Source organism: Burkholderia sp. LS-044, assembly GCF_004803625.1.
GTDB classification, from domain to species: Bacteria; Pseudomonadota; Gammaproteobacteria; order Burkholderiales; family Burkholderiaceae; genus Burkholderia; species Burkholderia cepacia.
On record NZ_SSWO01000018.1, the window covers coordinates 57,067 to 156,868 of the forward strand.

At 67.2% G+C, this 99,802-nt stretch carries 84 protein-coding genes (1 of these 84 cut by a window edge); 27 read left to right on the forward strand and 57 right to left on the reverse strand.

From position 1 onward, the window contains the following. On the forward strand, positions 1 to 1,109 hold the 3' portion of the coding sequence (locus tag E9536_RS33475; RefSeq protein ID WP_027788676.1) for an L-serine ammonia-lyase. The gene continues 280 nt to the left of window position 1, outside the view; the window shows 1,109 of its 1,389 coding nt (coding positions 281–1,389); the start codon falls outside the window, past its left edge; it ends in the stop codon at positions 1,107 to 1,109. A gap of 86 nt (positions 1,110 to 1,195) precedes the next feature. Here E9536_RS33475 and E9536_RS33480 read toward each other — a convergent pair whose 3' ends face one another. Then, the gene (locus E9536_RS33480; protein ID WP_060313954.1) at positions 1,196 to 1,597 is read right to left on the reverse strand and encodes a type II toxin-antitoxin system VapC family toxin; all 402 of its coding nucleotides are present in this window, start codon (positions 1,595 to 1,597) and stop codon (positions 1,196 to 1,198) included. Beyond that, positions 1,597 to 1,833, reverse strand: a complete 237-nt coding sequence (gene vapB, locus E9536_RS33485) for a type II toxin-antitoxin system VapB family antitoxin (protein WP_059528333.1) — start codon at positions 1,831 to 1,833, stop codon at positions 1,597 to 1,599. The genes E9536_RS33480 and vapB overlap by 1 nt, the downstream gene beginning before the upstream one ends. Before the next feature lie 413 nt (positions 1,834 to 2,246). Here vapB and E9536_RS33490 point away from each other — a divergent pair, with 413 nt between their 5' ends. Next, the gene (locus E9536_RS33490; RefSeq protein WP_059678233.1) at positions 2,247 to 3,950 is read left to right on the forward strand and encodes a thiamine pyrophosphate-binding protein; all 1,704 of its coding nucleotides are present in this window, start codon (positions 2,247 to 2,249) and stop codon (positions 3,948 to 3,950) included. Then, positions 3,947 to 5,077: a glycosyltransferase family 9 protein gene (locus E9536_RS33495; RefSeq protein WP_136472219.1), complete on the forward strand. Its 1,131-nt coding sequence runs from the start codon at positions 3,947 to 3,949 to the stop codon at positions 5,075 to 5,077. The genes E9536_RS33490 and E9536_RS33495 overlap by 4 nt, the downstream gene beginning before the upstream one ends. Before the next feature lie 144 nt (positions 5,078 to 5,221). On the opposite strand, the gene E9536_RS33500 is transcribed toward E9536_RS33495, so the two are convergent. The 3 genes from E9536_RS33500 to E9536_RS33510 all read right to left on the reverse strand — a co-directional run bounded on the left by E9536_RS33500 (position 5,222) and on the right by E9536_RS33510 (position 8,894). After that, positions 5,222 to 6,253, reverse strand: a complete 1,032-nt coding sequence (locus tag E9536_RS33500) for a helix-turn-helix domain-containing protein (protein ID WP_027788682.1) — start codon at positions 6,251 to 6,253, stop codon at positions 5,222 to 5,224. A 205-nt stretch (positions 6,254 to 6,458) separates the two neighbouring features. Then, entirely contained in the window at positions 6,459 to 7,004 is a 546-nt protein-coding gene (locus tag E9536_RS33505) for a hypothetical protein (protein WP_136472221.1), read from the reverse strand. Between the two features lie 363 nt (positions 7,005 to 7,367). Then, the gene (locus E9536_RS33510; RefSeq protein ID WP_021163584.1) at positions 7,368 to 8,894 is read right to left on the reverse strand and encodes an aldehyde dehydrogenase family protein; all 1,527 of its coding nucleotides are present in this window, start codon (positions 8,892 to 8,894) and stop codon (positions 7,368 to 7,370) included. A 200-nt stretch (positions 8,895 to 9,094) separates the two neighbouring features. Between E9536_RS33510 and E9536_RS33515 the strand changes: the two genes are divergently transcribed. Beyond that, the gene (locus E9536_RS33515) at positions 9,095 to 9,643 is read left to right on the forward strand and encodes a pyridoxamine 5'-phosphate oxidase family protein (protein WP_348772198.1); all 549 of its coding nucleotides are present in this window, start codon (positions 9,095 to 9,097) and stop codon (positions 9,641 to 9,643) included. A gap of 108 nt (positions 9,644 to 9,751) precedes the next feature. Here the strand turns inward: E9536_RS33515 and E9536_RS33520 are convergent, their stop codons facing one another. Further along, positions 9,752 to 11,365, reverse strand: coding sequence for an MFS transporter (locus E9536_RS33520; protein WP_136472225.1), 1,614 nt, complete (start codon positions 11,363 to 11,365; stop codon positions 9,752 to 9,754). 155 nt (positions 11,366 to 11,520) lie between these two features. Between E9536_RS33520 and E9536_RS33525 the strand changes: the two genes are divergently transcribed. Continuing rightward, entirely contained in the window at positions 11,521 to 12,405 is an 885-nt protein-coding gene (locus tag E9536_RS33525) for a LysR family transcriptional regulator (RefSeq protein ID WP_136472227.1), read from the forward strand. A 98-nt stretch (positions 12,406 to 12,503) separates the two neighbouring features. On the opposite strand, the gene eutC is transcribed toward E9536_RS33525, so the two are convergent. From eutC to E9536_RS33545, 4 genes are all read right to left on the reverse strand, one after another. Next, on the reverse strand, positions 12,504 to 13,298 hold the full coding sequence (eutC, locus tag E9536_RS33530; protein WP_021164100.1) for an ethanolamine ammonia-lyase subunit EutC: 795 nt from the start codon (positions 13,296 to 13,298) through the stop codon (positions 12,504 to 12,506). Continuing rightward, positions 13,295 to 14,692, reverse strand: coding sequence for an ethanolamine ammonia-lyase subunit EutB (locus E9536_RS33535; protein WP_136472229.1), 1,398 nt, complete (start codon positions 14,690 to 14,692; stop codon positions 13,295 to 13,297). Before E9536_RS33535 ends, eutC begins: the two co-directional genes overlap by 4 nt. Before the next feature lie 95 nt (positions 14,693 to 14,787). Continuing rightward, positions 14,788 to 16,200, reverse strand: coding sequence for an ethanolamine permease (gene eat / locus E9536_RS33540; protein ID WP_124544895.1), 1,413 nt, complete (start codon positions 16,198 to 16,200; stop codon positions 14,788 to 14,790). A gap of 247 nt (positions 16,201 to 16,447) precedes the next feature. After that, positions 16,448 to 17,911, reverse strand: coding sequence for a mechanosensitive ion channel (locus tag E9536_RS33545; protein WP_059687899.1), 1,464 nt, complete (start codon positions 17,909 to 17,911; stop codon positions 16,448 to 16,450). 278 nt (positions 17,912 to 18,189) lie between these two features. Here E9536_RS33545 and E9536_RS33550 point away from each other — a divergent pair, with 278 nt between their 5' ends. After that, complete coding sequence (locus tag E9536_RS33550; protein WP_136472231.1) at positions 18,190 to 19,068, forward strand: AraC family transcriptional regulator; 879 nt, start codon at positions 18,190 to 18,192, stop codon at positions 19,066 to 19,068. Positions 19,069 to 19,227: 159 nt separating this feature from the next. Here E9536_RS33550 and E9536_RS33555 read toward each other — a convergent pair whose 3' ends face one another. Continuing rightward, positions 19,228 to 19,611, reverse strand: a complete 384-nt coding sequence (locus E9536_RS33555) for a zinc ribbon domain-containing protein (RefSeq protein ID WP_136472233.1) — start codon at positions 19,609 to 19,611, stop codon at positions 19,228 to 19,230. A gap of 10 nt (positions 19,612 to 19,621) precedes the next feature. Continuing rightward, entirely contained in the window at positions 19,622 to 22,201 is a 2,580-nt protein-coding gene (locus tag E9536_RS33560) for a heavy metal translocating P-type ATPase (protein ID WP_136472235.1), read from the reverse strand. 92 nt (positions 22,202 to 22,293) lie between these two features. Between E9536_RS33560 and cadR the strand changes: the two genes are divergently transcribed. After that, positions 22,294 to 22,725: a Cd(II)/Pb(II)-responsive transcriptional regulator gene (cadR, locus tag E9536_RS33565; protein ID WP_014895515.1), complete on the forward strand. Its 432-nt coding sequence runs from the start codon at positions 22,294 to 22,296 to the stop codon at positions 22,723 to 22,725. Positions 22,726 to 22,793: 68 nt separating this feature from the next. After that, positions 22,794 to 23,366: a PadR family transcriptional regulator gene (locus E9536_RS33570; protein ID WP_027788694.1), complete on the forward strand. Its 573-nt coding sequence runs from the start codon at positions 22,794 to 22,796 to the stop codon at positions 23,364 to 23,366. 45 nt (positions 23,367 to 23,411) lie between these two features. Here E9536_RS33570 and E9536_RS33575 read toward each other — a convergent pair whose 3' ends face one another. From E9536_RS33575 to E9536_RS33590, 4 genes are all read right to left on the reverse strand, one after another. Further along, positions 23,412 to 24,842 (reverse strand): FAD-binding oxidoreductase, encoded by a 1,431-nt coding sequence (locus tag E9536_RS33575; RefSeq protein ID WP_136472237.1) that lies wholly within the window; start codon positions 24,840 to 24,842, stop codon positions 23,412 to 23,414. Positions 24,843 to 24,857: 15 nt separating this feature from the next. Beyond that, complete coding sequence (locus E9536_RS33580; protein WP_027788696.1) at positions 24,858 to 25,646, reverse strand: ABC transporter substrate-binding protein; 789 nt, start codon at positions 25,644 to 25,646, stop codon at positions 24,858 to 24,860. A gap of 71 nt (positions 25,647 to 25,717) precedes the next feature. Next, positions 25,718 to 26,872, reverse strand: coding sequence for a pyridoxal phosphate-dependent aminotransferase (locus tag E9536_RS33585; protein WP_027788697.1), 1,155 nt, complete (start codon positions 26,870 to 26,872; stop codon positions 25,718 to 25,720). A 210-nt stretch (positions 26,873 to 27,082) separates the two neighbouring features. Further along, positions 27,083 to 27,751 carry a TetR/AcrR family transcriptional regulator gene (locus E9536_RS33590; protein ID WP_059694471.1) on the reverse strand — a complete coding sequence of 223 codons (669 nt, stop codon included), beginning with the start codon at positions 27,749 to 27,751 and terminating at the stop codon, positions 27,083 to 27,085. Positions 27,752 to 27,872: 121 nt separating this feature from the next. On the opposite strand from E9536_RS33590, the gene E9536_RS33595 reads away from it, so the two are divergent. Both E9536_RS33595 and E9536_RS33600 read left to right on the forward strand, forming a co-directional pair. Continuing rightward, positions 27,873 to 29,525: an acyl-CoA dehydrogenase family protein gene (locus tag E9536_RS33595; protein WP_136472239.1), complete on the forward strand. Its 1,653-nt coding sequence runs from the start codon at positions 27,873 to 27,875 to the stop codon at positions 29,523 to 29,525. An 86-nt stretch (positions 29,526 to 29,611) separates the two neighbouring features. Next, a complete protein-coding gene (locus tag E9536_RS33600; RefSeq protein WP_060205306.1) occupies positions 29,612 to 31,120 on the forward strand; it encodes an AMP-binding protein in 1,509 nt (502 codons plus the stop codon). 147 nt (positions 31,121 to 31,267) lie between these two features. On the opposite strand, the gene E9536_RS33605 is transcribed toward E9536_RS33600, so the two are convergent. The 4 genes from E9536_RS33605 to hemE all read right to left on the reverse strand — a co-directional run bounded on the left by E9536_RS33605 (position 31,268) and on the right by hemE (position 40,633). After that, positions 31,268 to 32,407: a branched-chain amino acid ABC transporter substrate-binding protein gene (locus E9536_RS33605; protein ID WP_027788703.1), complete on the reverse strand. Its 1,140-nt coding sequence runs from the start codon at positions 32,405 to 32,407 to the stop codon at positions 31,268 to 31,270. A gap of 84 nt (positions 32,408 to 32,491) precedes the next feature. Then, entirely contained in the window at positions 32,492 to 36,424 is a 3,933-nt protein-coding gene (putA, locus tag E9536_RS33610) for a trifunctional transcriptional regulator/proline dehydrogenase/L-glutamate gamma-semialdehyde dehydrogenase (protein WP_048026158.1), read from the reverse strand. A gap of 398 nt (positions 36,425 to 36,822) precedes the next feature. Further along, complete coding sequence (locus tag E9536_RS33615; RefSeq protein WP_060084408.1) at positions 36,823 to 39,084, reverse strand: primosomal protein N'; 2,262 nt, start codon at positions 39,082 to 39,084, stop codon at positions 36,823 to 36,825. Positions 39,085 to 39,538: 454 nt separating this feature from the next. Then, complete coding sequence (gene hemE / locus E9536_RS33620) at positions 39,539 to 40,633, reverse strand: uroporphyrinogen decarboxylase (protein WP_034195829.1); 1,095 nt, start codon at positions 40,631 to 40,633, stop codon at positions 39,539 to 39,541. Positions 40,634 to 40,782: 149 nt separating this feature from the next. On the opposite strand from hemE, the gene E9536_RS33625 reads away from it, so the two are divergent. Further along, on the forward strand, positions 40,783 to 41,583 hold the full coding sequence (locus E9536_RS33625) for a transporter substrate-binding domain-containing protein (protein ID WP_136472243.1): 801 nt from the start codon (positions 40,783 to 40,785) through the stop codon (positions 41,581 to 41,583). 743 nt (positions 41,584 to 42,326) lie between these two features. Here E9536_RS33625 and E9536_RS33640 read toward each other — a convergent pair. From E9536_RS33640 to E9536_RS33775, 25 genes are all read right to left on the reverse strand, one after another. Then, positions 42,327 to 44,054: an AMP-binding protein gene (locus E9536_RS33640; RefSeq protein WP_136472247.1), complete on the reverse strand. Its 1,728-nt coding sequence runs from the start codon at positions 44,052 to 44,054 to the stop codon at positions 42,327 to 42,329. A 253-nt stretch (positions 44,055 to 44,307) separates the two neighbouring features. Beyond that, entirely contained in the window at positions 44,308 to 44,733 is a 426-nt protein-coding gene (locus tag E9536_RS33645; RefSeq protein WP_006477288.1) for a F0F1 ATP synthase subunit epsilon, read from the reverse strand. 153 nt (positions 44,734 to 44,886) lie between these two features. Next, positions 44,887 to 46,281 carry a F0F1 ATP synthase subunit beta gene (gene atpD / locus E9536_RS33650; protein WP_011350527.1) on the reverse strand — a complete coding sequence of 465 codons (1,395 nt, stop codon included), beginning with the start codon at positions 46,279 to 46,281 and terminating at the stop codon, positions 44,887 to 44,889. A 66-nt stretch (positions 46,282 to 46,347) separates the two neighbouring features. Then, positions 46,348 to 47,223, reverse strand: a complete 876-nt coding sequence (atpG, locus tag E9536_RS33655) for a F0F1 ATP synthase subunit gamma (RefSeq protein ID WP_021160445.1) — start codon at positions 47,221 to 47,223, stop codon at positions 46,348 to 46,350. Between the two features lie 69 nt (positions 47,224 to 47,292). After that, positions 47,293 to 48,834 (reverse strand): F0F1 ATP synthase subunit alpha, encoded by a 1,542-nt coding sequence (gene atpA, locus E9536_RS33660; protein ID WP_031397081.1) that lies wholly within the window; start codon positions 48,832 to 48,834, stop codon positions 47,293 to 47,295. A 44-nt stretch (positions 48,835 to 48,878) separates the two neighbouring features. Then, complete coding sequence (locus E9536_RS33665) at positions 48,879 to 49,418, reverse strand: F0F1 ATP synthase subunit delta (protein WP_006482713.1); 540 nt, start codon at positions 49,416 to 49,418, stop codon at positions 48,879 to 48,881. 2 nt (positions 49,419 to 49,420) lie between these two features. Beyond that, on the reverse strand, positions 49,421 to 49,891 hold the full coding sequence (locus E9536_RS33670; RefSeq protein WP_021160443.1) for a F0F1 ATP synthase subunit B: 471 nt from the start codon (positions 49,889 to 49,891) through the stop codon (positions 49,421 to 49,423). Positions 49,892 to 50,020: 129 nt separating this feature from the next. Further along, positions 50,021 to 50,293: a F0F1 ATP synthase subunit C gene (atpE, locus tag E9536_RS33675; RefSeq protein ID WP_021160442.1), complete on the reverse strand. Its 273-nt coding sequence runs from the start codon at positions 50,291 to 50,293 to the stop codon at positions 50,021 to 50,023. 75 nt (positions 50,294 to 50,368) lie between these two features. Further along, positions 50,369 to 51,220 carry a F0F1 ATP synthase subunit A gene (gene atpB, locus E9536_RS33680; RefSeq protein ID WP_012492242.1) on the reverse strand — a complete coding sequence of 284 codons (852 nt, stop codon included), beginning with the start codon at positions 51,218 to 51,220 and terminating at the stop codon, positions 50,369 to 50,371. A gap of 109 nt (positions 51,221 to 51,329) precedes the next feature. Further along, complete coding sequence (locus E9536_RS33685) at positions 51,330 to 51,854, reverse strand: ATP synthase subunit I (RefSeq protein ID WP_021160441.1); 525 nt, start codon at positions 51,852 to 51,854, stop codon at positions 51,330 to 51,332. Between the two features lie 568 nt (positions 51,855 to 52,422). Further along, positions 52,423 to 53,553 (reverse strand): SLC13 family permease, encoded by a 1,131-nt coding sequence (locus E9536_RS33690; RefSeq protein WP_136472248.1) that lies wholly within the window; start codon positions 53,551 to 53,553, stop codon positions 52,423 to 52,425. 10 nt (positions 53,554 to 53,563) lie between these two features. Then, positions 53,564 to 54,457, reverse strand: coding sequence for a ParB/RepB/Spo0J family partition protein (locus E9536_RS33695; RefSeq protein WP_027788713.1), 894 nt, complete (start codon positions 54,455 to 54,457; stop codon positions 53,564 to 53,566). A gap of 31 nt (positions 54,458 to 54,488) precedes the next feature. Next, entirely contained in the window at positions 54,489 to 55,268 is a 780-nt protein-coding gene (locus tag E9536_RS33700; protein WP_027788714.1) for a ParA family protein, read from the reverse strand. Between the two features lie 56 nt (positions 55,269 to 55,324). After that, a complete protein-coding gene (gene rsmG / locus E9536_RS33705) occupies positions 55,325 to 56,011 on the reverse strand; it encodes a 16S rRNA (guanine(527)-N(7))-methyltransferase RsmG (RefSeq protein ID WP_136472250.1) in 687 nt (228 codons plus the stop codon). Continuing rightward, on the reverse strand, positions 56,008 to 57,978 hold the full coding sequence (gene mnmG, locus E9536_RS33710) for a tRNA uridine-5-carboxymethylaminomethyl(34) synthesis enzyme MnmG (protein WP_059553961.1): 1,971 nt from the start codon (positions 57,976 to 57,978) through the stop codon (positions 56,008 to 56,010). The genes rsmG and mnmG overlap by 4 nt, the downstream gene beginning before the upstream one ends. Positions 57,979 to 58,558: 580 nt before the next feature. Beyond that, the gene (locus E9536_RS33715) at positions 58,559 to 59,314 is read right to left on the reverse strand and encodes an ABC transporter ATP-binding protein (protein ID WP_136472252.1); all 756 of its coding nucleotides are present in this window, start codon (positions 59,312 to 59,314) and stop codon (positions 58,559 to 58,561) included. After that, positions 59,314 to 61,098, reverse strand: coding sequence for a branched-chain amino acid ABC transporter ATP-binding protein/permease (locus E9536_RS33720; protein ID WP_021160434.1), 1,785 nt, complete (start codon positions 61,096 to 61,098; stop codon positions 59,314 to 59,316). Before E9536_RS33720 ends, E9536_RS33715 begins: the two co-directional genes overlap by 1 nt. Positions 61,099 to 61,102: 4 nt before the next feature. Beyond that, positions 61,103 to 62,158 carry a branched-chain amino acid ABC transporter permease gene (locus tag E9536_RS33725; protein WP_027788718.1) on the reverse strand — a complete coding sequence of 352 codons (1,056 nt, stop codon included), beginning with the start codon at positions 62,156 to 62,158 and terminating at the stop codon, positions 61,103 to 61,105. 200 nt (positions 62,159 to 62,358) lie between these two features. Then, the gene (locus E9536_RS33730; protein ID WP_021160432.1) at positions 62,359 to 63,516 is read right to left on the reverse strand and encodes an ABC transporter substrate-binding protein; all 1,158 of its coding nucleotides are present in this window, start codon (positions 63,514 to 63,516) and stop codon (positions 62,359 to 62,361) included. Between the two features lie 1,129 nt (positions 63,517 to 64,645). Beyond that, positions 64,646 to 65,620, reverse strand: coding sequence for a branched-chain amino acid ABC transporter permease (locus E9536_RS33745; RefSeq protein ID WP_027788719.1), 975 nt, complete (start codon positions 65,618 to 65,620; stop codon positions 64,646 to 64,648). Then, positions 65,620 to 66,504 carry a branched-chain amino acid ABC transporter permease gene (locus E9536_RS33750; protein WP_021160429.1) on the reverse strand — a complete coding sequence of 295 codons (885 nt, stop codon included), beginning with the start codon at positions 66,502 to 66,504 and terminating at the stop codon, positions 65,620 to 65,622. The genes E9536_RS33745 and E9536_RS33750 overlap by 1 nt, the downstream gene beginning before the upstream one ends. A 130-nt stretch (positions 66,505 to 66,634) precedes the next feature. After that, positions 66,635 to 67,834: an ABC transporter substrate-binding protein gene (locus tag E9536_RS33755; RefSeq protein WP_027788720.1), complete on the reverse strand. Its 1,200-nt coding sequence runs from the start codon at positions 67,832 to 67,834 to the stop codon at positions 66,635 to 66,637. 76 nt (positions 67,835 to 67,910) lie between these two features. After that, positions 67,911 to 68,666, reverse strand: coding sequence for an ABC transporter ATP-binding protein (locus E9536_RS33760; protein WP_021160427.1), 756 nt, complete (start codon positions 68,664 to 68,666; stop codon positions 67,911 to 67,913). After that, the gene (locus E9536_RS33765; RefSeq protein ID WP_021160426.1) at positions 68,663 to 69,442 is read right to left on the reverse strand and encodes an ABC transporter ATP-binding protein; all 780 of its coding nucleotides are present in this window, start codon (positions 69,440 to 69,442) and stop codon (positions 68,663 to 68,665) included. The genes E9536_RS33760 and E9536_RS33765 overlap by 4 nt, the downstream gene beginning before the upstream one ends. A 446-nt stretch (positions 69,443 to 69,888) precedes the next feature. Next, positions 69,889 to 71,574, reverse strand: a complete 1,686-nt coding sequence (locus tag E9536_RS33775; RefSeq protein WP_136472257.1) for a GMC family oxidoreductase N-terminal domain-containing protein — start codon at positions 71,572 to 71,574, stop codon at positions 69,889 to 69,891. A 183-nt stretch (positions 71,575 to 71,757) separates the two neighbouring features. On the opposite strand from E9536_RS33775, the gene E9536_RS33780 reads away from it, so the two are divergent. Continuing rightward, positions 71,758 to 72,657: a LysR family transcriptional regulator gene (locus E9536_RS33780; RefSeq protein WP_059694483.1), complete on the forward strand. Its 900-nt coding sequence runs from the start codon at positions 71,758 to 71,760 to the stop codon at positions 72,655 to 72,657. Between the two features lie 163 nt (positions 72,658 to 72,820). Beyond that, the gene (locus tag E9536_RS33785; protein WP_027788723.1) at positions 72,821 to 73,354 is read left to right on the forward strand and encodes a class IV adenylate cyclase; all 534 of its coding nucleotides are present in this window, start codon (positions 72,821 to 72,823) and stop codon (positions 73,352 to 73,354) included. 74 nt (positions 73,355 to 73,428) lie between these two features. Here the strand turns inward: E9536_RS33785 and E9536_RS33790 are convergent, their stop codons facing one another. Then, complete coding sequence (locus E9536_RS33790; protein ID WP_006408082.1) at positions 73,429 to 73,914, reverse strand: Lrp/AsnC family transcriptional regulator; 486 nt, start codon at positions 73,912 to 73,914, stop codon at positions 73,429 to 73,431. 139 nt (positions 73,915 to 74,053) lie between these two features. Between E9536_RS33790 and phhA the strand changes: the two genes are divergently transcribed. After that, positions 74,054 to 74,947 (forward strand): phenylalanine 4-monooxygenase, encoded by an 894-nt coding sequence (gene phhA / locus E9536_RS33795; protein ID WP_059676020.1) that lies wholly within the window; start codon positions 74,054 to 74,056, stop codon positions 74,945 to 74,947. A 65-nt stretch (positions 74,948 to 75,012) separates the two neighbouring features. Next, positions 75,013 to 75,390: a 4a-hydroxytetrahydrobiopterin dehydratase gene (locus tag E9536_RS33800; RefSeq protein ID WP_255221837.1), complete on the forward strand. Its 378-nt coding sequence runs from the start codon at positions 75,013 to 75,015 to the stop codon at positions 75,388 to 75,390. A 92-nt stretch (positions 75,391 to 75,482) separates the two neighbouring features. On the opposite strand, the gene E9536_RS33805 is transcribed toward E9536_RS33800, so the two are convergent. Further along, complete coding sequence (locus E9536_RS33805) at positions 75,483 to 75,713, reverse strand: DUF3717 domain-containing protein (protein ID WP_021160419.1); 231 nt, start codon at positions 75,711 to 75,713, stop codon at positions 75,483 to 75,485. A gap of 122 nt (positions 75,714 to 75,835) precedes the next feature. Between E9536_RS33805 and E9536_RS33810 the strand changes: the two genes are divergently transcribed. Next, on the forward strand, positions 75,836 to 76,528 hold the full coding sequence (locus tag E9536_RS33810) for a response regulator transcription factor (protein WP_006401494.1): 693 nt from the start codon (positions 75,836 to 75,838) through the stop codon (positions 76,526 to 76,528). Between the two features lie 119 nt (positions 76,529 to 76,647). Further along, on the forward strand, positions 76,648 to 78,132 hold the full coding sequence (locus E9536_RS33815) for a sensor histidine kinase (protein ID WP_059694484.1): 1,485 nt from the start codon (positions 76,648 to 76,650) through the stop codon (positions 78,130 to 78,132). Positions 78,133 to 78,259: 127 nt separating this feature from the next. On the opposite strand, the gene E9536_RS33820 is transcribed toward E9536_RS33815, so the two are convergent. The 7 genes from E9536_RS33820 to mnmC form a co-directional block, all read right to left on the reverse strand. After that, positions 78,260 to 78,793 carry an SET domain-containing protein-lysine N-methyltransferase gene (locus tag E9536_RS33820; RefSeq protein ID WP_027788727.1) on the reverse strand — a complete coding sequence of 178 codons (534 nt, stop codon included), beginning with the start codon at positions 78,791 to 78,793 and terminating at the stop codon, positions 78,260 to 78,262. A 178-nt stretch (positions 78,794 to 78,971) separates the two neighbouring features. Continuing rightward, complete coding sequence (locus tag E9536_RS33825) at positions 78,972 to 80,084, reverse strand: NADH:flavin oxidoreductase/NADH oxidase (RefSeq protein ID WP_136472259.1); 1,113 nt, start codon at positions 80,082 to 80,084, stop codon at positions 78,972 to 78,974. A gap of 215 nt (positions 80,085 to 80,299) precedes the next feature. Then, the gene (locus E9536_RS33830; RefSeq protein ID WP_027788729.1) at positions 80,300 to 81,010 is read right to left on the reverse strand and encodes a glutamine amidotransferase; all 711 of its coding nucleotides are present in this window, start codon (positions 81,008 to 81,010) and stop codon (positions 80,300 to 80,302) included. Between the two features lie 28 nt (positions 81,011 to 81,038). Next, a complete protein-coding gene (locus tag E9536_RS33835; protein WP_027788730.1) occupies positions 81,039 to 81,677 on the reverse strand; it encodes a MarR family winged helix-turn-helix transcriptional regulator in 639 nt (212 codons plus the stop codon). A 508-nt stretch (positions 81,678 to 82,185) separates the two neighbouring features. After that, entirely contained in the window at positions 82,186 to 83,301 is a 1,116-nt protein-coding gene (locus E9536_RS33840; protein WP_021160413.1) for a YbdK family carboxylate-amine ligase, read from the reverse strand. Positions 83,302 to 83,315: 14 nt separating this feature from the next. Continuing rightward, on the reverse strand, positions 83,316 to 84,530 hold the full coding sequence (locus E9536_RS33845) for a cation:proton antiporter (protein ID WP_027788731.1): 1,215 nt from the start codon (positions 84,528 to 84,530) through the stop codon (positions 83,316 to 83,318). 670 nt (positions 84,531 to 85,200) lie between these two features. Continuing rightward, positions 85,201 to 87,171: a bifunctional tRNA (5-methylaminomethyl-2-thiouridine)(34)-methyltransferase MnmD/FAD-dependent 5-carboxymethylaminomethyl-2-thiouridine(34) oxidoreductase MnmC gene (mnmC, locus tag E9536_RS33855; RefSeq protein ID WP_060357230.1), complete on the reverse strand. Its 1,971-nt coding sequence runs from the start codon at positions 87,169 to 87,171 to the stop codon at positions 85,201 to 85,203. 388 nt (positions 87,172 to 87,559) lie between these two features. On the opposite strand from mnmC, the gene E9536_RS33860 reads away from it, so the two are divergent. Beyond that, positions 87,560 to 87,838 carry an HU family DNA-binding protein gene (locus tag E9536_RS33860; RefSeq protein ID WP_006401505.1) on the forward strand — a complete coding sequence of 93 codons (279 nt, stop codon included), beginning with the start codon at positions 87,560 to 87,562 and terminating at the stop codon, positions 87,836 to 87,838. Positions 87,839 to 87,956: 118 nt separating this feature from the next. Here E9536_RS33860 and E9536_RS33865 read toward each other — a convergent pair whose 3' ends face one another. Both E9536_RS33865 and E9536_RS33870 read right to left on the reverse strand, forming a co-directional pair. After that, the gene (locus E9536_RS33865; protein WP_027788733.1) at positions 87,957 to 89,270 is read right to left on the reverse strand and encodes a GTP-binding protein; all 1,314 of its coding nucleotides are present in this window, start codon (positions 89,268 to 89,270) and stop codon (positions 87,957 to 87,959) included. A 159-nt stretch (positions 89,271 to 89,429) separates the two neighbouring features. Beyond that, positions 89,430 to 89,879: a lytic transglycosylase domain-containing protein gene (locus E9536_RS33870; RefSeq protein WP_027788734.1), complete on the reverse strand. Its 450-nt coding sequence runs from the start codon at positions 89,877 to 89,879 to the stop codon at positions 89,430 to 89,432. A gap of 367 nt (positions 89,880 to 90,246) precedes the next feature. Between E9536_RS33870 and gspD the strand changes: the two genes are divergently transcribed. From gspD to gspF, 3 genes are read left to right on the forward strand one after another with little or no spacing between them, the layout of a single operon-like run. Then, positions 90,247 to 92,592 (forward strand): type II secretion system secretin GspD, encoded by a 2,346-nt coding sequence (gene gspD, locus E9536_RS33875; protein ID WP_136472261.1) that lies wholly within the window; start codon positions 90,247 to 90,249, stop codon positions 92,590 to 92,592. Continuing rightward, complete coding sequence (gene gspE / locus E9536_RS33880; RefSeq protein WP_136472263.1) at positions 92,589 to 94,088, forward strand: type II secretion system ATPase GspE; 1,500 nt, start codon at positions 92,589 to 92,591, stop codon at positions 94,086 to 94,088. Before gspD ends, gspE begins: the two co-directional genes overlap by 4 nt. Positions 94,089 to 94,092: 4 nt before the next feature. Further along, on the forward strand, positions 94,093 to 95,310 hold the full coding sequence (gene gspF / locus E9536_RS33885; RefSeq protein ID WP_021160406.1) for a type II secretion system inner membrane protein GspF: 1,218 nt from the start codon (positions 94,093 to 94,095) through the stop codon (positions 95,308 to 95,310). Positions 95,311 to 95,340: 30 nt separating this feature from the next. On the opposite strand, the gene E9536_RS33890 is transcribed toward gspF, so the two are convergent. After that, entirely contained in the window at positions 95,341 to 95,751 is a 411-nt protein-coding gene (locus tag E9536_RS33890; protein ID WP_027788737.1) for a type II secretion system protein N, read from the reverse strand. Between the two features lie 175 nt (positions 95,752 to 95,926). On the opposite strand from E9536_RS33890, the gene gspG reads away from it, so the two are divergent. The 6 genes from gspG to gspL all read left to right on the forward strand — a co-directional run. Then, positions 95,927 to 96,379: a type II secretion system major pseudopilin GspG gene (gene gspG / locus E9536_RS33895; protein ID WP_027788738.1), complete on the forward strand. Its 453-nt coding sequence runs from the start codon at positions 95,927 to 95,929 to the stop codon at positions 96,377 to 96,379. Between the two features lie 39 nt (positions 96,380 to 96,418). Beyond that, on the forward strand, positions 96,419 to 96,988 hold the full coding sequence (locus E9536_RS33900; RefSeq protein WP_060197224.1) for a GspH/FimT family pseudopilin: 570 nt from the start codon (positions 96,419 to 96,421) through the stop codon (positions 96,986 to 96,988). Between the two features lie 2 nt (positions 96,989 to 96,990). Continuing rightward, positions 96,991 to 97,425 carry a type II secretion system minor pseudopilin GspI gene (gene gspI, locus E9536_RS33905; protein ID WP_027788740.1) on the forward strand — a complete coding sequence of 145 codons (435 nt, stop codon included), beginning with the start codon at positions 96,991 to 96,993 and terminating at the stop codon, positions 97,423 to 97,425. Next, complete coding sequence (locus E9536_RS33910) at positions 97,403 to 98,092, forward strand: prepilin-type N-terminal cleavage/methylation domain-containing protein (protein WP_080982182.1); 690 nt, start codon at positions 97,403 to 97,405, stop codon at positions 98,090 to 98,092. The genes gspI and E9536_RS33910 overlap by 23 nt, the downstream gene beginning before the upstream one ends. Positions 98,093 to 98,094: 2 nt before the next feature. Further along, entirely contained in the window at positions 98,095 to 99,228 is a 1,134-nt protein-coding gene (gene gspK / locus E9536_RS33915) for a type II secretion system minor pseudopilin GspK (protein WP_059694514.1), read from the forward strand. A 26-nt stretch (positions 99,229 to 99,254) separates the two neighbouring features. Beyond that, positions 99,255 to 99,802 (forward strand): type II secretion system protein GspL (gene gspL / locus E9536_RS33920; RefSeq protein ID WP_247873545.1); only part of this gene is annotated, 548 nt, incomplete at its 3' end.

Sequence of the window (99,802 nt, forward strand, 5' to 3'; positions counted from 1 at the left end):
CGAAGAAGCTCGCGCTGCTCGGCACGCACCCGGTGCCGTTCGTGCTGAAGGAGAACATCGCGTTCTACCGCCAGGCGCTGCCCGAGCATCCGAACGGGATGAAGCTGCGCGCGAGCGACGCGAACGGCGCGGTGCTGGTCGAGCGCACCTACCTGTCGGTCGGCGGCGGCTTCGTCGTGACGGCCGGCGCGCCGAACACGAAGGTGCTGAGCGCGGCCGAGCAGATGACGCACCCGTTCCGCACCGGCGCCGAGCTGCTCGCGCTGACCGAGTCGACCGGCAAGTCGATCGCGCAGCTGATGTGGGAAAACGAGCGCGCGTGGCACACCGAGGAAGAGACGCGCGACGGCCTGCTGAAGATCTGGGCGGTGATGCAGTCGTGCGTGTCGCGCGGCTGCGGAATCGGCAACCCGGATGCCGACGGCAACCTGCCCGGCCCGTTCCAGGTCAAGCGCCGCGCGCCGCAGCTGTACCGCACGCTGACGGGCAGCCCGGAGCGTGCGCTGCAGGATCCGCTGTCGATGATCGACTGGATCAACCTGTACGCGATCGCGGTCAACGAGGAAAACGCGGCCGGCGGGCGCGTCGTGACCGCGCCGACCAACGGCGCGGCCGGCATCATCCCCGCCGTGCTGCACTACTACACGCGCTTCACGCCGGGCGCGAACGAGCAGGGCGTGATCGACTTCCTGCTCACCGCCGCCGCGATCGGCATTCTCTACAAGCTGAATGCGTCGATCTCCGGCGCGGAAGTCGGCTGCCAGGGCGAAGTGGGCGTCGCGTGCTCGATGGCCGCGGGCGCGCTCGCGGCCGTGCTCGGCGGCACGCCGCAACAGGTCGAGAACGCGGCCGAGATCGGGATGGAGCACAACCTCGGCCTCACCTGCGACCCGGTCGGCGGGATGGTGCAGATTCCCTGCATCGAGCGCAACGCGATGGCGTCGGTGAAGGCGGTCAACGCGGCGCGCATGGCGTTGCGCGGCGACGGCTCGCACTACGTGTCGCTCGATTCGGTGATCAAGACGATGCGCGAGACCGGCGCCGACATGAAGACGAAGTACAAGGAAACGTCGCGCGGCGGGCTCGCGGTGAATATCGTCGAGTGCTGATGCAGTAACGGCGGTCGTGCGGGGCGAATCGATACCCTGCATGACCGCCGGACATGGCGAGCGTTGCGTCACGCCCGCCGGGCACGCTAGTCGCTCAGCCAGTTCTCCAGCCGCACGCCCGGGTAGCTCGCGAAATCCCGCTCGTTGTTGGTCACGAGCACGACGTCGAGCGACACCGCATGCGCCGCGATCAGTTTGTCGAGATGATCCTTCTTCCGATCGCGGGTCGCTTCGCGGACAGGGCCGTACGCTTGCGCGGCCGGCGCGTCGAACGGCGCAACCGGGATATCCTCGATCAGCGCGGCCAGATTGCTGCGCTCCCGGGCCGGACGTGCACACACGGTCACGCCGTACTCGAGCTCGGCATAGGTAATCGCCGACATCACGACGTCCCCCGTGTAGCACTGCGCAAATCGTCTCGCGACCTGTTCCGGCTGATTCTTCATCAGGTAGATGCACATGTTGGTGTCGAGCATGTAGCGCGCCATCACAAGCCCTCGCGGTCGGCCTGTTCGTGGTCGCCACGCCCTTCGGCCATGAAATCCGGCCCGAATTTCGCGAACTTCTCGAGCACGCCGGTCAACGGCCGTCGCATGGGCCGAATACGGATTTCGTCGCCGATCCGTTCGATTTCGAGCTCGATATCGCTGCGCTCGTAAGCAAGATCCGCCGGAATCCGTACGGCCTGCGAGTTGCCGTTCCGAAACACCCTCGTGGTATGCATGTCGATCTCCCATGCGTGTGTACGATGGATGTACTTTAGGGTGTTTTCGAGGCAATGTAAATCCATGTGTGTACACGACTCCGAAGTAATCATGCGGGCGGCTTGCGATAGGCCGGAGATATCCACTGCCGGCGGCCGGTCAATTGCGGCGAAAAGACACGTGGTTCGACGCAATTCGCCGCCCGCCTGACCGTGGCAGCGGATCGTCCTGTCCGGCTCGATGCCGGCAGCCTCCACTGTCCACCGTCCGGCAATCACGCACCAGTCGTCCTTTCGGCCAGCCGAACCCGGCGAGCAGGCAAGACGCGCCGCCCGACCCGCCCCGCGTTCCGACACTTTTCTCCGGCCGCCGTACCGGCGCCCCGCCGACAGGCGTAAGCTGTACGTCCCGCTACCCAGGGAGACGGCAGCCCATGTCGCATTCCAAGGATCTCGAGCAGCCCGCCACCACCGGCGCGCGACTGCTCGTCGATGCGTTGCTCGCCAATCACGTCGAACGCGTGTTCTGCGTGCCCGGCGAGAGTTTCCTCGCCGTACTCGATGCGCTGGCGGACGACACCGCGCGCATCCAGACGGTCGTCTGCCGCCACGAGGCGGCCGCCGCGAACATGGCCGAGGCGGTCGGCAAGCTGACCGGCCGCCCCGGCATCGCGTTCGTCACGCGCGGGCCCGGCGCGACCCATGCGTCGATCGGCGTGCACACCGCGTTCCAGGATTCGACGCCGATGATCCTGTTCGTCGGCCAGTGCGCGCGCGAGCACCTCGACCGCGAAGCCTTCCAGGAAATCGACTACCGGCGGATGTTCGGCCAGATGGCGAAATGGGTCGCGCAGATCGACGATCCGCGCCGCATTCCCGAGTACCTGAGCCATGCGTTCCACGTCGCGACCGCCGGCCGGCCCGGCCCGGTCGTGCTCGCGCTGCCGGAGGACGTGCTGTCCGAAGCCTGCGCGCCGCAGCCCGTCGTGCCGGCCGCGAAACGCGTCGCGGCCGCGCCGTCGGCCGCGCAGCTCGACGAGCTGCGCGAGCGGCTCGCGCGCGCCGAACGTCCGTTCGCGATCGTCGGCGGCAGCGGCTGGACGCCCGACGCGTGCGCGAACCTGCGCACCTTCGTCGAGCGCTGGCAGTTGCCGGTGGCCTGCGCGTTCCGCTACCAGGACACGATCGACAACGCGCACCCGAACTATGCGGGCGACGTCGGGCTCGGGATCAACCCCGCGCTCGCGAAGCGCATCCGCGACGCCGACCTGCTGCTCGTGATCGGGCCGCGCCTCGGCGAAGCGACGACCGGCGGCTACACGCTGCTCGACATCCCGAAGACACGCCAGACGCTCGTTCACGTGCACCAGGGCGCGGACGAGCTCGGCCGCGTGTATGCGGCCGACCTGCCGATCGTGTCCGGGATGCCCGAGATCGCCGCGCCGCTCGCCGCGCTCGAGCCGCCCGAGCACCCCGCGTGGGCCGGCAGCGCCGCCGACGCGCATCGCGCGTATCGCGAATGGCATGCGCCGCTGCCGATGCCCGGCGACGTCCAGCTCGGCGACGTGATGGTGCAGTTGCGCGAGCGCCTGCCGCACGACGCGATCCTCACCAACGGCGCGGGCAACTATGCGATCTGGCTGCATCGCCACTTCGCGTACCGGCACTTCCGCTCGCAGCTCGCGCCGACGAGCGGCGCGATGGGCTACGGGCTGCCGGCCGCGCTCGCCGCGAAGTCGCTGTACCCGTCGCGCGCCGTCGTCGCGCTCGCGGGAGACGGCTGCTTCATGATGGCCGGCAACGAGCTCGCGACCGCGATGCAGTACGGGCTGAACATCGTGGCAATCGTCGTCAACAACGGGCATTTCGGTACGATCCGCATGCATCAGGAGCGCAACTACCCGGGCCGCGTGCACGGCACGGGGCTCACGAATCCCGATTTCGCCGCGTATGCGCGCGCATTCGGCGCACATGGCGAGACCGTCGAGCGCACCGCCGATTTCGCGCCCGCGCTCGAACGCGCGCTGACCTGCGGGCTGCCCGCGCTGATCGAGATCCGCATCCCGCAGGACGCCAGCACGCCGGCCGCGACCCTCGAGCAGATCCGCGAACAGGGCCGCCGCGCGCGCGGCGGATGACGGTGAGCACGCACGCCGCGCCGCCTGCCGGCGCGCTGTCGCACGACGACGCGCTCGCGCTCCCCGGCACGCTGCTCGCACCGGACGGCACGCTCGTCGCGCCCTACGACCTCGAGCACGGCGACGCGCGTGCCGCCGGCCACGTCGCGGCCGCGCCCGCGCGCGGCCTGCTGCACGCGGCGCACCGGCCGTTCCGGCTCGACTATGGCCGCGCGCGGCAGGTGCATGTGATCAACGGAATGGGGGTCACGCTCGGCGATTCGGTGATCGGGCTCACCGCCCTCGCCGCGCTGCGCGCAGCGCACCCGGGCCTGGGCTTCACGCTGTACCGGCCTGCCCGCGCGCCGCGCTACGTCGATGCGCTGTATGCGCTCGCGGCCGACATCGTCGCGCCGTCGCGCGCGCTGCCGTACCCCGCCGACGCGCTGCCGGCGGACGCGCCGTGCATCGACGTCGGCAATCACCTGTACTGGCCCGCGTTCGCGCGGTTGCCGATGATCGATTTCTTCCTCGACGCGCTCGGCGTGGAGCCTGCCTCGGTGCCGGCGTCGGCCAGGCGCAACCGCTGGCTCGCGCGGCTGCCGTTGCCCGCGTTGCCCGCGCAATGGCAGCGTCCGTACGTGCTGTTCTGTCCGAACGCGAGCACCGCGTTGCGCAGCGTGCCGCCTGCCCTTCGGGCAACGTTCGTCGAACAGCTGTCCCGGCGCTACGGCTTGCCGGTGGCCGGGTTCGGGCCGGTCGCGCATCCCGCGTATGTCGACGTGAGCGCCGATGCGGCAGGCGATACGGCCCGGTTCATCGCATGGGTCAAGGGCGCCAGCCTGCTGTTCGCGCCCGACACGGCCGCGCTGCACCTCGCCGACGGTTTCGACGTGCCGACGCTCGCGTGCTTCACGACGATCGGGCCGGCGCTGCGTGTGCGCGACTATCCGCATTGCGTGCCGGTCGCGCTCGACGTGCCGGCCGAATTGCGCGGGCTGCATCGCAGCGAGCGGCCGGCCGATCTCGCGGCTGTCGAGGCCGCTTACCGGGCGATCGACTGGGACGCGCTGGCCTGGCCCGCGCCGCGCAAAGCCGCGGCGACCGCCGCACGGGAAAACCGGACTGCGTGGCCGAAAGGGCAATAGCGTGCCCGCACCGCCTGAGCCTGAGCCTGAGCCTGAGCCTGAGCCTGAGCCTGAGCCTAAGCCTGAGCCTAAGCCTGAGCTGGAGTCCGAGTCCGAGTCCGAGTCCGAGCCTGAGCCAGGCTCACCCCGACTGCCGCCCCGCGCTCACCCCGCCACCATCACCGCGCGATCGCGCAGCGTCTCCGACGGCCGCTTGCCGAACAGCCGCCGGTAATCGGTCGCGAACTGGCTGAGATGCCAGAAGCCCCACGCCTCCGCAACGTCCTGCACCGAACCGGCCGCGCGGCCGCACAGGTCGCGCCGCGCGCCGTTCAGCCGCAGCGTGCGCAGGTAGGTGGCGGGCGCCATGCCGAGCACGTCCTGGAAGCAGTACTGCAGCGTGCGCCGGCTCACGTGCAACTGCTCGCACAGTTCGGGCACGCCGACCGGGCGCGTGCGGTGCGCGAGCACGTAGTCGCGCGCCTGTTCGACGATCCAGCGGCGCATCGACGGCGCGCGGCCGGCATCGTCGTCGGCCGGTTGCGCGCACACGTCGAACAGCGCGGCCAGCACCTCGGCCTGCAGGTCGTCGCGCTGCGCATCGGCCAGCGGACCGGCCATCGCCACCGCCCCGTCGAGCCGGCGGCCGAGCAGCGCGCACAGGCGCGCGAGCCGCGCATCGCCGACCTGCATCACGCGCTGCGTGAACAGCCGCTCGTCGAGTGCGCGGTGTTCGACCTCCTCCGCATAACGGCGCAGCACGTCGCCGCGCACGACGATCCCGTAGATCGAGAACTGCGCGGGTGTCACCAGTTCGAATTCGACGTTGCCGGGCCGGAACGCGAGCGCGCCGGGCCCGATGCGGCACGCATCGACGCGCGCGGTGCCGTCGCTCACGAGCGGGATGCCGAACCAGTACGCATCGCCGCGCACCTCGCATGCCTGGCGCAGCAGGTGGCTCGTCGATTCCCGAAACAGTTTCATCGTGTCGAGCGGCAGCTCGGTCAGCGTGCCGACGAAACGGCCGGCCGCGAGCTGGTCGTAGGTCTGCCGCCAGCCGATCAGGTTGCGCGCCTGCTCGTCGGCGTCGTGCGCGACGCTGACGACCGCCTGCCCGGCCAGCGCATCGTCGCCCTGCGCGTTGCGCCGCGTGTCTTCGGCCGTCGGTTCTTCGCTATACGCCACGTGTTGGTCCATCGTGTCCTCCCTCACCTGCCCGGAACCGCGTCTGTCACGCAAGTCCCGTGCCGAACCGCGCGGTTCGGCGCACGGCCCGTCATTCCACGTTGCCCGGCCGTTGCGCGCCATCCGGGCGCACCCGAAGGCGGCGTGGCGCGCACGCCGCCGGTGCGATCCGCGCGACGACCGCGCATATCGACCGCCGCCGGCCACCGAATCCCGGCTACCCGGCCGGCTTCAGCCGGACGACCCGCGTGCCGCAATTGCCATACGCCTGCGCGACCGCCAGCTCGACGATCGCGCTTCCGGTCGGCCAGGGCGCCGCGTCGGCTTCGGGCAAATCGGCGCGCAGCGTCGCGCGACCGTTGATCCGGTAGCGGATGCCGCGCACGAAGTCGACGAACAGCAACCCGACGCCGCTGCCGTCGCATGCCGCCGCATCGATCCGGCCCCCGGCGCCGGGGGCGACCGGCAACGCGAACCGCAGCGTCTTCGTGTCGATCACGCGGACGACCGGCAGCAGATCGCCGTTCGCATCGCGCATGCCCGGCACGATGTCGCAGCTCACGGATGTGCGCGAGCCGCCTGCGGTGGCGATGAACATGAACGGCTGAGATTCGACGAACTGCCGCACGCCGATGCTCACGCGTGTCGTCACCACGTCGCTCATCCGCTCGGCTTCGTCGGCCACGCCGAAGCGGTGCTGCGCGTCGAGTTCGCCCGCATGGAACACGGGGTGACGCGGAAAGGATCGGGGCAGTTCTGCCATGCTGGTTTTCGTTACACGCATCGGCGCGCCGTGCCGCAGCGACGACACGACGGCCGGTATCGTTTCCGGCGCCGGCCGCGACGATGCTCGGCCGACGCCGGGGGTCGGATGTCGAAGTCGAAAATGGCGAAGTGCCGGGTGACCGGGTGGCCGGATGGGCCGACGGCCACCAGCCGATAGCCGGTAGCCGCCGCATCGCACCCGCATGTGCAACGCCCGACGGACGGGCAAACGTCACCCGGCTATCGAACGTTGAACGCAGCCCGCGCGCCGCGCGCCCCACCAACGAACCCCGGCGATCGTCCCGGCCGGCGCTACCCTGCCGGCCGATCCCGGCGCCCCGCCACTGCGTCGACGCCCCGGTCAGAAGAACCCGAGCGCCTCGGCCTGGTAGCTGACCAGCAGGCACTTCGTCTGCTGATAGTTCGACAGCGCCATCTTGTGCGTCTCGCGGCCGATCCCCGACTGCTTGTAGCCGCCGAACGCCGCGTGCGCGGGGTACAGGTGGTAGCAGTTGGTCCACACGCGGCCGGCCTCGACCTCGCGGCCCATCCGGTACGCCCGCGTGCCGTTGCGCGTCCACACACCCGCGCCGAGCCCGTAGAACGTGTCGTTCGCGAGTTCGATCGCTTCCTGCTCGTCCTTGAACGTCATCACCGACGCGACCGGCCCGAAGATCTCTTCCTGGAACACGCGCATCTTGTTGTTGCCGAGCAGCATCGTCGGTTTCACGTAGTAGCCCGTGTCGAGGCCGGCAGCCGGCGCCGTGCGTTCGCCGCCCGTCAGGCATTGCGCGCCTTCGCCGCGGCCGATGTCGATGTACGACAGGATCTTGTCGAGCTGCTGCTGCGACGCCTGCGCGCCGATCATCGTCTGCAGGTCGAGCGGGTGGCCGGCCTTGATGCGCTCGACGCGCGCGACCGCCTTCTCGATGAACTTCTCGTAGATCGATTCCTGGATCAGGATCCGCGACGGGCACGTGCACACTTCACCCTGGTTCAGCGCGAACATCGCGAGCCCTTCGAGTGCCTTGTCGAGGAACGCGTCGTCCTGGTCGAGCACGTCGGCGAAGAAGATGTTCGGGCTCTTGCCGCCCAGTTCGACCGTCGACGGGATCAGGCTGTCGGCCGCCGCGCGCAGGATGTGCTTGCCGACCGGCGTCGAGCCCGTGAACGCGATCTTCGCGATCCGCTTGCTGGTCGCGAGCGCTTCGCCCGCTTCCTTGCCGAAGCCGTTCACGATGTTGATCGTGCCGGCCGGGAACAGGTCGCCGATCAGCTCCATCAGCACGAGCACCGACGCGGGCGTCTGCTCGGCCGGCTTCATCACGACGCAGCAGCCGGCCGCGAGCGCCGGCGCGAGCTTCCATGCGGCCATCAGCAGCGGGAAGTTCCACGGGATGATCTGGCCGACGACGCCGAGCGGCTCGTGGAAGTGGTACGCGACGGTGTTGTCGTCGATCTCGGAGATGCCGCCTTCCTGCGCGCGGATGCAGCCCGCGAAGTAGCGGAAGTGGTCGATCGCGAGCGGCAGGTCGGCCGCCATCGTCTCGCGCAGCGGCTTGCCGTTGTCGATCGTCTCGGCCACGGCCAGCAGCTTCAGGTTCTTTTCCATCCGGTCGGCGGCGGCGAGCAGCAGGTTCGCGCGCTCGGCCACGGACGTCTTGCCCCACTTGCGGCGCGCGGCATGCGCGGCGTCGAGCGCCAGCTCGATGTCGTCGGCGCCCGAGCGCGGAATGCGGCAGAACGGCTGGCCGTTGATCGGCGACACGTTCTCGAAATACTCGCCTTTCACCGGCGGAACCCACTTGCCGCCGATGTAGTTGTCGTATTGCTGACGGTACGGGTATTCGACGTCGAGGCCCAGTTGCTTCAGGTCAAACGGGTTCATACATGTCTCCTGTTCATCGTGCTTGTGTGCGTACAGCGCCGGTTGGATCGCGCTGCATCCGTTTACGCAACATGCGTGCCAAACCGGACGGAAGCACGGCGACCACGGCCGGCCCGCGTGCGCACCGTGCCGTGTTCACCCACGCAGCACGGCGGGTGTACCCATTCTGAACAGCGCGATTGCGCAGCAGCCGGGCCGGTGTGCGAAATTTCCACAGTGCGCGGGCGCGCGTGCAGGCGGACGCCGGCCGCCACGCGTGGCATGTCGCTTGCGTGCGCATCGTGCATTCCCACGCAACGGCGAGTGCGCCGACCGACACCATGAACGACCGCGGCCCCCTGACCGACGACGCCATCGCGTTCATCCGCGAGCAGGCGTTCCTGATCGTCGCGACCGCCGACGAAGGCGGCAACAGCGACTGCTCGTACCGCGGCCGCCAGCCGCGCGCCGACGGCTCGTTCGAGCCGCTCGTCGACATCCCCGACCGCCGCACGCTCGTGCTGCCCGACTTCGCGGGCAACAACCTGTTCAACACGATCGGCAACCTGCTCGTGAATCCGGCCGTCGCGCTGCTGTTCGTCGATTTCGTGCGCCAGACGACCTGGCTCGTGCAGGGCCGCGCGACGATCGACGAGGATGCGCAAGGCCGTGCCCACCTGTGGCCGGACGCGCGGCGCTATGTGGTGGTGGAAGTGGAACGGGCACAGGCGCGCGCGGATGCGGCGCTGCCGCCGCTGGTGCTGGCGTGATTCACGTGATGCACTGAACGAATCGTCGACTTGCGATGCAAACGACGATGAAACGACGCGGCGCTCCGGCTGCCGAGGCCGAAACGCCCGTGCATGGCGATACGCCGCTCAACGCCCGTGCGTTTCCGTGCAGGCCGCATCGATCCGGCTGCGCACCGGCACGTCGGCATGGGCGTGCCCGTCGGTGCCGTCGCCCGCTTCCGCAGCCACCCGCCGCCCGCCGAGAAACACGAACACCACCACCGCACACAACACGGTGACGACCGCCAGCCCGATCAGCAACCGGTCGAATGCATGCGCGTAACTCGCGAGCAGCGCCGCCTGGCCGACACCCGGCAATGCAGTCGCCGCACCTGCGAGATCGCCGGTCGCGAGCCGCGCGGCCGCACGCAGCGTCGCCTCGGGCGTGCCGGCGGCGCCCGCCGCCTGTCGCAGCCCCGTCTGCGCGAGTGCGGCCAGTACCGCGCCGACGATCGCGAGCGCGATCCCTTCGCCGGCCACGCGCGTCGTGCTGAAGATGCCCGTCGCCATCCCCGCGCGCTCCTTCGGCACGACGCTCACCGACAGCCCGTCCATCAGCCCCCACGGCATGCCGGCCCCGACGCCGATCGCGAGCATCGGCGCGATCGCCGCCGGCCCCGCGCCGCCGCGCAGCGCGACGTCCAGCCACACGAGCCCGGCCGCCGCGATCAGCAGCCCGAGCCCCGAGATCACGCCGGCCGACAGCCAGCGCGTGAGCGTCGCCGCGACCAGCGGCACGACCAGCATCGGCGCGGAAATCGCGAGCATCAGCCAGCCGGCGTCGATCTCGCTGAAGCCGTCGATGCCGATGAAGCGCAGCGGCAGCACGACGAGCAGCACGATGTAGCAGCAGCAGGTCGACACCGGCAGCACCTGCACGCCGACGAAGCGCGCGATCCGGAACAGCGACAGGTCGAGCATCGGCCGCGCGACCCGCGTCTCGATCGCCACGAACGCGCAGGCGCCGAGCGCCGCGCCGGCCAGCAGCGCGATCACGAGCGCGTTCGACCATCCGCGTGCGGGGGCTTCGATCACGCCGAACGTGAACAGCGTCAGCGCGGCGGTGAACGCGGCCGTGCCGGGCCAGTCGAGCCCCGTCGCGTGCGGGTCGCGCGACTCGTGCATGCGCGGCAGCCCGAAGCCGAGCGACAGCCCGCCGGCCACCGCGCTCGTCACGAAGATCGTGCGCCAGCCGCCGTGCCCGATCAGCGCGCCGGCCAGCACGGGCCCGAACGCGAGCCCGATGCCGAAGGTCGTGCCGAGCAGGCTGAATGCGCGCGTGCGCGCCGCGCCGTCGAACTCCTGCGCGAGCGCGGCCGTGCCGCCCGCGAGCGCCGCGGCCGCCGCGAGCCCCTGCGCGGCGCGCAGCAGGTCGACCGCGAGCATCGACGGCGCGAACGCAAGCGCGACCGACATCAGCGTGAAACCGCCGACGCCGATCGCGAACACGCGCTTGCGGCCGAACTGGTCGGCCAGCGCGCCCGCCGCCATCAGGCAGCTGCCGAACGCGAGCATGAACGCGTTGGTGATCCAGTTCATCGCGACCGTGCCGCCGTGCAGGTCGCGGCCGATCGCGGGCGTCGCGACCGCGCCGCCCGAAAACGACAACGGCAGCGCGACGGCGGCCATGCAGACGGCGGCCAGCACCCACGCGCGCCGGCGTGCCGACTGCGTCGATGCGGCTGAAAAAGGCTGATCCATCATCGCTCCTCAAAAGGCCGGCGCGGATGCGCCGTCAGAGCGACAGAAGATAAATCCGATTCAATCGAAGAAAAACCACGCAAAGTTCCGCATATACCGGACTAGAATTCCGCAATTCACTTCACCACGCGCGTCGTCGAGCGCGCTTCGATTCGATGGAAAACCTGTCCGGCATCGTCGCGTTCGTCCGCACCGCCGAAGCGCTGAGCTTCGTCGCGGCCGGCCGCACGCTCGGCATCTCGGCGTCAGCGGTCGGCAAGACGATCGCGAAACTCGAACAGTCGCTGGGCGTGCGCCTGTTCAACCGCACGACCCGCCGCGTCACGCTCACCGAAGAGGGGCGCCACTTCTACGAACGTTGCCAGCGGATCCTCGAGGATTTCCGCGACGCGGAAGCGACCGTGACGGCGTCGGCGCAGCGCCCGCGCGGCAGGCTGCGCGTGAGCCTGCCGGTGATCGGCTACCGGTTCCTGCTGCCGGTGCTGCCCGAATTCCGGCAGCGCTACCCGGACGTCGAGCTCGATCTCGATTTCAACGACCGGATGGTGGATGTCGTCGAAGGCGGCTTCGACGCGGCGATCCGCAGCGGCCCGCTGTCCGATTCGAGCCTGATGTCACGGCGGCTCGGCCCGTTTGCGTTCGTGCTGTGCGCGACGCCCGCGTATCTCGCGCGGGCCGGCACGCCGCGCACGCCGCGCGATCTCGAAGCGCACGAATGCGTGCGCTACTGCTTCCCGACCACCGGCAAGCTGCAGGACTGGGCGCTCTCGGCCGCCGACGGCACGCCGCCGAAGCTGCGCACCGCGCTGACCTGCAACAACATGGAAGCCCTGCGCGGCACCGTGCTCGCGGGGCTCGGCATCGGCTACATGCCAGACTTCCTCGCGCGCGACGCGCTCGAACACGGCGCGCTCGTCACCGTGCTCGACGACTACCGGATCGCGCCGGGGCAGTTCTCGATCGTGTGGCCGTCGAGCCGGCAGTTGTCGCCGAAGCTGCGCGTGTTCGTCGATTTTCTGTGCGAGCGGCTGTTCAGGTAGCCGGGTAGCGGGCGCCTCGACAGCCGCCCCTCGTGCCGCTCCTGCCGCTCGAAAAGCACGCAACCCGCGATGCGGGAGCGGCCCGCGTGCGCCCGTTTTCAGTCCGCCCCGATCCGCTCCGCTTCCGCCTGCGGCAACAGCGCATCGCTGTCGTCCTTCAGCCCGACGCCCGTCAGCTGGAGCCTGCGCGCATGCGTCATCAGGTAATGCAGCTTGTGCGCGGCCGCCGCGTACGGCAGCCCTTCGGGCCGCACGTTCGAGATGCAGTTGCGCAGCGCGTCGTGGCAGCCGACCTTCGGCGCCCACGTCAGGTACACGCCGAGGCTATCCGGCGAGCTGAGCCCCGGCCGTTCGCCGATCAGCATCGCCACGACCTTCGCGCGCAGCAGCTCGCCGATCTCGTCGCCGAGGGCGACGCGCGCCTGCGTCGCGACCACCACCGGGCCGATCCGCCAGCCGTCCGCGTCGAGCCGCGGCCGCACGGCCTGCAGCAGCGGCAGTGCCTGCTTCGCGGCCGCGAACGCCGAGAGCCCGTCGCCGACCACGAACACGACATCGGGCGCGTCGTCGAGCGCCGCGCCGTAACCGGCGAGCAGCCCGCGGCTGTCGTCCGACAGCTTGCGGCCGAGATCGGGCCGGCGCAGATAGTGGTCACGGTCGGGCGCGGCGCTCTGCACGCCGAGCGTCGGCAGCAGGCCGGCCGCCTCGATCTCGCGCCGCAGCGCGTCCGAGTCGAGCGGCTGGTGCACCGCGTCGCGCGCCTGCGCGTGCGACAGGTTGAAGGCCAGCAGCGGCGCGGTCGGCAGGCTGTTGCCCGCGCGGCCGAGCGCGATCCGCGCGTTCGTGAACGACTTCAGCTGGCCCCACGGATTCTTTTCGACGGCGTCGCTCATGCCGAAATCCCCATCCAGTCGTTCGCGCCCGCGAGCAGCGGCACGCGTGAGCTCGCGGCGCGCAATGCACCGTGCGCGTCGGCGATCTCCATCGTCTCCAGCCACTCCTCGAATTCCGGCGCGCGGCGCAGGCCGAGCACCTCGCGCACGTAGAGCTGGTCGTGAAACGACGTGCTCTGGTAGTTCAGCATCACGTCGTCCGCGCCCGGAATCCCCATGATGAAGTTGATGCCGGCCGCGCCCAGCAGCGTCAGCAGCGTGTCCATGTCGTCCTGGTCGGCTTCCGCGTGGTTCGTGTAGCAGATGTCGCAGCCCATCGGCACGCCGAGCAGCTTCCCGCAGAAGTGATCCTCGAGCCCCGCGCGGATGATCTGCTTGCCGTCGTACAGGTATTCGGGCCCGATGAAGCCGACCACCGTGTTCACGAGGAACGGCTCGAACTTGCGCGCCACCGCATACGCGCGCACTTCGCAGGTCTGCTGGTCGACGCCGAAGTGCGCGTTCGCCGACAACGCGCTGCCCTGGCCCGTCTCGAAGTACATGAGATTGTTGCCGACGGTGCCGCGCTTGAGCGACAGCGCGGCCTCGCGCGCCTCGCCGAGCAGCGCGAGCGAGATGCCGAAGCTCGCGTTCGCCTTCTCGGTGCCCGCGATCGACTGGAACACCAGATCGACCGGCGCGCCCTTCTCGACCGCCGCGATCGTGTTGGTCACGTGCGTGAGCACGCACGACTGCGTCGGCACGCCGTAGCGTTCGCGGAACCCGTCGATCATCGCGAGCAGCTTCACGATCGCCGCGAGGCTGTCGGTGGCCGGGTTGATGCCGATCATCGCGTCGCCGCAGCCGTACATCAGTCCGTCGAGCATCGACGCGGCGATCCCCTTCACGTCGTCGGTCGGGTGGTTCGGCTGCAGCCGCACCGACATCCGGCCCGGCAGCCCGACCGTGTTGCGAAAGCGCGTGACGACGCGGCGCTTTCGTGCCGCCGCGATCAGGTCCTGGTTGCGCATCAGCTTCGACACGGCGGCGACCATCTCGGGCGTGAGGCCCGGCGCGATCCGTTCGAGCGCCGCGCCGTCGGCGGCCGGCGACAGCAGCCAGTTGCGGAAGTCGCCGACGGTGAGGTGCGAGATTTCCGCGAACGCCGCCGCATCGTGATCGTCGAGAATCAGGCGCGTGACCTCGTCGTGTTCGTACGGAATCACCGCCTCGCTCAGGAACGCCTTCAGCGGCACGCCCGCGAGCGCGATCTTCGCGGCCACGCGCTCCTCCTCGCTGGCCGCCGCGACACCGGCGAGCTGGTCGCCGGAACGCAGCGGGCTCGCTTTCGCGAGCAGCGTCTTCAGGTCCGCGAAACGGTACGTGCGCGGGCCGATCGTCTCCGTATAGGACATCGTGCGAGTCTCCTTGCCTTGCCAAAAGCCGACGGCGCGCCCGTTCGACGGGGCGCGCCGGATGCCGTCAGGAACGGCCGTTCACCTTCACCTGCTCACTCCTCCAGCAGCGCGTCGCCCGGCGCGCTCGCCCGCTGCGAACGCGTCGCGAGGAAGTACGCGTAGCCGACCGCGAGGAAGCCGACGAACACCAGCGCGACCAGCCCGTTGAAATACACCATCGTACCGAGGCAGACGAGCGCCGCCAGGATCGCGAAGGCCGGGAAGATCGGGTACAGCGGCGCGCGGAACGGCCGCGCCATGTTCGGCTGCGTGCGGCGCAGCTTGAACAGCGACGCCATGCTCACGATATACATCACGATCGCGCCGAATACCGACATCGTCACGATATTCGCGGTCAGCGTCTGCCCGCCGAACTGGATCAGCTCGTCGCTGTAGATCGCCGCGATGCCGACCACGCCGCCCGCGAGAATCGCGCGGTGCGGGGTCTTGAAGCGCGGATGCACCTTGCCGAGCCACTCCGGCAGGTAGCCTTCGCGGGCCAGCGCGAAGATCTGGCGCGAATAACCGAGGATGATCCCGTGGAACGACGCGACGAGGCCGAACAGGCCGAGCCACACGAGCATGTGCATCCAGCCGCTGTTCTCGCCGACGATGTACTTCATCGCCTGCGGCAGCGGGTCGTTGATGTTCGCGAGCTTGGTCCAGTCGCCCGCGCCGCCGGCGAACACCATCACGCCGATCGCGAGAATGACGAGCGTCAGGATCCCGGCCACGTACGCGATCGGGATCGAGCGCTTCGGGTTCTTCGCCTCTTCGGCGGCCATCGCGACGCCTTCGATCGCGAGGAAGAACCAGATCGCGAACGGGATCGCCGCGAACATCCCGTGGAACGCGCCCAGGCTGAAATGATCGGCACCCGACCAGCCGCCCTTCATGAAGTTGCTCCACGCGAAGCCCGGCGACACGACGCCCATGAACACCAGCAGCTCGAAGATCGCGAGCAGCGTGACGACGAGCTCGAAGGTCGCGGCGATCTGCACGCCGACGATGTTCAGCGCCATGAACACGAGATACGCGCCCATCGCCGCGTGCTTCGGTTCGAGCCCCGGAAACTGCACGTGCAGGTACGCGCCGATCGCGAGCGCGATCGCGGGCGGCGCGAACACGAATTCGACGAGCGTCGCCGCGCCGGCGAGATAACCGCCGGTCGGGCCGAACGCGCGGCGCGCATACGCGAACGGGCCGCCCGCGTGCGGGATCGACGTCGTCAGCTCGGTGAAACTGAAGATGAAGGTCGTGTACATCGCCGCGACGAACAGCGCGGTGATGACGAAACCCAGCGTGCCGGCGCTCGCCCAGCCGTAACTCCAGCCGAAGTATTCGCCGGAAATCACGAGGCCGACCGCGATGCCCCACAGTTGCCAGGTCCCGAGCGTCTGCTGCAGCGCGGGCTGGCCGGACGACTTGGCGCCGGCGGCGGGCCGGCCATTCGACTCTGCTTTCATCGGACTCTCTCCTCAAATGCGCCGGGCCTGGCGGCCTGCGCGACTGAGAATCGATGCTAGAGAGTCATTAAACGACGTGTTATCGAAATTCGGCAAAGATCGCGGCTGACATTTCGCTGACGGAAACGCCTGTTCCGGGCGTGTACGGCCTCCCGATGCGCGAAAGGCGCCGATGCCGGGCCCGCCCCGCTGCGACCGCCGCCGCCGGCCGCACGAAGCGGCCGGACGGATGATCGACGCGCAAGACTTATTGCCCGCCGCCGCGCTGGTTGAACCAGCGGTCGAGCAGCTTGCCGGCCGCTTCGCGGCCGCCGAGGCCGAACGACAGCGCCACCGCCACCGCGATCGCACCGAGCACGAGGCCGAACGCGAGCTGCACGATCTCGTTCGCGATGCCCATCGCGCGCAGCCCCATTGCGAACACGAGGCCGAGGATCGCGAATTGCGCGATGCGCGCGAACAGCACGCTGTGCTCGCGGTCGGCCTGCTCGATCACGCGGCGCGCGAGGCCCGCGAGCCACACGCCGATCACGAGGATCACGCCGCCCGTCAGCACGTGGCCGCCGAATTCGATGAACAGCGTGACGACGTCGCGCACCTGCGAGAAGCCGAGCCGGTTCGCCGCTTCGACCGAGGCGAACAGCATCGCGAAGAACACGATCAGCCGCGCCACCAGCACCGACGGCTGCAGGATCCCCGAGAACACGCGCTCGACGCCGAGCACGGCCGGGAGCCCGTCGGCGCCCGCGGCTTCCAGCAGCTTCTGCGCGAGCGACGCGACGAAGCGCGCGAAGTAGAACGTCACCAGCACGATCACGATCGCCGCGACGATGTCCGGCACCGCGCCGAGGAACTGGTTCAGCATGTTGGTGGCCGGCACCGAGATCGCGTCGATCTTCAGCGCGTCGAGCGCGGAGATCAGCGTCGGCACGAACACGAACACGTAGACGACCGTGCCGATCAGGCTCGACACGCGCACGGGCGTCGGGCTGTCGAGACGCTGCGTGAGGCGGTCGGCGCCGGCGGCGACGAGCAGGTTCGTCACGAGGCCGCGCAGCACGCGCGCGACGATCCAGCCGACGATGCCGATCACCGCGGCCGCGAACAGGTTCGGCACGATCGCGAGCAGTTTGTCGACCATCCCCTGCACGGGCGTCAGCAGCCCCGACAACGCGAACGACGCGAGGATCGCCGGCAGGAACATCAGGATAACGAGCCAGAACAGCACGTCGCCGAGATAACCGCTCATCGGCTGCAAGCCGGCGCCTTCGGACAATTTGTCGTCGATCTTGCTCGCCTTCAGCGCGCGGTTCGCGAGGCTGCGCAGCAGCGACGCGATGAGCCACGCGATCAGCGTCAGCGCCGCGCCGCCGATCAGGTTCGGCAGGTAGTTGACGATGTGGGTGACGAGCAGCGAGAACGGGTTGGAGACCGCATACAGGTTGAGCACGTTGAAGATGCCCACCGCGGTGACCAGCAGCACGAGCCAGAACAGGCCGCCGGCGATGATGCGCTCGACGCATGCGCCCTGGCCGGTGCTTTCGTTGATCCGCTGATCGACCTTCAGCGCGCCGAGCAGACGCATCGCGCCGGCCCGCACCACGACGGCGATCAGCCAGCCGATCACCAGGATGCCGATCGCGCCGGCAATCTTTGGCAGATACCCCCCTAGCGTGGTCTGCAGCGACGTGATGAAGCTGGAAGCATCCATTTCTTCTTCTCCCGAAAACGTGGTGTTGCGATTGGACATCGACGAACTACCTGCGTACTTCGAAAAGCGTGCTGCCCCGACGGAGCAACTTACCCGAGAAAAATGACGCGATCACCCGATTTCACCGTCTTTAACTTTAGTCATAGATCGCAGAGGGGCAAGACCCCATTTCGTCAAAATGAAAAAGGGCCCGACGGGTCGGCGCGCCTGCGTATTTCCGCAAGATTTATCAATTCGCACCGTGCTACCGTGGCGTCGGTTCCTGCCCGGATACGCCGATGACCGTCGAAACGAAACCCGACCAGCCTGCCTGGGCCCGCTACGCGGCAAGCGTGGCGCGCGTCCACGAATACATCCGCGCGCACCTCGACGGCCCGCTCGACCTGAACCGGCTCGCCGAAGTCGCGTGCCTGTCGCCGTATCACTGGCAGCGGGTCTATCGCGCGCTGTACGGCGAATCGATCGTGCTGACGGTGCGGCGGATGCGGATCGTGCGCGCGTCCGAGGATCTCGTGTGCACGGCGCGGCCGATCGACGAGATCGCGCGGCGCGCGGGCTACGGTTCGACGCACGCGTTCGCGCGGGCGTTTCGCGACGCATACGGTGTGCCGCCCGCGCAGCACCGGCGCACGGGCAGCCACCGGCCCATCTATCCACTACAGAGAGGAGAGGAAGACATGTTCAAGCATGAAGTCGAAATCCGGCGGCTGCCGGAACTGCGTGGCTACGCGGTGGCGCACACGGGCGCGTACATGAAGGTCGGCGACGCGTTCGGGCGGATCGGCGCGTGGGTCGGGCAGCACGGGCTGATCGGCCCGGGCGCGAAGATGATCGGCATTTTCTACGACGATCCGGACACGACGCCCGAAGCGCAGCTGCGCGCGAAGGCGTGTTTCATGCCGGCCGACGGCGCGCCGGACGTCGAGCCCGTGCCGCCGGTCGAACGCGCGACGGTCGCGGGCGGCGAATACGCGGTGCTGCTGCATACGGGGCCGTACGCGGACCTGAAGACGGCCTACCAGTGGCTCTACGGCGACTGGCTGCGTCATTCGGGCCGCGAAGCCGCCGACTCGCCGCCGTTCGAGCTGTACCTCAACACGCCGATGGATGCGGCGCCGGCCGACCTGCGTACCGAAATTCATCTGCCGCTGCGCTGAGCAAAGGGGGCGTCGTGGAGCCGTGTATCTGGACGGACCGCGACGATATTGCCGACGCGAGCATGCCCGGGACGATATCGGGCAGGCTGGTGCGCCGGCCGTCGAACGAAGCGTGCCGGCCTGTGCTCATGCGCAGCCGGCACGAACGCGCGGACCTCTTCAAGCCGCCTGCGTCCCGCAGCCGGGACAGAACCGCGCGTCGGCCGCCAGCGCCGCATGGCAGCGGCTGCAGGCCTTGCCGCGTTGCGCCGCGCCGCACTGCGCGCAGAAGCGCGCATCGGCCCCATTGAGCGCGCCGCAGCCGGCGCACGCGAGCTGGCTCAGCGGCACGTTGCCGCCCTGGCCGCCTCGCCCGCCACTGGCGTCGGCCGGCGCCTGCCAGCCCCAGCCGTGGCGATCGCGGCCGCGCGCGTCGTGGCCGCCGTGTGCGTCCTGACGCTGCCCGCCGTGATGCCCTCCGCCGCCGCCGTGGCCTCCGCCACCGTGGCCGCCATTGCCGTGGCCACCGCCATGGCCGCCCAGGATTCGCTTCAGAAAGCTCATCGCCCGCTCCTCAACGCGTGGCCTGCGCGCCGCCGAACGCCCCGGAGGACGACAGCAGCCGCAAGCCGTTGGCCACGACGATCAGGCTGGCGCCCGCGTCGGCAAAGACCGCCATCCACATCGTGCCGAGCCCCGCGACCGTGAGGGCGAGGAACACGACCTTCACGCCGAGCGCGAAGCCGATGTTCTGCACCAGGACGCGATGCGTCGCGCGCGACAGCCGCACGAACGCGGGAATCTTGCGCAGGTCGTCGTCCATCAGCGCGACGTCGGCCGTCTCGATCGCCGTGTCGGTGCCCATCGCCCCCATCGCGAAGCCGATGTCGGCACGGGCGAGCGCCGGTGCGTCGTTGATCCCGTCGCCGACCATCCCGACCGCGCCCGCGCCGCCGGCCGACAGCTCCTCGACCGCCGCGAGCTTGTCTTCCGGCAACTGGTTGCCGCGCGCGTCGTCGATGCCGGCCTGCTTCGCGATTGCCTGCGCGGTATGCGGGTTGTCGCCCGTCAGCATCGCGGTGCGGATGCCGAGCGCGTGCAGATCGGCGATCGCTTCACGGCTCGTGTCCTTGATCGTGTCGGCCACCGCGAAGATGCCGAGCACGCGCGCTTCGTCGACCAGCACCACGACGCTCTTGCCCTGCCGCTCGAGCGCATCGAGCTTCGCTTCGAGCGCCGTCGAGCAGCGTTCGAGCTCCTCGACGAGCCGGTGGTTGCCGAGCCAGTAGCGCGTGCCGTCGATCGTGCCGCGCACCCCGCGCCCGACGATCGCTTCGAATTCCTGCACATCGGCGAATGCCGTCGTGCCGGCGTCACGGGCCGCGGCGGCGATCGCCTGCGACACCGGGTGATCGGAGCGCGCCGCGAGGCTCGCACCGAGGTGCCGCACCCGCACCGCATCGGCATCGGTCGCATGCAGGTCGAAGTCGGTCTGCACCGGCTTGCCGTGCGTGATCGTGCCGGTCTTGTCGAGCGCGAGCCAGGCGAGCTTGCGCCCTTCTTCCAGATAGACGCCGCCCTTCACGAGAATCCCGCGTCGCGCCGCGGCCGCGAGCCCCGACACGATCGTCACCGGCGTCGAGATCACCAGCGCGCACGGGCACGCGATCACGAGCAGCACCAGCGCACGATAGATCCAGTCGTGCCACGCACCGCCCATGACGAGCGGCGGCACCACCGCCACCAGCAGCGCGACCGCGAACACGATCGGCGTGTAGACACGCGCGAACTGGTCGACGAAGCGCTGCGTCGGCGCCTTCGCGCCCTGCGCCTCCTCGACCGCGTGGATGATCCGCGCGAGCGTCGAGTTGGCCGCCACCGCCGTCACGCGGTATTCGAACGAACCCGATTCGTTGATCGTGCCCGCGTACACGGCGTCGCCGGCCGCCTTTTCGACGGGCAGGCTCTCGCCGGTGATCGGCGCCTGGTTCACCGTCGAGCGGCCGGCGACGACCTCGCCGTCCAGCCCGATCCGCTCGCCCGGCTTCACGCGCACGACCGCGCCGAGCGCCACCTGCGCGGCCTCGATCGTGCGCCACGAGCCGTCGGCGTCCTGCACGGTCGCGGTGTCAGGCGCGAGCTGCATCAGGCCCTGGATCGCATTGCGCGCGCGGTCGAGCGACTTCGCCTCGATCAGCTCGGCAATCGTGAACAGCACCATCACCATCGCGGCTTCGGGCCACTGGCCGATCGCCATCGCCCCCGTCACCGCGATGCTCATCAGCGCGTTGATGTTCAGGTTGCCGTTGCGGATCGCGATCCAGCCCTTCTTGTACGTGGTGAGCCCGCACGCGAGTACCGCGGCAAGCGCGAGCGCCGCCGCGAGCCACACCGGCAGCCCGGCCCACGTCGCGCCCTCGGATGCGATCGCGGCGACGCCGGCCAGCGCCAGCGGCCACCACGGCTTCGCGGGCGCGTCGACGACGCGCGACGCCGGCGCGCCGGCCGCCGCGGCCTCGGGCGTCATCCCGAGCGTGCGGATCGCGCCTTCGATCGCCGGCTGGGCGCCCGGCACGTGTTCGACGGTCAGCATCCGCTGCATCAGGTTGAATTCGAGCGCCGACACTTCGCTCATCCCGCCGAGCTTCTTGCGGATCAGCGTTTCCTCGGTCGGGCAGTCCATCTGCATGATCCGGAACGCGGAGCGCACGTGGCCCGACGCGGTCGCCTGCGCGACCGGCAGCGGCGCGAGCGTCAGCGCGGCAGGCGCGCAGCAGTCGCCGGCCGCGTGGTCGTGGTCGTGGTCGTGGTCGTGGTCGTGGTCGTGGTCGTGGTCGTGGTCGTGGTCGGCATGGTCGTGCTTGCCGTGGTCGTGAGAGCACGCGTCGCCGTTTACATGGCCGTTGCCTTCCGCATGATCGTGGCCATGACCCGAATGATCGTGCGCGCCGTGGTCGTGCGTGCACGCCGCGCCGTGCCGATGCGCGTCGCCGTGGTCGCCGTGATCATGGTCGTGGCCGTGCGCGCGCTCGCCGGCCGCCGGCACCGCGTCGGCAACGGTCGCCGTCTGCGTGTCGCGCGAATCGGCGCAGCACGCATCGGCGCCGCCGGCATGACGGTGTCGTGGGTCGTGGGTACGCTGGGCATCGGTCATGACAACCTCCTCAATGGCTTTCAATGGCTTGACGGAGTAGAGTTAACACCCTGAAGCCACTACAAGGTCAACCCTTGCACGGGAGAAAGACAATGAAGATCGGCGAACTGGCCAAGGCGGCCCGCTGCACACCCGAGACGATCCGTTTCTACGAGAAAGAGGGGCTGATGCCGGACGCGGAACGCACCGACTCGAACTACCGCAACTACACCGACGTGCATGTCGAACGGCTGCGCTTCATCCGCAACTGCCGCGCACTCGACATGGCCCACGACGAAATCCGCGCGCTGCTGCAGCTCACCGACACGCCGGCCGATCCCTGCGATTCGATCAATGCGCTGCTCGACGAACACATCGGCCACGTCGATGCGCGCCTCGCGGAACTCACGCATCTGCGCGACCAGCTCACCGAATTGCGCCGGCAGTGCGTCGGCGAGCATTCGGTCGAGGATTGCGGCATCGTGCACGGTCTCGCGACGATGGAAACCGTCGCGCCGGCCGCGAAGCGCTCGCACCTCGGCTGAAACCCTTGTGGAATGTGATAGTTTCATCGAAAATAGTTATATCATTACTAGATATGCGATAACTATTCATGTCCACTAGTCGCCCGTCCCCGCTCGCGCTGGCCGTCCTCGCGACGCTCACCGAAACGCCGATGCATCCGTACGGGATGCTGCAGCAACTGAAGGCCCGCGGGTACGACGAAGTCGTCAACGTCCGGCAGCGCACGAGCCTCTACCAGACGATCGACCGGCTGCTGCGCGACGGGCTGATCGCCGTTCACGACACCGAGCGCGACGGCGCGTTTCCCGAGCGCACGCTGTATGCGCTGACCGAGGCCGGGCACACGGCCGGGCAGGCGTGGCTGCATGCGCTGCTCGCGGAGCCCGCGCGCGAATTCCCGGCGTTCGGCGCCGGCCTCGCCTTCCTGCCGCTGCTCGACGCCGAAGATGCCCGCCACCAGCTCGAGCTTCGGATCGCCCGGCTCGACGCCGAGCGCGAGCGCCTCGAAACGCTGCGCAACGCCGCGCAGGCCGACCAGGTGCCGCGCCTGTTCCTGCTGCAGAACGAACACGCGCTCGTGCTGCTCAATGCCGAGCTCGGATGGGCGCGCAGCGTCGTCGAACACCTGAAGATCGGCGCGCTGCGCTGGGTGGACGGCTGACGAATCACGCAGGCGGGCGCCCGGCGGCGGCAGGCAACGCCGCCGTCAAAGCACCTTGCCGGGATTCAGGATGCCGCCCGGATCGAGCGCGGCCTTCAGGCGTCGCATCAGCCCGATTTCCGCGTCGCTGCGCGTGTGCGCGAGATACGGCCGCTTGAGCACGCCGATCCCGTGCTCGGCCGACACCGAGCCGCCCATGTCCCGCACCACCGCGTACACGCAGTGATCGAGCGCATCGGCGTCCGCATCGCTCATCCCGGCCAGCGACACGCCGATATGCACGTTGCCGTCGCCGACATGCCCGAAGAACAGGCACACGGCATCCGGCCATTGCATGCGCAGCGCCGCTTCGCAGCGTTCGGCGAACACGCCGAGCTCGCCGGTCGGCAAACTCACGTCGAAGTTGACCAGATGCGGCAGCGCGTCGATCGCGAGGCCTTCGCGCAGCGTCCACAAGTCCCGCGCCTGCCGCTCCGACGTCGCAAGCACCGCATCCTCCACGAGCCCTGCCTCGATTCCCGCCGCGAGGCCGGTTTCCAGCGCCTGGTGCGCATCGCCGCCCGGTGCGCTCGTCGCGCATTCGATCAGCACCGCGAAGCCGTCGTCGCCGACAAACGGCGCCGAGACGCCCGGCGTGCGGCGCGCGACGTAGTCGTAGAACGCCGGCCACATCGCCTCGAAACTGACGACCTCCGGCAGCGTGCGCACGCGATTCCACAGCGCGATGACCGCGTCGTAGTCGCGCACGCGGCAGAGCGCCGTGGCCGGCGCGGCGAGCAACGGATGCAGCCGCAGCACGGCGCGTGTGACGACGCCGAGCGTCCCCTCGCTGCCGATGAACAGCTGCTTCAGGTCGTAGCCCGCGTTGTTCTTCAGCATCCGGTTCATCGACGACACGACCGTGCCGTCCGCGAGCACGGCCTCGAGCCCGAGCACCTGCTCGCGCATCATCCCGTAGCGGATCGCGCGCGTGCCGCCCGCGTTGGTCGCGAGCATCCCGCCGATCTGGCACGAACCGCGTGCGCCGAGATCGACACCGAACGTGAAACCCGCCGCTTCCGCGGCTTCCTGCACCGTCTGCAGCGGCGTCCCGGCACGCACGGTCATCGTGCCGGCCGCCGCGTCGAGCGCCTCGACGCCCGCGAAGCGTTCCATCGACAGCACGACCTCGCCGCCGAGCGCGACCGCGCCGCGCGCGAGCCCCGTCAGGCCCCCCTGCGGCACGACCGTCTGGCCGAGCCGCGCGCACAGCGCGAGCGTGCGCGACACGTCGTCGACACTGCGCGGGCGCACCAGCGCGCGCGGTCGCGCGCCGGCCGGCTCGTTGTAGGCGGTGAAATAACGCGGATCGATGTCGGCCGCGCGCGTGACGAGCGCATCGCCCAGTTCGGCGACGAGCACGGCTTCGAGCGCGTCGCCCGACAGCGGCGTGCCCGCCGGTTCAACGCCGGCGGCGGTCGTGTTCCGGTTCTGCATCGCGCGCTGCCCCGCTTACTTCGCCGAAATGTCGATATCGCCGAAATACTTCAGGCCGAGCGACTTCACCGTGCCGTCCGCCTTCAGCTTGTCGATCGCCGCATCGAGTTTCGCCTTCAGCGCGCTGTCGCCCTTGCGCAGCCCGAATGCGATGCCGCTGCCGAGGATCCGGTCGTCGTGCACGGGCTGGCCGACGAACGAAAAGCCCTTGCCGTCCGGACGCGACAGGAAGCCGCGCTGGCCGGACGGTGCGAGCACGAGCGTCGCGTCGAGACGGCCCGCGACCAGATCCGCATACGCCTGGTTCTGGTCCTGGTACGCGACGACCGCGACGCCGGCCGGCTCCCAGTGCGCCTTCGCGAAGGTTTCCTGGATCGACGCCTGCAGCACGCCGACCCGCTTGCCCTTCAGCGATTCCGGCGTCGGCAGCAGGCCGCTGCCGGTGCGCGCGATCAGCTGGGTCGGCACGCGATAGATGATCGTCGTGAAGTCGATCGCCTGGCGCCGCTGCTCGGTCGCATTCATCGCCGAGTTGATCGCGTCGAACTTGCGGCCCTTCAGCGCGGGAATCAGGCCGTCGAACGACGTCTCGACCCATTTGCACGACAGCTTCGCCGTCTGGCAGACGGCGTTGCCGACGTCGATGTCGAAGCCCTGCAGGTCGCCGTTCGGCGCTTTCGATTCGAACGGCGGGTATTGCGCCTCGAGGCCGAAGCGCAGCGTCTGCGCATCGGCGAGCGCCGCGCCGGAACCGATGGCGCACGCGAGTGCGAACGCGAGTTTCAGGGTGGCCGTGTGCTTCATCGTGATCTCCTGTGTCTGGTCGATGCGACGTACCCGTCGCCGGATGCCCGTGGCCGGATGCCGTACGGGGTTTACAGCGAACGCAGCCGCCGCGCGCCTTCGACCAGCGTCGCGTCGTCCTTCGAAAAGCTGAGCCGGATCACGCCGGCGTCGGTGCCGTCGGTGTAGAACGCCGACAGCGGAATCGTCGCGACACGCGCGTCGCGGATCAGGCGCAGCACGAAATCGCTGTCGCTTTCGTCCGAGAAGTGCCGGAAACGCGCGAGCATGAAGAACGAGCCCTCGCTCGGCAGCAGCTCGAAACGCGAATCGGCCAGCTCGCGCGCGAGCAGGTCGCGCTTGGCCTCGTAGAACGCCGACAGGCCGAGATAGCTGTCCGGCCGCGCGAGGATCTCCGCGAACGCGATCTGCATCGGCGTATCGGCCGAGAACACCATGAACTGGTGCACCTTGCGGATCTCGTCCATCAGTTCGGCCGGCGCGAGGCAATGGCCGACCCGCCAGCCGGTCACGTGGAACGACTTGCCGAACGACGACACGATCACGCTGCGCTCGGCCAGCTCGCGGTGGCGCGCGACGCTCTGGTGCTGCGCGCCGTCGAACACGACGTGCTCGTAGACTTCGTCGGACAGCACGACGATGCCCGTGTCGCGCGTGAGCTGCGCGAGCCGCTCGAGATCGTCGGCCGAGAACACGGTCGCGGTCGGGTTGTGCGGCGTGTTGACGATGATCATCCGCGTGCGCGGCGTGATCGCGGCCGCCACTTCATCCCAGTTCACGCGGAAATGCTCCGGCGACAGCTTGATCGCCACGGGCGTCGCGCCCTGCAGCCGCACGATCGGCGCATAGCTGTCGAACGACGGCTCGAAGTAGATCACCTCGTCACCCGGATGCACGAGCGCGCTGATCGCCGCGTACAGCCCCTCGCTCGCGCTCGCGATCACCGTGATCTCGGTGGCCGGGTCGTAGCGCGCGCCGTACAGCGCCTCGGTCTTTTCCGCGAGCCGCTCGCGCAGCGCCATCACGCCGGCCATCGGTGCGTACTGGTTGTGCCCGTCGCGCATCGCGCGCGCGACGCCTTCGACGAGCGCCGGATCGGGCGCGAAATTCGGCGCCCCCTGCGACAGGTTCAACGCATCGTGCCGGGCGGCCAGCTGGCCGATCACCGTGAAGATCGTCGTCCCGACGTCGGGCAGTTTCGAACGGGGCGCGGTGGCGCTTCGCATGACTCCTCCTTCTGATGTCCTTCGGGCGGCCCCGCGCGACGCGCGCGGCCTGCATCTGCCGCATGATTTAGCCCGAGCCAATATCGGCGGACAAACGAAACTTCGTCATGGCGGCCATGTATTTTTCTCATGGCCCATGGAGAGAAGCACGCGGCGGCAAGGCTCGCCTGCCCGGCCGACATGCGAATCAGGCATTTCCCTAAAGGGATGCTACCGGCCGGCTGCCGCCAGATAGGCGAGCAGCACGGCCCGCAATTCGCCACGCAGCGCGGCGATGTCGAACGCGGGCCCGAGCGTCAGCAGCGCCTGCGAGAGCCCGCCGTAGCAGAGCGTGTGCGCCATCCGCGCGATCCCGTCGAGCCGCGCGGCCGGCGGCGGATCGGCCGCGTGCGCGAGCGCGTCGCGCCACAGCGCGACGTACGCGTCGTAATGCCGGCGGTAGGCGGCGAGCGGCGACACCTGCCGCTCCAGTGCGAAGAGCGCGCCCCACAGCGCCGCGTCGGCGCCGATCGCGTCGACCTGCAGGTCGACGAGCGCGGCGGCGAGTTCGGCCCGCGGCGCGCCGCGCAGCCCCGCCACCGCGTCGCGCAGCCGGTCGGCCAGCGCCAGCACGTGCCGATGGATGCAGAGCGCCGCGAGGCTCTGCTTGTCGCCGAAATACTCGTAGAAGGTGCCGATGCTGACGCCCGCGACGGCCGCGATCTCGCGGATCGTCGCTTTCGCGTAGCCGCGTTCGAGCAAAAGCTGAACGAACGCCTGCTGCAGCGCGTCGGAACTCGCCTGCGCGCGCGACTGGCGCGGCCGGCGACGCAACGCGGGCGCGGGTTGCGCCGCCGGCTGGCCGGGCGGCGCTGGAACCTGAACATGTCGCGGCGGCATATTTGCTACTCTGGAAATCAGCAGGGCATGCGTTTTACCGGGGGCCGGAACCGGCGCCGAAGCGTCATCCGTGCGGCATGACGCCGGCCGCCCGCGAAGCATGAGACCGGAGACAACTTCGATGACCGAATCGACTCACGCCGTCACGAACCAGTTCGACGAACTGGTCGACTATAACCTCTTCACGACGGACATCGCGCTGCGCGACGCGCTCACCCGCGCTGGCGCCGACTGGGCCGTGCCGCAGCTCGACGCATACGGCGCGTGGCTCGGCAGCGCCGACACCGCGCGGCTTGCCGACGAAGCGAACCGTCACACGCCGGAACTGAACACGTTCGACCGGCGCGGCCGGCGCATCGACCGCGTCGACTTTCACCCGGCGTGGCACGCGCTGCTCGGCCGGTACCGCCAGGAAGGCTTCGTGTCGCTCGCGTTCCGCGAATCGCGCCGCGGCCGCTGGGCCGCGACCGCGGCCGGCTTCTACCTGCATGGCCAGATCGAGGCCGGCACGCTGTGCCCGGCGACGATGACGCAGGCCGCGATCCCCGTGCTGCAGAAGGAGCCCGCGCTGTGGGCGCTGCTGCGCGACAAGCTCTACAGCGACGACTACGATCCGCGCGACGTGCCGGTCGCCGACAAGCGCTCGATCTGGTTCGGCATGGGCATGACCGAGAAACAGGGCGGCTCCGACGTACGCGCGAACACGACGCTCGCGACCGCCGTCGGCGCGGGCGGACGCGGCGGCGAATACCGGCTGCGCGGCCACAAGTGGTTTTTCTCCGCGCCGATGTGCGATGCGCACCTCGTCGTCGCGCAGACCGAAGGCGGCGGCCCGTCGTGTTTCTACGTGCCGCGCTGGCGGCCGGACGGCACGAAGAACGCGGTCGAGATCCAGCGGCTGAAGGACAAGGTCGGCAACCGCAGCAACTCGAGCAGCGAGATCGAGCTGAACGACGCGTGGGGCATCATGCTCGGCGACGAAGGCCGCGGCATTCCGACCATCATCGAAATGGCCACCTACACGCGGCTGAACTGCGTGCTCGGCAGTGCGGCGATGCTACGCCAGGGCGTCGTGCAGGCGATCGCGTACACGCGCCAGCGCCATGCATTCGGCCGTGCGCTCGCCGAACAGCCGCTGATGCGCACCGTGCTGGCCGATCTCGCGCTCGAAAGCGAAGCCGCGCTCGTGCTGGCGATGCGTCTGGCCGACGCGTTCGAGCGCGACGACTCACCGCGCGAACGCGCATGGAAGCGCATCGTCACGCCCGCCGCGAAATTCTGGGTGTGCAAGCGCGCGGTCGAGCTGACCGGCGAGGTGATGGAAGTGTTCGGCGGCAACGGCTATGTCGACGACGGCCCGATCGCGCGGCTGTTCCGCGAGGCGCCCGTCAACTCGATCTGGGAAGGCTCGGGCAACGTGATGTGCCTCGACGTGCTGCGCGCGGTGTCGCGCGAGCCCGACGCGGCTGCCGCGCTGTTCACCGAACTCGCCGACCTCGGCGCGGGCGACCCGCGCATCCGCGCGGCGCTCGACGCGCTGCGCGCGATGCTCGACGCACCGGCCGACACGCTCGAGGCGTCGGGCCGCGTGTTCGCGCAGCGCCTCGCGCTCGTCGCGCAGGCGTGCCTGCTGCGCCGCGACGCGCCGGCGGCCGTCGCCGACGCGTTCGTCGCGACACGGCTTGCCGCGCCCGACTGGGGCCGCATCGCGGGCGGCTTCGACCCGCACGCGATCGACGTCGCCGCGCTGCTGCAGCGCGCGTACCCGACCTGACGCCCGTTCGTCCGGCCCGGTTCCCCCCGTTCGCCCCGTTCGCCCCGTTCGCCCCGTTCGCCTTCGTTCGCCCGCCCGGAGCCCCGATGAACCTCGTCGCCGCCCTCGACCGCGCCGCCCGCGCGACGCCCGACAAGCCGTTCCTCGTCAGCGAATCCGCGACGATCACCTATGCCGCCGCGCGCGAGCGCTCGCACCGCGCGGCGGCCGTGCTGAGCGCGCTCGGCGTCGCGGCCGGCGACCGGGTCGCCGCGATGTGCTTCAACACGCCGGCCTTCGTCGACCTGATGTTCGGCGCGTGGCGGCTCGGCGCGACGTTCGTGCCGATCAACCACAAGCTGCAGGCGCCGGAAGTCGACTACGTGCTCGAACACAGCCGCAGCAAGGTGCTGCTGTTCGACGTGACGCTCGCGCCGGTGGTCGAGCGCATCGTGCATCCCGCGCGACGGCTCGTGACCGAAGGCGAGCTCGACGGCGTGCCGTGCTTCGACACGCTGTGCGCAACGATGGATGGCCTCGCGGGCATCGAGCCGGCCGACGGCGACATCGCGCAGATCCTCTATACGTCCGGCACGACCGGCCACCCGAAAGGCTGCGTGCACAGCCACCGCACCGTGACGCTCGCCGCGATGCAGGCGGCCCTCGCGACCGGCATCGGCCGCAACGAGCGCACGCTGATGGCGATGCCGATCTGGCATTCGTCGCCGCTCAACAACTGGTTCGGTGGCACGCTGTATGCGGGCGGCACCGTCGTGCTGCTGCGCGAATACCATCCGCTGCGGTTCCTGCAGGCCGTCGAGCGCGAGCGCGTGACGCTGTATTTCGGCGCGCCGGTGTCGTACCTGCTGCCGCTCGACACGATCGAGGGTTTCGCGGCGTTCGACCTGTCGAGCGTGCGCGCATGGCTGTACGGCGGCGGCCCGATCGGCGCCGCGCAGGCCGAACGGCTCGCGCGCGCGTATCGCAGCGACGCGTTCTTCCAGGTGTACGGCATGACGGAAGCGGGCCCGGCCGGCACGACGCTGTATCCGGACGAGCAGATCGCGAAGGCCGGCTCGATCGGCCGCCACGGCGGCCCGGGCGTCGACCTGCGCGTCGTGCGGATGGACGGCGTCGATGCGCAGCCGGGCGAGACCGGCGAGATCTGGCTGAAGACCGACAGCATGATGCTCGGCTATCTCGACGATGCGGCCGCGACCCGCGCCGCGTTCGCGCCGCACGGCTGGTATCGCACCGGCGACATCGCGCGGATCGATCAGGACGGCTACCTGTTCATCGTCGACCGGCTGAAGGACATGATCGTGACGGGCGGCGAGAACGTCTATTCGAAGGAAGTGGAGGACGTGCTCGGCGCGCACCCGGACATCGCCGAGGCGGCCGTCGTCGGTGTCCCGCATCCCGACTGGGGCGAGACGGTCGTCGCGCACGTCGTGCTGCGCGCGGGCACGGCGCCCGACGCGGACGCGCTGCGCGCGTTCTGCGGCGAGCGGCTCGCCGCTTACAAGATTCCGCGTGAGTTCACGTTCGTGCAGGCGCTGCCGCGCACGCCTACGGGCAAGCTGCAGAAGTTCCTGCTGCGTGTGCGTCGCGAATAGGCGCGTATGGCCGCTTAAAGCCGCTTAAATCCGCTTGCCCGGCCGCAAAAAAGAAAAAGCCACCCGGCCCGACGGCCAGGTGGCTTTTTCGCATGACCGGCGGGGCAGCGACGTGCGCCGCCGCCCGTTCGTCACGTCACAGGCTGCTTACTTGCCGCCGATGCTCTTCAGCGGCTTCCACTCACCCTTCTCGACCTTGTACATCGTGATGCCGCCGTTCTTCAGGTCGCCCTTCGCGTCATACGCGACGTGCGTCGACGTCACGCCGGCCATGTCGGTCTTCGCAAGCACCGGCAGGTACTTCGCCGGATCGGTCGAATCGGCCTTCTTCATCGCGTTGAACAGCGCCATCGCGCCGTCGTACGCATACGGCGAGTAGGTCTGCACGTCTTCGCCGAAGCGCTTCTTGTACTTGTCGGCGTACGTCTTGCCGCCCGGCATCTCTTCGAGCGGCAGGCCTGCCAGCGAGGCGATCGTGCCGTCGGCCGCGTTGCCCGCGATCTTCAGGAACGTCGGCGTCTTCACCATTTCGCCGCTCATCAGCGGGGCGGTGATGCCGAGCGTCTTCATCTGCTTGACCATCGGTGCAGCCTGCGAATCCGCGCCGCCGTAGTAGACGAGATCCGGCTTCGCCGCCTTCAGCTTGGTCAGGATCGCCTTGAAGTCCACCGCCTTGTCGTTCGTGAATTCACGGTCGACGATCGTCGCGCCGCCAGCCTTCGCGGCCTTCTCAAACTGGTCGGCGAGACCCTGGCCGTAGGCCGTGCGGTCGTCGACGATCGCGATCTTCTTCATGCCGAGATCCTTCGACGCGAACGTGCCGGCCACCGAGCCCTGCTGCGTGTCGGACGTCATCATGCGGAAGGTCGTCTTGTAACCCTGCTGCGTGTATTCCGGTGCGGTCGCCATCGCGATCTGCGGAATGCCCGCGTTCGCGTAGATGCGCGAGGCCGGAATCGTCGTGCCCGAGTTGAAGTGGCCGAGCATGCCCTTGATGCCGTCGTCGACGAGCTTCTGCGCGACCGTCGTGCCGGTGCGCGGGTCAGCCTGGTCGTCCTGCGTGTCGAGTGCGAACTTCACCGGCTTGCCGCCGATCTTCGGGCTCGTCGCGTTGAAATCCTCGATCGCGAGCACGATCCCGTTCTGCATATCCTTGCCGTAGTGCGCCTGCGCGCCCGTCATCGGCCCTGCGTAACCGATCTTCACGTCATCCGCATGGGCCGTCCCCGCCAGCGACATGACCGCGACGAACGTCGCGCCTGCCACCTTTTTCATCGTGTGTTGCATAGCATCTCCTTGGTACCAGGGTAAATGGAGCGGCTTCGGGATCGCCTAGCCGCTTCCTTTGTTTGATCCGAACGGCAAGGATGATCAGCCGATCGTCATCAAATTCGCATTGCCGCCCGCCGCGGCCGTGTTCACGCTCACCGAGCGCTCCGTCAACAGCCGTTCCAGCGCGTAATCTTCCGCATCGCCGTTCTCGAATGCGCCCACCGACACGCCCTGCACCGACACGATCGGGCCCGGCCGCTGCGCGACGTCCTTCACGAGCGTCTGCAGTTCGTCGCTGTCGCCTTCGAACAGCACCGCGTCGAACGGCGTATCGGCCTGCTTGCGCACGGTCGCATGCGCCTTCAGCGACGCCGGCAGCGCGGCGACCAGCGCCTCGCCGGCCGCGCCCGCGAACAGCGCGCGGTTGCCGGTCGCCAGCACTGCCGCGAACTGCGCGCGCGCGCCGCCCGGCGTCGCCGCGACACACAGCACCGTGCCGCGCGGGCCGAGTGTATACGTGTTTCGCTCGCCCGTCGGGCCGGTCAGCACGGCGGTCGCACCGGCCGGCACCTGCGCCAGGTAGCCGTCGCAACGCGCGGCCAGTGCCGGCTCGCGCTGCTCGATCAGCCAGTCGCGCAGCGTCGTGAGCGCTGCCGCCGGGTTGCCGCGCGCATCGCCTTCGACCGCGCCGTCCGCGATCAGCGTCTGCGCGAGCGAACGCGGCAGGCCCGACGGACGCGTCGCGAGCAGGCGCTGCAGGTACAGCGCGCCGCCGGCCTTCGGGCCCGTGCCCGACAGCCCTTCGCCGCCGAACGGCTGCACGCCGACCACCGCGCCGATCACGTTGCGGTTCACGTAGATGTTGCCGACGTGCGCATTCGAGATCACGTGCGCGATCGTCTCGTCGATCCGCGTGTGGATGCCGAGCGTCAGGCCGTAGCCGGTCGCGCGGATCTGCTCCAGCAGCTTGTCGAGCTGGCTGCGGCGGTAGCGCACCACGTGCAGCACGGGGCCGAACACTTCGCGCTTCAGCTCGTCGATGCTGCCGATCTCGATCAGCGTCGGCGGCACGAACGTGCCGTGCGCGCAGGCTTCCGGCGCCGGCAGCTGCGTGACCGCGTGGCCCTTCTCCTTCATCGCCGCGACGTGCGTGTCGATCGTCTGCTTCGCTTCACCGTCGATCACCGGGCCGACGTCCGTCGACAGCCGGTCGGGGTTGCCGAGCGCCAGCTCGTGCATCGCGCCCTTCAGCATCGTCAGCGTGCGGTCCGCGACGTCGTCCTGCAGACACAGAACGCGCAGCGCCGAACACCGTTGACCGGCCGAGTCGAACGACGACTGCATCACGTCCGCGACCACCTGCTCCGCGAGCGCCGACGAGTCGACGATCATCGCGTTCTGGCCGCCCGTTTCCGCGATCAGCGGGATCGGCTTGCCGTCCGGGTCGAGGCGCGCCGACAGCGTCTTGTTGATCAGGCGCGCGACTTCGGTCGAACCGGTGAACATCACCGCACGCGTGCGCGGATCGGCGACCAGCGCCGCACCGACGGTCTCGCCGTCGCCCGGCAGCAGCTGCACCGCGCCGGCCGGCACGCCGGCCTCGCGCAGCAGGCGCACGGCCTGGGCGGCGATCAGCGGCGTCTGTTCGGCCGGCTTCGCGAGCACCGTGTTGCCGGCCGCGAGCGCGGCGGCCACCTGGCCCATGAAGATCGCGAGCGGGAAGTTCCACGGGCTGATACAGACCACGGGACCGAGCGGGCGGTGCGTGTCGTTCGAGAATTCGTCGCGGATCTGCGCGGCGTAATAGCGCAGGAAGTCGACCGCTTCGCGGATCTCGGCAATCGCGTTCGGCAGCGACTTGCCGGCTTCGCGCACGATCAGGCCCATCAGCGTGTGCATCTGCGCTTCGAGCAGGTCGGCCGCGCGCACCAGGCAATCGGCGCGTGCGTCGACCGGCGTCGCCTGCCAGATCGGCGCGGCGGCCACCGCGTGCGCGAGTGCCGCGCTCACGTGTTCGGCCGTCGCTTCGCTGACGGTGCCGACCGTGTCGCGCTGGTCGGCCGGGTTGCGCACGTCGCGGGCCGGCGCGTCGGCGAGCGTGTCGTCGGCGAGCATCGGCGCCGCGCGCCACGGGAAGTGCGCGCTCGCGAGCAGCGCGGACGACAGCGACGCGAGGCGGTGTTCGTTCGACAGGTCGAGGCCCATCGAGTTGGGACGCTCGTCGCCGTACAGGTTGCGCGGCAGCGGGATCTTCGCGTGCGGCGCGCCGAGCGGCACGACCTTCGACGCTTCGTCGACCGGATCGGCGACCAGTTCCTTCACCGACACGGTCTTGTCCGCGATGCGGTTCACGAACGACGTGTTCGCGCCGTTTTCCAGCAGGCGGCGCACCAGGTACGCGAGCAGCGTCTCGTGCGTGCCGACCGGCGCGTACACGCGGCACGGCCGGTTCAGCTTGTCGCGGCCGGTGACTTCCTCGTACAGCGGCTCGCCCATCCCGTGCAGGCACTGGAATTCGTACTGGCCCGGGTAGTAGTTCTGGCCCGCGAGCTGGTAGATCGCGGCGAGCGTGTACGCGTTGTGCGTCGCGAACTGCGGATAGACGGCGTCGGGGGCGGCGAGCAGCTTCTTCGCGCACGCGAGGTACGACACGTCCGTGTAGATCTTGCGCGTATAGACCGGATAGCCTTCGAGGCCGTCGACCTGCGCACGCTTGATCTCGGTATCCCAGTACGCGCCCTTGACCAGACGGATCATCAGGCGGTGACGGCTGCGGCGCGCGAGATCGATCAGGTAGTCGATCACGAACGGGCAGCGCTTCTGGTAGCCCTGCACCACGAAGCCGATGCCGTTCCAGCCCGCGAGATCCGGATCGAAGCACAGCGCCTCGAGCAGGTCGAGCGACAGTTCGAGGCGGTCGGCTTCTTCCGCGTCGATGTTCAGGCCGATGTCGTAGCGGCGGGCGAGCAGCGCGAGCGCGCGCACGCGCGGCAGCAGCTCGCTCATCGTGCGGTCCTGCTGCGAACGCGAGTAGCGTGCGTGCAGCGCCGACAGCTTGATCGAGATGCCCGGGCCTTCGTAAATGCCGCGGCCGCCGGCCGCCTTGCCGATCGCGTGGATCGCCTGTTCGTACGACGCGTAGTAGCGCTGCGCGTCCTCTTCGGTCGTCGCCGCTTCGCCGAGCATGTCGTACGAGTAGCGGAAGCCGCGCGCTTCGTACTTGCGGCTGTTGGCCAGCGCTTCGGAAATCGTCTCGCCGGTGACGAACTGCTCGCCCATCAGGCGCATCGCCATGTCGACGCCCTTGCGGATCAGCGGCTCGCCGCCGCGGCCGATCAGGCGCGTGAGCGCCGACGACAGCCCCGCTTCGCTGTTGGTCGTCACGAGCTTGCCGGTGATCATCAGCCCCCAGGTCGCCGCGTTCACGAACAGCGACGGCGCGTGGCCGACGTGCGAGCGCCAGTCGCCCTTGCTGATCTTGTCGCGGATCAGCGCATCGCGCGTCGCGCGATCGGGAATGCGCAGCAGCGCCTCGGCGAGGCACATCAGCGCGACGCCTTCCTGGCTCGACAGCGAGAATTCGTGGATCAGCCCTTCGACGCCGCCGCCCGAGCTCTTCTCGCGCAGCGCCTCGACGAGCTTCGTCGCGAGCGCCTGCACGTCCGCCTGCAGGTTCGCGGGCAGGCGCGCCTGGCCGAGCAGGAACGGCACGCATTCCGGCTCGGGGCGGCGGTACGCGGCCGTGATCGCCGCGCGCAGCACCGATTGCGGCTGCACGTTCTGCGCGAATTCGAGGAACGGGTGCGGCGAGTTGTCGTCGTCGCCGTCCGCGGCCTGGCCGTCGGCGAGCTCCGTGACGCCGCTGTGGCCCGACAGCTCGGGCGGCAACTGGCCGTGCTCGATCCGCTCGAGATACGCGAAGATCGCCTGCTTGATCAGCCAGTGGGGAGTGCGCTCGAGACGCGCGGCTGCGTCCTTGAGGCGCGAACGGAGAAGGTCGTCGACCTTGACGCCGAGAGTCGTGCTTGCCATGGTGGGTTCGTGCGCCGGTGCGAGCCCGGCAATGTGGTGTGAGAGGATGCGCGAAATCCTACGGCACGCAATAAAAAGGTGCAACCAAATTGCGAGATGGGTTGCACCCTTTGGTTAGTCAATATAATCAGCCACTTACGCGGTTGCAACCTAGGAGTTGCCCGTGGTCGGGGGATCGGTGTTTTCCCTGAGCAGGCCGGTTTGGCATGCGCGCGCAACCTTCCCCGCGCGTGGCGGTGGACAAAAACGGGTTGCACTGGGGTGGCGGCGGATGGGGTGGCCGGGGGTGGCCGTGCGGCAAGAGACGGTTCGGGGCTGCCCGATGGCACGGGCGTCAACGCAGCGGCACGTGGTGTGCGGTGTGCGGCGCTCGGCACGACGGCCGCATGGCGCGCCGCTCAGATATCCAGCGGATCGACCTCGACGCTCCACCGCAGCACGCCCTTCAGCGCGCGCAACTCCGGCTGCCATGCGCGCAGCGCATGCTGCAGCGCCGCCCGCGACGCGCTTTCGAGCAGCAACTGCGCGCGGTGGACGTTCGCGACCTTGACGATCGTCATCGGCACCGCGTCGTAGACGGTCACGCGATCGGCGCCCGGCAGCCCCGGCAACGCGGCCGCGGCTTGCAGCAGGAACGCGAGCGCCGCGTCGAGCGTGCGCCCCTCGGCGCGCAGCAGCGCCTGGTAGACGAACGGCGGCAGGTGCGCGTCGCGGCGCTCGCCGAGCGTCGAATTCGCGAAGCCGACGTAGTCCTGCCGCCCGAGCGCGTGATACAGCGCGTGACGCGGGTAGCGCGTCTGCACGAGCACCTCGCCCGGCAACCCCGCGCGCCCCGCGCGGCCGCTCACCTGCATCAGTTGCGCGAACAGCCGTTCGCTCGCGCGGAAGTCATGCGAGAACAGCGCCGTGTCGGCATTGAGCACACCGACGAGCGACACGCGCTGGAAGTCGTGCCCCTTCGCGATCATCTGCGTGCCGACGAGGATATCGACCTCGCCCGCGTGCACGTCGGAAAAGAGCGCCTGCGCACTGCCCTTGCGGCGCGTGCTGTCCGCGTCGATCCGCAGCACGCGCGCGCCCGGCACGGCCTCGGCGAGCGCCTCCTCGATGCGTTGCGTGCCGCGCCCGAGCGGCGCGATGTCGACGTTCCCGCACTCGGGGCACGATCGCGGAATGCGGGCTTCCCAGCCGCAGTGATGGCAGCGCAGCGCATGCTCGGGCTTGTGCAGCACGACGTACGCGCTGCAGCGCGGGCAGCCTGCGACCCAGCCGCATGCGTCGCACGCGAGCTGCGGCGCGTAACCGCGCCGGTTCAGGAACACGAGGCTCTGCTCGCCGCGTTCGAGCCGCGCCTTCAGCGCCGCGACGAGCGGCCCCGACAGCCCGCCCATCGACGCGCGGCCGCGCCGCCGCTCCTCTTCGAGGTCGATCAGCCGCACGGTCGGCAGCGTCGCGTCGGCCACCGCGCGGCGCGACAGCGTGAGCCGCGTGTAGCGGCCCTGCTCCGCCTGCCACCAGCTTTCGAGCGACGGCGTGGCCGAGCCGAGCACGACCGTGATGCCGAGCTGCTTCGCGCGCCACACGGCGAGATCGCGTGCCGAATAGCGCAGCCCTTCCTGCTGCTTGTACGCGGGCTCGTGCTCCTCGTCGACGACGATCAGTGCGAGCGCCGGCATCGACGCGAGCACCGCGAGGCGTGTGCCGAGCACGATCCGCGCTCGCCCCGTATGTGCGGCGAGCCAGTTGCGCGCCCGCTCGCCCTCGGCGAGCCCGCTGTGCAGCGTGACGATCGCGTCGTCGGCGAGCGCACCCGCGAAGCGCGCGCGAAACGCGGCCTCGAACTGCGGCGTCAGGTTGATTTCGGGGACGAGCACGAGCGCCTGCGCGTCCGGCCGAGCGTCGAGCAGCGACGCGAGCGCGTGCAGATAGACCTCGGTCTTGCCGCTGCCCGTCACGCCGTGCAGCAGAAACGGCGCAAAGCCCTGCGCGGCGCGGATCGCGTCGAGCGCCTCGGCCTGCTGGTCCGTGAGCGCCGGCGGCACAGTTCGTCCACCGGCTGCCAACAGGTTATCCACAGCTTTGGGCACAGGCGCATCGGCCCAGCCGATCTCCTCGACGTCGACCCAGCCGCGCGCCGCCCAGTCATCGAGCGTCGCGGCCGCCTTCGGGTGCAGCGCGCGTGCATCGGGCAGCGCGAGCGAGCCGGTGTCGACCAGCGCCTGCGCGAGCCGCCGCAGCGCGGCCCCGCGTGCGGGCAACGCATCGGGCAGCGCCGCGCGGCCGGCCTCCGTCGGCCGGTAGCGCACCTCGGGCGCGAGCAGCCGCCCCCAGCGCCCCGCATCGCGCAGCGCCTGCGGCAGCGCCGGCAGCGCGACCTCGCCGCGCCCGCGCTGGTAGTAATCGGCGGCGAACGACACGAGCGCGAGCCAGTCCGGCGACAACGGCGGCAGGTCGGTGCAGATCGCGTCGACCGCGCGCAGCCGGGACGGCGGCACCTCGGTGTGAGTCGTCACTTCGCAGACGAGCCCGACCGCCTGCCGCTTGCCGAACGGCACCTGCACGAGCGTGCCCGGCACGGGCACCGGTTGCGCGTCGCAGCGATAGTCGAACAGGGTGGCGAGCGGATGGTCGAGCGCGACGCGCAGGTAGGTGCCGCTCATCGCGGCGCTCCGGCGGCGGCATGCACCGCATCGAGATGGGCGGCCGGCATCCGCGCCCGCATCGTGGCGGCGGACTTAAAGTAAAACGTCAGATTCGGCGCTAAGTTTTGGATTCGCATTAGGAATCGCCGTATACCCTGCCCAGCCTGTGGATAACTTTGTTGAGAACTCGCCGCTCACGGGCCGCAACGCACGCGGGGCCGCGCTTTCCGCTGATTTTCGCCGTTTGTGGCGGTCCCCCGCGGAGCCTTATTCCATAAGGCTGCTATTCAAATTACCGAACCATAGCGAGGCAATTTGACCGACACAGGGCTCTACCGCGCTGCAACGAGGAAAATGTGTATAAGTCAAGTCTTGACAAGCACTGAATCGGCAACCGGTGCGGGGTTGCGCCCTGTTTAGCGCCGAAAACGAAACGCTGTCATCCCGCAGTGCAGCATGACAGCGCTTGCGTTCAGCCGGCGGCTCCGCTACGGATCGCGCGGCTGTGGTTATGCACCTCGTCGACGAGTTCGGCGACGTGATCGGGCGACGTGAATTGCGAAATACCGTGCCCGAGGTTGAATACATGGCCTGGATGGTTGCCGTAGCTGTCGAGCACCGCGCGCGCCTGTTCGCGCACCGCGGCGGGCGGCGCAAACAGGATCGTCGGGTCGAGGTTGCCCTGCAGCGCGACACGCCCCGCGACGCGCTCGCGCGCGGCGCCGAGGTTGACCGTCCAGTCGAGCCCGACCGCGTCGACGCCGGTCGCCGCGATCTCCTCGAGCCACAGCCCGCCGCCCTTCGTGAACGTGATGACCGGCACGCGCTCGCCGTCATGCTCGCGCTTGAGCTGCGCCACCACTCGGCGGATGTAGTCCAGCGAGAAGCGCTGGTACGCGCCGTCCGCCAGCGCGCCGCCCCACGTATCGAAGATCATCACGGCCTGCGCGCCCGCTTCGATCTGCGCGTTCAGGTAGGCCGCCACGGCCTGCGCGTTCACGTCGAGGATCCGGTGCATCAGGTCGGGGCGCGAATACGCCATCGACTTCACCGTGCGGAAATCGTCCGACCCGCCGCCTTCGACCATGTAGCACGCGAGCGTCCACGGGCTGCCCGAAAAGCCGATCAGCGGCACGCGCTGGCGGCCCTGGCCGTCGGTGAGCGCGCGGCGGATCTCGCGCACCGCGCCCGTCACGTAGCCGAGCGTCTCTTCGATGTCCGGCACCGCGAGCCTGGCGACGTCGGCCTCGGTACGCACCGGATGCGCGAACTTCGGCCCTTCGCCGACCTGGAAGTCGAGGCCGAGGCCCATCGCGTCCGGAATCGTCAGGATGTCCGAGAACAGGATCGCGGCGTCGAGCGGAAAGCGCTCGAGCGGCTGCAACGTCACTTCGGTCGCGTAGTCGGGATTCTTCGCGAGACCGAGGAAGCTGCCGGCGCGTGCGCGCGTCGCGTTGTATTCGGGCAGGTAGCGGCCGGCCTGGCGCATCAGCCAGATCGGCGTGTAGTCGGTCGGCTCGCGCAGAAGCGCACGCAGGAAGGTGTCGTTGAGCAGGGTATGGGCCACGGTAGGAGCGACGGTGCGAAGGCAAAGCGGCATTTTACCGGACAGCCGCCGCAAGGCTGCGCATGTCGACATGATGGCGGCCATATGACGCGCGCGATGGCTCCGTTATGATCGGACGCTCATATCGAACGAAACGAAGGAGGAGACCGATGAAACCATTCGCCACGCTCGCCGCCGCCGCGTTGTTTTGCTGCGCCGCCGCGCACGCGCAGACCGCCGGGGGCGCAGCCGCCGCCGCACCGGGCGCCGGCTCGCGGCTCGACGACGTGCTCGCGCGCGGCACGCTGCGCGTCTGCACGACGGGCGACTACAAACCGTATTCGTACTACCGTGCGGACGGCCGCTTCGAGGGCATCGACATCGACATGGCCGAATCGCTCGCGAAATCGCTCGGCGTGAAGACCGACTACGTGAAGACGAGCTGGCCGAACCTGACCGGCGACTTCGTCGCGAAATGCGACATCGCGGTGGGCGGCGTCTCGACGACGCTCGAGCGCCAGAAGCGCGTGTTCTTCACGCAGCCGTACGTCGTGGACGGCAAGACGCCGATCGTGCGCTGCGCGGACGCCGACAAATACCAGACCGTCGCGCAGATCGACCGGCCGGAAACGCGCGTGATCGTGAACCCGGGCGGCACCAACGAGCGTTTCGCGAAGCAGTATTTCACGCACGCGAACCTCACGGTCTATCCGGACAACGTAACGATCTTCAAGCAAATCCTCGCGGGCAAGGCGGACGTGATGGTGACGGATGCGTCCGAGACGCTGCTGCAGCAAAAGCTGAATCCGGGCCTGTGCTCGGTGCATCCGGACAAGCCGTTCCAGTTCGGCGAGAAGGCGTACATGGTGCCGCGCGGCGACGTCGCGTTCCAGCAGTACGTCGATCAGTGGCTGCATCTCGCGCTGTCGACCGGCGAATACCAGGCGATTTCGGACAAATGGCTGAAGTAAGCGGGTTCGCACGCGGCGGCCCGCAGTGACTTTAGCGGGCACTGACCCCGCGGCGGCCGCCCGCGAAAATCGCTGCACGGTGGCGGCCGAATCGCCGCCGTTACACTTCGACGCAGCTCGCCGGCGCCGGCAAAATCGGCCCGATGCCGGCGAACTGGCCGAACGGTCGACTTCCGCGCCGCCCAATCACGTTTCAAAATCTTTCTGACGAATGAATCGTCATGCGCGGCATCTGCCGAACCGCGCATTTTCTCGCGTGTAAATCGGCAATTCGTCGAGCCTGATACGCATGAAAAACGCATCGTGCGCACGCGCTGAAAACGCTGCGGAAAATATGGGTAAAAATGACCTTTTTCGGGCCCTCAAAAACAGCAAAAAATCCCGGAAAGCCTTATCTGGCGGGCGTTACAACCTGAAACACTTTGTTACCGCGAGGGGTCATTAATTCGCCCACAATGGCCTCAACGGTTTCAACACGGATGCGGTCTCGTGTGCCAAGTGTGAGCGGACGCGAAGCGCTGCGAGCCAGTCGGTCACGTACCGAAGCCCTTCCAAGGGGCATCCCTGTTGGAGTCGTTTCCGGCCCCCCGCCGGACTCGGTTTCATCTTTGGTCTCCTCGCGCTAACCCCGTAGCGTGTGGTTTTTAGCGGGCTAATAAGCCCGCTTTTTTTCGTCCATCGAAAACGCAACGGCCCGCAGGCCGCCGCGTTTTTCCAGCGCATTTTCCCTTCTTCATGCCGCGCTAAGCGGTCTTCTGCACGTCGAGCTTCAGCTCCTCGATCATCCGGTCGCGCATCACGAACTTCTGCACCTTGCCCGTCACCGTCATCGGCAGCTCGTCGACGAAGCGGATGTAGCGCGGGATCTTGTAGTGCGCGATCTGCCCGCTGCAGAACGCACGCACGTCGTCCTCGGTCATCTGCTCGTCCGCGCGCAGCACGATCCACGCGCACAGCTCCTCGCCGTACTTCGCATCGGGTACGCCGAATACCTGCGCGCTCTGAATCTTCGGATGCCGAAACAGGAATTCCTCGATCTCGCGCGGATAGACGTTCTCGCCGCCGCGAATCACCATGTCCTTCAACCGGCCGACGATGTTGCAGTAACCGTCCGCATCGAGCGTCGCGAGGTCGCCCGTATGCATCCAGCCGTCCACGAGCACCTCGCGCGTCTTCGCGTCGTCGTCCCAGTAGCCGAGCATCACCGAATAGCCCTTCGTGCACAGCTCGCCCGTCGCGCCGACCGGCACGATATCGCCGCCCGGATCGACGATCTTCACTTCCAGGTGCGGCTGGATGCGGCCGACCGTCGTCGTGCGCTTCTCGAGCGGGTCGTCGGTCGAGCTCTGGAACGACACGGGGCTCGTCTCCGTCATCCCGTACGCGATCGTGATTTCGGACAGGTGCATCTGCGACACGACGCGCTTCATCGTCTCGATCGGGCACGGCGAGCCGGCCATGATCCCGGTGCGCAGCGTCGACAGGTCGAATTGCGCGAATGCCGGATGATCGAGCTCCGCGATGAACATCGTCGGCACGCCGTGCAGCGCGGTGCAACGCTCGTCGGCCACCGCCGCGAGCGTCGCGACCGGGTCGAATGCTTCGCCCGGGAACACCATCGCCGCCCCCTTCGACACGCACGCGAGCACCGCGAGCACCATCCCGAAGCAGTGATACAGCGGCACCGGGATGCACAGCGTGTCCTGTTCGGTGAAGCGCATCGCGGTCGCGATCGAGCGGCCGTTGTTGACGACGTTGCGATGCGTGAGCGTCGCGCCCTTCGGGCTGCCCGTCGTGCCGCTCGTGAACTGGATGTTGATCGGCTCATGGGCCTCGAGCGTCGCGCCGATCGCATCGAGCAGCGCGGGATCGACGGCCTGGCGGCCGCGCGCCATCACGTCCGCGAAGCGGAACATGCCGGCCGGCGCGACGTCGCCCATCGACACGACCGTGCGCAGGCTCGGCACGCGCGCCGCATGCAGGTCGCCCGGCGTCGCGGTCGCGAGTTCCGGCGCGATGGTCTGCAGCATCTCGACGTATGCAGACGTCTTGAAGCGCTCGGCGGCGATCACGGCTTTACAGCCGACCTTGTTCAGCGCGTATTCGAGCTCCGCGAGCCGGTAGGCCGGATTGATGTTGACGAGCACCGCGCCGATCCGCGCGGTCGCGAACTGCGTGAGCAGCCATTCGCTGCGGTTCGGCGACCAGATGCCGACGCGATCGCCCTTCACGATGCCGAGCGAGGCCAGCCCGGCCGCCAGCACGTCGACCTCGTTCGCGAACTCGCGCCACGTCCAGCGCACCTGCTGCTCGCGGAACACGACGGCCGGCCGATCGGGAAAGCGGCCTGCCGTGTCGAGCAGGAACCGGCCGATCGTCGCTTCGGAGAGCGGCACGTCGGTCGTGCCGCGCACGTACGACAATCCGTTTTCGGGCGCGATCAGCGCCCCCACGCCAAGGTCTGCTGCCATGAATGTCTCCGTCCGTTTTTGTCTGACCGGCCCGACATGCGGCTCACGCGTGTCTGCTCCGCCGCCGTCGCGACGGATAGCCTCTCCGGGATGATGCCGTGCGCGGCTGACGACACTCTGACATCGAATTACTGCGGACGGGTGAAATAGCACGACCGGACGGTATGATCCGACCCGTAAAAACAGACGAAAACGACGGGCGAAAAAAAAGCAGCCCGAAGGCTGCTTTCTTTCGCGGGATACGCGGCGCGGCTCAGTGCCGGCTGCGGATCTTCGCCAGACGCTGGATCGCTTCGAGCTGCGCCATCGCGGTCGCGAGCTCGGATTGCGCCTTCGCGAGGTCGAGATCCGACTTCGCGTTCTGCAGCGTTTCCTCGGCACGCTTGCGTGCTTCCTCGGCTTTCGCCGCGTCGAGGTCCTTGCCGCGGATCGCGGTGTCGGCGAGCACCGTCACGGCACCCGGCTGCACTTCGAGAATGCCGCCCGCGACGAACACGAATTCGTCGTTGCCGCCCTCGACTTCGATGCGCACCGCACCCGGACGAATCCGCGTGATCAGCGGCGTGTGACCCGGCAGAATACCCAGCTCACCCGTTTCGCCCGGCAGCGCGACGAATTTCGCCTCGCCCGAGAAGATCTGCTCTTCCGCGCTGACGACGTCTACTTTGATGGTTGCCATATCGACTCCTGTCGATCGGAACGAGCGCTTCAGCGCCTGCTCCGATCCCATGCACGGCGGGTTGAGCGTATTACGTGAGCGCCTGTCCGCGAACGGATACCATCAAGGTATCCCTCACGGACGTAGCGACGCCCGCTGCGTTACGCCTGACCCTTACGAGATCTTCTTGGCCTTTTCGAAGGCTTCGTCGATCGTGCCGACCATGTAGAACGCCTGTTCCGGCAGGTGGTCGCACTCGCCGTCGACGATCATCTTGAAGCCACGGATCGTTTCCTTCAGCGGCACGTACTTGCCCGGCGAGCCCGTGAACACTTCAGCGACGTGGAACGGCTGCGACAGGAAACGCTGGATCTTACGCGCGCGTGCGACCGACAGCTTGTCTTCCGGCGACAGTTCGTCCATGCCCAGAATCGCGATGATGTCGCGCAGTTCCTTGTAGCGCTGCAGCGTCTGCTGAACACGACGGGTGATCGAGTAGTGCTCTTCACCGATCACGTTCGGGTCGATCTGGCGCGACGTCGAGTCGAGCGGGTCGACCGCCGGGTAGATACCCAGCGAAGCGATGTCACGCGACAGAACGACGGTTGCGTCCAGGTGGCCGAAGGTCGTAGCCGGCGACGGGTCGGTCAAGTCGTCCGCAGGGACGTACACGGCCTGGACCGACGTAATCGAGCCCTTCTTGGTCGACGTGATGCGCTCTTGCAGCTTGCCCATTTCTTCAGCCAGCGTCGGCTGATAGCCCACTGCCGACGGCATACGGCCGAGCAGTGCCGACACTTCGGTACCGGCCAGCGTGAAACGGTAGATGTTGTCGACGAAGAACAGCACGTCGAGGCCTTCGTCACGGAAGTGCTCGGCCATCGTCAGGCCGGTCAGCGCGACGCGCAGACGATTGCCCGGCGGCTCGTTCATCTGGCCGTACACCAGCGCGACCTTGTCGAGAACGTTCGAGTCCTTCATTTCGTGGTAGAAGTCGTTCCCTTCACGGGTACGCTCGCCCACGCCCGCGAACACGGAGTAACCGCCGTGCTCCTTCGCGATGTTGTTGATGAGCTCCATCATGTTGACGGTCTTGCCCACGCCAGCACCGCCGAACAGGCCAACCTTGCCGCCCTTTGCGAACGGGCAGATCAGGTCGATAACCTTGATACCCGTTTCGAGCAGTTCGGTCGACGGCGACAGTTCGTCGAACGCCGGAGCCTTCTGGTGGATCGAACGCGTCGTTTCGCTTTCGATCGGGCCGGCTTCGTCGATCGGACGGCCGAGGACGTCCATGATTCGGCCGAGGGTCGGCTTGCCGACCGGCACCGAGATCGGCTTTGCCGTGTTCTTCACGGTCAGGCCGCGGCGCAGGCCGTCGGATGCACCCAGACAAATGGTACGGACCACGCCGTCGCCCAGCTGCTGCTGGACTTCGAGCGTCAGTTCCGAGCCATCGAGAATGAGCGCGTCGTAGATCTTCGGCATGCTGTCGCGCGGGAATTCCACGTCGATAACGGCGCCGATGCACTGTACGATCTTGCCTTCTACCAAAGCAGCAGTACTCATCGCTTTTCCTTTAAATACCTGATTCTTTACTCGCGCAAAGGCGCAGTTGTCGTCCGTGGCGCGCGCTTAAACAGCGGCTGCGCCGCCGACGATCTCCGACAGTTCTTTCGTGATCGCGGCCTGGCGGCTCTTGTTGTACACGAGCTGCAGTTCGCTGATCACCGTCTTCGCGTTGTCGGACGCGGCCTTCATCGCGACCATGCGCGCCGATTGCTCGGACGCCATGTTTTCCGCGACGGCCTGGTACACCAGCGCCTCGACGTAACGCACGAGCAGTTCGTCGACGACTGCCTGCGCGTCCGGCTCGTAGATGTAGTCCCACGACGTGGCCGGCGTACCGTCATCGGCTTCGAAGTGTTCCGACGACAGCGGCAGCAACTGCTCGATCACGGCTTCCTGCTTCATCGTGTTGACGAAGCGCGTGTAAGCGATATAAACCGCCGACAGCTTGCCTTCCGAGTACAGATCGAGCTGCGTCTTCACGGCGCCGATCAGCTTGTCCAGATGCGGGGTGTCGCCGAGGTGCACGACCTGCGACATCACCTTCGCTCCGAAGCGGTTCAGGAACCCGAGGCCCTTGCTACCGATCGCGGTGGCTTCGACCTTCTGGCCCTTCTCTTCCAGCTCCTTGAACTTCTGAACCGTCGCACGCAGCACGTTGGTGTTCAAACCGCCGCACAGACCCTTGTCCGTCGTGACGAGAATGATGCCGGCCGTGTTCGCGCCTTCGTTCGCCACCATGAACGGGTGACGGTACTCCGGGTTCGCGCGGCTCATGTGCGCGGCGATGGCACGGACCTTGTCCGCATACGGACGAGCGGCGCGCATGCGTTCCTGCGCGCGACGCATCTTCGATGCGGCCACCATCTCCATCGCCTTCGTGATCTTGCGCGTGTTCTGCACGCTCTTGATCTTCCCGCGAATTTCCTTCATTCCAGCCATAGCTTGCTCCTTGACCGAAGCGGCGCGGGCGCATCAGCACCCGCGCGGCCTCAGTGTGTCACTCGCGGATCAATAGGCACCGGACTTCTTGAAGGATTCGATCGCCGAGCGCAGTGCGCCTTCGTCGTCCTTCGAGAGATCCTTGGTGTCTTCGATGCGCTTGATGAGGTCAGCGTGGCTGGTCTTCAGGTATTCGCGCAGGCCCTTCTCGAACGACAGCACTTGCTTGACGTCGAGGTCGTCGAGGTAGCCGTTGTTCGCGGCGTACAGCGACACGGCCAGTTCCCAGACCTGCAGCGGCTGGTACTGCGGCTGCTTCAGCAGTTCCGTCACGCGGCGGCCGCGCTCGAGCTGCTTGCGGGTCGCTTCGTCGAGGTCCGATGCGAACTGGGCGAATGCCGCCAGTTCACGGTACTGCGCGAGGTCGGTACGGATACCGCCCGACAGCTTCTTCACGACCTTCGTCTGAGCGGCGCCACCGACTCGCGACACCGACACGCCGGCGTTGATTGCCGGGCGGATGCCTGCGTTGAACAGGTCGGTTTCCAGGAAGATCTGGCCGTCGGTAATCGAGATCACGTTCGTCGGAACGAATGCGGTCACGTCGCCAGCCTGCGTTTCGATGACCGGCAGTGCCGTCAGCGAGCCGCTCTTGCCCTTCACTTCGCCGTTCGTGAACTTCTCGACGTACTCTTCCGACACGCGAGCTGCACGCTCGAGCAGACGCGAGTGCAGATAGAACACGTCGCCCGGGTACGCTTCACGGCCCGGCGGGCGGCGCAGCAGCAGCGAGATCTGACGGTATGCCCAGGCCTGCTTGGTCAAGTCGTCATAGATGATCAGCGCGTCTTGGCCGCGGTCGCGGAAGTATTCGCCCATCGTGCAGCCGGCGTACGGTGCGAGGTACTGCATCGCTGCCGAATCCGAAGCCGAAGCGGCGACGACGATCGTGTATTCCATCGCGCCCGTTTCTTCGAGCTTGCGAACCACGTTCATGATCGACGAAGCCTTCTGGCCGATCGCGACGTAGATACAGATCAGGTCCTTGCCCTTCTGGTTGATGATCGCGTCGAGCGCCACCGCGGTCTTGCCGCACTGACGGTCGCCGATGATCAGCTCACGCTGGCCACGGCCGATCGGCACCATCGCGTCGATCGACTTGATGCCCGTCTGCACCGGCTGCGACACCGACTTACGCCAGATCACGCCCGGGGCGATCTTTTCGATCGCATCGGTCAGCTTCGCGTTGACCGGGCCCTTGCCGTCGATCGGGTTGCCGAGCGCATCGACCACGCGGCCGACGAGTTCCGGGCCAACCGGGACTTCGAGAATGCGGCCCGTCGTCTTGACGATGTCGCCTTCCGAGATGTGTTCGTATTCGCCGAGAATCACCGCGCCGACCGAGTCGCGCTCGAGGTTCAGCGCGAGGCCGAACGTGTTGCCCGGAAACTCGAGCATTTCGCCCTGCATCACGTCCGACAGGCCGTGGATACGCACGATACCGTCGGTCACGGAGATCACGGTGCCCTGGTTGCGAACGTCTGCGCTCGCTTCAAGGCCCTGGATCCGGCTCTTGATCAGCTCGCTGATCTCAGAGGGATTGAGTTGCATTATTCGCTCCTGATAGTCAATTCTGTTGCGTGCCGGCGTGGCGCTCAGGCGGTCAAGGCAGCCTGCATCGATGCGAGGCGCGCGCGAACCGAGGTGTCGAGCACTTCGTCGCCGACCGTCACGCGCACGCCGCCGATCAGCGACGAATCGACTTCGACCGTCGGTTTCAGCTTGCGCTTGAACTTGCGTTCGAGGCCCGAGACGAGACTGTCGAGATCCGCGCCGTTCAGCGGGAACGCGCTCACGATCTCGGCGTCGGCGGCACCTTCACGTTCGTTCTTGAGCGCCTCGAACTGCTCGGCAATTTCCGGCAGCAGCGCGATGCGATGATTGTCGACCAGCATCTGCACGAAGTTCTTCGCTTCGGCGCCGGCCGCGAGCGGCGACTTCGCAGCAGCAAGCAGCAACTCGGCTACTTGCGTGCGCGTCACCTTCGGGCTCGACGCGACCGACAGCACTTCCGGCAGACGCGCAACCTGGGCCAGCTCTTGCACGAGCGTGGACCAGGCGGCGATGTCACCGCCCTCGGCCACGCGGAACAGCGCTTCTGCGTAAGGGCGGGCGATGGTTGCAAGTTCGGCCATGATCAGAGCTCGGCTTTCAGTTGATTCAGCAGTTGGGCGTGGGCCGTTTGATCGACTTCGCGCTTCAGGATCTGCTCGGCGCCCTTCACGGCCAGCGTAGCGACTTCGCCACGCAGCGCTTCGCGCGCCTTCACGATTTGCTGTTCTGCTTCCGCCTTCGCCTGGGCGACGATGCGGGCGGCTTCAGCCTGGGCGTTGGCCTTGATTTCCTCGGCGACCGCCTGGGCACGCTTTTCAGCGTCGGCGATGCGCTGCTGGCCGTCATTGCGGGCCTGCGCGAGTTCCTGGTCCACGCGCTTGTGCGCTGCGTCGAGTTCTGCCTTGCCCTTCTCGGCGGCGGCGAGGCCGTCGGCGATCTTCTTCGAACGTTCGTCGAGGGCGTTGATCAACGGCGGCCACACGAACTTCATCGTGAACCACGCGAGGACCAGGAACACGACCATTTGCGCAAACAGAGTTGCGTTGAGATTCACGGTGTTTCCTTATCTGCTATTCCGGAAAAATGAAACGGTAAGGCGCTCATCGAGTTGCATTCGATCAGCGCCCCAAGTCTCCGTTCCGCCCTGCGCCGGCTCACGCCGGACGCATATTTCCGAGGAACCTTAGCCTGCGACGAGCTTCGACAGGAGCGGGTTCGCGAACGCGAACAGCATTGCAACACCCACGCCGATCAGGAATGCCGCGTCGATCAGACCAGCCAGCAGGAACATCTTCGTTTGCAGCGGGTTGATGAGTTCCGGCTGACGTGCGCAGGCTTCGATGTACTTACCACCCATCAGCGCGATACCGATACAGGCGCCGATTGCACCCAGGCCGATGATGATGCCGATACCGATGGCGGTCAGACCCTGGATGTTGGCGATGTAAGCTTGCATGATCACTCCTTTGTGAAAAGACTTGGAACTGAGATTTAAAAAACTAAAACGGAAACTCTTTTTTGCACGCCGCGCTTAGTGCTTGTCGTGCGCCTGGCCGAGATACACCAGCGTCAGCATCATGAAAATGAATGCCTGCAACAGAACAATCAGGATGTGGAAGATTGCCCAGACGCTGCCCGCGATCACGTGGCCAACGAAGCCGAGGAACGTTGCGTCGCCACCGAAGCTCCACATGCTGCCGAGCAGGGCGATCAACAGGAACAACAGCTCACCCGCGTACATGTTGCCGAACAGCCGCATACCGAGGGAGACGGTCTTGGCGAGATATTCGACGATGTTGAGCGCGAGGTTAGGGATCCACAGCAGCGGGTGGGCGCCGAACGGTGCCGACAGCAGCTCATGCACAAAGCCGCCCGCGCCCTTGATCTTGATGCTGTAGTAGATCATCAGGACGAACACGCCGAGCGCGATGCCGAGCGTGCCGTTCAGGTCGGCCGTCGGGACGATGCGATGGTGGGAAATCACGTCCGACAGACCGAGCAGGCCGATCACACGGCCCGGCAGGTCGACCGGGAGGAAGTCGAGGGAGTTCATCAGCGCGACCCACACGAACACCGTGAGCGCGAGCGGAGCGATGAAGGTACGATTGCCGTGAACGATGGCCTTCGATTGGTCTTCGACCATCTCGACGAGCATCTCGATCGCGCACTGGAAACGGCCCGGCACGCCCGACGTCGCCTTGCGGGCAGCCAGACGCAGCAGGACGATCGTCACGATGCCGCAAACGATCGACCAGAACAGCGTGTCGAGATTCCAGACGTGGATGTCGAAAATCGACGTCTGATGCGAGGTGGAGAAATTCTGCAAGTGGTGCGCAATGTACTCGGACGGATCCGGACCGCGCGTGCCTTCGCTAGCTGCCATATCGTTAATGCCACCCAAATTGTCGAAAATCGTTTTGCCAGTTCCGCAACACGCTATTGCGGGAACGGGCCGGCGCGGTTCGTTGTCGAAACCGCACGCTGCTTGTTCCTTACCGCCAGGCCAGTGCGATCCAGTACGTCTTCAGCACGACGAGGTACGTGACGAGGAACGGCACCCAGTGCACGCCGGCCCAGCCGAACGCCACTGCAGTGAACATCCCGATCGTCAGAGCGAGCTTCAGGGCTTCGCCCATCACCCAGCTCATCACGGTGGCCGAACCACCTGCCTTCAGTCGTGCCACGAATACCGCACTTGGCACCCAGCCGATCGCTCCGCCCAGAAACGCGGATTGCGCAGCGGCGCCCGGCGACTTCGAAAACAGCCACCACGCCAGCGTTGCAACCAGGGACAGAACCACTTGCGCGAATACCACCTTATAGGGGGTCACGCGCGAGGGCTTGCTCACGTTCGGGCCGAACAGCTTTTCGGCTTCTGCCCGCGTGAGCGGAACGATGTTGTTATCTTGCTGCTCGGCGTCCCAGTCATCGTCGGATTCGCGCCGCTCGCCGGCCGCCGAAGCGGTGCGTTGCGTGCGCTGATCATCGTGCCTGTCGTCCGGCGCCTGACCCGCCATCGCAATCTTCCGCAAAATCCTTGAACCCGGCCCCAAGCTTTCTGAAAGCTTTCAGGGGTGCCTAGCTAACAAATCCGGGCGATTGTAAGCGATAGTTGCAAGTGATTCAAGGCTTTAGACGCGACAAAAACCTGCGTAAAACGACGCCTCATCATGTGAAAAAACACGCGATTCGACGACGTACGATGACAGTTGTAAGGTCGCTTTTTTGCGCCGGTATTTCTTGCTCGAAAAAATCCGGCGACGAGGAAATGACAAGGAAACGAGGCCCGATGCGGATGCCGGCGGGACGGCTCGAACGCCATCCGGAATCCACGCCGTGACGCGGCCCCGGGCTCACGCCAAGCACGAAGCGCCGAGCACGAAAAACCTGTGACCACCCCGCGGCACCGGATGCCCGAAATCGGGGCCGACGCCGACGCGCCGAATCATCCAATCAGTTGTCATGCCACCACAGGCGATCGACTGTGAATTGCCGGACTTATCAACAGCCCCGCAACCAGCGCGAATACTGTGCACCCGCCCCGCCACCCGAATCGCACGGCTGTGCCGCGCGCAGCCGCGTCACTCAACCGTGAACGAGCAGCCACGCACCGACCGTCGCACTGGCGAGTGCGAACGGAATCGAGACCAGATGGAACGGCAGCCACATGCGCGGCTCCTTCGCGAGACGCACCGCGATCAGGTTCGCAAGCGAACCGATCGCGAAGCCAAAGCCGCCGACCGATACGCCGAACGCGAGCGCACGCCAGTCGTGCGTGAATTCCGACAGCAGGATCGCGGCCGGTACATTGCTGATGACCTGTGACAACAGCGCGCCGGCCGCGTAGACGCGCAGCGGCGAATCGAGTTGCGCATTCGCAATCGTGTCGTGCACGACGGGCAGCGCAGCCGCGGTACGCAGCACGACGAACATCAGTACGAAGATCAGCAGCAGCAGCCAGTCGATCTTCAGGACTGCGTCGCGTTTGACGGCGAGCAGCACGATGGCGACACCGACGAGACCGGGCAGCGGATGATGCGCATCGGCGAGCAGCACGAACGCGGCGAACAGCACCGCCGCGATCAGCGCGTGCATGCGTTGCACGGGCAGCGCTGTGACATCGCCGGACAAGTCGAGTGGCTTTGCGCGAAACGCGCATGCGGTCAGCACGAGCAGCAGCGCCATCAGCGCGATCGCGAGCGGCCCGAGCGTGACCACGAAGCGGCCGAACGACGCACCGCTCAATTGCCACAGGAAAAGATTCTGGGGATTGCCGAGCGGCGTCGCGACGGACCCCGCGTTGACCGCCAGCGCGACGACGATCACGAGCCGCCGGAACGGCAGTGGCGTCAGCGCACGCAGCGAGACCATCAAAGGCACGACGACGAACAGCGCGACGTCGTTGGTGAGCCACATCGACAACAACGCGGCGAACCCCACGAGCAACAACGCGAGCCCGCGTTCGGAATGCACGTGATGCACGATGCGGTGTGCGAGCCACATCAGGCAGCCGGACAACTCGAGCGCCTTGGTCAGCATCAGCAGGCCCGCCAGCGTCGCGACCGTCTGCCAGTCGACGCGACCGGCCAACACGGAAAATGGTTGCGGACGCACCCATTGCAGCACGATCAGGCCAAGCACAAGAACCGACAGCACTGGCTCCTGCGCAAGCCATCCCAGCCACCGGCGCGGCGTCGGCGCGCCCGTCTTCTCCATCGGCACCGCGTTACTCTTCGGTCGCGACGTTGCCGCGCAGCCGCACGAGAATGCCCTCGAGCGCGTCGAGGTTGCCGAAGTCGATCGTGACCTGCCCTCGTCCGCGGCGGCCGAGCTTGATCTTCACCGTCGACGCGAGCAGGTCGGACAACTCCTCCTCGAGACGGCGCGTATCGCGGCCGCCGTCGTCCTTCGCGCGCGCCTTCACGGCCGGCGCTTCCTTCGTCGTGTGCGTGACGAGCTTCTCGGTCTCCCGCACCGACATGCGCTTGTTGACGACCTGATGGGCGAGCGTGATCTGCGTGGCCGCATCGACGGCGAGCAGCGCACGTGCGTGCCCCATGTCGAGATCACCGGCCAGCAGCATCGTCTGCACCGGCGAAGCCAGGTTCAGCAGGCGCAGCAGGTTCGACACAGCGCTGCGCGAACGGCCGACCGATTCGGCCGCCTGTTCGTGCGTGAAACCGAACTCGTCGAGCAGGCGCTGGATACCGTGCGCCTCTTCGAGCGGGTTCAGATCCTCGCGCTGGATGTTCTCGATCAGCGCCATCGCCGCGGCGGCCTGGTCGGACACATCCTTCACGAGCACCGGCACTTCATCGAGGCCCGCGAGGCGTGCCGCGCGGAAACGGCGCTCGCCCGCGATGATCTCGTATTTGTCTGACGAAATGGGCCGTACCAGGATCGGCTGCATCACGCCCTGCGCGCGAATGCTCGCCGCGAGCTCCTGCAGGCTGCCTTCGTCCATCCGCGTCCGCGGCTGGTACTTGCCGGCCTGCAGCTTGCCGAGCGCGAGCGTGTTCGGTGCCCCTTCGATCTTCACCGCTTCGGTGATATCGGCACTGCCGCCGAGCAGCGCTTCGAGGCCACGTCCCAAGCCCTTCTTCTTTGGTACCGCGTTCATGTCTTTCTTCCTCGCTTCGCTCATGTCCGGATCACGACACCTCGAACGCGCGAACGCGGTCGATCATCTCGGCACCGAACTGGAGATACGCTTGCGCACCGCGCGAGCTGCGGTCGAACACGACGCCCGGCAGCCCGTAACTCGGCGCTTCCGCCAGGCGCACGTTGCGCGGAATCACCGCGTCGAACACCTTGTCGCCGAAGTGCGCTTTCAGTTGATCGGAGACTTGCTGCTGCAGCGTGATGCGCGGATCGAACATCACACGCAGCAAGCCGATGATCTTCAGGTCGCGGTTCATGTTCGCGTGAACCTGCTTGATCGTGTTGACGAGGTCCGACAACCCCTCCAGTGCAAAGTATTCGCACTGCATGGGGATCACGACGCCATGCGCCGCGCACAAGCCGTTCAGCGTCAGCAGCGACAGCGTCGGCGGGCAATCGATCAGCACGAAATCGTAATCGTCGGCCACGTGCTCGAGCGCGGCCTTCAGCCGGCGCTCGCGGTTGTCGATGCTGATCAGTTCGATCTCGGCACCGGACAGCTCGCGGTTCGCGGGCAGCACGTCGTAGGTGACGCCGTCCGGCCGGATGCGCGCGTCGGTCACCGACACGCCGTCGACCAGCACCTCGTACACGGTCGCTTCGCAAGCAGCCTTGTCGATCCCGCTGCCCATCGTCGCGTTACCCTGAGGGTCGAGATCGATCAGCAGGACTCGTTGCTCCTGCGCTGCAAGGCTTGCGGCGAGATTGACCGATGTCGTCGTCTTGCCGACGCCCCCCTTCTGGTTCGCAACGCAGAAGATCTTTGCCATCGTTGGTGTGTTCCCTTTACCTTCAAACAAACGGCGCGCCATCGCGCGCCGGCCCTTCAATTCGCTTCGTCGACGGCCACTTCGATCAGATGCCGTTCGGCATCGAGCAACGGCACCGCCAGCCGTATCGTCTGCTTCACGCGGCTGCCTTCCGGCAACCGCGCAATCTCGTCGTCCGGATAAACGCCCTTCATTGCCCAGATCGATCCGCCCGGCGCAACCAGGTGTCGAGCAAGTTTAACGAAGTCGGACAGATCCGCGAAAGCGCGGGATACGATCATGTCGAATTTTTCCGGCACTTCGACACCCGGCTGCAGCGATTCGACCCGCCCCGTGACCACCGACAGGTTCGCGAGCTTCAGCTCCGCACGCATCTGGGTCTGGAATGCAGACTTCTTCTGCACGATATCGTTCAGCGTGATCTGCCAATCCGGCTCGACGATCGCCAGCACGATACCGGGCAATCCACCGCCCGAGCCGACGTCGAGCACGCGGGCCGATGCACGGCCACGCAGATGCGGAACGATGGAAAGCGAATCGAGGATGTGCTGGATCAGCATCTGCTTCGGGTCGCGGATCGCGGTCAGGTTGTAGACCGCGTTCCACTTGCCGAGCAGCGCGACATAGTCGAGCAGCTGGTTGCGTTGTGCATCCGTCAGCGTGAGGTCGAGCGCCGTCGTGCCTTCGACGAGCATCTGTTCCAGTACGTCCCGATTAACCGCCGGCGCGCGACGCGCCGTCATTGTTGCGTCGGGACGGCGCCGTCCCCCTGCTCCGCTGCCGCTTCGGCCGTGCCATTACGGCGGCCCAGGCCGCGACGCTTCAGGTGCACCATCAGCAGCGAGATTGCCGCCGGCGTGACACCCGAGATGCGCGACGCCTGCCCGATCGTTTCCGGTCGGAACTCGTTGAGCTTCTGGCTCACCTCGAACGACAGGCCGCGGACTTCGCGGTAATCGATACCGTCGGGCAGACGCGTGTTCTCGTTCGCATCGTTGCGTTCGATTTCCGATGCCTGGCGCTCGATGTAGCCCTGATACTTGATGCCGATCTCGACCTGCTCCTTGATCTGCTCGAGCAGCACCGGATCGTCGGCCAGCGGCTCGGCGGGGCCGCACTCGCCGCCCTTCAGTCCGCACACACCGTCGTAGCTGATACCCGGACGGCGCAGCAGTTCGGCGAGGCTGTATTCGTGGTCGATCGCCTTGCCGAGGAGCGCGGTCGCCTCTTCCGGCGGCAACGTCTTCGGCGTGACCCACGTCGACTTCAGGCGTTCGGTTTCACGTGAAACAGCGTCGCGCTTCCGGCTGAATGCGTCCCAACGTGCGTCGTCGACGAGCCCCAGTTCGCGGCCGATCTCGGTCAAGCGCATGTCGGCATTGTCTTCACGCAGGCTGAGGCGATACTCGGCGCGGCTCGTGAACATCCGGTACGGCTCGGCCACACCGCGCGTCACGAGATCGTCGACCAGCACGCCAAGGTAGGCCTGGTCACGGCGCGGGCACCATGCGTCCTTCTCCTGCACGTAGCGGCCAGCGTTGAGACCGGCCAGCAGACCCTGCGCGGCTGCTTCTTCATAGCCCGTCGTCCCGTTGATCTGGCCCGCAAAGAACAGCCCGTTGATCGCCTTCGTTTCGAGCGACGCCTTCAGCGCACGCGGGTCGAAGTAGTCGTACTCGATCGCGTAGCCGGGGCGCAGGATATGCGCGTTCTCGAGGCCGCGCATCGAGTGCACGAGCTCGAGCTGGACGTCGAACGGCAGGCTCGTCGAGATCCCGTTCGGGTAGAACTCGTTGGTCGTCAGCCCTTCCGGTTCCAGGAAGATCTGGTGCGATTCCTTCGAAGCGAACCGGTGAATCTTGTCCTCGATCGACGGGCAATAGCGCGGCCCGACGCCTTCGATCACGCCTGTATACATAGGCGAACGGTCGAGGCCGCCACGAATGATGTCGTGCGTGCGCTCGTTCGTATGCGTGACCCAGCACGGCAGTTGCTGCGGATGCTGCTCCGCACGGCCCAGGAACGAGAAAACGGGGATCGGATCGAGATCGCCCGGCTGTTCGTCCAGCTGTGAGAAATCGATCGAGCGACCATCGATACGCGGCGGCGTACCGGTCTTCAGGCGGCCCTGCGGCAGCTTCAGCTCCTTCAGGCGCGATGACAGCGACACGGCCGCCGGATCGCCCGCACGACCACCCGTATAGTTGTTCAGGCCGACGTGAATCTTGCCGTCGAGGAACGTACCGGCGGTCAGCACGACCGCACGCGCACGGAAGCGGATGCCGATCTGCGTGACGGCGCCCACCACGCGGTCGCCTTCGACCATCAGGTCGTCGACAGCCTGCTGGAACAGCCACAGGTTCGGCTGATTCTCGAGCCGGTGGCGAATCGCGGCCTTGTACAGGATGCGATCGGCCTGCGCACGCGTCGCGCGCACGGCCGGCCCCTTCGACGAATTGAGGATCCGGAACTGAATACCGCTCTCGTCGGTCGCGGCTGCCATTGCGCCGCCCAGCGCATCGACTTCCTTGACCAGATGGCCCTTGCCAATGCCGCCGATCGACGGATTGCAGCTCATCTGCCCAAGCGTTTCGATGTTGTGGGTCAGCAGTAATGTCTTTGCGCCCATGCGGGCGGACGCCAGCGCGGCTTCCGTGCCGGCATGACCGCCACCGACGACGATGACGTCAAATTCTGTGGGAAAAAGCATGGTGGATTCCGTACGCAGGACGGCGCACGAACCTATCTGAGAAATGTATGGGCCGAATTATAGCGGGTTCGCTTTTCACCCGAAGGCCGTCCGAATGGTAGGGTCTGTGCATTTCGGCGATTTTTCTGTGCTCGGCCGAAGAATCCGTGGCGCAGAGCCCACTCCGGCAACGCTTCCGGCCCGCCGGCGCCACATCGTTGCGCCTGTGCAAAAAAATTCGCTTGCCGGGAAATTTCACGTGGAACACATACCCGTTCGATGCCTGTGCCCCGCACGGCAACCTGGACGGAACACCCTGTGCGACCGCACCCACCCTCTCCCTCACAGAATTTCAGACAGTTCGCCCGACACTTATCCCCTGTGACCCGGCACAACATCCCCAGTGTGCGGAACAGGCGACAGCCATCGGCGAACGATGCTCTGGATCGTCGTCCGCGCTGCACAGAGCTTCCGATTGTTTCCCTTGCACTTATCCCCTGGCCGCTAGCCGTCGCGTGTCGGGGTCACATCTCACCCAAAAACAAAAACGGCGTGTTTCACGTGAAACACGCCGCCCGTTTCCCGCCCACCACACCACCGATCAGGCCTTTTTCTTCGCCAACCCGAGGTACGTCTCGATCACGCGTGGATTCTGCGCAAGTTCGGCCGCCGGCCCTTCCAGCGCAAATTCGCCTGTCTCCAGCACATAGCCGTAATCGGAGATCTGCAGTGCAGCCCGTGCGTTCTGCTCGATCAGCAGCGTCGCCACGCCCGTACCGCGCAACGCGCTGATGATATGAAAAATCTCCTTCACGATCAGCGGCGCCAGCCCGAGGCTCGGCTCGTCGAGCATCAGCAGATCGGGCTTGCCCATCAGTGCGCGTCCCACCGCGAGCATCTGCCGCTCGCCGCCGGATAGCGTGCCGGCCGCCTGCTTGCGGCGCTCCTTCAGCCGCGGAAACAGTGCGAACACATGATCGAGCTGGTCGAGGAAGTTCGCTTCACCGGCCTGCTTGCGCCGATACGCGCCCAATACGAGGTTGTCTTCGACCGTCATCGTGCTGAACAGCTCACGCTTTTCCGGTACGAGGCACATCCCGCGTGCGACGCGCTGTTCGACCGGCAATGCACCGACGTCGTGACCGCGGTACACGATCGCACCCGATGCATGCCCGGTCACCGGCAGCGCGCCCATGATCGCGTTCAGCAGCGTCGATTTGCCGGCGCCGTTCGGGCCGATCACGCTGACGATCTGCCCCGCGCCAACCTTGATCGCCGCGCCGTGCAGCGCCTCCACCTTCCCGTACCGGACCGCCAGCCCGCGCACTTCGAGAATCGGCATCGTCGTGTCCGTCATCACTCCACCCCGCCCAGATACGCTTCCAGCACCGCCGGATCCTGCTGCACGTCCTGCGGCAGTCCTTCCGCGATCCGCGTGCCGAACTCCATCACCACCAAACGGTCGGTGAGATTCATCACGAAATCCATGTCGTGTTCCACGAGCAACACGCTCATGCCTTCCGCCTTCAGCCGTCGCAGCAGATCGGCGAGTTGCTGCTTCTCCTGGTAACGCAGCCCGGCGGCCGGCTCGTCGAGCAGCAGCAGCGTCGGATCGCAGCACAGCGCCCGCGCGATTTCGAGAATTCGCTGCTGCCCCAGCGCGAGGCTGCCCGCTTCGTCGTACATGTGCTTTTCAAGCCCGACGCGGCGAATCTGGCGTGCAGCCTCAGCCAGCAACTGCGCTTCCTCATGTGCATTGAGCCGCGCGACGCTGCGCCACACGCCCGTACGGCCGCGCAGGTGCGCACCGATCGCGACGTTCTCGAGCACCGTCATCGCCGGCAACAGCTTCACGTGCTGGAACGTCCGGCCGATGCCGCGGCGGACGATCTGGCGCGATGTGAGCCCGTCGATACGCTCGCCACGGAACGTGATCGTGCCGCCCGTCGGCTTCAGCACACCCGTCACGAGGTTGAACGTGGTCGACTTGCCGGCGCCGTTCGGGCCGATCAGCCCGATGATCTGCCCCGCTTTCACGTCGAAGCTGACGTCGTTGACGGCCACGAGCCCGCCGAACTGCTTGCGCGCATTGTCGACGACGAGCAGCGGCTCGCCGGCCGTCGGCTTCGCGCGCTGCGGCAACGGATCGGCGTGCTCGGGCACATGCGCGCGCGGCCCGCGCGGGAACAGCCTCGCGACGAACGGCCACACGCCCTGGCGCGCGTACTGCAGCAGCAGCACCATCAGCACGCCGAACACGATGATCTCGAAGTTGCCTTCCGAGCCGAGCAGCTTCGGCAGCAGCGTCTGCAGATAGTCCTGCAGCACGGTCAGGATCGCCGCGCCGAGCACCGCGCCCCACACGTGCGACACGCCGCCGACCACGGCCATGAACAGGAACTCGATCCCGTGGTTCAGCCCGAACGGCGTCGGGTTCACCGCGCGCTGCAGGTGCGCGTACAGGAAGCCCGATACGGCCGCCAGCACGGCCGCATAGACGAAGATCACGACGCGCATCCACGCGGTGTTCACGCCCATCGCCTCGGCCATCACGCCGCCGCCGCGCAGCGCGCGGATCGCACGGCCCGGGCGGCTGTTCAGCAGGTTCTGCACCGACACGATCGCAGCCAGCACGACGGCCCAGATCAGGAAATACAGGCTGCGCCCGCTTCCAAGCTCGATGCCGAACAGGTTCAGCGCCGGAATCCCGTTGATGCCGTCATACTTGCCGAGCAGTTCGAGGTTGCCGAACAGGTAGAACAGCGCGAGGCCCCACGCGATCGTGCCGAGCGGCAGGAAGTGGCCGGACAGCCGCATCGTGACCGCGCCGAGCACGAGCGCGACGAGTGCCGTCAGTACGACGCCGACGATCAGCGCAAGCCACGGCGACACGCCGTATCGCGTCGTCAGGAACGCGGTCGCATAGGCGCCGATGCCGACGAACGCGGCCTGCCCGAAGCTCGTCATCCCGCCGACGCCCGTCAGCAGCACGAGCCCGATCGCGACGATCGCGTAGAGGCCGATGTAGTTCAGCAGCGTGATCCAGTATTCGGGCACCTGCAGCGCACCAGGCAGCACCGGCAGCGCGAACAGCACCACGAGAAACACCCAGAAGGTCTTGTTGCGTACCATCGTCTTCATCGTGTCACTCCTCTTCCTCTTCCGCGTGCGGCGTCGCGAAGCTCCGCCACAGCAGCACCGGAATGATCAGCGTGAACACGATCACCTCCTTGTACGCGCTCGCCCAGAACGACGAATACGATTCGAGCACGCCGACGAGCAGCGAGCCGGCGGCCGCGAGCGGATAGCTGACGAGCCCGCCGATGATCGCGCCGACGAAACCCTTCAGGCCGATCAGGAAGCCCGAGTCGTAGTAGATCGTCGTCAGCGGGCCGACGAGGATCCCGGACAGCACGCCGAGCCCCGCCGCGAACGTGAACGCGAGCCGCCCTGCCTCGGTGGTGCCGATGCCCACGAGCCGCGCGCCGAGCCGGTTCACCGACGTCGCGCGCAGCGCCTTGCCGGCGATCGTGCGGCCGAAGTACACATAGAGCGCGCCGATCAGCACGAGTGCCGTCACGACGACCAGGATGCTCTGCACCGACACGGTCATGCTGCCGATCGCGAGCGACGCATCCGAGAACCCGTTGGTGCGCGAACCTTCCGCGCCGAACATCACGAGCCCGAGGCCGACCATCGCGAAGTGGACGGCGACCGACACGATCAGCAGCAGCAGCGTCGTGCCTTCGGCGATCGGCTGGTACACGAGCCGGTAGACGAACGGCCCCATCGGCACGACGATCGCGAGTGTCAGCGCGATCTGCGCGAGCATCGGCAGCGGCTGTGCGGCAAAGCTGCGCGTGATCGCGAACACCGCGAGCGGCAGCAGGACGTAGCGGCTGCCGAGTGTCGCGAGTGTGCGGCCGAGCTGATGGCGACGTTCGCGATGCCGGATCAGGCCGCCGACTTCGAGCAGGAAGCACGCGATGCCCATCACGAACAACAGCCAGCAGGTGGCGGGAAATTTCTGCGCCTGCAACGCGGCAAGCGTCAGCGCACCGTAGGCGACGAATTCGCCCTGGGGAATGAAGATCACCCGCGTGACGGAAAACACCAGCACGAGCGCCAGCGACAGCAATGCATATATGGCGCCGGTCGTGATGCCGTCTTGCGCGAGGATCGCTGCAATCGAGAGATCCATACGTTTCGTGTATCGAGAATGCTGCGGAGAAACGAAAGACGGAAACGGCCGGGGCGCGCGGACGGCAAGACCGGTGCGCAGGCACCCGGCGACGGGCCCCGGCGGTTCCAGGCGGCATGAGCGCGACCCGTCGGGCCGCGCACCCTGCCGACGGCACGCACGGCGCCGTTCGCGCCGCGCACACCGGTTTCACGTGATGCTTACTCGGCCTGCAGCTTCCACTTGCCGTCGACGATCTGCACCATCACGCGCGCACGCGTATCGAAGCCGTTGTGATCGGTCGGCGTCATGTTGATCACGCCGTGCGACACGGGCAGGTCCTTCACGCTTTCGAGCGACGCGCGCAGCGCTTCGCGGAACGCCTCGGTGCCCGGCTGGCCCTTCTTCAGCGCTTCCGGAATCGCACGCTGCAGCAGCAGCCCCGCATCCCACGCATGGCCGCCGAACGTCGCCAGCGAGCCCGCGCCGTAGGCCTTCTCGTACGCGGCCTTGTACCCGAGCGCCGGCTTCTTCACCGGATTCGAATCGGGCAGCTGGTCGGTCACGAGCACCGGGCCGGCAGGCAGGATCTCGCCTTCGCAGTCCTTGCCGCACACACGCAGGAAGTCGTTGTTCGCGACGCCGTGCGTCTGGTACACCTTGCCCTTGTAGCCGCGCTCCTTCAGCGTCTTCGCCGGCAGCGCCGCCGGCGTGCCCGAGCCGGCGATCAGCACCGCATCCGGATTCGAGCCCATCAGCTTCAGCACCTGCCCCATCACCGACGCGTCGGTACGGTTGAAGCGCTCGTTCGACACGACCTTCAGGCCGTTCTTCGCGGCCGCCGCGTTGAACGTGTTGTACCAGCTGTCGCCGTACGCATCGGCGAAGCCGATGAAGCCGACCGTCTTCACGCCGTGCTTCGCCATGTAGCCGGCGATCGCGTCGGCCATCAGCTGGTCGTTCTGCGGCACCTTGAACATCCAGGCGCGCTTCGCATCCATCGGCGAGATGATCTGCGCGCTCGCCGCGAGCGAGATCGTCGGCGTCTTGCCCTGCGACACGGGATCGAGCATCGCGAGCGAGTTCGGCGTGACGGACGAACCGATGATCGCGTCGACGTGATCCTCGTCGATCAGCTTGCGCACGTTCTGCACCGCGCGGCTCGTGTCGGATGCGTCGTCGAGCACGATGTACTGCACGCTCTTGCCGGCGATTTCCTTCGGCAGCAGCGCGATCGTGTTCTTTTCCGGAATCCCGAGCGACGCGGCCGGCCCGGTGGCCGACAGCGTCACGCCGATCTTCACCTGCGCCGACGCCGTGGCGGCCGCGCACACGAGGCCCGCGGCAAGCAGAACTTCCATCCATCGATTCATCTTCATTTATGTCGTCTCCAAACGCTGCTCGAAAAAGCCACGGGTCGCTCGGGCGGCTCCCGGTCTCCAAACAAGTTAATAATTTAACTATCTCGCCTTGCCCCGCCTACACTCGTTTTCCCGTGAAACGCCGGCGCTGCCATCGAGCCCCGGCGATACCGCACATGCACGCGCCGCAGCGCGTGCCGAAACGGTCGTTCGACCGCCACGATGCGCGGCGGCAATGTCGTCAGGATGAAGGAAACGGAGAAAAGCGGCGCTGTGCGAAACGCGATCGATGCGGGCGCAACGATCGCCGGAAGGTCGGCCGGCCGGGCCTGATACGGCTCCATGCGCGGGCAATGCAGGATCGGAAAAATGGCCGTTCATGCGAATGCGAACGACGCATCGGATGCGAACGCAACGACCGGACAGACCATCGTGCCGGCAAATTGCATCGGAACGCACATGCCGGCCGCAGAGCGGCTCGTGAAAGCCGGGGCATACCGATGCACGTCCGCCCCCGAACGAGCGGCGCCAGCCGCCCCTCCCGCCCCGATCCTTCGTCCCGCGCTTCTCATCCAACCGCACTCCCTCTTCTGCATTTTGCTTGTAGGAGAACTGCCGACCGTTTTCCCGACCGCACGGTCGGCGAAAGCTGAGTGTAACGGACGCTTTTTGCGCACGCCAACCGGGTAAGCCCGGACGGCATGCGCACGGCTGCGCGCCGGCGGCGATCGACCGGCAGGAACGGATGAAATCGGGGGGACGGGATGATGCGCGAGTGACGCGAGGCAGAACACGGGCGCGCGGAATGCAGCGCGGTTCGCCTGCACCATCGATGAAAATTCGTGCACCAAATGAAAAAGCGCTGTTGGATTCCGTCCAACAGCGCTTTAGGGTCCGGGCACTTTGTGCCTCGATTGTCTCCTCGTTCTCCACCTGCAAATTCGTTTCGCGGTGCATCAGAACTAGGGTGAATCTTAAAGAGGCTTAAGCACCACGGCAACTTAGCATTTACCCCTATGGTGCATCGCCGCACGAAAATGGGGCAGCAGCCAGCCGCGCGGTGCCGCCCCGAGCGCGCTGCGACGCGCTTCACGAGCACGCCGGATGGTGCTTCGCATCAACCGACGGCGACGTGCGCGGCATGCGCTCAGGAGGCCCTGAGCGGCTTGATCCGCGCGACCATTTCGCCGACGATGCCGCGCCGGAAGGCGAGCACGCACACGATGAAGATCAGCCCCGTGACGATCGTCGCCGATTCGCCGAGCGAATGGAACCACGCGACGCCCGTCGCCGATGCGAGCCCTTCGCCGATGTCGCCGAGCCGGTCTTCGAGCGCGACGATCAGCGCCGCGCCGAGCAGCGGCCCGAACAGCGTGCCCATGCCGCCGACGAGCGTCATCAGCACGACCAGGCCCGACATCGTCCAGTACGCGTCCGACAGCGTCTCGAAGCCGAGCACGAGCACCTTCAGAGAGCCGGCCAGTCCCGCGATGCCCGCCGACAGGATGAACGCGAGCAGCTTGAAACGGTCGGTGTCGTAGCCGAGCGAGATCGCGCGCGCCTCGTTCTCCTTGATCGCGACGAGCACCTGGCCGAACGGCGAATGCACGACCCGCACGATGAACGCGCACGCGGCGACGACCACCGCCACCACGACGTAGTACAGCGCGACGTCGTTCGACAGGTCGAGCAGCCCGAACAGGTGACCGCGCGGCACGCCCTGCAACCCGTCTTCGCCGTGCGTGAACGGCGCCTGCAGGTAGATGAAATAGACCATCTGCGCGAACGCGAGCGTGATCATCGCGAAGTAGATGCCCTGCCGGCGGATCGCGAACAGCCCGACGACGAGCCCGAGCAGCGTCGCGGCAACGGTGCCGACGAGCACCCCGAGTTCCGGCGTGAAGCCGAGCGTCTGCATCGAATAACCGGTCGCATAACCGGCGGTCGCGAGGAACATCGCATGGCCGAACGACAGCAGCCCCGTATAGCCGATCAGCAGGTTGAATGCGGCCGCGAACAGCGCGAACGTGAGCACCTTCATCACGAACACCGGGTACGCGCCGATGAACGGCGCGGCGAGCAGTGCGGCAAGCAGCACGCCGTAGAGCACTTTTCTCTGCATCATTTTTCCTTGCCGAAGAGGCCCGCCGGGCGGAACAGCAGCACGATCGCCATGATCACGAACACGACGGTGGCCGACGCTTCGGGGTAGAACACGCGCGTGAAACCCTCGATCACGCCGAGCATCAGGCCCGTGACGATCGAGCCGAGGATCGACCCCATCCCGCCGATCACGACCACCGCGAACACGGTGATGATCATCGGCTGCCCCATCAGCGGCGACACCTGGATCACCGGCGCGGCCAGCACGCCCGCGAACGCCGCGAGCGCGACGCCGAAGCCGTAGGTGAGCGTGATCATCATCGGCACGTTCACGCCGAATGCCTCGACGAGCTTCGGGTTCTCGGTGCCCGCGCGCAGGTAGGCACCGAGGCGCGTCTTCTCGATCACGAACCAGGTCACGAGACACACCGCGAGCGACGCGACGACCACCCACGCACGGTAGTTCGGCAGGAACATGAAGCCGAGGTTGGTGGCGCCGGACAGCTGCGACGGCACGTCGTACGGCTGGCCGGACGAGCCGTAGATCGACCGGAACACGCCTTCGACGACCAGCGTGAGCCCGAACGTGAGCAGCAGCCCGTACAGGTGATCGAGCTTGTACAGCCAGCGCAGCATCGAGCGTTCGATCAGGATCCCGAACGCACCGACGACCAGCGGCGCGATCACGAGCATCGCCCAGTACGGCAGCCCGAAGTACGACAGGCCCATCCACGCGAGCATCGCGCCCAGCATGAACAGCGCGCCGTGCGCGAAGTTGATCACGTTGAGCAGCCCGAAGATCACCGCGAGCCCGAGGCTCAGGATCGCGTAGAACGAGCCGTTGACGAGCCCGAGCAGCAACTGGCTCAGCATCGCCGGCAACGGAATGCCAAAGATTTCCATCGACTTAGCCGTCAGTATGAGTTTCGTTGCGCGCGCAACCTTCTCGGGATACGCACGCGGGCGGCGCAGCGGGGCACATCGCTGCGGCCGCCACCGTGCGGCGCGCAACTCGCGCGCCGCCAAGCCCCGCTTACTTCCACAACGCGCAGCGCGATTCCTGCTTGGTCCCGAACGCCTGTTCGCCCGGAATCGTCGCGAGCACCTTGTAGTAATCCCACGGCTCCTTCGATTCAGCAGGCTTCTTCACTTCCATCAGGTACATGTCGTGGATCATGCTGCCGTCCGTGCGGATGTAGCCCTTCGCGTAGAAGTCGTTGATCTTGATCTTCTTCAGCTCGGCCATCACCTTGTCGGAATCGGTCGTGCCGGCAGCCTGGACCGCCTTCAGGTAGGTCGTCACCGACGAGTAGTCGGCCGCCTGCAGGCTCGACGGCATCTTCTTCATCTTGCCGAAGTAGCGTTGCGCCCACTGGCGCGACGCCGCATCGCGGTTCCAGTACCAGCTGTCGGTCAGCACGAGGCCCTGCGTCGTCTCGAGGCCGAGGCTGTGCACGTCGTCGATGAACATCAGCAGCGCGGCGAGCTTCATCGTCTTCGTGATGCCGAACTCCTTCGCGGCCTTGATCGAATTGATCGTGTCGCCGCCCGCGTTCGCGAGGCCGAGGATCTGCGCCTTCGACGCCTGCGCCTGCAGCAGGAACGACGAGAAATCCGACGCGGACAGCGGGTGACGCACCGCGCCGAGCACCTGCCCGCCGTTCGCCTTCACGACGTCCGACGTGTTCTTCTCGAGCGCCTTGCCGAACGCGTAGTCGGCGGTCAGGAAGAACCAGCTCTTGCCGCCCTGCTTCACCACCGCCGAACCGGTGCCCTTCGCGAGCGCCATCGTGTCGTATGCGTAGTGGACCGTGTACGGCGTGCACTGCTCGTTCGTCAGCGTGTCGGCGCCGGCGCCGATATTGATGTAGACCTTCTTCTTCTCGGCCGCGACCTGGTTCATCGACAGCGCGGTGGCGGAGTTCGTGCCGCCGACCAGCAGGTCGAGCCCGCCGCGGTCCATCCATTCGCGCGCCTTCGACGCGGCGATGTCGGCCTTGTTCTGGTGATCGGCATAGACGACCTCGATCGGCTTGCCGAGCACCTTGCCGCCGAAATCGGCGACCGCCATGCGGATCGCCTCGAGGCCGCCCTGCCCGTCGATGTCCGCGTAAAGCCCCGACATGTCGGTGATGAAGCCGATCTTCACGGTATCCGCGGCCTGCGCGGCGCCGGTGGTGAACGCGGCCGCCGCGAGCGCGAGACAGGCGTGTGCGAGGGTCTTCATTTTCATTGACGTCTCCTGTTGTTCTGATGCGTTGTGGTTGTTCGAAGCCGCCACGGCTAGCGGCGAAAGAGACGGGGCGGCGTCACACCCCGAGCAGGTCGTGCAGGGTCGGCATCTTGCTTTCCAGTTCGGCCGCCTGGAAATGTTCGACGATGCTGCCGTGCTCCATCACGTAGAACCGGTCGGCGAGCGGCGCCGCGAAGCGGAAATTCTGTTCGACCATCACGATCGTGTAGCCGCGCGCCTTCAGCGCGACGATCATCCGCGCCAGCGACTGCACGATCACCGGCGCGAGGCCTTCGGAGATCTCGTCGAGCAGCAGCAGGTTCGCGCCGGTGCGCAGGATCCGCGCGACCGCGAGCATCTGCTGCTCGCCGCCGGACAGCCGCGTGCCCTGGCTCTGCCGGCGCGACGCGAGGTTCGGGAACATCGTGTAGATCTCGTCGATCGACATCGCGTGATCGCGCGGGCCGATCGGCGGCGGCAGCATCAGGTTCTCCTCGCACGACAGGCTCGAGAAGATCCCGCGCTCCTCCGGGCAGTAGCCGACACCGAAATGCGCGATGCGGTGTGTCGCGAGGCCGATCGTCTCGTTGCCCGCGACCTTGATCGACCCGCTGCGGCGGCCCGTGAGGCCCATGATCGCGCGCAGCGTCGTCGTGCGGCCCGCGCCGTTGCGGCCGAGCAGCGTGACGACCTCGCCGCGATGCACCGTCAGGTCGACACCGTGCAATATGTGGGATTCCCCGTACCAGGCCTCCAGGCCCGTGATCTCCAGCGCGGGCGTACCGCTTTCGACGCCGCTCAATTCGCGTTCCTCCCGTTCGCTGTGCTTCATGCGTGCGCCCCCGCGAGCGCCGCGTCGGCGCTGCCCATGTAGGCCTCGATGACGAGCGGATTCTTCGACACTTCCGCATACGAGCCTTCGGCCAGCACCTCGCCGCGTTGCAGGACGGTGATCGTGTCGGAGATGCCCGCGATCACGTTCATGTTGTGCTCGACCATCAGGATCGTGCGGCCGCTCGCGACCTTCTTGATCAGTGCGGTCACGCGATCGACGTCCTCGTGGCCCATCCCTTGCGTGGGCTCGTCGAGCAGCATCAGCTCGGGCTCCATCGCGAGCGTGGTCGCGATCTCCAGCGCGCGCTTGCGGCCGTATGCGAGTTCGACGGTCGGCACCTGCGCGAAATCGGTGAGGCCGACCTGCGTGAGCAGATCCATCGCGCGGTCGTCGAGCCGCTTGAGCGTGCGTTCGCTGCGCCAGAAATGGAATTCGGTGCCGAGCGCGCGCTGCAGGCCGATGCGCACGTTCTGCAATGCGGTCAGGTGCGGAAAGACGGCCGAGATCTGGAACGAACGGATGATGCCGCGCCGCGCGACCTGCGCGGGCCGCTCGTCGGTGATGTCGATCCCGTTGAAGACGATCTGGCCGGCCGTCGGCGTCAGGAATTTGGTGAGGAGGTTGAAGCAGGTCGTCTTGCCTGCGCCGTTCGGTCCGATCAACGCATGGATCGCACCGCGACGCACACGCAGGTTCACGCCGTTGACGGCCGTGAAACCCCTGAATTCCTTGGTCAGTCCGCGTGTTTCCAGAATCGTGTCGCCGAGAATCATGTTCCCTTCCATACGAAGTCAGGCGAAGCACCGGGAAGATTCGCGCGAAGCGGCCGCGAAACACGTCAGCGGATGAGCAGGCTGCCCCGGGCGCCGTGTTACGCCTCGAGGGTGGTCTCCCGCGCCGACGCGTATGCACACTGCGCCACATTGTCTCGCCGTTGGTGCAGTGCAATCATCGGGATTTGCACTTATAGGGCTGGCCGCCATGTCGCGCGCGGTTGTGCTCGGTTTTTCGCCACGTTTTTTTGACACGTGCATCATCGACCGTTGCCTCTTCGCACGCGCGGCAGGCACGCAACAGGAAAGCCGTGCGGCTGCACGGCTTGCATGGATCTTGCCGGTGAAGCGACGCAATAGACACGATCGGCACCGGCAGCTTGTTTCGCATATCGAATCAGCGGGCGTCATCATGACGCCCCGCTGTCGTGCGTGTCAGCGTTCCGTCACGCGGCCGTCGCCGCGGGCTCCGTTCGCACCATCGTCGCTTCGCGCGCCGCGCGGCGATCGGCACGGATCATGTCGCTCGCGCGCTCGGCGATCATCAGCGTCGGCGAATTGGTATTGCCCGATGTAATGAAGGGCATCACCGACGCATCGACGATCCGCAGCCCGGCGATGCCGCGTACCCGCAGCCGGCTGTCGACGACCGCACGCTCGTCGTCGGCCCGCCCCATCCGGCAGGTGCCGACCGGGTGGAAGATCGTCGTGCCGACGGTGCCCGCCGCGTCGATCAGCTCGGCTTCGCTGCGGTACTGCGTGCCGGGCAGGATTTCCTCGGGCCGATAACGCGCGAGCGCCGGCGCGGACGCGATCCGGCGCGTGAGGCGCAGCGCGTTCGCGGCGACGTGGCGATCGTGGTCGGTCGACAGATAGTTCGGCGCGATTGCGGGTGCGACACCCGGATCGGCGCTCGCGACATGCACGCTGCCGCGCGACGTCGGCCGCAGATGGCACACGGACGCCGTAAATGCATTGAAGCTGTGCAGCGGCTCGCCGAAACGTTCGAGCGACAGCGGCTGCACGTGGTATTCGAGATCGGGGCGCGTGAGTGCCGGATCGTCGGGATCGGATTTCGCGAATGCGCCGAGCTGCGACGGCGCCATCGACATCGGCCCGCGCTGCAGCAACGCATATTCCGCGCCGATCATCAGCTTGCCCCACCAGTGCGCGGACAGCGTGTTGAGCGTGCGCACGCCTTCGACGCGAAACGCCATCCGCAATTGCAGGTGATCCTGCAGGTTTTCGCCGACGCCCGGCAGATCCTGCACGACGTCGATGCCGAGCGCCTGCAGCCGCCGGCCGTCGCCGATGCCCGACAGTTCGAGCAGCTGCGGCGAATTCACGGCGCCGGATGTCAGCAGCACCTCCGAGCGCGCCCGCGCAACGTAATCGGTGCCGCCGCCGCGATATTCGACGCCGACCGCGCGCCGCCCGTCGAAAATCACGCGCTGCGCGTGCGCGCCGGTGATCACGGTCAGGTTCGGGCGCGCCATCGCGGGCCGCAGGAACGCCTTCGACGTATTCCAGCGCACGCCGCGCTTCTGGTTCACCTCGAAATAACCGACCCCGGAATTGTCGCCGCGGTTGAAGTCGTCGGTTGCCGGGATGCCCGTCTGCTGCGCGGCCTGCGCGAACGATTCGAGGATCTCCCAGCGCAGCCGCTGCTTTTCGACGCGCCAGTAACCGCCCGCGCCGTGTGCGTCGCTCGCGCCCGCATGGTGGTCCTCGCTGCGCTTGAAGATCGGCAGCACGCTGTCCCACGACCAGCCGGCGTCGCCGGTTTCCTGCGCCCAGCTGTCGTAATCCTCGCGCTGGCCGCGCATGTAGATCATCCCGTTGATCGACGAGCAGCCGCCGAGCACGCGGCCGCGCGGATACGACAGCGCCCGGCCGTTGAGCGCCGCTTCGGGTTGGGTCTTGTACAGCCAGTCGGTGCGCGGGTTGCCGATGCAATACAGGTAGCCGACCGGGATGTGGATCCAGTGATAGTCGTCCTTGCCGCCTGCTTCGAGCAGCAGCACGCGGATGTCGGGATCCTCGGTCAGGCGGTTCGCGAGCACGCAGCCTGCGGTGCCCGCACCGACGATCACGTAGTCGAATTCGCCTTCGAGCGTGCGTGGAGTACTCACGGCGTGTCCCCTTCTTCGTTGTTGTGCGCCGCGCGGCGCGGTGCCGCGCGCATTTTCAGCATAGTGCGTCGCGGCCCGCGCTGGCGGCCGCGCGACACGACCGATGAAGCGTACTCCCGCCGCCGGCTGCCGATCCAATGAGTTATGCTGAACTGCGTTATAAGCCGCGCTCATATCACGACGATGGATCTCACCCTGCTCCGTGCGTTCGCGACGGTCGCACGCGAAGGCAACCTGACACGCGCCGCCGTGCAGCTGCACCTGACGCAGCCGGCCGTCAGCCTGCAGATCAAGCATCTGCAGGAAACGCTCGGCGTCACGCTGTTTACGCGCACGTCGCGCGGGCTCGCGCTCACGCGCGACGGCCAGACCCTGCTGCCGCATGCGGAACGCGCGCTCGCCGCGGCCGCCGACGTGCAGCGCGCCGCTGCTGCGCTGCGGCACGAGGTGCGCGGCCGGCTGCGGATCGGCACGATCCTCGATCCGGGCTTCCTGCGGCTCGGCGGCTTCCTGCGCGCACTCGTCGAAACCCATCCGCAGATCGAAACGGCGCTGCGGCACGGGATGTCGGGGTGGGTCATCGAACAGGTGCGCACGCAGGCGCTCGACGTCGGCTATTACATCGGCCGGCCGGGCGAGGACGATCCGCTCGACGGCGCACTGTTCCACACCGTCACGCTCACGCATTTCGAGTACCGCGTGCTCGCGCCGGCCGGCTGGAAGGAGCGCGTACAGCGCGTGAACGACTGGCGCTCGCTTGCCGCGCTGCCGTGGATCTGGACGCCGCCGGCATCCGCGCACCACCGGCTGCTGTCGCGGCGCTTCGCCGACGCCGGCGCGCAGCCGCTCAAGGTTGCCGAGGTCGACCAGGAGCAGTCGATGCTCGATCTCGTCAAATCGGGCATCGGATTGACGCTCGCGCGCGATTCGACCGCGCTGGCCGAAGCGCACGCGCATGCGCTGACGATCGTCGAACGCGTGACGGTGCCGACCGAGCTCACCTTCGTGACGCTCGCCGAGCGGCGCGACGAACCGGCGATCGCGGCGGCGCTGCGGCTGATCGAAGCGCAGTGGGCGATATGAGCGGTGCTGATGAAAGTGCGCGTGCCGGACGTCGGGCATCCCGCTGCCGGGCACGACACGCGTCATCGCGCCGCACCCCGCCCCCGCCGTCACGCCACCGTCTCCACGTTTTTGCTAGATTGTGCGTTCGCACACCGCGAGACCCCGATTGAAGGAGACCCGCATGGCCCGCAACATCGAGATCAAAGCCCGCGCCCGCGAATTCGACCAGCTGCGCGAACAGGCGGCCAAACTCGCGACCGAAGCGCCGCTCTTCTACCGCCAGCAGGATTTCTTCTATGACGTGCCGCGCGGCCGGCTGAAGCTGCGCCGCTTCGAGGACGGCACGCCGGCCGAACTGATCTTCTACCAGCGCGACGACCGCGACGGCCCGAAGGCGTCGTACTACACGCGCAGCCCGGTGACGAACCCCGACGCGATGCACGCGCTGCTCGCCACCGCGCTGACCACGCGCGGGATCGTGACGAAGGAACGGCACGTGTACCTGGCGGGCCGCACGCGCATCCATCTCGACCGCGTCGACGGCCTCGGCGATTTCATCGAACTGGAAGTCGTGCTCGGCCCCGACGACGACGAAGCAGGCGGCGAAGCCGAAGCGCACGACGTGTTCGCGAAGCTCGGCGTGTCGCCGGACGATCTCGTCGCGGTCGCATACGTCGACCTGCTGAACGCCGACACGCAGCACGAAGCGGCCTGATCCGGCCCCGCCCCGGGGCGGCGCAACCCGCGCCGCCTTCGGCCCTGCCGCGCCGTCGCCGCCCTGCCGCCGTGTCAGGCCGCGCCGGGCGCCAGGTGCGCGAGCGGCAGCGCGCCGTTGCGCTTGAAGGTCGTCAGCACGATGTTCGAGCGCACGCTGTCGACGCCCGGCACGCGCATCAGCTTCTTCATCACGAACTGCGACAGCGCGTTCAGGTCGGGTGCGACGATCCGCAGCAGGTAGTCCGCGTCGCCCACCACCGCATGGCATTCGAGCACTTCGGGCAGCACGTCGATCTGCTGCTGGAACTGCTCGATGATCGAATCGCCGTGGTGCTTGAGCTTGAGGCTTGTGAACGCGGTGACGCCGAGCCCGAGCTTTTCGGGCCGGAGCATCACGCGGTAGCCTTCGATCACGCCGGCCGCCTCGAGCCGCTGCAGCCGCCGGCCGATCTGCGACGGCGACAGCGGCACCTCCTCGCCGAGCTGCTGATGCGTCGCGCGGCCAAAGCGCTGCAGCACGTCCAGCAGCGCGAGATCGAAGTGATCGAGTTCCAGCATGAGCATTCTCCGCATTGATCCTTTGTTTGATGCGCGATTATTGCATCATCGTGCGAATTAACGCCAATATTGCGCCCATTCCGCGCGCAGCCCGCTCTACACTTGCATGGTTCACAACCGCCGCGTGCAGAGCCAGATCATGTCCACCGTCGTCACCGCGAAACTGCAGGAGCAGTTCGATGCGGGCCTCGAAACCCGCGCCGATTTCACCATCGACCAGCCGCTCGCGCGATACGGCCAGGTCGACCACGCGGTGTGGAAGCAGCTCTATGCACGCCAGTCGGCGCTGCTGCGCGGGCGCGCGTGCGACGCGTTCGTCGCGGGGCTCGGGAAGATCGACCTGCCGGCCGATCGCGTGCCGTCGTTCGCCGACGTGAACCGCCAGCTGAAGCCGGCAACGGGCTGGGAGATCGTCGCCGTGCCGGGCCTCGTGCCCGACCGCGTGTTCTTCGAGCATCTCGCGAACCGGCGCTTCCCGGTCACCTGGTGGATGCGCCGCCCCGACCAGCTCGACTACCTGCAGGAACCCGACTGCTTCCACGATCTCTTCGGCCACGTGCCGCTGCTGATCGACCCGGTGTTCGCCGACTACATGCAGGCGTACGGCCGCACCGCGCTCGCGGTCGCCGACGACGAAGCGGCGCTGGCGCGGCTCGCGCGACTCTACTGGTATACGGTGGAATTCGGGTTGATCCGCGATCCGCGCGGCACGAACGGCCTGTCGATCTACGGCGCCGGGATCGTGTCGAGCAAGGGCGAAAGCCTGTACAGCCTCGAAAGCGCGGCGCCGAACCGGCTCGGCTTCGACCTCGAGCGCGTGATGCGCACGAAGTACCGGATCGACACGTTCCAGAAGACCTACTTCGTGATCGACGATTTCGCGCAACTGTTCGCGCTCGCCGACGTCGACGGCCGCGCGCTGGCCGACCGGCTGGCGGCGCTGCCCGAGTTCGCGGCCGGCGCGGTGCTCGACACCGATCGCGTGCTGCATCGCGGCACCGGCGAAGGCTGGCCCGACGACGCCGACGCGTGACCCGCGAACGCGCCGATGGTCGCCGGATGGCCGTCCCCGGATGGCCGTCCCACAACTATGAAACAATGACCGGTGCCGGCTTCGTCGCGCGGCGCAGCCGCGCGCGGGCGCCGTTACCGAACGAGAGGTGCAAGATGATCCACAAGCTCACATCAGAAGAACGCAAGACCCGGCTCGAAGGCCTGCCGCTCTGGTCGGCCGTACCGGGCCGCGACGCGATCCAGCGCAGCCTGCGCTTCGCCGATTTCAACGAAGCCTTCGGCTTCATGACCCGCGTCGCGATCAAGGCGCAGGAAATGAACCACCATCCGGAATGGTTCAACGTGTACAACCGCGTCGACATCACGCTGTCGACCCACGACGCCGACGGCCTGACCGAACGCGACATCGAACTGGCGCTTTTCATCGACCTTGCCGGCGCGCACGCGAAACCGGCCGCCTGACACCTTCCCCTACCGCCGCGCGTCCTTTGATGCGCGGCGCGTCAACTTTTCATTTCGATGAACGTTTTCTAGGATGTAGTCAGCGAAAGCCTTCAGCTTTCCAAGCCATCCTTAAGGCGCACGTAAGTCTCGTACGCATTCCGTGCCTTGGGGTCCAAACCTTCCAGTTGCAGCGCGCCTTGGCGCTGTACAATCAGCAGCGCATACGGCTTGGAAAGCGCGCTGGCCTCTTCGCAGAGTTTGAGTTCGTCGCCGCTCGACGGCGAGCGGGCGCGCCAGAAATTGATCGCGGCTTCTAGGTCGTTGATCGAAATATCGGACATGATTGGATTTAATCGTTCGCTGGCCGCCATGCTTGATGTCAGGTGTCGCGGCACCCCTGTGGAAACGGCGTCGTGCTGTCCGCGTGCCTGAACCGCCAACCCATTGTACTTGAGCGAACTTCATGCGACTCCTTCTGATCGAAGACGACCGCCCCATCGCACGCGGTATCCAGAGCAGCCTCGAGCAGGCTGGCTTCACCGTCGACATGGTGCATGACGGCATCTTTGCCGAACAGGCGCTGGCACAGAATCGCCACGAACTCGTGATCCTCGACCTCGGCCTGCCGGGCATCGACGGGATGACGCTGCTCACGCGCTTCCGCCAGACCAACCGCCACACGCCCGTCATCGTGCTGACCGCACGCGACGAGCTGAACGACCGGATCCAGGGCCTGAACTCCGGCGCCGACGACTACATGCTCAAACCGTTCGAGCCGGCCGAGCTCGAAGCGCGCATCCGCGCGGTGATGCGCCGCAGCGGCCCGCACAGCGACATGCCGCGCCCGGAAGTGTCGCTCGGCGGCGTCCGCCTGTCGGGCGTCGATCGCCGCATCTTCAACGACGACAAGCCGCTCGAACTGTCGCCGCGTGAATTCGCGGTGCTCGAGATGCTGCTGCTGCGCCACGGCCGCGTCGTCAGCAAGGCCCAGCTGCAGGATCACCTCACGCACTTCGGCGGCGATCTCGGCGACACCGCGATCGAAGTCTACGTGCACCGCGTGCGCAAGAAACTCGAGCAGTGCCGCGTCGAAATCGTCACGGTGCGCGGCTTCGGCTACCTGCTGCAGGAAATCCGCCAGACGGCGAGCGTCTGAACGGCGGTGCGGCGCACCGGCCGGCCTGGCCCGCCGGCGCGCCCACCCTGCCCGCATCGCCGCCCGGCGTACGACCGCGCCGCTCCCCGTGAGCGGCGCTTATCCATTTGCCCGTCGAAATGTCACCTGATCCGGCTGTGACCACCAGCCTGCGCCGCTCGCTGCTTCGGCGCCTCGCCGCCCCGTTGTCGATGCTCGCACTGATGAGCGGCCTGATCGCCTACTGGCTCGCGTGGCAATACACGCAGCACGTGATCGACCGCTCGCTCGCCGATCTCGCGACCGCCATTTCCAAACAGATCCAGATCGCCGGCCCCGACGCGCCGTTTACGGTGCCGCCGCTCGCGCAGGCGATGTTCTCCGATCCCGCCGAAGCGCTGATCTACCGGATCAGCGACGGCGAACAGGAACTCGCCGGCGATCCGAAGCTGCCGCTGCGGGGCATCAACGTGCGCCGCATGCATCACGCGTACGTGTTCGAGGCCGAATACGACAATCGCGCGGTACGGGTCGCGCAGGTGCGCGTCGACAACGTCGAAGGCGGCAAGCCGATGGTCGTCGAGGTCGCGCAGCCGGTGCGGCACCGCTACCGGATCGCGGCCGAATTCCTCGTCGCGATCATGATGCCGCTGCTGCTGCTGCTGCTCGCGGGCTGGGGCATCGTGTGGCGCGTCGTCAACCAGCAGCTCGGCCCGCTCACGCATCTGGCCGATTCACTGAACCGGCAGACCCACACGTCGCTGGAACCGGTCGACGAAACCGAGGTGCCGCTGGAAATCCGGCCGCTGACGAGCGCGATGAACGCCCTGCTCGGCCGCCTGAAAACCGCGCTCGACGCGCAGCGCAAGTTCATCGCCGATGCCGCGCACCAGTTGCGCACGCCGCTCACGGCCGTGAAGCTGCACGCGGAGCAAGCGGCCGTTGCACGCGACCCGCACCAGACCTTCGCCGCGGTGCGCGAGCTGCGCGCGGCCGCCGACCGCGCGGTACGACTGTCGAACCAGTTGCTGTCGCTCGCGCGCGCGGAACCGGGCGAACAGGCCGCGCGGTTCGTCGACGTCGACCTCGCGGCGATGGCATTCGAGACGGGCGCCGAATGGGTGCCGCGCGCACTCGCGTCGCACGTCGACCTCGGCTTCCAGCGCACCGACGATCCGGGTGACGACGAGAAGCTGGTCGTGCGCGGCAACCCCGTGCTGTTGCGCGAGGTGATCGCGAACCTGCTCGACAATGCGCTGAAGTACGTGCCGCTCGCGCGGCCGGACGGTGCGCGGATCACGGTGAACGTCGCGCGCGGCGCGCTCGAGGGCGGCCAGCCGGCCGCCGAGATCGTCGTCGAGGACAACGGCCCCGGCGTGCCCGCCAACCAGCAGGCCGACCTGTTCAAGCGATTCTTCCGCGGCGACGCGCAAAACGGCAACGGCGTCGAGACGGGCGCCGGGCTCGGCCTCGCGATCGTGCACGACATCATCGCGATGCACGGCGGCACCGTATCGTACGAGGATGCGTCGGAAGGCGGCTCGCGCTTCGTGGTGAGGGTGCCGCTGGCTGCACGCACGGACAAGCCGGCCAGCGAAACCCCGGCCACCGCGTCGACGCACTGAGCGATTCGCGGCGGGCGGCCCCTGGCCGGGTCGCACGCCGGATGACGAAGGCGGAAAACCCGGCCGCATGATGCAGCAGCCGGGCGCTGAAACGGCAGCGGCAGCGCACGATGCGCCGCCGCCTGCGTCACTTCCTGTTTTTCTTGTCCTTCGAACGGGACTCGGACTTGCCGTCCTTCTTGTCCTTCTTCTTTTTCTTCTTCTTGCCGCCGTCGTCGGACGTCGCGAGCAGCGTGCCGCGGCACGACGATGCGCCGCAATGGCACGCGTATTCGCGCTTGAGCGACTTCGTCAGCTTCGCATCGATCACGAGGCCGTAGTCGTAGAACAGCTCCTCTTCCGGCCCGATGTCGCGCAGCGCGTGGATGTACACGCGGCCTTTGACTTCCTCGGCTTCGCAGTTCGGTGCGCACGAGTGGTTGATCCAGCGCGCGCTGTTGCCGTCGATCTTGCCGTCGATCACCCCGCCCTCGTCCAGTGCGAAGTAGAACGTATGGTTCGGTTCGCTCGGGTCGTGCGGATGGCGACGCAGCGCTTCCTTCCACGAAATTCGTTCGCCCTTGTATTCCACTACGCGCTCGCCGGCCTTGATCGGCGCCACGGCGAACACGCCCTTGCCGTGTACTCCCGAGCGGCGCACCGCGATCCTGCGTGAACTCATCGAACGAATCCTTGTGAAAACGACTTGAATGGGGCGGCCGCGATCGCGGCCTGGCGTCGCGCAAAACGAAAACGCGGCACCGGTCGGTGCCGCGTCGGGACATGCGGCGAATCACCCGCATCCTACACGTTCACGATTGCTTCGTTCAACATCACGCGCAATATTGCGCGTGCGATGTTCAACGCTGGCCGAAGGCGACGTCGCCGAACAACGCCTTGTGCTCGCGCGACTGCGAACGCCAGTACTGCGGCGGCGCCGTCACCTGCGCACCGAGCTCGGCCGCCGCGTGCCACGGCCAGCGCGGGTCGTACAGCATCGCACGCGCCATCGCGACGAAATCGGCATCGCCGGCCTCGATGAGCCGGTTCGCATGCGCGGGTTCGTTGATCAGCCCGACGGCAACCGTCGGCATGCCGACCGCGCGCTTCACCGCCTGCGCAAACGGCACCTGGTAGCCGGGCGACAGCGGGATTTTCTGCAGCGGCGACACGCCGCCGGACGACACGTCGATCCAGTCGCAGCCGCGGCGCTTCAGTTCGTGCGCGAACGCGATCGTATCGTCGAGCTCCCAGCCGCCTTCGACCCAGTCGGTGGCCGACACGCGCACGCCGACCGGCCGGTCCTCCGGAAACGCCGCGCGCACGATCTCGAAGATCTCGAGCGGAAAGCGCATCCGGTTTTCGAGCGAGCCGCCGTATTCGTCGGTGCGCTGGTTCGCGAGCGGCGACAGGAACTGGTGCAGCAGGTAGCCATGTGCCGCATGCACCTCGATCGCGTCGATGCCGAGCCGTGCGGCACGCTTCGCCGAGGCCGCGAATGCTTCGCGGATCCGGTTCAGGCCGGCGGCATCGAGGGCGAGGGGCGGCGTCTCGCCGTCCTTGTGCGGCACCGCCGACGGTGCATGCGGCAACCAGCCGCCGTCGGCGACCGACACGAGCTGACCGCCCTGCCACGGCACGTTGCTCGACGCCTTGCGCCCCGCATGCGACAACTGCATCGCGACGCGGATCGGCGAATGCTTGCGGATCGCGGTCAGCACGGGCTTCAGCGCGGCTTCGGTCACGTCGTCCCAGAGGCCGAGGTCGCCCTGCGTGATGCGCCCGTCGGGTTCCACCGCGGTCGCCTCGATGCAGAGCAGCCCCGCGCCCGACAGCGCGAGATGGCCGAGGTGAATCATGTGCCAGTCGGTCGCTTCACCGCGCTCGGCCGAATACTGGCACATCGGGGAGATCACGATCCGGTTCGGAAGAGTCACGCCGCGCAGCGTGAACGGGGAAAACAGCGCAGTCATGGAGGCCGCTCGCCAGGAAAGGAAAGAGCGAACGAGCGTAGCACGCAGGCCGCAAGCGTGCTGACGGTGCACGCGGCAGTAAGCGGATGGTCAGGTACGGCCCGCGGCAGGTTGCGGGCGACGCGGCAAACAGCGCGCATACGGCGATGCGCCGGCCTGCAACGGACGCGGGCCGGGCAACCGCTTCGCTGCAAACGGCAGTGCCGCTTGCCGCGTCAGAGTCCGACGCCGTCGAGCCACTCCGCGAACATCCGTCGCGCGGCCGCCTCGAGCGCGGGGCCGTGCTGCGCGGTATCGGCGCGCAACTGGCGCGCGTCGATGCCGGGCGTGGCCGCGATTTCGCCGGCGTTGGCGATCAGCCACGGTTCGAAGCGGTCGGTGCGGATTTCCGGATGGCATTGCAGCGCCAGCACGTGCTGGCCCCACGCGAATGCCTGGTGGCGGCAAGCCGGTGTCGACGCGAGATGAATCGCACCGCCCGGCAGGTCGAACGTGTCGCCATGCCAGTGCAGCATCGACGTCGCCGCGCCATCGAGATGGCGCAGCGGCGATGCGCGGCCGGCATCGGTGAGCGTCAGCGGCGTCCAGCCGAGTTCGTGCTGAGCGGCCGGGTAGACGCGCGCGCCGAGCGCCCGGGCGATGAACTGCGCGCCGAGGCAGATGCCGAGGATCGGCAGCCCGGCGTCGATGCGCGTGCGCACGAGCGCCGCGAGCGGCGCGATCGTCGGATACTGCGCGTCGTCGTACACGCTGAGCGGCCCGCCGAGCACGACGATGAGCGACGGTTCGAGTACGTCTAGCACCTCGAAGCGCGACGACCCGACGTCGACGTAGCGCACCCGCCGGCCCCGTTCGCCGAGCACCTGCTCGAAACTCCCGAGATCCTCGAAGTGCACGTGGCGGATCGCCACGACTTCAGCGTTCATCATCGGCCTCCCGGTCGATCGACGGACGTCAGCCGGCGAAAATCTTCCAGGTCTTCTTCTGCGTCGCCGCGTCGGCTTCTTCCTGCACCGAGCAGTCGAGACGCAGATCGCTGTCGGACATCGAGATGTCGAGCGCCGCGCAATGATGCACGGTCTTCTTCGACAGCTTGCCCGGCTGGAAGTGGGCGCACGTCAAACACATGCGCTGCGGCGGCGTCGCACCGGCCACCTGCAGTTCGCGCAGCGTCTTCAGCAGCGCGCGATACAGTGCGCCCTGCTCGTCCGCGCCGAGCTTGCCGACGGCTTTCGTCAGGAATTCAGGCCATTGCAGCGCCTTCTTCGCGGCCGTGCGGCCACGGGCCGACAGGCGCACGGCCAGTGCGCGGCCGTCGTCCAGCGCGCGGCGCTTCTCGACGAGCCCCTTCGTCTCGAGCGTGCTGACCGCATCGCTCGTGGTCGCCGCGGTCAGCTGCGTCTCGCGCGCGATCTCGCCGAGCCGCATCGGGCCCTTGCGCTGCAGCAGCAGCACGAGAATCTCGCCCTGCGTCGGCGTGAGGCCAGCGCCTTCCGCCCAATCCCATGCCTGGCTTCGCATGGCCGTACTCAACCGCAGCAGGCTGTGGGTCACACGTCCCGAAGCCTGATTCCCGTAAACGCCTTCGCTCATAGTCTTTTCGCTTTGCCGCCGCCCGGTTTGCCGAGCGGCCGTAGTGTGGAGATCGAATGTCTATCTCAAAACAGACACGCTCTTGCGAGTGCGTCAGCACGGCCGTCGCGAGGGCACACGCGGCGGTCGCGTTCGCGGCGACCGGTAAGACACGCATCGTTCCGGTGTCCGCAAAGCCGACATTCTAAGCGAGAGCGGAAAATCGCACAGCTAAGTTATCCCCTTCATTCTGTGGAAAATCACTGGATAACCAAAATTTTTCGTTGTGCCTGCAATGCCGAACGCCCGCGCAGCGGGGTGTCGGGACATTTTCCTGTTCGGATCGGCCATCGGGCCGACCGCAATGATCCACTGGGTTATCCCGCGCACAGATCGTTGACTTTGCAGCGGAATATCGGGTTATCCACAGATTTTCAGGACAACCGGCAACGATTTCGGCGTCAATCGAGGCCGCCAGCCATTCAGTGAATCGCGACTCGGTCGACCCCGTAATCTGCAAAACATTTTTTCATTCGCGCCAACGTAAGCACTGCTGGCGGACCGTCTCGTTGAGCGATTTTTCCTGTTTGAAAACGGTTCTCAACCACGAGGCGTCGTTCACGCGCGCCTGGGCCAGTGCGCCGATCTCGTCGAGCGCCGCGCGCGAACCGAGCGCGGCCGCATGCGGCGCGATCCGGTCGAGCGTGTCGAGGATGTCCTCGGCGATGGTACGGCGCTCACCCGTCTGAGGATTCACGCAGGTGCCCTCGAGCCCGAAGCGGCACGCCTCGAAACGGTTGAACGTGTAGACGAGGTAGTCGTCCTCCGACAGCTTCAGCGGCCGGTCGGTCAGCAGGTAGCGTGCGAGCGTCTGGATGTAGCAGGCGATCGCCGCCGCGCGGTCGACCGACAGCGGCGTGTCCATCACGCGCACCTCGATCGTCCCGTAGCCGGGTTTCGGGCGGATGTCCCAGTAGAAGTCCTTCATCGAGTTGACGACACCCGTGTTCACCATCTTCGTGAAGTACTCCTCGAAGCTGTCCCAGGTCAGCACGAACGGCGCGCGGCCCGACAGCGGGAACGCGAACACCGAATTCAGGCGGGCCGAATGGAAGCCGGTGTCGACGTTCTGCACGAACGGCGACGACGCGGACAGTGCGATGAAATGCGGAATGAAGCGCGACATCGAGTGCAGCAGGAACAGCGCACTGTCGGGATCGGGGCAGCCGATGTGCACGTGCTGGCCGAACACGGTGAACTGTTTGGCCAGGTAACCGTACAGTTCGGAGATGTACTGGAAGCGCGGCGCATCGTAGATCTGCCGGTCGCTCCATTGCTGGAACGCATGCGTGCCGCCGCCGGCCAGCCCGACGTTGAGCTGGTCGGCCGCCTTCACGAGCACGTCGCGGATCGCGTGCAGCTCGCTCACCGCCTGCTCGTGCGAATGGCAGATGCCGGTCGACAGCTCGATCATGCTCTCGGTGATTTCCGGCGTGATGTTGCCCGGAAAGGTCTCGCCCTGGATCAGGCGCATCAGGTCGGATGCCGCTTTGGTCAGGTCGTAGTTGTGCGTGTTGACGACCTGGATCTCCAGTTCGACGCCGAACGTGAACGGCTCGGAATTGACGAAGGTTTCGAGTGCCATGGCAGGTTCCGGAATCAGTTGCTGTCGCTGCGCTCACCGACCGCCGACAGGCAGCGGTAGACGATGAACGGGCTGACGAGCTGCAGGATCACGATCGTGCACATCACGATCGCGCGCAGGTGCGGGTCGAAATTCGGATAGAGCTGGTAGGTGTCGTCGACGAGCAGGTACGACAGCGCGGACATCGGCGTGAGCGCGATGCCGAGCGCGATACCCTGCTTCATCCCGATGCCGCTCGGCTTCGCGAACGCGACGACACCGGCCAGCTTCGCGACGAGCCGCGTGACGATCAGCACGATCGCGAGCAACCCGCCGAGCGCGATGTCGCCCCACGTGAACGACGTGAGCGTGAGCACGAACAGGACCACCGTCAGCAGCCAGCCGGCCGTGCCGAAATGCTCGGGCCACAGCTGAGGGCGCGCCTCGAGGTTCTTCACGATGATGCCGGCGAGCAGCAGCGTGAGCAGCGTCGACAGCTTCAGTGCCTGGGCCACCGCGATCGCGAGCATCACGAGCCCGAACAGCGCGACGAACGAATGCTCGTCGCGCATCGTCGACGTCATGTGGCGGAACAGGAAATTGCACGAACGCGCGACGAGATACGCGACGATGAACGAACCGGCGAGCAGGTAGAGCGGCTGCAGGATCGTCGCGAAAACGTTGCCGTACGCTTCCTGGTGGAGCCAGCTCGTCACGAGCTTGGTCAGCACGATCGCATAGACGCTGTTGAGCGCGGTGAGCGTGATGAGGCGTTGCGACACCTGCCCTTCCGCGCGCAGTTCGGTCTTCAGCTGGATCACCATCGATGGCGATGTCGCGATCGCGATCGCCGACAGCACGAGCGCGACCATCCCCGATACGCCGAGCGCCAGCATCACGAACAACACCAGCACGAACGTCAGCGTGGCTTCGGCGAGGCTCGACGCGACGAGCCACGGATTGCGCCGGATCCAGCGCAGGTCGAGACGGCTGCCGAGCTCGAACAGCAGCAGGCCGAGCGCGACGTCGATCAGCAGCCGCGAGGTTTCGTCGGTGCTTGCATCGATCACGCCGAATCCGAACGATCCGGCGACGAGACCGATCACCGCATAACCGGTGATGCGCGGCAGCCGCCATGCGCGATAACACAGCTCGCCGCACAGGCCGGCCGCGAACAGCGCGAGCCCGGCCCAGAACACGGCATCCGGCGTAAGCGGCCAGTTGGGCAGGAATGAGAACGCCGACTTCATCGTGGTGATTTCTCCTTTGGAAGCGACCGCCAGCGACACAGGGTCAAGCGTCAGAAATGGATGCGCGCCGGCTGGGTATCGCCCCGAATGTGATTGTTGTGTCGACGACGGCGGGACATGGGATCCGCCTGCTCCGCCACAGGGCGGAAAGTCGCTCAGGTTGCCGATCTGGATTGTCGGCCTGGTGTGTGAACGGACTGCGCAGTCTCGAAGATTCAGATTCGAAATCGTGCCGACCGTTCCATTGAAGCATGTCCGGCGCCTGGCCGGATGAACGCGAAGGAAACCGATTGTGCCACAGCTTTTTCGGTCTGGAACCCATTGATTCGACTCGCGGCGCTGTGCGGCACCCCAGGTCTTTGGTTTCAAAGGTTTACTTGTATATATACGTAGTAGAAGTTAACAAGGCGCGCACAGTTCTGTGGATAACTTCGGTTTACGTCGACGGATCAAGGTGTTGGAGAGTCCATAACCCGTTGCACAGGCTGTTCGTGCACAGAAGTTTCGATTGAGCAACTTTCGGGCCGTTTCACAGCTGTGCCGAGTTGCCCAGTTTACGTCCACTGTGATTGCACACGAAGTGCGCGCGGATTCCGCGCAGTTATCCACAGCATCGAGTGGATAACCTTGCGCGAAAAAATCGGGAAACTGTGATCGGCTCGGGGGCCGGTCAGCCGGCCTGGCTGACGCGGCGCGCGCGCAATGCGCGGATCAGGAAGCGTGCGGGATCGACGGCGTCGGCGAGTTCGCGTTCGAGCGGCCACGGCTCGCCTTCGAGTTGCGATGCGATCAGTTCGGCGCCGAGTGCGGCCCATACGAGGCCGCGCGAACCGAAACCGAATGCGCCGTAGAGTCCGGGCATGCGCGGCAGGTCGCGTGCCTGCGCGCCGCTCAGCGCGCGTGCTTTGGCGACGGCTCCCGCTTCGTCCGCGAGCGGGCCGATGAGCGGCAGTCGATCGCCGACAACCCAGCGGAACGCAACGCGGCCGCGCAGCGTGCCGGGATCCGGCACGTCGCCGATCAGGCCCGGCAGCAGACGGCGCACGCGCTCGAGGTTTTCGGCGTGACCGGCCGCGCGCATCGCGGGATCGACGTCGTCGGGCTCGAACGTCGCGCCGATCAGCAGCGTGCCGTCGTCGAGCGGTACCGCGTAACCGTCGCCGATCGCCGGGCACGGCAGCGGTGCCGTGCTGCCGGGGGGCAGCAACGTGAGCTGGCCACGCACCGGTTGCAGCGCGACGTGCTGCAGCCCGGCGAGGCGCGCGGCATCGCCGGCATTCGCGAGCACGACGACGGGCGCTTCGGCCAGTGTGCCACCCGCATCGTCGAGCGCATGCCATGCATCGCCCCGCCGTTCGAGTCGTGCCACGGCGGTGGACGCGAGCAAGCGCACGCGCTCGCCGGCCGCCTCGCACTGGGCCGCGCAAAGGCCGGCCGGCCAGACGGCGCCGCCGTGCGGAAACAGCAGGCCGCCGTGCGCGACCGGCAGGTTCAGATGGGCGCGCGCGGCATCGGCGTCGAGCAGCGATACGTAGTCGGACGGTGCGCCGAACGCATCGAAAGCATCACGCATCCGCGCGAAGTCGTCGGCCGATTCGGCGAGATGAATCATCCCGTGCGTGCTGCGCGCGAATGCATGGCCCGCGCGTTCGAGTGCGCGCCAGCGTGCGATCGCGTGCAGGAAGCCGCCGCGCGTGAGCCGGCTCGCGACGTTGTCGTCGCGCGTCATCAGCGGATGGAATACGCCGGCCGGATTGCCCGACGCCTCGCTCGCGATCCGCTCGTGCCGTTCGATCAGCGTGACCTCCCAGCCGCGCGCGGCGAGACGTTCGACGACCGCGCAGCCCGCCAGGCCCGCACCGATCACGATCGCGCGGCGTGCCGCAACGGGCAATGCGAGCGGCGGCTCGTGCCGGCGCGCGCGCCAGCGCGGCGCGTATTCGCCGACGAGCATCACGAACTTGCCCGCAAACCCGTCGACCTTGCGATACGTGAAACCCGCGTCGGTGAGCGCCTGTTTCACGACGCCCGAACTCGAATACGTCGCGAAGGTCGCGCCTTCGGCAGCGAGGCGTCCGAGGGCGCGGAACACGTCGGCCGACCACATGTCCGGGTTTTTCGCCGGCGCGAAACCGTCCAGATAAAACGCATCGGCACGTGCGACGAGTTTCGGCAGCATCTCGCGCGCGTCGCCGAATGCAAGCGTGAGCACGACCCGCCCGTCGTCGAATTCGAGCCGGTGCAAACCCGGCACGAGCGTCGGCCATGCATCGGCAAGCATCGCGGCTTCGGCCGACATGGTTGTGTTCGCAACGATATGGGAAAGCGCCTTGCGCAAGTCGTCGCGCGAGAACGGGTGCTTCTCGACCGACACGAAATGCAGCCGCTCGCAGCGTGCGGGATCCTCGCGCCACGCGGCCCAGGTCGCGAGGAAGTTGGCGCCCGTGCCGAACCCCGTCTCGACGATCGTGAACGTGCGGCGGCCTTGCCAGCGCGCCGGCAGCCGGTTGCCCGCGACGGACACGTAGTTCGCCTGCGCGAGCGCGCCCGCGACGTTGTGATAGATGTCGCCGAACTCGGGCGACACGAGCGTGCCGTCGTCGCGGATGGCGAACGTGGCGGGAACAAGTCGGTCGGTCATGCGAAACAAAAAACGTGGCAGCCAAGCCTGGCAAGGGATTGCGCGGGGCCGTCCGTCCGTCCGTTGGAAAAAGCCAACGGGGCGGCGCACGGGCGGACCGCGCTGCGTATCCTGTCCGGTTGGCGCTGGTCAAAAAATGGGCAGTCCGTGATTCATTCGGCGAAATACCGATGAAAATCTTTGAAACCCTTGTCGTTATTGGGTTTGCGCTGCGCTATCATAGCAACGCCGTACCGCGGGGTGGCCGCCGGCATACCGGAGGGCGCGTCGCGCGGGCCAGGATTCGGCGCTGTGTCGTCGGAGTCTGACTCTCGACGGCACGGTTCGCGCACGTATAATCGGCGCGTTCGCGCTGTTCGTGTCAACCTAACCTGATAAAGGAACCTTAATGAACAAACAGGAACTGATCGACGCCGTCGCCGCCCAAACGGGCGCCAGCAAGGCTCAAACCGGCGAAACGCTGGACACGCTGCTCGAAGTCATCAAGAAGGCCGTGTCGAAGGGTGATGCGGTTCAGCTGATCGGCTTCGGCAGCTTCGGTTCGGGCAAGCGCGCAGCACGTACGGGCCGCAACCCGAAGACGGGCGAAACCATCAAGATCCCGGCAGCCAAGACGGTCAAGTTCACGGCTGGCAAGGCGTTCAAGGACGCCGTCAACAAGCGTTAATCCAGCGCCTGTTCCAAGAAAAACCCGCCTTTCGGCGGGTTTTTTGTTGGGCGCGCGCGGCATTTTCGCCACAGTCCGCGCCACTCTTGCAAGATTTAACGGTTGTTTTTACAACGCGTTACACGTGCACGATCTGCGTGTCGCCGTGATCGTCGTCGTCGTGCGAATCGATATCCCACACCGGGAATGGATCGTCGAACGCGTGCCATCCCGCCGCGCCGAGCGCGAATTCCGCATCGGTCAGCAGGCACGCATCGAGTTTCTCGCGCCACGCATCCGCGTCGAGCGCGATGCCGATCAGCACGAGTTCCTGCCGGCGATCGCCCACTGCGCGATCGTCGAGATCGCCGTGCCATTCGGCGCGGATTTCCGCGAGCAGTTCGTCGTCGTCCGGCCATTCCGCGCGATCCTGCGCCGCCCACCACAGACCCGCCGGGCCATGGCGGCATACGCCGCCCGCCTGCGACAGCGAGCCCGCGATGTCGTTGCGCGTCGCGAGCCAGAAGAAGCCCTTGCTGCGCAGCACGCCCGGCCACTCCTGGTGCAGCAGCGCCCAGAGCCGTGCCGGATGAAACGGCCGGCGCGCGCGGTAAACAAAATTGCCGATGCCGAATTCGTCGGCTTCGCCGTGCACGTGCGCATGATGTTCGTCATGGCAGTCCGGGTCGTCGCAATGCGTGTGATCGTGATCGAGCGATGCGAGCCAGCCCGGCGCGTTCGCGGCCTCGTCGAAATCGAAACGGCCCGTGTTCAGCACTTCGTCGAGCGGCACGTTGCCGAACGTCGACACGACCTGGTGCGCGCGCGGGTTCAGGCGCGCGAGGATGTGCTGCAGGCGTGCGAGTTCGTCGGCGCCGACGAGGTCGGCCTTGTTGATCACCAGCACGTCGCAGAATTCGATCTGCTCGATCAGCAGCTCGACGAGCGTGCGGTCGTCCTCCTCCGAGGCGGCGATGCCGCGGGTTGCGAGCGCGTCGTCCGAGCCGTAGTCGCGGAGGAAGTTGTACGCGTCGACCACGGTGACGAGCGTGTCGAGCCGCGCGATCGCGGACAGCGACGTGCCGTCGTCATCGACGAACGTGAAGGTTTCGGCGATCGGCATCGGCTCCGCGATACCGGTCGATTCGATCATGATCGCGTCGAAGCGGCCTTCGGACGCGAGATTGCGGATCTCGACGAGCAGGTCGTCGCGCAGCGTGCAGCAGATGCAGCCGTTCGACATCTCGACGAGGCGTTCCTCGACGTGCGACAGCGCCTGCGCGTCACGCACGAGCGATGCGTCGATGTTGACCGCTGCGAGATCGTTGACGATCACGGCGACTTTCAGGCCCGCGCGGTTCGCGAGGACATGGTTGAGCAGCGTGGTCTTGCCGGCGCCGAGGAAACCGGACAGCACGGTGACGGGCAACGGCTGGTTCATAGCCGGATTCATAGCGATACGCACCAACGGAAAAATTGAACAAGCGGCCGCGGCGCCCTTCCGGGGCGCGATCGTCCCGCGGACGGGCGAAATTGCGGCGTGAGATCCGCATTGTGCATCAAACGCGCGCCGGCCGGCCGGTACGGCGTCAGGCCGCGCCGGGCCGCAGCGTCATTGCACGGGCGGCAACAGCTTCCACTGCGTCAGGATGGCGGCGATCTGCCGCGCGTACTTGTCGCGCAGCGACGGTGTTTCCGAATGATAGGCGCCGACCGCCTGCCACGTGTTGCCGTAGCGGTTCATCTTCTGCTTGAGATGCCACGCGGCGATGTAGACGTTCTTGCACGGCTCCATCAGCGTGTCGCGGCCGATCCCGTAGCGCGACAGCGTCGGCAGGTGGATCGAATTGATCTGCATCAGGCCGTAGTCGACCGAGCCGTTCGTGTTCTTGTTCAGCGCGCCGGGCCGGTTGCGCGACTCCTGCCACGCGATCGCGCGCAGGATCAGCGGATTGACCTGCTGATATTTTGCCGCCTCGTCGAAACAGTCCGCGCGAGCGTTCGCGCTGGCGAAACACGCGCCGGCGGCGATCAACGCAATCGAGGCGAACCGTCTGTTCATGGTGCGGAATCGATAATAAATTGCGCGAAGGTCGGGAAAACCCGTGCCTGTTATTCGTGCGATGAGAAACGCGCCGCCCGTATCATACCGACAGTCCGTCAGCTTGCGACATACAGGAATACGGCAGCCCGGTTATACCGCATTTCCGTGTCGGTTCATCGTGAAACGGGGGCGATGGCCGGGATGCAGAGCATAGCGCCGAACATTACATATTGCATACGGCTCGCAGAATACATGTCGTATGTGAGACAGTCCTCGGGTCAATGTGATATTTCGGACATGAAAAACTGCTAATGTCGCCTCTTTAGGACTTGGATCCCAGCACTACCGCCGGAAGTGGCCTGAGCCGGCATCGACCCATTCATCCATGACAAGAAATCGCTTCGTTATGCGGCGTGTCGCCACGACCCTGATCGTCGCCGGCCTCATCGCTTCGCAGGCCGCCTACGCTCAGGTCACGCTCAACTTCGTGAATGCGGATATCGACCAGGTCGCCAAGGCGATCGGCGCCGCAACCGGCAAGACCATCATCGTCGACCCCCGCGTGAAGGGGCAGCTCAACCTCGTGGCCGAACGGCCGGTGCCGGAAGACCAGGCGCTGAAGACGCTGCAGTCGGCGCTGCGGATGCAGGGCTTCGCGCTCGTGCAGGATCACGGCGTGCTGAAGGTCGTGCCCGAGGCCGACGCGAAGCTGCAGGGCGTGCCGACCTACGTCGGCAACGCGCCGCAGGCGCGCGGCGACCAGGTGATCACGCAGGTGTTCGAGCTGCACAACGAATCGGCGAACAATCTGCTGCCCGTGCTGCGGCCGCTGATCTCGCCGAACAACACGGTGACGGCCTACCCGGCGAACAACACGATCGTCGTCACCGACTACGCGGACAACGTGCGGCGCATCGCGCAGATCATCGCCGGCGTCGACAGCGCCGCGGGCGCGCAGGTGCAGGTCGTTCCGCTGCGCAACGCGAACGCGATCGACCTCGCCGCGCAGCTGCAGAAAATGCTCGACCCGGGCGCGATCGGCAACAGCGACGCAACGCTGAAGGTGTCGGTCACGGCCGACCCGCGGACCAACTCGCTGCTGCTGCGCGCGTCGAGCGCGTCGCGCCTCGCGGCCGCGAAGCGCCTCGTGCAGCAGCTCGACGCGCCGAGCGGGGTGCCCGGCAACATGCATGTCGTGCCGCTGCGCAATGCCGATGCGGTGAAGTTGGCGAAGACGCTGCGCGGCATGCTCGGCAAGGGGAGCGGCAGCGACAGCGGCTCGTCGGCATCGTCCAACGATGCGAACAGCTTCAACCAGAACGGCGGCTCGTCGTCGAGCGGCAACTTCTCGACCGGCACGTCGGGCACCCCGCCGCTGCCGTCGGGCGGCCTCGGCGGTTCGTCGTCCTCGTCGGGGTACGGCGGTTCGTCGGGCAGCGGCGGCGGTCTCGGCAGCGCCGGCCTGCTCGGCGGCGACAAGGACAAAGGCGACGACAACCAGCCGGGCGGCATGATCCAGGCCGACGCGGCGACCAACTCGCTGATCATCACCGCGTCGGATCCGGTGTACCGGAACCTGCGCTCGGTGATCGACCAGCTCGACGCGCGGCGCGCGCAGGTCTATATCGAAGCGCTGATCGTCGAGCTGAACTCGAATACGTCCGGCAACCTCGGTATCCAGTGGCAGGTCGCGAGCGGCCAGTTTCTCGGCGGCACGAACCTGAACCCCACTGGCGGTCTGGGCAACAGCATCATCAACCTGACGGCGGGCGGCGTGGCCAACGCCGCCGGCGGCATCACCGGCGGCGGGCTGGCCAACAATCTCGGGGCGCTGAGCCAGGGGCTCAACATCGGCTGGCTGCACAACATGTTCGGCGTGCAGGGGCTCGGTGCACTGCTGCAGTATTTCTCGGGCGTGAGCGACGCGAACGTGCTGTCGACACCGAACCTGATCACGCTCGACAACGAGGAAGCGAAGATCGTCGTCGGCCAGAACGTGCCCATCGCGACCGGTTCGTATTCGAACCTGACGAGCGGCAACACGAACAATGCGTTCAACACCTACGACCGTCGCGACGTCGGCCTGACGCTGCACGTGAAGCCGCAGATCACCGACGGCGGGATCCTCAAGCTGCAGCTCTATACCGAGGATTCGGCGGTGGTCGCCGGCACGACCAGCGCGCAGACCGGCCCGACCTTCACGAAGCGCTCGATCCAGTCGACGATCCTCGCGGACAACGGCGAGATCATCGTGCTCGGCGGCTTGATGCAGGACAACTACCAGGTGTCGAACAGCAAGGTGCCGCTGCTCGGCGACATTCCGTGGATCGGCCAGCTGTTCCGTTCCGAAACGAAGCTGCGCCAGAAAACCAACCTGATGGTATTCCTGCGCCCAGTGATCATTTCCGATCGCAATACCGCGCAGGAAGTCACGGCCAATCGTTACGACTACATCCAGGGCGTGACGGGCGCGTACAAGTCCGACAACAACGTGATGCGCGACAAGGACGATCCGGTCGTCCCGCCGATGCCGATCGGCCCGAGCCAGGGTGGCACGGCCGCGGGCAACCTGTTCGATCTCGACAAGATGCGTCGCCAGCAGGTACAGCGCCAGGTGGTGCCGGTGCCGGCCCAGCCGTTGCCGGAGGCGACGCCCGCGCAGCCGCAGAGCGTGCCGCAGCAGGCGGTGCCGCAACAGCCGCTGACGGCCACGCCGGGAGCCTCGCAGTGAGCGACGTGCTCGCCTCTTCCGCCCACGACGGCGCGCCGGGCGAACGCCAGCCGCCGTCGCCGCTCGCCGCGCGGCTGCTGCCGTACGGCTTCGCGAAGAGCGGCCAGGTGCTGATCGCGCACCAGGTCGACGACACGCTCGAGGTGTGGATCAGCGAACGCACGAGCGATGCCGCGCTCGCGGAGATCGCGCGCAACTTCGGCTCGATCTCCGTGCATCGCGTGCCGGCCGACGAGCTCGCGCAGGCGATCAACCACGCGTACGCGCGCCAGGACGGCAGCGCCGCGCAGGTGGTCGGCGAGGTCGAAGGCGAAGTCGACCTGTCGCGGCTGATGCAGGACATCCCCGAAGTCGAGGATCTGCTCGAATCGGAGGACGACGCGCCGATCATCCGGATGATCAACGCGCTGCTCACGCAAGCGGCGCGCGAACAGGCATCGGACATCCACATCGAGCCGTTCGAGAATGCTTCCGTCGTGCGCTTTCGCGTCGACGGCACGCTGCGTGACGTCGTGCGGCCGAAGAAGGCGCTGCACGGTGCGCTGATCTCTCGGATCAAGATCATGGCGCAGCTCGACATCGCGGAAAAGCGCCTGCCGCAGGACGGCCGCATCACGCTGCGCGTCGGCGGCCGGCCGGTGGACGTGCGCGTGTCGACGCTGCCGACGGGCCACGGCGAGCGTGCGGTGCTGCGTCTGCTGGAAAAGGATGCGCAGCGGCTGAACCTCGAGGCGCTCGGGATGGGCCGCGACACGCTCGTCCAGTTCGACAAGCTGATCGCCCGCCCGCACGGCATCGTGCTCGTCACGGGCCCGACCGGTTCGGGCAAGACGACCACGCTGTATGCGTCGATGTCGCGGCTCGAAACCGCGACGACCAACATCATGACCGTCGAGGACCCGATCGAATACGACCTCGGCGGCATCGGCCAGACGCAGGTGAACGAGCGGATCGGGATGACCTTTGCCCGTGCGCTGCGCTCGATCCTGCGCCAGGATCCGGACGTGATCATGATCGGCGAGATCCGCGACCTCGAAACCGCGCAGATCGCGGTGCAGGCGTCGCTGACGGGCCACCTCGTGCTCGCGACGCTGCACACGAACGATGCGGCATCGGCCGTCACGCGTCTGACCGACATGGGCGTCGAACCCTACCTGCTCGCGTCGTCGCTGCTCGGCGTGCTCGCGCAGCGGCTCGTGCGCCAGCTCTGCCCCGTCTGCAAGGAAGAACGCCAGGAAGAAGGCCGCACCGTGTGGCATCCGGTCGGCTGCGACAAGTGCGGGCATTCGGGTTATTCGGGCCGGCGCGGGGTGTACGAACTGCTGCTGGTCGACGAGTCGATCCGCTCGCTGATCCACCGCAACGCGGCCGACGCGGAGATTCTCGCCGCCGGTCGTGCGGAAGGGATGCGCACGCTGCGCGACGACGCCGAGCGCTGGCTCGCGTCCGGCGCGACGTCGCTCGAGGAAGTGTTGCGCGTGACGGGAGGCGCATAGCGCGATGCCGGCATTCCGTTTCGAAGCAATCGATTCGGCGGGACGCGCGCAGAAGGGCGTCATCGACGCCGACAGCGCGCGTGCCGCGCGCGGCCAGCTGCGTACGCAGGGGCTGACGCCGCTCGTCGTCGAGCCGGCCGCCAGCGCGACGCGCGGGGCGCGGTCGCAGCGGCTCGCGTTCGGCCGCAAGCTGTCGCAGCGCGAACAGGCGATCCTGACGCGCCAGCTCGCGAGCCTGCTGATCGCGGGGCTGCCGCTCGACGAGGCGCTCGGCGTGCTGACCGAGCAGGCCGAGCGCGACTACATTCGCGAACTGATGGCCGCGATCCGCGCGGAAGTGCTCGGCGGCCATTCGCTCGCGAATGCGCTGGGCCAGCATCCGCGCGACTTCCCCGAAATCTATCGTGCGCTCGTCGCGGCCGGCGAGCACACCGGCAAGCTCGGCATCGTGCTGTCGCGCCTCGCCGACTACATCGAGCAAAGCAACGCGCTGAAGCAGAAGATCCTGCTCGCGTTCACGTATCCGGGGATCGTCACGCTGATCGCATTCGGCATCGTCACGTTCCTGCTGAGCTATGTCGTGCCCCAGGTCGTCAACGTGTTCGCGAGCACGAAGCAGCAGCTGCCCGTGCTGACGATCGTGATGATGGCGCTGTCGGATTTCGTGCGGCACTGGTGGTGGGCGATCCTGATCGCGGTCGTGCTCGTCGTGTGGTTCGTGAAGGCGACGCTGTCGCGTGACGGCCCGCGGCTGCGCTTCGACCGCTGGGTGCTGACCGCGCCGCTGGCAGGCAAGCTCGTGCGCGGCTACAACACGGTGCGGTTCGCGAGCACGCTCGGCATCCTCACCGCGGCGGGCGTGCCGATCCTGCGCGCGTTGCAGGCGGCCGGCGAGACGCTGTCGAACCGCGCGATGCGCGCGAACATCGACGACGCGATCGTGCGCGTGCGCGAAGGCTCCGCGCTGTCGCGCGCGCTGAACAACGTGAAGACGTTTCCGCCGGTGCTCGTGCACCTGATCCGTTCCGGCGAAGCGACGGGCGACGTGACGACGATGCTGGATCGCGCGGCCGAAGGCGAAGCGCGCGAGCTCGAGCGCCGCACGATGTTCCTGACGAGCCTGCTCGAGCCGCTCCTGATCCTGGCGATGGGCGGCATCGTGCTCGTGATCGTGCTGGCCGTGATGCTGCCGATCATCGAGCTGAACAACATGGTGCAGTAACGGCCCGACAGTCGATCGGGCCGCTACCGTTCAGCGCATGTAGATCGCGGGGGACGGCGTGTTCGCCGGCAGCTGGATTTCGGCGCGGGCGCCGTTGCGGTCGACGACGATCGAGCGGGGGCGGACTTCGGCGAGCTTCGCGCCGGGCGTGACCTCCGCACCGAGCGACACGGCGCGCGGCGGTTCGCCGCCGACGCCGACGATCGCGGCGGCACCGCGATCGAGCGAGAGGATGCCGAACAGGTGGATGTCCTGCACGGGATTCTTGTCGAGCTGACCGCCGAAGAGCGCCGCGGCGTCCTCGGTACGGATCGGCAGCCGCGCGGCGGCGGCGGGCAGCGGCGCTTCACGGGCTGACAGCGTGACGACCCAGTAAGTGGCCGTCGCGCACAAACCCGCGAAGAGGGCTAGGGAGAGGATCCGGATCGAGAGCGCGTTCATGCGCGCTATTGTACGGATCTATGTGAAATTTGCGTTGGGTGAAAGCCCTCGGCAATGCGCGCCTTACAATGCGTGCTCCGCGCCCGCGGGTCCGGAAGGTTGCCGTCAGGCAATCCTCCGGTGCACCGGGCGCGTCACGCAACCAACGACATTTTTTGGAAAGAGGTAGTCAGTCATGCAAACGTGGATCACTCGCCGCAACGCGGCCGTGCGTCGTCAGCGCGGTTTCACGCTGATCGAGATCATGGTGGTGGTCGCGATCCTCGGGATCCTGGCGGCGCTGATCGTGCCGAAGATCATGAGCCGCCCGGACGAGGCGCGCCGCATCGCCGCGAAACAGGACATCGGCACGATCATGCAGGCGCTCAAGCTGTACCGTCTCGACAACGGCCGCTACCCGACCCAGGATCAGGGCCTGAACGCACTGATCCAGAAGCCGTCCACCGATCCGATCCCGAACAACTGGAAGGACGGCGGTTATCTCGAGCGCCTGCCGAACGATCCGTGGGGCAACGGGTACAAGTACCTGAACCCGGGCGTGCACGGCGAGATCGACGTGTTCAGCTACGGCGCCGACGGCAAGGAAGGCGGCGACGGCAACGATACCGACATCGGTTCGTGGCAATAAGCGCTCACTGACCGGCCCGACGCTTCGTTCCCGTTCTTCATGCTCGCCATTCGCACGACCTCCCGCTGCGGTCGCGACCGCCGTGCGCGTCGCGGCGCGGCTTCGTCCGTGCCGGCGCATGCCGACGGCGGGCCGACGAAGCACGGTGCGCGGCGGCGTCGCACGCGCGGCTTCACGCTGCTCGAAATGCTGGTCGTGCTCGTGATCGCGGGCCTGCTCGTGTCGCTCGCGTCGCTGTCGCTCACGCGCAATCCGCGTACCGACCTGCGCGAGGAAGCGCAGCGCATCGCGCTGCTGTTCGAGACCGCCGGCGACGAGGCGCAGGTGCGTGCCCGGCCGATCGCATGGCAGCCGACCGCACACGGCTTCCGTTTCGACGTGAGCTCGCCCGACGGCTGGCGCACGCTGCGCGACGACCTGCTGCGCCCGCGTGACTGGGACGGCGGCGTCACGGGCGCCGACATCGACTATCCGGGGTCCGACACGCGCGCGAGCCGCGTCGTGTTCGGCACCGAGAGCATCGACACGCCGGTGCGCGTGACGCTGCATTCGGCCGCCGGCAGCGCGACGATCGTCGGCACCGGCAACGGCCGCTACGAGGTGCAATGACGATGCGTCGTCGCCTGCCCTTCCCCGTTGCTTCATCGCACCGCCATGCCCCAACGGGACTTCATGCGCGGCGCGGTTTCACGATGATCGAGGTGCTGGTCGCGCTCGCGATCATCGCGGTCGCGCTCGCCGCGTCGATCCGCGCGGTCGGGACGATGGCGACCAACGCCTCCGATCTTCATCGCCGGCTGCTCGCCGGCTGGAGCGCCGACAACGCGCTCGCGCAGATGCGGCTCACGCATGCGTGGCCGGAGATCGGCGAGCAGAGTTTCGACTGCTCGCAAGGCAACGTGCAGCTCGTCTGCACGCAGCGCGTGAGCACCACGCCCAACCCGGTGTTCCGGCGCGTCCGGATTTCGGTGAGCACGCCCGGGCAGGCCGGCGTGCTTGCGCAGATGGTGACGGTGGTCGCGAATGAAACCAGCCGTCCGCTCTGACGCGCCGATGCGACGCCCGTTCGCCCGCCCCGCCCGCGGCTTCACGCTGATCGAGCTGATGATCGCGATCGCGATCCTCGCGGTGGTCGCGATCCTCGCGTGGCGCGGGCTCGACCAGATCATGCGCGGTCGCGACAAGGTCGCGGCCGCGATGGAAGACGAACGCGTGTTCGCGCAGATGTTCGACCAGATGCGCATCGACGCGCGGCTCGCTGCGACCGACGACGAAGCCGGCCAGCCGGCGATCGGCGTCGCCGGCAACACGCTGCAGATCGTCCGCGAACTCGAGGTGCCGGGCGTCGCGCCGCGGCTGCAGGTGGTCCGCTACCGGATCGCCGGCGGGCGGGTCGTGCGCTACGCGTCGCCGCCGATCGACGACGCGAACCGGCTGCGCGGCATGCTGAAGGACAGCAGCGTCGAAGGCTGGAGCTGGGTCGCGCTGATGGGCGGCGTCGGCGCGATCGACGCGAAGCTGTACGTGCCGCGCGTGGGCTGGACCACCAACCTGCAGACGGCCGACGACGCGCTCGCGCAGAACAACGATGCGCTCAAGGTGCCGCAGCTCGGCAACGCGCCGCCGACGCGCGCGGTGACGGGGCTGCAGGTCAGCATCGGTGCGACGTCGCTGCGCGTGCCGGTCACGCGCATCTTCCTCGTCGGGGAATGACGATGCGCGCACGCCCTCCCCGTTCATTGCCTGCCGCCCGTGCTGCCGGTCACGCACGGGCACGCGGCCGCCAGCGCGGCGCGGCGATCATCACCGCGCTGCTCGTCGTCGCGCTGTCGGCGATCCTCGTCTCGGGGATGCTGTGGCGCCAGCAGGTGCAGATCCGCCGCATCGAGAACCAGCGCGAGATCGCGCAGGCGCAGTGGGTCGCGCGCGGCGCGCTCGACTGGACGCGGATGATCCTGCGCTCCGAAGGCGATACGGCGCCCGGCATCACGTACCTCGGCGGCATCTGGGGCGTGCCGATCGCGAAGACGAAACTGTCGGACTTCCTCGGGCGGATCGGCGCGCCCAACGACACCGGCGGCGAAGACACCTATATCTCCGGCTCGATCGAGGACGCCCAGGCGAAGTTCAACCTGCGCAACCTCGTGGCGTCGCCGGCGCCCGGCGTGCTGCAGTTGAACGTCACGCAGGTCCAGGCGTTCCAGCGCCTGCTGACGACGCTCGGCTACGACGGCGCGTTCGCGAAACGCGTCGCGCTGCAGGTGCGCGCGGGCCTGCTGAATTCGGCGACGCGTTTCCAGATGCCTACGCTGCCGGGCGGCGGCACGGCGCCGCCGGTCACCGCGCCGGTGGCGACCGATCAGCAGGGCGGCGGCGGCTTCACCGACGATCCCGGTATGACGGGCGGCGATCGCGGGCCCGCGCCGCTGATGATGACGGGGGTCGACAGCCTGCTCGACGTCGACGGCGTGACGCCCGAGATGGTCGCGCGGCTGCGCCCGTTCGTCACCGTGCTGCCGACCACGACGCCCGTGAACATGAACACCGCGCCGGCCGAGGTGATCGCGGCGCTGATCCCGGGGATGAGCGTGTCGTCCGCGCAGGCGCTCGTGTCGCGCCGCGAGACCGTGTTTTTCCGCAACGTCGCCGATGTGCAGCTCGCGCTGCGCGGCGCCGGTGCGCCGCCGAACGTGACGCTCGACTCGAGTCTCGTCGACGTCAATTCGAGCTATTTCATCGTGCATGGCCGGATCCAGCACGAACGCGCGGAGGTCGATCGCACCTCGCTCGTGTATCGTGATCCGACCACGCACTCGACACGGGTCGTGCGCATTCGCGACCAGCTATAACGACGCCATTCGGGAGAGGAGCTCTTGTGAGCACGTTGATTGTTTCTTTGCCGCCGCGCGAGCCTGCCGTGCCGTTGCAGGAATGGCAGTGGCCCGAGCTGCCGTTCACGCTCGTCGACAAGGCCGGCCACGTGCAGCGCGCGGGCCGCGCCGCGCTGGCGCTGCTGCCGCGCGCGAATGCGACGGTGCTGATCGTCGCCGCACGCGACGTGCTGCTGCTGGCCGCGACCGTGCCGCCGCTCAAGGGTCCGAAGCTGCGCCAGGCGCTGCCCAACATTGTCGAGGATCAGCTGATCCAGGATCCGCTCGGCTGTCACATCGCGCTCGATCCGGATGCGCTGCCCGACGGGCGCCGTGTGCTGGCCGTCGTCGATCGCGCGTGGTTCCGCACGATCTGCGAAGCGTTCACGGCGGCCGGCCACCGGCACCTGAGCGCGGTGCCCGCGACACGCTGCCTGCCGGCGCCGCACGCACCCGCCGCGCCGGCCGACGGCGAGGTCGACGTTGCGGCGGTTGCCGCGGACGCCGTCGACACGCCGCCGGCCCGCCCGGCGACGGTGGCCGCAGTGCTCGG

Coding starts and splice junctions, on each gene's coding strand:
- gspI (WP_027788740.1), top strand. CDS start 96,991: ATGCGTCGTCGCCTGCCCTTCCCCGTTGCTTCATCGCACCGCCATGCC.
- atpG (WP_021160445.1), bottom strand. CDS start 47,223: ATGGCTGGAATGAAGGAAATTCGCGGGAAGATCAAGAGCGTGCAGAAC.
- E9536_RS33480 (WP_060313954.1), bottom strand. CDS start 1,597: ATGGCGCGCTACATGCTCGACACCAACATGTGCATCTACCTGATGAAG.
- E9536_RS33625 (WP_136472243.1), top strand. CDS start 40,783: ATGAAACCATTCGCCACGCTCGCCGCCGCCGCGTTGTTTTGCTGCGCC.
- E9536_RS33730 (WP_021160432.1), bottom strand. CDS start 63,516: ATGAAGATGAATCGATGGATGGAAGTTCTGCTTGCCGCGGGCCTCGTG.
- E9536_RS33815 (WP_059694484.1), top strand. CDS start 76,648: ATGTCACCTGATCCGGCTGTGACCACCAGCCTGCGCCGCTCGCTGCTT.
- E9536_RS33640 (WP_136472247.1), bottom strand. CDS start 44,054: ATGGCAGCAGACCTTGGCGTGGGGGCGCTGATCGCGCCCGAAAACGGA.
- gspG (WP_027788738.1), top strand. CDS start 95,927: ATGCAAACGTGGATCACTCGCCGCAACGCGGCCGTGCGTCGTCAGCGC.
- E9536_RS33830 (WP_027788729.1), bottom strand. CDS start 81,010: ATGAACGCTGAAGTCGTGGCGATCCGCCACGTGCACTTCGAGGATCTC.
- E9536_RS33595 (WP_136472239.1), top strand. CDS start 27,873: ATGACCGAATCGACTCACGCCGTCACGAACCAGTTCGACGAACTGGTC.
- E9536_RS33575 (WP_136472237.1), bottom strand. CDS start 24,842: ATGCAGAACCGGAACACGACCGCCGCCGGCGTTGAACCGGCGGGCACG.
- E9536_RS33720 (WP_021160434.1), bottom strand. CDS start 61,098: ATGAAGACGATGGTACGCAACAAGACCTTCTGGGTGTTTCTCGTGGTG.
- E9536_RS33535 (WP_136472229.1), bottom strand. CDS start 14,692: ATGTCCTATACGGAGACGATCGGCCCGCGCACGTACCGTTTCGCGGAC.
- E9536_RS33520 (WP_136472225.1), bottom strand. CDS start 11,365: ATGGATCAGCCTTTTTCAGCCGCATCGACGCAGTCGGCACGCCGGCGC.
- E9536_RS33810 (WP_006401494.1), top strand. CDS start 75,836: ATGCGACTCCTTCTGATCGAAGACGACCGCCCCATCGCACGCGGTATC.
- E9536_RS33825 (WP_136472259.1), bottom strand. CDS start 80,084: ATGACTGCGCTGTTTTCCCCGTTCACGCTGCGCGGCGTGACTCTTCCG.
- E9536_RS33845 (WP_027788731.1), bottom strand. CDS start 84,530: ATGAAGTCGGCGTTCTCATTCCTGCCCAACTGGCCGCTTACGCCGGAT.
- E9536_RS33760 (WP_021160427.1), bottom strand. CDS start 68,666: ATGAAGCACAGCGAACGGGAGGAACGCGAATTGAGCGGCGTCGAAAGC.
- phhA (WP_059676020.1), top strand. CDS start 74,054: ATGTCCACCGTCGTCACCGCGAAACTGCAGGAGCAGTTCGATGCGGGC.
- mnmC (WP_060357230.1), bottom strand. CDS start 87,171: ATGACCGACCGACTTGTTCCCGCCACGTTCGCCATCCGCGACGACGGC.
- E9536_RS33780 (WP_059694483.1), top strand. CDS start 71,758: ATGGATCTCACCCTGCTCCGTGCGTTCGCGACGGTCGCACGCGAAGGC.
- eutC (WP_021164100.1), bottom strand. CDS start 13,298: ATGAGCGACGCCGTCGAAAAGAATCCGTGGGGCCAGCTGAAGTCGTTC.
- E9536_RS33900 (WP_060197224.1), top strand. CDS start 96,419: ATGCTCGCCATTCGCACGACCTCCCGCTGCGGTCGCGACCGCCGTGCG.
- E9536_RS33600 (WP_060205306.1), top strand. CDS start 29,612: ATGAACCTCGTCGCCGCCCTCGACCGCGCCGCCCGCGCGACGCCCGAC.
- rsmG (WP_136472250.1), bottom strand. CDS start 56,011: ATGACGGCGCGTCGCGCGCCGGCGGTTAATCGGGACGTACTGGAACAG.
- E9536_RS33560 (WP_136472235.1), bottom strand. CDS start 22,201: ATGACCGATGCCCAGCGTACCCACGACCCACGACACCGTCATGCCGGC.
- E9536_RS33870 (WP_027788734.1), bottom strand. CDS start 89,879: ATGAACAGACGGTTCGCCTCGATTGCGTTGATCGCCGCCGGCGCGTGT.
- gspD (WP_136472261.1), top strand. CDS start 90,247: ATGACAAGAAATCGCTTCGTTATGCGGCGTGTCGCCACGACCCTGATC.
- E9536_RS33645 (WP_006477288.1), bottom strand. CDS start 44,733: ATGGCAACCATCAAAGTAGACGTCGTCAGCGCGGAAGAGCAGATCTTC.
- E9536_RS33500 (WP_027788682.1), bottom strand. CDS start 6,253: ATGGACCAACACGTGGCGTATAGCGAAGAACCGACGGCCGAAGACACG.
- E9536_RS33865 (WP_027788733.1), bottom strand. CDS start 89,270: ATGAATCCGGCTATGAACCAGCCGTTGCCCGTCACCGTGCTGTCCGGT.
- E9536_RS33700 (WP_027788714.1), bottom strand. CDS start 55,268: ATGGCAAAGATCTTCTGCGTTGCGAACCAGAAGGGGGGCGTCGGCAAG.
- vapB (WP_059528333.1), bottom strand. CDS start 1,833: ATGCATACCACGAGGGTGTTTCGGAACGGCAACTCGCAGGCCGTACGG.
- E9536_RS33820 (WP_027788727.1), bottom strand. CDS start 78,793: ATGAGTTCACGCAGGATCGCGGTGCGCCGCTCGGGAGTACACGGCAAG.
- eat (WP_124544895.1), bottom strand. CDS start 16,200: ATGAAAGCAGAGTCGAATGGCCGGCCCGCCGCCGGCGCCAAGTCGTCC.
- putA (WP_048026158.1), bottom strand. CDS start 36,424: ATGGCAAGCACGACTCTCGGCGTCAAGGTCGACGACCTTCTCCGTTCG.
- E9536_RS33605 (WP_027788703.1), bottom strand. CDS start 32,407: ATGCAACACACGATGAAAAAGGTGGCAGGCGCGACGTTCGTCGCGGTC.
- E9536_RS33785 (WP_027788723.1), top strand. CDS start 72,821: ATGGCCCGCAACATCGAGATCAAAGCCCGCGCCCGCGAATTCGACCAG.
- mnmG (WP_059553961.1), bottom strand. CDS start 57,978: ATGCTTTTTCCCACAGAATTTGACGTCATCGTCGTCGGTGGCGGTCAT.
- atpA (WP_031397081.1), bottom strand. CDS start 48,834: ATGCAACTCAATCCCTCTGAGATCAGCGAGCTGATCAAGAGCCGGATC.
- atpD (WP_011350527.1), bottom strand. CDS start 46,281: ATGAGTACTGCTGCTTTGGTAGAAGGCAAGATCGTACAGTGCATCGGC.
- E9536_RS33860 (WP_006401505.1), top strand. CDS start 87,560: ATGAACAAACAGGAACTGATCGACGCCGTCGCCGCCCAAACGGGCGCC.
- E9536_RS33505 (WP_136472221.1), bottom strand. CDS start 7,004: ATGGCAGAACTGCCCCGATCCTTTCCGCGTCACCCCGTGTTCCATGCG.
- E9536_RS33550 (WP_136472231.1), top strand. CDS start 18,190: ATGACCGTCGAAACGAAACCCGACCAGCCTGCCTGGGCCCGCTACGCG.
- E9536_RS33490 (WP_059678233.1), top strand. CDS start 2,247: ATGTCGCATTCCAAGGATCTCGAGCAGCCCGCCACCACCGGCGCGCGA.
- E9536_RS33890 (WP_027788737.1), bottom strand. CDS start 95,751: ATGAACGCGCTCTCGATCCGGATCCTCTCCCTAGCCCTCTTCGCGGGT.
- gspK (WP_059694514.1), top strand. CDS start 98,095: ATGCGCGCACGCCCTCCCCGTTCATTGCCTGCCGCCCGTGCTGCCGGT.
- E9536_RS33510 (WP_021163584.1), bottom strand. CDS start 8,894: ATGAACCCGTTTGACCTGAAGCAACTGGGCCTCGACGTCGAATACCCG.
- E9536_RS33555 (WP_136472233.1), bottom strand. CDS start 19,611: ATGAGCTTTCTGAAGCGAATCCTGGGCGGCCATGGCGGTGGCCACGGC.
- atpB (WP_012492242.1), bottom strand. CDS start 51,220: ATGGCAGCTAGCGAAGGCACGCGCGGTCCGGATCCGTCCGAGTACATT.
- E9536_RS33790 (WP_006408082.1), bottom strand. CDS start 73,914: ATGCTGGAACTCGATCACTTCGATCTCGCGCTGCTGGACGTGCTGCAG.
- E9536_RS33525 (WP_136472227.1), top strand. CDS start 11,521: ATGGAAAACCTGTCCGGCATCGTCGCGTTCGTCCGCACCGCCGAAGCG.
- E9536_RS33695 (WP_027788713.1), bottom strand. CDS start 54,457: ATGAACGCGGTACCAAAGAAGAAGGGCTTGGGACGTGGCCTCGAAGCG.
- E9536_RS33800 (WP_255221837.1), top strand. CDS start 75,013: ATGACCGGTGCCGGCTTCGTCGCGCGGCGCAGCCGCGCGCGGGCGCCG.
- E9536_RS33570 (WP_027788694.1), top strand. CDS start 22,794: ATGTCCACTAGTCGCCCGTCCCCGCTCGCGCTGGCCGTCCTCGCGACG.
- atpE (WP_021160442.1), bottom strand. CDS start 50,293: ATGCAAGCTTACATCGCCAACATCCAGGGTCTGACCGCCATCGGTATC.
- E9536_RS33750 (WP_021160429.1), bottom strand. CDS start 66,504: ATGGAAATCTTTGGCATTCCGTTGCCGGCGATGCTGAGCCAGTTGCTG.
- cadR (WP_014895515.1), top strand. CDS start 22,294: ATGAAGATCGGCGAACTGGCCAAGGCGGCCCGCTGCACACCCGAGACG.
- E9536_RS33685 (WP_021160441.1), bottom strand. CDS start 51,854: ATGGCGGGTCAGGCGCCGGACGACAGGCACGATGATCAGCGCACGCAA.
- E9536_RS33580 (WP_027788696.1), bottom strand. CDS start 25,646: ATGAAGCACACGGCCACCCTGAAACTCGCGTTCGCACTCGCGTGCGCC.
- E9536_RS33840 (WP_021160413.1), bottom strand. CDS start 83,301: ATGGCACTCGAAACCTTCGTCAATTCCGAGCCGTTCACGTTCGGCGTC.
- E9536_RS33715 (WP_136472252.1), bottom strand. CDS start 59,314: ATGACGGACACGACGATGCCGATTCTCGAAGTGCGCGGGCTGGCGGTC.
- gspF (WP_021160406.1), top strand. CDS start 94,093: ATGCCGGCATTCCGTTTCGAAGCAATCGATTCGGCGGGACGCGCGCAG.
- E9536_RS33725 (WP_027788718.1), bottom strand. CDS start 62,158: ATGGATCTCTCGATTGCAGCGATCCTCGCGCAAGACGGCATCACGACC.
- E9536_RS33835 (WP_027788730.1), bottom strand. CDS start 81,677: ATGAGCGAAGGCGTTTACGGGAATCAGGCTTCGGGACGTGTGACCCAC.
- E9536_RS33590 (WP_059694471.1), bottom strand. CDS start 27,751: ATGCCGCCGCGACATGTTCAGGTTCCAGCGCCGCCCGGCCAGCCGGCG.
- E9536_RS33545 (WP_059687899.1), bottom strand. CDS start 17,911: ATGGATGCTTCCAGCTTCATCACGTCGCTGCAGACCACGCTAGGGGGG.
- E9536_RS33495 (WP_136472219.1), top strand. CDS start 3,947: ATGACGGTGAGCACGCACGCCGCGCCGCCTGCCGGCGCGCTGTCGCAC.
- E9536_RS33910 (WP_080982182.1), top strand. CDS start 97,403: ATGAAACCAGCCGTCCGCTCTGACGCGCCGATGCGACGCCCGTTCGCC.
- E9536_RS33585 (WP_027788697.1), bottom strand. CDS start 26,872: ATGCGAAGCGCCACCGCGCCCCGTTCGAAACTGCCCGACGTCGGGACG.
- E9536_RS33745 (WP_027788719.1), bottom strand. CDS start 65,620: ATGCAGAGAAAAGTGCTCTACGGCGTGCTGCTTGCCGCACTGCTCGCC.
- E9536_RS33690 (WP_136472248.1), bottom strand. CDS start 53,553: ATGGAGAAGACGGGCGCGCCGACGCCGCGCCGGTGGCTGGGATGGCTT.
- E9536_RS33665 (WP_006482713.1), bottom strand. CDS start 49,418: ATGGCCGAACTTGCAACCATCGCCCGCCCTTACGCAGAAGCGCTGTTC.
- E9536_RS33755 (WP_027788720.1), bottom strand. CDS start 67,834: ATGAAAATGAAGACCCTCGCACACGCCTGTCTCGCGCTCGCGGCGGCC.
- E9536_RS33615 (WP_060084408.1), bottom strand. CDS start 39,084: ATGAGCGGCACCTACCTGCGCGTCGCGCTCGACCATCCGCTCGCCACC.
- E9536_RS33805 (WP_021160419.1), bottom strand. CDS start 75,713: ATGTCCGATATTTCGATCAACGACCTAGAAGCCGCGATCAATTTCTGG.
- E9536_RS33765 (WP_021160426.1), bottom strand. CDS start 69,442: ATGATTCTCGGCGACACGATTCTGGAAACACGCGGACTGACCAAGGAA.